General features: G+C 72.1%; 96 protein-coding genes, 3 tRNA genes and 1 pseudogene (1 of these 100 running past the window's edge). 39 read left to right on the forward strand and 61 right to left on the reverse strand.

The annotated features are described in order from the left end of the window. Nucleotides 1-215: 215 nt before the first annotated feature. Genes ACZ60B_RS19170 through ACZ60B_RS19190 form a run of 5 tightly spaced genes read right to left on the reverse strand, consistent with a single transcriptional unit; the run spans nt 216 to nt 5,702 of the window. A complete protein-coding gene (locus ACZ60B_RS19170; protein ID WP_152887713.1) occupies nt 216-1,013 on the reverse strand; it encodes a type III pantothenate kinase in 798 nt (265 codons plus the stop codon). A 15-nt stretch (nt 1,014-1,028) separates the two neighbouring features. Next, complete coding sequence (gene nadC, locus ACZ60B_RS19175) at nt 1,029-2,006, reverse strand: carboxylating nicotinate-nucleotide diphosphorylase (protein ID WP_469388401.1); 978 nt, start codon at nt 2,004-2,006, stop codon at nt 1,029-1,031. A gap of 5 nt (nt 2,007-2,011) precedes the next feature. Further along, the gene (locus tag ACZ60B_RS19180; protein WP_469388403.1) at nt 2,012-3,769 is read right to left on the reverse strand and encodes an L-aspartate oxidase; all 1,758 of its coding nucleotides are present in this window, start codon (nt 3,767-3,769) and stop codon (nt 2,012-2,014) included. Continuing rightward, nucleotides 3,766-4,758 (reverse strand): pantoate--beta-alanine ligase, encoded by a 993-nt coding sequence (gene panC, locus ACZ60B_RS19185; RefSeq protein ID WP_469388407.1) that lies wholly within the window; start codon nt 4,756-4,758, stop codon nt 3,766-3,768. Before panC ends, ACZ60B_RS19180 begins: the two co-directional genes overlap by 4 nt. Then, complete coding sequence (locus tag ACZ60B_RS19190; protein ID WP_469388410.1) at nt 4,755-5,702, reverse strand: Rossmann-like and DUF2520 domain-containing protein; 948 nt, start codon at nt 5,700-5,702, stop codon at nt 4,755-4,757. Before ACZ60B_RS19190 ends, panC begins: the two co-directional genes overlap by 4 nt. Nucleotides 5,703-5,874: 172 nt before the next feature. On the opposite strand from ACZ60B_RS19190, the gene ACZ60B_RS19195 reads away from it, so the two are divergent. Together ACZ60B_RS19195 and ACZ60B_RS19200 are read left to right on the forward strand one after the other, a co-directional pair. Then, entirely contained in the window at nt 5,875-7,113 is a 1,239-nt protein-coding gene (locus ACZ60B_RS19195; protein ID WP_469388412.1) for a threonine aldolase family protein, read from the forward strand. A 183-nt stretch (nt 7,114-7,296) separates the two neighbouring features. Further along, nucleotides 7,297-8,418, forward strand: a complete 1,122-nt coding sequence (locus ACZ60B_RS19200) for a DUF5937 family protein (protein WP_469388413.1) — start codon at nt 7,297-7,299, stop codon at nt 8,416-8,418. 31 nt (nt 8,419-8,449) lie between these two features. Here ACZ60B_RS19200 and ACZ60B_RS19205 read toward each other — a convergent pair whose 3' ends face one another. After that, nucleotides 8,450-9,121, reverse strand: a complete 672-nt coding sequence (locus tag ACZ60B_RS19205; RefSeq protein ID WP_469388415.1) for a response regulator — start codon at nt 9,119-9,121, stop codon at nt 8,450-8,452. A gap of 133 nt (nt 9,122-9,254) precedes the next feature. Continuing rightward, nucleotides 9,255-10,457, reverse strand: a complete 1,203-nt coding sequence (locus tag ACZ60B_RS19210) for a sensor histidine kinase (protein ID WP_469388416.1) — start codon at nt 10,455-10,457, stop codon at nt 9,255-9,257. Between the two features lie 118 nt (nt 10,458-10,575). Here ACZ60B_RS19210 and ACZ60B_RS19215 point away from each other — a divergent pair, with 118 nt between their 5' ends. Then, complete coding sequence (locus ACZ60B_RS19215) at nt 10,576-11,634, forward strand: SAM-dependent methyltransferase (protein WP_469388418.1); 1,059 nt, start codon at nt 10,576-10,578, stop codon at nt 11,632-11,634. Here ACZ60B_RS19215 and ACZ60B_RS19220 read toward each other — a convergent pair. Next, a complete protein-coding gene (locus ACZ60B_RS19220; RefSeq protein ID WP_469388420.1) occupies nt 11,599-12,750 on the reverse strand; it encodes an NADH-quinone oxidoreductase subunit D in 1,152 nt (383 codons plus the stop codon). The genes ACZ60B_RS19215 and ACZ60B_RS19220 overlap by 36 nt on opposite strands. Nucleotides 12,751-12,781: 31 nt before the next feature. Here ACZ60B_RS19220 and ACZ60B_RS19225 point away from each other — a divergent pair, with 31 nt between their 5' ends. Continuing rightward, on the forward strand, nt 12,782-13,288 hold the full coding sequence (locus ACZ60B_RS19225) for a PH domain-containing protein (RefSeq protein WP_469388422.1): 507 nt from the start codon (nt 12,782-12,784) through the stop codon (nt 13,286-13,288). Next, nucleotides 13,285-14,619 carry a PH domain-containing protein gene (locus ACZ60B_RS19230; protein ID WP_469388424.1) on the forward strand — a complete coding sequence of 445 codons (1,335 nt, stop codon included), beginning with the start codon at nt 13,285-13,287 and terminating at the stop codon, nt 14,617-14,619. Before ACZ60B_RS19225 ends, ACZ60B_RS19230 begins: the two co-directional genes overlap by 4 nt. Nucleotides 14,620-14,650: 31 nt before the next feature. Here the strand turns inward: ACZ60B_RS19230 and ACZ60B_RS19235 are convergent, their stop codons facing one another. Beyond that, a complete protein-coding gene (locus tag ACZ60B_RS19235) occupies nt 14,651-16,354 on the reverse strand; it encodes a coiled-coil domain-containing protein (RefSeq protein ID WP_469388425.1) in 1,704 nt (567 codons plus the stop codon). Nucleotides 16,355-16,427: 73 nt separating this feature from the next. Beyond that, complete coding sequence (locus ACZ60B_RS19240) at nt 16,428-17,555, reverse strand: alpha/beta hydrolase (RefSeq protein WP_469388426.1); 1,128 nt, start codon at nt 17,553-17,555, stop codon at nt 16,428-16,430. Between the two features lie 234 nt (nt 17,556-17,789). On the opposite strand from ACZ60B_RS19240, the gene ACZ60B_RS19245 reads away from it, so the two are divergent. The 6 genes from ACZ60B_RS19245 (at nt 17,790) to ACZ60B_RS19270 (ending at nt 22,931) form a co-directional block, all read left to right on the forward strand. Continuing rightward, the gene (locus ACZ60B_RS19245; RefSeq protein ID WP_469388428.1) at nt 17,790-19,601 is read left to right on the forward strand and encodes a phosphatidylglycerol lysyltransferase domain-containing protein; all 1,812 of its coding nucleotides are present in this window, start codon (nt 17,790-17,792) and stop codon (nt 19,599-19,601) included. 130 nt (nt 19,602-19,731) lie between these two features. Further along, complete coding sequence (folP, locus tag ACZ60B_RS19250; protein ID WP_469388429.1) at nt 19,732-20,637, forward strand: dihydropteroate synthase; 906 nt, start codon at nt 19,732-19,734, stop codon at nt 20,635-20,637. After that, nucleotides 20,634-21,146 carry a nuclear transport factor 2 family protein gene (locus tag ACZ60B_RS19255; protein ID WP_469388431.1) on the forward strand — a complete coding sequence of 171 codons (513 nt, stop codon included), beginning with the start codon at nt 20,634-20,636 and terminating at the stop codon, nt 21,144-21,146. Before folP ends, ACZ60B_RS19255 begins: the two co-directional genes overlap by 4 nt. A 247-nt stretch (nt 21,147-21,393) precedes the next feature. Beyond that, nucleotides 21,394-21,753, forward strand: coding sequence for a dihydroneopterin aldolase (folB, locus tag ACZ60B_RS19260; protein WP_469388433.1), 360 nt, complete (start codon nt 21,394-21,396; stop codon nt 21,751-21,753). Beyond that, on the forward strand, nt 21,750-22,361 hold the full coding sequence (gene folK / locus ACZ60B_RS19265; RefSeq protein WP_469388434.1) for a 2-amino-4-hydroxy-6-hydroxymethyldihydropteridine diphosphokinase: 612 nt from the start codon (nt 21,750-21,752) through the stop codon (nt 22,359-22,361). Before folB ends, folK begins: the two co-directional genes overlap by 4 nt. 84 nt (nt 22,362-22,445) lie before the next feature. Beyond that, nucleotides 22,446-22,931 (forward strand): DUF3180 domain-containing protein, encoded by a 486-nt coding sequence (locus ACZ60B_RS19270; RefSeq protein ID WP_469388436.1) that lies wholly within the window; start codon nt 22,446-22,448, stop codon nt 22,929-22,931. Between the two features lie 164 nt (nt 22,932-23,095). On the opposite strand, the gene folE is transcribed toward ACZ60B_RS19270, so the two are convergent. The 6 genes from folE to dacB all read right to left on the reverse strand — a co-directional run bounded on the left by folE (nt 23,096) and on the right by dacB (nt 30,976). Further along, on the reverse strand, nt 23,096-23,701 hold the full coding sequence (gene folE, locus ACZ60B_RS19275) for a GTP cyclohydrolase I FolE (protein ID WP_152887743.1): 606 nt from the start codon (nt 23,699-23,701) through the stop codon (nt 23,096-23,098). 158 nt (nt 23,702-23,859) lie between these two features. Continuing rightward, nucleotides 23,860-25,899 (reverse strand): ATP-dependent zinc metalloprotease FtsH, encoded by a 2,040-nt coding sequence (gene ftsH / locus ACZ60B_RS19280; RefSeq protein ID WP_351615492.1) that lies wholly within the window; start codon nt 25,897-25,899, stop codon nt 23,860-23,862. Between the two features lie 183 nt (nt 25,900-26,082). Further along, nucleotides 26,083-26,643 (reverse strand): hypoxanthine phosphoribosyltransferase, encoded by a 561-nt coding sequence (gene hpt / locus ACZ60B_RS19285; protein ID WP_450665323.1) that lies wholly within the window; start codon nt 26,641-26,643, stop codon nt 26,083-26,085. 78 nt (nt 26,644-26,721) lie between these two features. Next, a complete protein-coding gene (gene tilS / locus ACZ60B_RS19290) occupies nt 26,722-27,912 on the reverse strand; it encodes a tRNA lysidine(34) synthetase TilS (protein ID WP_469388439.1) in 1,191 nt (396 codons plus the stop codon). 244 nt (nt 27,913-28,156) lie between these two features. Then, nucleotides 28,157-29,290 (reverse strand): zinc-dependent metalloprotease, encoded by a 1,134-nt coding sequence (locus tag ACZ60B_RS19295; RefSeq protein ID WP_469388441.1) that lies wholly within the window; start codon nt 29,288-29,290, stop codon nt 28,157-28,159. Between the two features lie 99 nt (nt 29,291-29,389). After that, nucleotides 29,390-30,976, reverse strand: a complete 1,587-nt coding sequence (gene dacB, locus ACZ60B_RS19300; protein ID WP_469388587.1) for a D-alanyl-D-alanine carboxypeptidase/D-alanyl-D-alanine endopeptidase — start codon at nt 30,974-30,976, stop codon at nt 29,390-29,392. 124 nt (nt 30,977-31,100) lie between these two features. Between dacB and ACZ60B_RS19305 the strand changes: the two genes are divergently transcribed. Both ACZ60B_RS19305 and ACZ60B_RS19310 read left to right on the forward strand, forming a co-directional pair. Next, complete coding sequence (locus tag ACZ60B_RS19305) at nt 31,101-31,592, forward strand: inorganic diphosphatase (protein ID WP_351615513.1); 492 nt, start codon at nt 31,101-31,103, stop codon at nt 31,590-31,592. Nucleotides 31,593-31,695: 103 nt separating this feature from the next. Beyond that, nucleotides 31,696-33,372, forward strand: coding sequence for a threonine/serine exporter family protein (locus ACZ60B_RS19310; RefSeq protein WP_469388442.1), 1,677 nt, complete (start codon nt 31,696-31,698; stop codon nt 33,370-33,372). 60 nt (nt 33,373-33,432) lie between these two features. Here the strand turns inward: ACZ60B_RS19310 and ACZ60B_RS19315 are convergent, their stop codons facing one another. Continuing rightward, nucleotides 33,433-34,500 carry a DedA family protein gene (locus ACZ60B_RS19315; protein WP_469388444.1) on the reverse strand — a complete coding sequence of 356 codons (1,068 nt, stop codon included), beginning with the start codon at nt 34,498-34,500 and terminating at the stop codon, nt 33,433-33,435. Nucleotides 34,501-34,641: 141 nt separating this feature from the next. Here ACZ60B_RS19315 and ACZ60B_RS19320 point away from each other — a divergent pair, with 141 nt between their 5' ends. Then, a complete protein-coding gene (locus ACZ60B_RS19320) occupies nt 34,642-35,007 on the forward strand; it encodes a YbjQ family protein (RefSeq protein ID WP_469388446.1) in 366 nt (121 codons plus the stop codon). 24 nt (nt 35,008-35,031) lie between these two features. On the opposite strand, the gene ACZ60B_RS19325 is transcribed toward ACZ60B_RS19320, so the two are convergent. Then, the gene (locus ACZ60B_RS19325) at nt 35,032-35,793 is read right to left on the reverse strand and encodes a MerR family transcriptional regulator (protein WP_469388448.1); all 762 of its coding nucleotides are present in this window, start codon (nt 35,791-35,793) and stop codon (nt 35,032-35,034) included. Nucleotides 35,794-35,925: 132 nt separating this feature from the next. On the opposite strand from ACZ60B_RS19325, the gene ACZ60B_RS19330 reads away from it, so the two are divergent. Beyond that, entirely contained in the window at nt 35,926-37,212 is a 1,287-nt protein-coding gene (locus tag ACZ60B_RS19330) for an ion channel protein (protein ID WP_469388450.1), read from the forward strand. A 27-nt stretch (nt 37,213-37,239) separates the two neighbouring features. After that, nucleotides 37,240-38,646 carry a glutamate decarboxylase gene (locus ACZ60B_RS19335; RefSeq protein ID WP_469388452.1) on the forward strand — a complete coding sequence of 469 codons (1,407 nt, stop codon included), beginning with the start codon at nt 37,240-37,242 and terminating at the stop codon, nt 38,644-38,646. Between the two features lie 54 nt (nt 38,647-38,700). Here ACZ60B_RS19335 and ACZ60B_RS19340 read toward each other — a convergent pair whose 3' ends face one another. From ACZ60B_RS19340 to ACZ60B_RS19350, 3 genes are all read right to left on the reverse strand, one after another. Next, nucleotides 38,701-39,249 (reverse strand): DinB family protein, encoded by a 549-nt coding sequence (locus ACZ60B_RS19340; RefSeq protein ID WP_469388454.1) that lies wholly within the window; start codon nt 39,247-39,249, stop codon nt 38,701-38,703. A gap of 234 nt (nt 39,250-39,483) precedes the next feature. After that, complete coding sequence (locus ACZ60B_RS19345; RefSeq protein WP_469388455.1) at nt 39,484-40,947, reverse strand: aldehyde dehydrogenase family protein; 1,464 nt, start codon at nt 40,945-40,947, stop codon at nt 39,484-39,486. A 188-nt stretch (nt 40,948-41,135) separates the two neighbouring features. Continuing rightward, a complete protein-coding gene (locus tag ACZ60B_RS19350) occupies nt 41,136-41,960 on the reverse strand; it encodes a helix-turn-helix domain-containing protein (RefSeq protein WP_469388589.1) in 825 nt (274 codons plus the stop codon). Between the two features lie 343 nt (nt 41,961-42,303). Between ACZ60B_RS19350 and ACZ60B_RS19355 the strand changes: the two genes are divergently transcribed. Next, nucleotides 42,304-42,804 carry an ATP-binding protein gene (locus ACZ60B_RS19355; RefSeq protein ID WP_469388457.1) on the forward strand — a complete coding sequence of 167 codons (501 nt, stop codon included), beginning with the start codon at nt 42,304-42,306 and terminating at the stop codon, nt 42,802-42,804. A 127-nt stretch (nt 42,805-42,931) separates the two neighbouring features. On the opposite strand, the gene ACZ60B_RS19360 is transcribed toward ACZ60B_RS19355, so the two are convergent. Continuing rightward, nucleotides 42,932-43,192: a DUF397 domain-containing protein gene (locus ACZ60B_RS19360; protein ID WP_469388460.1), complete on the reverse strand. Its 261-nt coding sequence runs from the start codon at nt 43,190-43,192 to the stop codon at nt 42,932-42,934. A 912-nt stretch (nt 43,193-44,104) separates the two neighbouring features. Between ACZ60B_RS19360 and ACZ60B_RS19365 the strand changes: the two genes are divergently transcribed. Together ACZ60B_RS19365 and ACZ60B_RS19370 are read left to right on the forward strand one after the other, a co-directional pair. Beyond that, nucleotides 44,105-44,641 (forward strand): hypothetical protein, encoded by a 537-nt coding sequence (locus tag ACZ60B_RS19365; RefSeq protein ID WP_469388461.1) that lies wholly within the window; start codon nt 44,105-44,107, stop codon nt 44,639-44,641. Nucleotides 44,642-44,719: 78 nt separating this feature from the next. Continuing rightward, nucleotides 44,720-45,253 (forward strand): DUF4232 domain-containing protein, encoded by a 534-nt coding sequence (locus ACZ60B_RS19370; protein ID WP_469388463.1) that lies wholly within the window; start codon nt 44,720-44,722, stop codon nt 45,251-45,253. 67 nt (nt 45,254-45,320) lie between these two features. On the opposite strand, the gene ACZ60B_RS19375 is transcribed toward ACZ60B_RS19370, so the two are convergent. Next, nucleotides 45,321-46,436 (reverse strand): DUF2786 domain-containing protein, encoded by a 1,116-nt coding sequence (locus ACZ60B_RS19375; protein WP_469388464.1) that lies wholly within the window; start codon nt 46,434-46,436, stop codon nt 45,321-45,323. Between the two features lie 102 nt (nt 46,437-46,538). Here ACZ60B_RS19375 and ACZ60B_RS19380 point away from each other — a divergent pair, with 102 nt between their 5' ends. From ACZ60B_RS19380 to ACZ60B_RS19390, 3 genes are all read left to right on the forward strand, one after another. Then, nucleotides 46,539-47,165, forward strand: a complete 627-nt coding sequence (locus ACZ60B_RS19380) for a LysE family translocator (RefSeq protein ID WP_469388466.1) — start codon at nt 46,539-46,541, stop codon at nt 47,163-47,165. Nucleotides 47,166-47,268: 103 nt separating this feature from the next. Further along, a complete protein-coding gene (locus ACZ60B_RS19385) occupies nt 47,269-48,075 on the forward strand; it encodes a Clp protease N-terminal domain-containing protein (protein WP_469388468.1) in 807 nt (268 codons plus the stop codon). Between the two features lie 152 nt (nt 48,076-48,227). Next, entirely contained in the window at nt 48,228-49,919 is a 1,692-nt protein-coding gene (locus tag ACZ60B_RS19390; RefSeq protein WP_469388470.1) for a bifunctional 3'-5' exonuclease/DNA polymerase, read from the forward strand. A 69-nt stretch (nt 49,920-49,988) separates the two neighbouring features. On the opposite strand, the gene ACZ60B_RS19395 is transcribed toward ACZ60B_RS19390, so the two are convergent. The 17 genes from ACZ60B_RS19395 to bldG all read right to left on the reverse strand — a co-directional run bounded on the left by ACZ60B_RS19395 (nt 49,989) and on the right by bldG (nt 74,650). Further along, a complete protein-coding gene (locus tag ACZ60B_RS19395; protein WP_469388591.1) occupies nt 49,989-53,273 on the reverse strand; it encodes an AfsR/SARP family transcriptional regulator in 3,285 nt (1,094 codons plus the stop codon). Nucleotides 53,274-53,671: 398 nt separating this feature from the next. Further along, complete coding sequence (locus ACZ60B_RS19400; RefSeq protein WP_469388472.1) at nt 53,672-54,568, reverse strand: glycosyltransferase family 2 protein; 897 nt, start codon at nt 54,566-54,568, stop codon at nt 53,672-53,674. A 161-nt stretch (nt 54,569-54,729) separates the two neighbouring features. Continuing rightward, the gene (locus tag ACZ60B_RS19405) at nt 54,730-55,458 is read right to left on the reverse strand and encodes a hypothetical protein (protein WP_469388474.1); all 729 of its coding nucleotides are present in this window, start codon (nt 55,456-55,458) and stop codon (nt 54,730-54,732) included. After that, complete coding sequence (locus ACZ60B_RS19410; protein WP_469388476.1) at nt 55,455-56,954, reverse strand: C2 family cysteine protease; 1,500 nt, start codon at nt 56,952-56,954, stop codon at nt 55,455-55,457. The genes ACZ60B_RS19405 and ACZ60B_RS19410 overlap by 4 nt, the downstream gene beginning before the upstream one ends. Before the next feature lie 4 nt (nt 56,955-56,958). Beyond that, nucleotides 56,959-57,282 carry a hypothetical protein gene (locus tag ACZ60B_RS19415; RefSeq protein ID WP_351614868.1) on the reverse strand — a complete coding sequence of 108 codons (324 nt, stop codon included), beginning with the start codon at nt 57,280-57,282 and terminating at the stop codon, nt 56,959-56,961. Nucleotides 57,283-57,609: 327 nt separating this feature from the next. Then, a tRNA-Thr gene (locus tag ACZ60B_RS19420) sits at nt 57,610-57,684 on the reverse strand. A 117-nt stretch (nt 57,685-57,801) separates the two neighbouring features. After that, a tRNA-Thr gene (locus ACZ60B_RS19425) sits at nt 57,802-57,875 on the reverse strand. 107 nt (nt 57,876-57,982) lie between these two features. Then, complete coding sequence (locus tag ACZ60B_RS19430) at nt 57,983-59,638, reverse strand: alpha/beta hydrolase (protein ID WP_469388478.1); 1,656 nt, start codon at nt 59,636-59,638, stop codon at nt 57,983-57,985. A gap of 147 nt (nt 59,639-59,785) precedes the next feature. Further along, nucleotides 59,786-60,991, reverse strand: a complete 1,206-nt coding sequence (locus tag ACZ60B_RS19435; protein ID WP_469388480.1) for a DNA polymerase III subunit delta' — start codon at nt 60,989-60,991, stop codon at nt 59,786-59,788. Between the two features lie 310 nt (nt 60,992-61,301). Continuing rightward, entirely contained in the window at nt 61,302-64,508 is a 3,207-nt protein-coding gene (gene tmk, locus ACZ60B_RS19440) for a dTMP kinase (RefSeq protein ID WP_469388482.1), read from the reverse strand. A gap of 201 nt (nt 64,509-64,709) precedes the next feature. Beyond that, entirely contained in the window at nt 64,710-67,544 is a 2,835-nt protein-coding gene (gene topA, locus ACZ60B_RS19445) for a type I DNA topoisomerase (RefSeq protein ID WP_469388483.1), read from the reverse strand. Between the two features lie 253 nt (nt 67,545-67,797). Next, nucleotides 67,798-67,998 carry a hypothetical protein gene (locus ACZ60B_RS19450; protein ID WP_469388485.1) on the reverse strand — a complete coding sequence of 67 codons (201 nt, stop codon included), beginning with the start codon at nt 67,996-67,998 and terminating at the stop codon, nt 67,798-67,800. 547 nt (nt 67,999-68,545) lie between these two features. Continuing rightward, nucleotides 68,546-70,084: a DUF7059 domain-containing protein gene (locus tag ACZ60B_RS19455; protein WP_469388487.1), complete on the reverse strand. Its 1,539-nt coding sequence runs from the start codon at nt 70,082-70,084 to the stop codon at nt 68,546-68,548. 166 nt (nt 70,085-70,250) lie between these two features. Further along, complete coding sequence (locus ACZ60B_RS19460; protein ID WP_469388489.1) at nt 70,251-70,859, reverse strand: small secreted protein; 609 nt, start codon at nt 70,857-70,859, stop codon at nt 70,251-70,253. A 193-nt stretch (nt 70,860-71,052) separates the two neighbouring features. Beyond that, entirely contained in the window at nt 71,053-73,458 is a 2,406-nt protein-coding gene (locus tag ACZ60B_RS19465; RefSeq protein WP_469388490.1) for a sodium-translocating pyrophosphatase, read from the reverse strand. A 310-nt stretch (nt 73,459-73,768) separates the two neighbouring features. Beyond that, the gene (locus tag ACZ60B_RS19470; RefSeq protein WP_469388492.1) at nt 73,769-74,203 is read right to left on the reverse strand and encodes an ATP-binding protein; all 435 of its coding nucleotides are present in this window, start codon (nt 74,201-74,203) and stop codon (nt 73,769-73,771) included. Between the two features lie 105 nt (nt 74,204-74,308). Continuing rightward, entirely contained in the window at nt 74,309-74,650 is a 342-nt protein-coding gene (gene bldG, locus ACZ60B_RS19475) for an anti-sigma factor antagonist BldG (protein ID WP_009189842.1), read from the reverse strand. Nucleotides 74,651-74,730: 80 nt separating this feature from the next. Between bldG and ACZ60B_RS19480 the strand changes: the two genes are divergently transcribed. After that, nucleotides 74,731-77,265, forward strand: coding sequence for a DEAD/DEAH box helicase (locus ACZ60B_RS19480; protein ID WP_469388494.1), 2,535 nt, complete (start codon nt 74,731-74,733; stop codon nt 77,263-77,265). A gap of 58 nt (nt 77,266-77,323) precedes the next feature. Here the strand turns inward: ACZ60B_RS19480 and ACZ60B_RS19485 are convergent. The 7 genes and pseudogenes from ACZ60B_RS19485 to ssd all read right to left on the reverse strand — a co-directional run. Further along, nucleotides 77,324-77,791 (reverse strand): annotated as a pseudogene (locus tag ACZ60B_RS19485) (Rv3654c family TadE-like protein); the annotation flags it as partial. Further along, nucleotides 77,788-78,162, reverse strand: coding sequence for a TadE family type IV pilus minor pilin (locus tag ACZ60B_RS19490; protein ID WP_469388496.1), 375 nt, complete (start codon nt 78,160-78,162; stop codon nt 77,788-77,790). The pseudogene ACZ60B_RS19485 and the gene ACZ60B_RS19490, both read right to left, overlap by 4 nt. Next, the gene (locus ACZ60B_RS19495) at nt 78,149-78,358 is read right to left on the reverse strand and encodes a DUF4244 domain-containing protein (RefSeq protein ID WP_469388498.1); all 210 of its coding nucleotides are present in this window, start codon (nt 78,356-78,358) and stop codon (nt 78,149-78,151) included. The genes ACZ60B_RS19490 and ACZ60B_RS19495 overlap by 14 nt, the downstream gene beginning before the upstream one ends. Nucleotides 78,359-78,463: 105 nt before the next feature. Continuing rightward, nucleotides 78,464-79,255 (reverse strand): type II secretion system F family protein, encoded by a 792-nt coding sequence (locus ACZ60B_RS19500; RefSeq protein ID WP_469388500.1) that lies wholly within the window; start codon nt 79,253-79,255, stop codon nt 78,464-78,466. After that, nucleotides 79,252-80,127, reverse strand: a complete 876-nt coding sequence (locus ACZ60B_RS19505; RefSeq protein ID WP_469388592.1) for a type II secretion system F family protein — start codon at nt 80,125-80,127, stop codon at nt 79,252-79,254. The genes ACZ60B_RS19500 and ACZ60B_RS19505 overlap by 4 nt, the downstream gene beginning before the upstream one ends. A gap of 5 nt (nt 80,128-80,132) precedes the next feature. Further along, nucleotides 80,133-81,458: a TadA family conjugal transfer-associated ATPase gene (locus ACZ60B_RS19510; protein ID WP_469388502.1), complete on the reverse strand. Its 1,326-nt coding sequence runs from the start codon at nt 81,456-81,458 to the stop codon at nt 80,133-80,135. Next, the gene (ssd, locus tag ACZ60B_RS19515) at nt 81,455-82,567 is read right to left on the reverse strand and encodes a septum site-determining protein Ssd (RefSeq protein WP_469388503.1); all 1,113 of its coding nucleotides are present in this window, start codon (nt 82,565-82,567) and stop codon (nt 81,455-81,457) included. Before ssd ends, ACZ60B_RS19510 begins: the two co-directional genes overlap by 4 nt. 557 nt (nt 82,568-83,124) lie before the next feature. Between ssd and ACZ60B_RS19520 the strand changes: the two genes are divergently transcribed. Next, nucleotides 83,125-83,970, forward strand: a complete 846-nt coding sequence (locus tag ACZ60B_RS19520; RefSeq protein ID WP_469388505.1) for an HAD family hydrolase — start codon at nt 83,125-83,127, stop codon at nt 83,968-83,970. Between the two features lie 380 nt (nt 83,971-84,350). Here the strand turns inward: ACZ60B_RS19520 and ACZ60B_RS19525 are convergent, their stop codons facing one another. Then, the gene (locus ACZ60B_RS19525) at nt 84,351-85,175 is read right to left on the reverse strand and encodes a Fic family protein (RefSeq protein ID WP_469388507.1); all 825 of its coding nucleotides are present in this window, start codon (nt 85,173-85,175) and stop codon (nt 84,351-84,353) included. Nucleotides 85,176-85,275: 100 nt separating this feature from the next. Between ACZ60B_RS19525 and ACZ60B_RS19530 the strand changes: the two genes are divergently transcribed. Continuing rightward, on the forward strand, nt 85,276-86,256 hold the full coding sequence (locus ACZ60B_RS19530; RefSeq protein WP_469388508.1) for an ATP-binding protein: 981 nt from the start codon (nt 85,276-85,278) through the stop codon (nt 86,254-86,256). Here ACZ60B_RS19530 and ACZ60B_RS19535 read toward each other — a convergent pair. After that, complete coding sequence (locus ACZ60B_RS19535; protein WP_469388509.1) at nt 86,240-87,535, reverse strand: polysaccharide deacetylase family protein; 1,296 nt, start codon at nt 87,533-87,535, stop codon at nt 86,240-86,242. The genes ACZ60B_RS19530 and ACZ60B_RS19535 overlap by 17 nt on opposite strands. Nucleotides 87,536-87,869: 334 nt before the next feature. On the opposite strand from ACZ60B_RS19535, the gene ACZ60B_RS19540 reads away from it, so the two are divergent. From ACZ60B_RS19540 to ACZ60B_RS19565, 6 genes are all read left to right on the forward strand, one after another. After that, complete coding sequence (locus ACZ60B_RS19540) at nt 87,870-90,458, forward strand: SulP family inorganic anion transporter (RefSeq protein WP_469388511.1); 2,589 nt, start codon at nt 87,870-87,872, stop codon at nt 90,456-90,458. 322 nt (nt 90,459-90,780) lie between these two features. After that, a complete protein-coding gene (gene acs / locus ACZ60B_RS19545) occupies nt 90,781-92,739 on the forward strand; it encodes an acetate--CoA ligase (RefSeq protein WP_469388512.1) in 1,959 nt (652 codons plus the stop codon). Nucleotides 92,740-92,921: 182 nt separating this feature from the next. After that, complete coding sequence (nhaA, locus tag ACZ60B_RS19550) at nt 92,922-94,355, forward strand: Na+/H+ antiporter NhaA (RefSeq protein WP_469388514.1); 1,434 nt, start codon at nt 92,922-92,924, stop codon at nt 94,353-94,355. A 118-nt stretch (nt 94,356-94,473) separates the two neighbouring features. Next, nucleotides 94,474-94,968, forward strand: a complete 495-nt coding sequence (locus ACZ60B_RS19555; RefSeq protein ID WP_469388516.1) for a phage holin family protein — start codon at nt 94,474-94,476, stop codon at nt 94,966-94,968. Continuing rightward, complete coding sequence (locus tag ACZ60B_RS19560; RefSeq protein WP_469388518.1) at nt 94,965-95,915, forward strand: alpha/beta fold hydrolase; 951 nt, start codon at nt 94,965-94,967, stop codon at nt 95,913-95,915. Before ACZ60B_RS19555 ends, ACZ60B_RS19560 begins: the two co-directional genes overlap by 4 nt. Nucleotides 95,916-96,042: 127 nt before the next feature. Then, nucleotides 96,043-96,222, forward strand: coding sequence for a hypothetical protein (locus ACZ60B_RS19565; RefSeq protein ID WP_450665298.1), 180 nt, complete (start codon nt 96,043-96,045; stop codon nt 96,220-96,222). Nucleotides 96,223-96,267: 45 nt separating this feature from the next. On the opposite strand, the gene ACZ60B_RS19570 is transcribed toward ACZ60B_RS19565, so the two are convergent. The 3 genes from ACZ60B_RS19570 to nth all read right to left on the reverse strand — a co-directional run bounded on the left by ACZ60B_RS19570 (nt 96,268) and on the right by nth (nt 99,331). Continuing rightward, nucleotides 96,268-97,467, reverse strand: a complete 1,200-nt coding sequence (locus ACZ60B_RS19570) for a MarP family serine protease (protein WP_469388520.1) — start codon at nt 97,465-97,467, stop codon at nt 96,268-96,270. 94 nt (nt 97,468-97,561) lie between these two features. After that, nucleotides 97,562-98,257 (reverse strand): NUDIX hydrolase, encoded by a 696-nt coding sequence (locus ACZ60B_RS19575; RefSeq protein ID WP_469388594.1) that lies wholly within the window; start codon nt 98,255-98,257, stop codon nt 97,562-97,564. Nucleotides 98,258-98,365: 108 nt separating this feature from the next. Continuing rightward, nucleotides 98,366-99,331: an endonuclease III gene (gene nth / locus ACZ60B_RS19580; protein ID WP_469388522.1), complete on the reverse strand. Its 966-nt coding sequence runs from the start codon at nt 99,329-99,331 to the stop codon at nt 98,366-98,368. A gap of 326 nt (nt 99,332-99,657) precedes the next feature. Between nth and ACZ60B_RS19585 the strand changes: the two genes are divergently transcribed. Together ACZ60B_RS19585 and ACZ60B_RS19590 are read left to right on the forward strand one after the other, a co-directional pair. Beyond that, nucleotides 99,658-100,332: a Crp/Fnr family transcriptional regulator gene (locus ACZ60B_RS19585; protein WP_020129286.1), complete on the forward strand. Its 675-nt coding sequence runs from the start codon at nt 99,658-99,660 to the stop codon at nt 100,330-100,332. A gap of 205 nt (nt 100,333-100,537) precedes the next feature. Continuing rightward, nucleotides 100,538-101,359: a nucleotidyltransferase domain-containing protein gene (locus ACZ60B_RS19590; RefSeq protein WP_469388524.1), complete on the forward strand. Its 822-nt coding sequence runs from the start codon at nt 100,538-100,540 to the stop codon at nt 101,357-101,359. A 72-nt stretch (nt 101,360-101,431) separates the two neighbouring features. Here ACZ60B_RS19590 and ACZ60B_RS19595 read toward each other — a convergent pair whose 3' ends face one another. From ACZ60B_RS19595 to ACZ60B_RS19610, 4 genes are all read right to left on the reverse strand, one after another. Continuing rightward, complete coding sequence (locus ACZ60B_RS19595) at nt 101,432-102,277, reverse strand: MBL fold metallo-hydrolase (RefSeq protein ID WP_469388526.1); 846 nt, start codon at nt 102,275-102,277, stop codon at nt 101,432-101,434. Beyond that, nucleotides 102,274-103,143 carry an NUDIX hydrolase gene (locus tag ACZ60B_RS19600; RefSeq protein WP_469388527.1) on the reverse strand — a complete coding sequence of 290 codons (870 nt, stop codon included), beginning with the start codon at nt 103,141-103,143 and terminating at the stop codon, nt 102,274-102,276. The genes ACZ60B_RS19595 and ACZ60B_RS19600 overlap by 4 nt, the downstream gene beginning before the upstream one ends. Nucleotides 103,144-103,294: 151 nt before the next feature. Beyond that, complete coding sequence (locus ACZ60B_RS19605; RefSeq protein WP_469388529.1) at nt 103,295-103,762, reverse strand: RidA family protein; 468 nt, start codon at nt 103,760-103,762, stop codon at nt 103,295-103,297. Beyond that, nucleotides 103,759-103,920 (reverse strand): DUF4177 domain-containing protein, encoded by a 162-nt coding sequence (locus tag ACZ60B_RS19610; RefSeq protein ID WP_010986011.1) that lies wholly within the window; start codon nt 103,918-103,920, stop codon nt 103,759-103,761. Before ACZ60B_RS19610 ends, ACZ60B_RS19605 begins: the two co-directional genes overlap by 4 nt. A gap of 278 nt (nt 103,921-104,198) precedes the next feature. Between ACZ60B_RS19610 and bagA the strand changes: the two genes are divergently transcribed. After that, complete coding sequence (bagA, locus tag ACZ60B_RS19615) at nt 104,199-105,176, forward strand: ATPase BagA (protein ID WP_469388531.1); 978 nt, start codon at nt 104,199-104,201, stop codon at nt 105,174-105,176. Beyond that, nucleotides 105,173-106,594: an ATPase BagB gene (gene bagB, locus ACZ60B_RS19620; RefSeq protein ID WP_469388533.1), complete on the forward strand. Its 1,422-nt coding sequence runs from the start codon at nt 105,173-105,175 to the stop codon at nt 106,592-106,594. Before bagA ends, bagB begins: the two co-directional genes overlap by 4 nt. A gap of 28 nt (nt 106,595-106,622) precedes the next feature. Here bagB and wblA read toward each other — a convergent pair whose 3' ends face one another. Further along, on the reverse strand, nt 106,623-106,961 hold the full coding sequence (gene wblA / locus ACZ60B_RS19625; RefSeq protein ID WP_067240880.1) for a transcriptional regulator WblA: 339 nt from the start codon (nt 106,959-106,961) through the stop codon (nt 106,623-106,625). Between the two features lie 409 nt (nt 106,962-107,370). On the opposite strand from wblA, the gene ACZ60B_RS19630 reads away from it, so the two are divergent. Further along, on the forward strand, nt 107,371-109,623 hold the full coding sequence (locus tag ACZ60B_RS19630; RefSeq protein ID WP_469388535.1) for a transglycosylase domain-containing protein: 2,253 nt from the start codon (nt 107,371-107,373) through the stop codon (nt 109,621-109,623). A 106-nt stretch (nt 109,624-109,729) separates the two neighbouring features. Here the strand turns inward: ACZ60B_RS19630 and ACZ60B_RS19635 are convergent, their stop codons facing one another. Next, on the reverse strand, nt 109,730-110,194 hold the full coding sequence (locus ACZ60B_RS19635) for a GatB/YqeY domain-containing protein (RefSeq protein ID WP_351602751.1): 465 nt from the start codon (nt 110,192-110,194) through the stop codon (nt 109,730-109,732). A 212-nt stretch (nt 110,195-110,406) separates the two neighbouring features. On the opposite strand from ACZ60B_RS19635, the gene ACZ60B_RS19640 reads away from it, so the two are divergent. From ACZ60B_RS19640 to ACZ60B_RS19650, 3 genes are all read left to right on the forward strand, one after another. Continuing rightward, a complete protein-coding gene (locus ACZ60B_RS19640) occupies nt 110,407-111,333 on the forward strand; it encodes a metallophosphoesterase (protein WP_469388536.1) in 927 nt (308 codons plus the stop codon). Between the two features lie 200 nt (nt 111,334-111,533). Further along, nucleotides 111,534-112,328, forward strand: coding sequence for a Pr6Pr family membrane protein (locus ACZ60B_RS19645; RefSeq protein ID WP_469388537.1), 795 nt, complete (start codon nt 111,534-111,536; stop codon nt 112,326-112,328). 42 nt (nt 112,329-112,370) lie between these two features. Continuing rightward, a tRNA-Pro gene (locus ACZ60B_RS19650) sits at nt 112,371-112,444 on the forward strand. Between the two features lie 365 nt (nt 112,445-112,809). Here ACZ60B_RS19650 and ACZ60B_RS19655 read toward each other — a convergent pair. The 3 genes from ACZ60B_RS19655 to ACZ60B_RS19665 form a co-directional block, all read right to left on the reverse strand. Beyond that, entirely contained in the window at nt 112,810-113,136 is a 327-nt protein-coding gene (locus tag ACZ60B_RS19655) for a hypothetical protein (protein ID WP_469388539.1), read from the reverse strand. A 234-nt stretch (nt 113,137-113,370) separates the two neighbouring features. Further along, nucleotides 113,371-114,648, reverse strand: coding sequence for an ATP-grasp domain-containing protein (locus ACZ60B_RS19660; protein ID WP_469388540.1), 1,278 nt, complete (start codon nt 114,646-114,648; stop codon nt 113,371-113,373). Nucleotides 114,649-114,707: 59 nt separating this feature from the next. Then, nucleotides 114,708-115,343, reverse strand: the 3' portion of a protein-coding gene (locus ACZ60B_RS19665; RefSeq protein ID WP_469388543.1) for an MFS transporter. Its footprint extends 609 nt past the window's final position; the window shows 636 of its 1,245 coding nt (coding positions 610-1,245); its start codon lies beyond the right edge, outside the window — the gene reads right to left on this strand; the stop codon is at nt 114,708-114,710.

Below are 115,343 nucleotides of genomic sequence, written 5' to 3' on the forward strand. Positions count from 1 at the left end.
CCCCCCCCCCCCCCCCCCCCCCCCCCCCCCCCCCCCCCCCCCCCCCCCCCCCGCCGCCCCCCCCCCCCCCCCCCCCCCCCCCCCCCCCCCCGGGACCGACCCGGTGACCGGCCGCCGGCGAACGCCACCGCACGGGAGCGCGCTGGACCCCGGCATGGACGGACGGGGCGTTCCGGTCTGTGGAACGCCCCGTCCGTCACGTCGTGCGAGCCGCCTCAGAGGCGGGAGACGTTCCGTTCGTAGACCATGCGCAGGCCGATGAGGGTCAGCCACGGCTCGTGCTCGTCGATCACCGACGCCTCGCCCAGCACCATCGGCGCCAGCCCGCCGGTGGCGATCACCGTCACCTCGTCCGGGTCGTCCGCCAGCTCCCGTGCCATCCGGCTGACGACGCCGTCGACCTGGCCGGCGAACCCGTACACGATGCCGGCCTGCATCGCCTCGACCGTGTTCTTGCCGATCACGCTGCGCGGCCGGGCGACCTCGATCTTGCGCAGCTGGGCGCCCTTGACGCCCAGCGCCTCGACCGAGATCTCGATCCCGGGCGCGATGACCCCGCCCACGTACTCCCCCCGCGCGCTCACCGCGTCGAACGTGGTCGCCGTGCCGAAGTCGACGACGATCGCCGGACCGCCGTACAGCTCGACGGCCGCCACCGCGTTGATGATGCGGTCGGCGCCGACCTCCTTGGGGTTGTCGGTGAGGATCGGCACGCCGGTCTTCACCCCGGGCTCCACCAGCACCGCGGGCACGTCGCCGTAGTACCGGCGGGTGACCTCGCGCAGCTCGTGCAGCACGGACGGCACGGTCGCGCAGATGGCGATCCCGTCGATGCCGTCGCCCAGCTCCTCCCCCAGGAGCGGGTGCATGCCCATCAGGCCCTGGAGGAGCACCGCGAGTTCGTCCGCGGTGCGCCGGGCGTCCGTGGAGATCCGCCAGTGCTCGACGATGTCCTCGCCGTCGAACAGGCCGAGCACCGTGTGCGTGTTGCCTACGTCGATCGTCAGCAGCATGGCCGGTCCCGCTCCCTACTCCGCCGCCCGCAGATCCAGACCGATGTCCAGGATCGGCGAGGAGTGGGTCAGCGCCCCGACCGCCAGGAAGTCCACACCGGTGTCGGCGTAGGTCTTGGCGTTCTCCAGGGTCAGCCGGCCCGACGCCTCCAGGAGTGCGCGCTCGCGGACGATCCCGGCCGCCTCCGCGCACTGCTCCGGCGTGAAGTTGTCCAGCAGGATCAGGTCGGCGCCCGCCTCCACCACCTCGCGCAGCTGGTGCAGGGTGTCGACCTCGACCTCGACCGGTACGTCCGGGAAGGCCTCGCGCACGGCCGCGAAGGCCTGCGCGACGCCGCCCGCGGCGACCACGTGGTTGTCCTTGACCAGGGCCGCGTCGGACAGCGACATCCGGTGGTTCACACCGCCGCCGCAGCGCACCGCGAACTTCTCCAGCGAACGCAGGCCCGGCGTCGTCTTGCGGGTGTCGCGGACCTTCGCCTTCGTGCCCTCCAGCGCGTCCGCCCACGCGCGCGTGGCGGTCGCGATGCCGGACAGCCGGCACAGCAGGTTGAGCGCGCTGCGCTCGGCGGTCAGCAGGTCGCGCGTGCGGGTGGTGACCGACAGGAGCTTCTGCCCGGCCTCGACCCGCTCGCCGTCCTCCACGTGCCGCTCGACCTCGAACTCGTCCGTGCAGACGACCGAGATCACCGCCTCGGCGACCCTGAGGCCGGCCACGACACCCGCCTCGCGCGCGGTGAAGTCGGCGGTGGCCACGGCGTCCTCGGGGATGGTCGCGACCGTCGTCACGTCCACGCCGTTGTCCAGGTCCTCCTGGATGGCGACGTTGGCGATGTCCTCGACCTCCAGCGGGTCGAGCCCCGCCTCGGTCAGGAGCTGCGCGAGCGCGGGGTCGAGGCCGCACTCCAGGTATTCCTCGCCGGTGTCCGCGCCACAGGCACAGCCGTCGCCGCAGCCGTCGGACGAGGCGAGGGGAAGGTCGGAGGTACTCACTGCTGTCACTGCTCCTGGGGACGGTGCGTGGCGGTCCCCGCCGCCCCGGCGGGGCCGGGAGCGGAGGGGAGGGTCGGGGGGAAGTCTGCGGTGTCCGTGGTGTGCACGGCCAGCGAGCGGTCCGGATTCAGCCGTACGACGATGTGGCGCCGCCAGGCGCTGTCGTCGCGGTCGGCGTGGTCCTCGCGCCAGTGGCAGCCCCGGGTCTCCTCGCGCTGCCCGGCCGCGGCGACCAGGACGCGGGCCACGCACAGGAGGTTGGTGGCCTCCCAGGTGTCGACGCCGGGCTCGGCGGTCTTGCCGTTCTCGTCGAGGGCGTCGCGGGCCTCGCTGTGCAGCCGCTGGAGCTGGTCGGCGGCCCGGGCGAGGGAGCCGGCGGAGCGCAGCACACCGGCGCCCTCGGTCATGATCCGCTGGATCGCGAACCGGTCCTCGGGGGCGAGCAGCGGGTGGGCCGGCTTCTCGGGCTGCGCGACCGGCGCGGGCACGCGCGCGTGCAGCCCCTCGCGGGTCCGGCCGCTCGTGATGTCGGCGACGATGCGCTCGGCGTAGACCAGGCCCTCCAGGAGGGAGTTGGAGGCGAGCCGGTTGGCACCGTGCACGCCCGTGCAGGCGACCTCGCCGCAGGCGTACAGGCCCGGCACCGTCGTACGGCCGTGGGAGTCGGTGCGCACCCCGCCGGAGGCGTAGTGGGCGGCCGGGGCGATCGGGATGGGCTCGTGCACCGGATCGATGCCGTGCGCGCGGCAGGCGGCCAGGATCGTCGGGAAGCGGTGCTCCCACATCTCGGCGCCGAAGTGCCGGGCGTCGAGGAACATGTGCTCGGCGTCCTGCTCCTGCATCCGGCGCATGATGCCCTTGGCGACGATGTCGCGCGGCGCCAGTTCGGCCAGCTCGTGCTGACCCACCATGAAGCGCACGCCGTCGGCGTCGACCAGGTGGGCGCCCTCGCCGCGCACGGCCTCGGAGACCAGCGGCTGCTGGCCCTCGGCGTCGGCGCCCAGGAACAGCACGGTCGGGTGGAACTGCACGAACTCCAGGTCGGAGACCTCCGCGCCGGCCCGCAGGGCGAGCGCCACGCCGTCGCCGGTGGACACGGACGGGTTGGTGGTCGCGGCGAACACCTGGCCCATGCCGCCGGTCGCGAGGACCACGGCGGGCGCGTGCACGGCGCCCACGCCGTCGTGCTGGCCCTCGCCCATCACGTGCAGGGTGACGCCCGCAGTGCGGCCGTCGGCGTCCGTCAGCAGGTCCAGCACGAGCGCGTTCTCGATCGCGCGCAGTCCGCGCGCGTGGAGCGCCTCGACCAGCGCCCGCGAGATCTCGGCGCCGGTCGCGTCGCCGCCCGCGTGCGCGATGCGGCGGCGGTGGTGGCCGCCCTCGCGGGTGAGTTCCAGCCTGCCCTCGGCGGACTCGTCGAAGTGGGCGCCGGTCTCGATCAGCCGCCGTACGGCGTCGGGGCCCTCGGTGACGAGGATCCGTACGGCCTCCTCGTCGCACAGGCCCACGCCCGCGACCAGCGTGTCGTCCAGGTGCTGCTCGGGGGTGTCGCCCTCGCCGAGGGCCGCGGCGATACCGCCCTGCGCCCAGCGGGTGGAGCCGTCGTCGAGCCGCGCCTTGGTGACGACGACCGTGGTCAGGCCCGCGGCCTGACAGCGCAGCGCCGCGGTCAGGCCGGCCACTCCGGAGCCGACGACCACCACGTCCGCGGAGATGGACCACCCGGGCGCGGGCGCGTGCAGTCGTATGCCTGTGCTGGTCACGAGGCGGCTCCGAAGGTGAGAGGAAGGTTGTCGATCAGCCTGGTCGTGCCGACCCGGGCGGCCACGGCGAGGACGGCCTCGCCGGTGAAGTCGTCGTCGATCTCGGTGAAGTCGGCCGGGTCGACGAGCGCGAGGTAGTCCAGTTCGAGCGGCGGGTCCAGCCGCGCGGCGTCGTCGAGCACCAGCCGGGCGGCGGCGCGCACGGCCGCCGCGCAGCCGGGCACGGCCTTGGCGACGGCGTGGGTGTCGGCGGCCGCGCGGGACTCCCCGATGGCGCTGAGCGCCTCGGCACGGGCGTGCGTGACGGGTGTCGCGCGGGCCCGGGCGCGCAGCGCCTCCTGGGCCGCGTGCCGGTCGCGCCCCGCGAAGAGGGCCTGGGACAGGGCGAGGGCGGTGCGCCGCTGCCCGGGCGAGAGGTAGCGGTTGCGGCTGGACAGGGCCAGCCCGTCCTCCTCGCGCACGGTCGGCACGCCGACGATCTCGATGCCGAAGTTCAGGTCTTGCACCATGCGCCGGACCAGGGCGAGCTGCTGGGCGTCCTTCTGCCCGAACAGCGCCACGTCGGGCCGGGTGAGGTGGAGCAGCTTGCCGACCACGGTGAGCATGCCGTCGAAGTGGCCGGGGCGGGTGGCGCCCTCCAGCCGCTCGCCCATGGGGCCCGCGCCGATCCGGACCTGCGGTTCGCCGCCCGGGTAGACCTCCTCCACGGACGGGGCGAAGACGACGTCGGCGCCCGCCTGCTCGGCGAGCTCGAGGTCGGCCTTCAGGGTGCGCGGGTAGCGGTCGAGGTCCTCGCCCGCGCCGAACTGCAACGGGTTCACGAAGACCGTGACCACGACCTCGCCGTCCGGACCGGCGAGCTCGCGCGCGGTGCGGATCAGGGTGGCGTGTCCCTCGTGCAGGGCGCCCATGGTCATCGCGACGGCTCGGCGGCCCGCGGGCACGCGTGCGTGCAGCTCTCCCGCGGTACGCAGCAGGGTGGTGGTCATCCGGCGGCTCCTTCGGTGCCGTGGGTCCCGTCGGTGCGGTCCGCCCCGTCGGCGAGCACCCCGAGCAGGTCCTCCGCGAGTTCCGGCTTCAGCAGTCCGTGGGCGAGCGCCCGGTCGGCGGTCGCGCGGGCCATCGCCAGATAGCCGGCGACGGTTGCCGGGGCGTGCTCGCGCAGCTGGGCGATGTGCGCGGCGACCGTGCCCGCGTCCCCGCGCGCGACGGGGCCGGTCAGCGCCGCGTCGCCGGAGCGCAGGGCGTTGTCGAGGGCGGCGCCGAGCAGTGGGCCGAGCATCCGGTCGGGCGCCTCGACGCCGGCCGTGCGCAGCAGTTCCATGGCCTGGGCGACGAGGGTGACCAGGTGGTTGGCGCCGAGCGCGAGGGCCGCGTGGTAGAGCGGCCGGTTCTCCTCGGCGATCCACTCCGGTTCGCCGCCCATCTCGATGACGAGGGCCTCCGCGGCCAGCCGCAGCTCGCCGGGGGCGGTGACGCCGAACGAGCAGCCGGCCAGCCGCTGCACGTCCACGGGGGTGCCGGTGAAGGTCATCGCGGGGTGCAGTGCCAGCGGCAGGGCGCCCGCGCGCAGGGCCGGGTCCAGCACCTTCGCGCCGTACCGCCCGGAGGTGTGCACGAGCAGCTGTCCCGGGCGCACGGCGCCGGTCTCGGCGAGCCCCGTCACCAGGCCGGGCAGGGTGTCGTCCGGGACGGTCAGCAGCACCAGCTCGGCCCGGCGCAGGACCTCGGCCGGCGGCACGACCGGCACGTCGGGCAGCAGCAGCGCGGCCCGCCGGCGGGAGGCGTCGGAGACCCCGGAGACGGCCACCGGGCGGTGGCCGGCGAGCTCCAGGGACGCGGCCAGCACGGGACCCACCCGGCCGGCGCCGACGACGCCGACGGTGAGCCGCGCGGGGCGGTCCCTGGGGTCTGGCTGTTGGACTGTACTCACGCGACCGTGACCTTCCCGTTCCAGTCCGCTCTGGGTACCGGACGATTTCTCGTCATGTTAACGCGATCGGCCCCACCCGGTCCGGTTGTCCACAGGCTGTGGGTTTCCGGACCGGTCCGGATCCGCCCCGCGCGCGTGCCCGCACGGACCCGCGCACGGCATGATCCGGGGCATGGACGAGACGACGGAACAGGGCACGCGGGAGACGCGGGACGCGGGGGAAGCGGAGGACGTGGAGGGCGCGCGGGACGCGGGGACGTCGGCCGGGTCCCTGGGCGAGCGGCGCTCGGCCGTCCTGCGGGAGGCCCGGCGCACGCTGTCGCGCGCGGGTGCCCGGAGCACGCTGCGCGAGCGGCTGGCGTACCTGCACGAGACGGCACCCGAGGTGTACGACCTCGACGAACCGGCGGACATCTACGGCAACGGGGTCGTGGAGCGCCTGGAGGAGCGGGTCGCCGCCCTGCTGGGCACGGAGGCCGCCGCGTTCTTCCCGACCGGCACGATGGCCCAGCAGGTGGCCCTGCGCTGCTGGGCGGGCCGCACCGGCGACACCGCGGTCGCGCTGCACGCGCTGGCGCACCCCGAGGTGCACGAGCGGCACGCGCTCAGCCAGGTCAGCGGGCTGCGCCCAGTACGGCTGACGAACGAACCGCGGCTGCCGACCGCCGACGAGGTGCGCGACTTCCCGGAGCCCTTCGGGACGCTGATGCTGGAACTGCCGCTCCTGGACGCCGGTTTCGTCCTGCCCGCCTGGGAGGAGCTCGGCGAGGTCGTGGAGGCGGCGCGCGAACGGGACGCGGTGGTGCACTTCGACGGCGCGCGGCTGTGGGAGTCCACCGTCCATTTCGGCCGCCCGCTGGCGGAGATCGCGGGCCTCGCGGACAGCGTCTACGTCTCGTTCTACAAGTCCCTCGACGCCTTCGGCGGCGCGGCGCTCGCCGGGCCCGCCACGCTGGTGGAGGAGGCGAAGGTCTGGCGGCACCGGTACGGCGGCCTGGTGTTCCAGCAGTTCCCCACGGTGCTGTCGGCCCTCGTCGGCCTCGACCGCGAGCTGCCCCGGCTGCCCGACTACGTACGCCACGCGCGCGTGGTGGCCGACGCCCTGCGGACGGGGTTCGCCGAGGCGGGGGTGCCGTGGGCCCGGGTGCACCCGGAGCGGCCGCACACCCACGAGTTCCAGGTCTGGCTGCCGTACGAGGCGGACCTGCTCTCCGATGCGGCGGTGCGTCAGGGCGAGGAGACGGGGACCCTGCTCTTCGCCTCCGGCTGGCGGTCCGGCGGTCCGGGCCTGGCCTTCACGGAGGTCGGGGTGCGCGCCACCGGCCTGGAGTGGACGCCTCGGGACGTGACGGCGGCCGTCGGCGACTTCGTGTCCCGGCTGCGCCGGACGGACGAGCGCACCGACGGCTGAACGGCCCCGGGAGCCCGGCCCGGACGGCCGGCCGGCCGGCCCGGGCCGACGGCGTGACCGACAGCGAGGCCGACGGCCGCGGTCGGTACGGCCGACGGTCACGGTCGGTACGGCCGGTGGCCGTGCCCCGCGCCGCCGACGGCCCCGGACGGCGCTGTCGGTGGTGGAGTGCACCATGGGGGCATGAGCGTGAGCATCGACATCGCGGGGCTGCGGCCGGAGAGGGTCACCGTCGTGCCCTCCCCGCTGGCCGAGCTCGGCATGGCGCTGCACGCCCTGGCCGAGCCGGGGCACCATCCCGGTCTCCAGGGCTGGGTGACGAGCGTCACCAGTCGGCTCGACTCGCACCTGGCCGACCGGATGTGCGAGGCCGACTTCCTGTGGCGCACGACGTTCTCGGACCTGTTCCTGCCGTTCGCGGGCATCCCGGGCCGCGGCACGCTCCCGGGCGCCACGCTCCCCGGCGCCACGCTCGCCGACGACCTCGACCTCCTGGACCGGCTGACGGACGAGCAGTTCGTGGACGCGGCCATGGAGTTCACCTGCACGCTGAACTACGACGTCCAGGCCCCGGACCTGCTCGCCGACGCCGACGCCCGCCGCCGCGCGCTGGAGATCGCCGCCTCCCGCGGCCCGCAGCAGGTGCGTTTCGCGCAACGGCTGCTCGACGACCCGCCCAGCGTCCGGGCCTGGCTGCGGCGGTTCCTGGAGGACTGCGACGAGGCGTTCTTCGACGAGGCCTGGTCCCGGCTGCGCCACCAGCTGACGGCGGACGCCCGGCACAAGACCGAGCTGCTGCGGCGCAAGGGACTGGCCGAGGCGCTGGCCGCGGTCTCCCCCGTCGTGACGGTCGACGAGAGCGCCGGGCGGATCCTCGTGGACAAGCTGGCCCAGGGCCGTACGACCACGGCGGGCGGCGGCCTCCTGCTGGTGCCGACCAGCTTCGGCCTGCCGCATCTGACGGTGCTGCACCGCTACGGCTGGCAGCCGCTGCTGCAGTACCCGGTCGGATCGCCCGAACCGGTCTCCGCCCCGTCGGTCGAGCAGCTCGCCCTGCGGATGACCGCGCTGTCCCACCCCGTCCGGATGCGCATCTGCCGCCATCTGGCGCGCAGCGCCCACACCACCGGCGAGCTGGCCCGGATACACGGCATGACGGCACCCGAGATCTCCCGGCACCTCGGGGTGCTGAAGAAGGCGGGCCTGGTCATCACCCGGCGGCGCGGCCGGTACGTCCTGCACCAGCTGGACGTACCGGTGGTGGCCCGGCTGGGCAGCGACTTCCTGGAGGGGATCCTCCGCTAGCCCTGGGGGGACCGATCGCCGGGCCCCTGGGTCAGCCCCGGCCGCCGGCCCGCACCAAGCCCGTCTCGTAGGCCAGGACCACCACCTGCACCCGGTCCCGCAGCCCCAGCTTCGTCAGGATGCGGCCCACGTGCGTCTTGACGGTCGCCTCGGACAGCACCAGCCGGGCCGCGATCTCCCCGTTGGACAGCCCCTGGGCGACCAGCACCATCACCTCGCGCTCCCGGTCGGTGAGCCGCTCCAGCTCGGCGAGCCGGGGCTCCTTGCCGGTGGCGGGCAGCATCGGCGCGAAGCGGTCGAGGAGGCGGCGGGTGGTGGAGGGGGCGACCACGGCGTCACCGCTGTGCACCGAGCGAATCGCGGCCAGCAGTTCGGCGGGCGGCACGTCCTTGAGCATGAACCCGGACGCGCCCGCCTTCAGGCCCGAGAAGGCGTACTCGTCGAGGTCGAACGTGGTCAGGATGAGCACCTTCGGCGGCTCGGGCTCCGAGCAGATCCGGCGGGTGGTCTCGACCCCGTCGAGCTTCGGCATGCGGACGTCCATCAGGACGACGTCGACCTCGCAGGAGCGCAGCACCTGAAGCGCCTCGACCCCGTCGCCCGCCTCCGCGACGACCTCCATGTCCGGCTGGGCGGCGAGCACCATCCGGAATCCGGTGCGCAGCAGCACCTGGTCGTCGACGAGCATCACGCGGATCGTCATGAGCCTCTTCCGTTTCGTGGTTCGCGGTTGAGCGGTTCGCGGTCGGGCGGTCTGCTCGCGGTCGAGCGGCTTGCTCGCGGTCGGTGGGTCAGGCAGGGGCGTGACAGGTGTCAACGGGGGGCGCGCGTCGGCGTCAATGCGCGGGTTTGAGCGGGAGCAGGGCACTGATACGGAATCCTCCGCCCGGGCGAGGGCCCGCGTCGAGGGTGCCGCCGACCATGCCCACGCGCTCGCGCATGCCTATCAGGCCGTGCCCACGGCCGTCGGCGCCGCCCTCCTCGTACAACTCGTGCGGGGCGCCCTTCCCGTCGTCCTCGACGAGCAGACCGAGTCCGTCGTCGAAGTAGACCAGGCGCACGCTCGCGCCGGCGTTCGGGCCGCCGTGCTTGCGGGTGTTGGTGAGCGCCTCCTGCACGATGCGGTACGCCGTGAGCTCGACGCCGCTGGGCAGCGGGCGCGGTGTGCCCTCGATCTTGAAGTCGACGGGCAGCCCCGAGTCCCGGCACTGCTCGACGAGGTCCTCGATCTGCTGGACGTCGGGCTGCGGCACGTACTCCCCGACCTCCTGGTGCTCCCCGGTCCGCAGCACCCCCAGCAGGCGGCGCATCTCGGCGAGGGCCTGGCGGCCGGTGGAGGAGATCGTCTCCAGGGCCTTCCTCGCCTGGTCGGGCGCCGCGTCGAGGACGTAGGCGGCGCCGTCGGCCTGCACCACCATCACCGACACGTTGTGCGCGACCACGTCGTGCAGCTCGCGCGCGATCCGGGCGCGCTCGGCGGCGACCGCGACCTTCGACTGCGCCTCGCGCTCCTTCTCCAGGCGCGCGGCCCGCTCCTCCAACTGCGCGAAGTAGGCGCGGCGGGTGCGCATGGAGTCGCCGAGCACCCAGGCGAGGGCGAACGGCACGGTCTGGAAGATCACGATCGCCAGGTTGCCCACGGCGCTCGAGTTCTCGTTCGGCCACCGCAGCTGGGCCAGGGTGGCCGCGACCAGGCCCATGCCCAGGGCGAGCCAGGACGCCCAGCGGGCGCCGGTCGCGGCGACCGTGTAGACGATCACCAGCATGGCGAAGTCGGCGGCCGTCGTCTCGACGTCCAGCGCCAGCTGCGTCAGTCCGAGCACGGCCGTCAGCAGGAGCATCTGCACCGGCAGGCGTCGGCGCAGCGCGACCACCAGGCACAGCAGGAACGTCACGGGGATGATCCGGGCCGGGGAGTCGGTGCCCGCGGTCTCCGCGCGGGCGGCTCCACCCGCGACCGAGATCCCGAACAGGACGGCAGCCCAGAAGCTGTCGACCCAGGTCGGGTGCCTGCGGATGAGGTCATAGAGGCGCTGCACGCCACCCAGCGTAGGGAAGCCGGATGTGGGTGGGGGTCAACCGGAGGGCCGATCCGTGCCCGACGCGCGTACTCCGCAAGGTGGAGGCCGTGATCAGCACGACGCCTAGTCTGTCCGGGTGGAGCAGCACACGAAGGACCCGGCGGACGGGACGGGCGCGGCGGACCCGGTGGACGGGTGGCGTGGCTGGCGGGCGGCGACCGAGGACGCCCTGTACGGGCCGGACGGCTTCTACCGGCGGCCGGAGGGCCCCGCCGGTCACTTCCGTACGTCGGTGCACGCCTCGCCGCTCTTCGCCGAGGCGGTGGCCCGGCTGCTGTGCCGGGTCGACGAGGCCCTGGGCCGGCCCGCCGCGCTCGACTTCGTCGACCTGGCCGCCGGCCGCGGTGAGCTGGTCCGCGGGGTGCTCGCCGCGCTGCCCGCGGACGTCGCCGCCCGCACGCGCGCGTGCGCCGTCGAGATCGCGGACCGCCCGTCCGGCCTCGACCCCCGGATCGGCTGGCTGCCCGAGCCGCCGCGGGAGGTCACCGGGCTGCTGTTCGCCAACGAGTGGCTGGACAACGTGCCCGTGGACGTCGCCGAGGTGGACGCGGCGGGCGTGGCACGACTGGTGCTGGTCCGGGCGGACGGCGCCGAACGGCTCGGGGAACCGGTCCGGGGAGCGGCGGCGGACTGGCTCGCGCGCTGGTGGCCGTTGCCGGCCGAGGAGGGGCTGCGCGCGGAGATCGGGCTCCCCCGGGACCGCGCGTGGGCGGCCGCCGTCTCCCGCGTGGCGCGGGGGCTCGCGGTGGCCGTGGACTACGCGCACACCGCGGACGCGCGCCCCCCGTTCGGGACGCTGACCGGCTTCCGGGAGGGGCGCGGGACGGTGCCCGTGCCCGACGGTTCGTGCGACATCACGGCGCATGTCGCGCTGGACGCCTGTGCGCTGGCGGGCGCACGCCGGATCACCCAGCGCACGGCGCTGCACTCCCTGGGGCTCACCGGCGCACGTCCCCCGCTCGCGCTCGCCTCCGGCGACCCGACGGCGTACGTCCGCGCCCTCGCGCACGCCGGAGAGGCCGCCGAACTGACCGCGCCCGGTGGGCTGGGCGACTTCGGGTGGCTCCTTCAGCCGGTGGGTGTCACGGACCCGCGCGCCCTACTTGTCGATGTCCCCGACCACGAAGAACAGTGAGCCGAGGATGGCCACCATGTCCGCCACCAGCGTGCCCGGCAGCAGCTCGGTCAGCGCCTGGATGTTGTTGTACGAGGCGGACCGCAGCTTCAGCCGGTACGGGGTCTTCTCGCCCTTGCTGACCAGGTAGTACCCGTTGATGCCGAGCGGGTTCTCGGTCCACGCGTAGGTGTGGCCCTCGGGCGCCTTCAGCACCTTCGGCAGCCGCTGGTTGATCGGTCCGGGCGCCAGCCCGGGGAGCCGGTCGAGGCAGGCGTCGGCGAGGTCCAGCGCGTTGTGCGTCTGCTCCAGGAGGCACTCGAAGCGGGCCAGGCAGTCGCCCTCCTGCCGGGTGACGACCTTCAGGGTGTCCTGGAGCTCCCCGTAGGCGAGGTACGGCTCGTCGCGGCGCAGGTCGAAGTCGACCCCGGAGGCGCGCGCGATCGGCCCGCTCACGCCGTACGCGTGCACGGTGGCCGCCGTGAGGGCGCCCACGCCCCGCGTACGCCCGCGGAAGATCTCGTTGCCGAGCACCAGGTCGTCGTAGACGTCCATGCGCGACCGCACGGCGGCCACCGCGGCGCGGGCGCGGCCCGCCCAGCCGGCCGGCAGGTCCTCCTTCAGGCCGCCGACGCGGTTGAACATGTAGTGCATGCGCCCGCCGGAGACCTCCTCCATGACGTTCTGGAGGACCTCGCGCTCGCGGAACGCGTAGAACACCGGGGTGATGCCGCCCAGCTCCAGCGGGTACGACCCGAGGAACATGAGGTGGTTCAGCACCCGGTTCAGCTCGGCGAGGAGCGTGCGCGTCCACACCGCGCGCTCCGGCACCTCCATGCCGAGCATGCGCTCCACCGCGAGGACCACGCCCAGTTCGTTCGAGAACGCCGACAGCCAGTCGTGGCGGTTGGCGAGCATGATGATCTGGCGGTAGTCGCGCGCCTCGAAGAGCTTCTCGGCGCCGCGGTGCATATAGCCGATCACCGGCTCCGCGCTGACGATGCGCTCGCCGTCCAGCACCAGCCGCAGACGCAGCACGCCGTGCGTGGAGGGGTGCTGCGGCCCGATGTTGAGCACCATGTCGGTGCTCTCCGCGGCGCCGCCGATCCCGACCGTGGTCTCCGTCGTAGGAGTCATGGACACAGTCTCCCCTACGTAGGCTGGCCCCATGGAGACGGGGAGCCCGGGAGGGGCGGAGGCGACGGGGGCGGAGCCGGTGGCGTGGACGGGGCTGCCGCCCGGACTGCTGCGGATGCGACGGTTGCTGCTGGTGGTGTGGCTGGGGTCGGCCGCCCTCGCCGTGGGACTGCTGCTCGGGCTGCTGGCGGGGCCCGCCTGGGCGGCCTTCGCGCTGCTGCCGACGGCGGCGGCGTGGTGGGGCTGGGTGATGCTCGGCCGCAACTGGCGCTCCTGGCGGTACGCCGAGCGCGCCGACGACCTGCTCCTCAGCCGGGGCGTGCTGTGGCGCACGGAGACCGTCGTGCCGTACGGGCGGATGCAGTTGGTCGAGGTGACCTCCGGTCCCGTCATGCGGTGGTTCGGGCTGGCCGGGGTGCAGTTGCACACCGCGGCCGCCGCGACCGACGCGACCGTCCCCGGCCTGGAACCGGCCGAGGCGCAGCGGCTGCGCGACCGGCTCACCGAGCTCGGCGAAGCCCGGTCGGCGGGGCTGTGACGGCGCCGGACGCCGGTCACGACCTGCGCGCGCCGCGGCCCGTGACCGAGCGGCGGCTGCATCCCGTCACACCGTTCCGGCGGGCGTGGGCGCCGGTCGCGGTGATCGTGGGATGGGCGGCGCACGACCCCGACCAGGCGCAGGCGCAGCTGACCCGGCTGACCACGACGACCCTGCTGGTCGCGCTCGCCGTGTTCGTCCCGGCCGCCTCCCTCTACGGCTTTCTCACCTGGTGGTACACGCACTTCTCGGTGACCGACACCGAACTGCGCATACGGACCGGCCTGTTGTTCCGGCGCACCGCGCACATCCGGCTGGAGCGCATCCAGGCGGTCGACGTCACCCGGCCGCTCCTCGCGCGCGTGGCGGGCGTCGCCAAGCTCAGGCTCGACGTCGTCGGCACGGACAAGAAGGACGAACTCGCCTTCCTGGGCGAGGGCGAGGCACGCAGGCTGCGGGCCGAACTGCTCGCGCGGGCGGCCGGTTTCGCGCCCGATACGGCCCACGAGGTCGGCGAGGCGCCGTCCCGGGAGCTGCTGCGCGTGCCCGCGCGCGACCTCGCCGTCTCGCTGCTGCTGACCGGCGCGACCTGGGGCGCGGCGGCCGCCGCGCTCGTCGTACCGCCGGCGCTGTGGCTGGCCACCCACAGCGTGTGGACGGTCCTCGCGACCGGTGTACCGCTGCTCGGCGCGGCGGGCGCGCGCAGCGTGGGGCGGTTCGCCGGTGAGTACGACTGGACGCTGGGCGAGTCGCCGGACGGGCTGCGCATCGACCACGGCCTGCTGGACCGCGCGCACGAGACGGTGCCGCCGGGACGCGTGCAGACCGTGCGGATCGTGCAGCCGCTGCTGTGGCGGCGGCGCGACTGGGTGCGGGTGGAGCTGGACGTGGCCGGGTCGTCCGGCTCGGTGCTGGTACCGGTCGCGCCGCGCGCGCTCGCCGACGCGGTCGTCGCGCGCGTGCTGCCCGGGGTGAGCGTGCCGGCCGCCACGGCGACGACCCGGCCGCCACGGCGGGCCGGGCGGTGCGTGCCGGTGTGGTGGCGGGGCTACGGGCTGGCGGTCACCGGCGCGGTGTTCGCCGCCCGGCACGGGCTGCTGCGGCGCACCGTGGCGCTGGTGCCGCACGCCAAGGTGCAGAGCGTACGGCTGACGCAGGGGCCCTGGCAGCGGTTGTGGCGGGTAGCCGATGTGCACGTGGACACGGGGGCCGGCAAGTCGGTGACCGCCCGGCTGCGGGACGCCCGGGAGGCCGCGGAGCTGCTGCGCGGGCAGGCGGAGCGTTCGCGCACGGGACGCAGGGACGCCCGGCCCGACAGGTGGATGGCCTGAGCGGACGCCGGGCGTCGTATCTGTCGTTCCGTCAGGACGCCGCGCTGCTGCGCAGTCCCTTGAGGTCGATCTGCTCCGTCTCGTCGTGCTCCGTCAGGTCGATGACCTGGCCGGCGTCGCGCGACCGCGGGTCCACCGGCGTGAACTCCCCTTCCGCCGCCGCCTTGTGCACGGCGATGGCCTCCTCGCCGACGACGTCGGCGAGGTCCTCGTTCTGCACGGCGTCCAGGGCGGACGGCTCCGCGGACTTCTGCATGCCGAAGAAGTCGAACCCGCCCTCCGCCGTCGGCCTGCGCACGGGCGCGGCGGCCGGTACGACGGCCACGGCGGTCGGCACGGTGAAGTGCCCGGAGGGCCGGTGCACGGGGGCGGGGGACTTCGCCGGCGCCGGCAACTGCGGGCGGGACCGGTCGGCTTGGGCGGCCCGAGGTGCCTGGGTGGCCGGGGCGGCCTGGGGCGCCTGGGCTGCCTGAGGGGCCGTTTCCCTCCGGGCGATGGCCGTGCTCACGGCGGAAGCCGTCTCCGGTCGCGCGAGGGGGTCGGTCCGGTCGGTCGTGCGCGCCTCGACGACGCCCGTCCCCCGGGCGGCCGCCGCTCGCGGGGTGCCGGTTTCCTCGGCGGTGACGTCCGCTTCGGGTCGGGCCGTCGCTTCCGGGGTGACGGTCTCCTCGACGGTGACGGTCCCTTCCGAGGAGGTCGGCTCCTCCTGGGCGGCCGGCTTCACCGGGGCGGCCGCGTCGGTGACGACGGGCTCCTTGCGGGTGGCGCTCTCCCTGTCCGACATGGGTTCGGCGGCCGCACGCCGGTGCTCGTCGGCCGCCTCGGGCTTCCCCTGCGCCTCGTCCTCCTGCACGGCCTCCGCGCGGAGCGCGACCTCGGCACCGGAGGCACCGGAGAGAGCGGACCGGACGGATTTCGCGGACTCCGGCCGGGTCCCGGCGGGCGCGTCCGCGGCGGCCTCGGCGTCGAACCGGCTCAGCGCCGCCTTCGCCCGCAGGAACAGCTTGGACCCCTCGGGGGAGAAGGCCGCCGGAGCCACCGGCGCCCCCTCGTCGACCGTCGCCTCGTCCTCGGCATCGGCCTCGGCATCGATGTCGGCGTCGGCGTCGATGCCGTGCTCCGCCTCGGCATCGGCCACGGCGTCGGTCTCCGCACCGGTGGTGGCCTCGTCGTCGGTCTCGGCGTCGAGATCGGCGTCGGTCTCGGCCGGGGCAGCCACAGCCTCGGTCTCCTCCGCCACGGACGAAGCCGTCCCCGGCGGCAGTGCCCGCGCGGGGGACGCGCTCTCTATCTCCAGCAGCCGGCGGCCCTCCAGGGCGGTCGCCCGCTCGGTCTCCGCCGTCGCGTACCGCCGCAGCAGCGCGGCGTGCTCGTTGCGCAGCCGGGCCAGTTCGGCGCGCTTCGCGCGCAGCCGCTGCTCCAGCTTCACGCGCAGCTCGCGCGACTCCTCGAGGTCGGTCTCCAGTTCGGCGACACGTTCCTCGTGGCGCCAGTCGTCGCTCGCACGCGCGCGGGTGAGGTCGGCGACCTGTTTGCCCGCCTGGGCGTCCCAGCGGCGCATGACGACGGCGCCCAGAACAGCCGTCGTCGCGGCGGCCGCGGCCAGACCGCGGAGCACCATCGCCTGCGAGAACACCCAGGGGGCGAAAGCGCAGACGACGGAGACGCCGGCGATCACCGAAGGCGGCAACAGCCTGTGCAGGGGCGGGGAATGGCGGTGACGTCCACGTGGCATGGCCAGAAACTTACCGCGCGTAGGCAAGTGGTGGTGCCCCGCAGCACAAAAACGCAGCCATACCGAAGCCTTTTCAGCCTTCGTTCAGTCGCCCGCTGATCCACTGCAACGTCGCGGGGATCTCCCGGCGCCAGGTATTGAAGTTGTGTCCGCCGCTTTCGAGGATGATCGACGAGATCCGTGTCAGGTTCGTCGCCTGCACCCGTTCTATGAACTTCAGCGTGGATTTGTAGTTGGATTCGCCGACCTTGCTGCTGGTGACGAGCAGTGAGGTGTCGGGCGCCGGCTCGTGCTTGATGAACCACAGCAGGTCCGCCCGCCGGCGCAACAGCTCGTCGCCGTGGAAGAGATCGCCGGTGGTGGGGTCGTGGGGCGCCCTGTAGTACGGCGACAGGCCCGCGCCCGCCGCGTAGGCGCCGGGGTGGTGCATGGCGAGCTTCAGTGCGCAGTAACCACCCGTGGAGTCGCCGATGATGCCCCAGCTGCCCGGTTTCCCACCCGCCCGGTAATGCGCCCGTATCGCGTCCGGCAGATCGTCGGCGAAGAACGACTCGGTCTGCGGTCCGCCCGGCACGTCCACGCACTCCGTGTCGCGCGGCGGCGCCACGGTCGGCCGCAGCATCACCAGGATCATCGGCTGCATACGGCCGTCCTTGGCGAGTTCCCGCGCCGTGCGCGGATAGTTCAACTTGTCCACCAGCGCCGCGGCGGTGCCCGGATATCCGGTGAGGACCACCGCCACGGGAAACGTGCGCGTGCGGTAGGCGGGCTGGAAGTACTCCGGCGGCAGATACACGTACGCGGGGGTGGCGATGCGTGTCCTGCGGCCGAAGACGTCGATCTTCTGGATCTGCCCGCCGTCCTGCGGCCGGACACCGCCCTGATCCGTCACCGGCCTGGTGCCGACCACCTCCAGCGGACCGCCCGAGCCGCGGCCCCCCGTGTGGTCGACGACGACCCCCTGGTCCTTCTCGCGCCCGAACAGGTCCGCCCAGCCTGCATAGAACCCGAAGGCCTGGTTGACCGCCACCGCCACACAGACGAACACCGACAGCTGGGTGACGAGCAGCAGCCCCACCCGCCCGACGACCGCCCACCAGGTGCGCCGGGCCAGCCGCGGCCACCACCACACCGTGCCGACGAACAGCAGCACGGCGAGCACGATCGCCAGTACCAGCACCTTGTTGCTCGTGAGCCCCATAAGGCTTTCCCGCCTGCGCTTCCCGTCCGGGCACCCGCGCTCGACGCGATCTTTCGCGAGCGCTTGTCCCGGACTTTCCTCTGCCTTTGACGCGGCTTTGTCGAAAGGAGTGAACCTCTCCCCCCGAGACACCGTCCTAGAGGGCGCAATGTCGCCGGATGCCCTGAAAGGGCACCGGATTCAAGGTCTCTCGCAGAACCACGGGATGCGATGTCTGTCAGGGAAGATGGGGAAATGTCGGACGGGGTTCCGAACCGATCAAGCCGAGTGCGGCGCCTCCTGCGAGGGCCGCGCCCCGAGTCCGTACCCGCTCTCGTCGGCAGAGCGTGTGCCCTGGTCGGTGCCCTGGACATCGCCGCGGGCGTCTTCCCGCGCTTCCGGCACAGCCGTATGCACTCCATGGCCGAGGTGCTGCCCGGCTCGGTCGGCCCGTTCGCGGCCGCGCTCTCGCTCAGCAGCGGTGTGCTGCTGCTCCTGCTCGCCCACGGCCTCAAGCGCGGCAAGCGCCGGGCCTGGCGGGCCGCGGTGGCGCTGCTGCCGGCGGGTGCCGTCGGACAGTTCACGTACCGGCACTCCCCGGTCGGAGTGCTGATCTCGCTGGCCCTGCTCGCACCGCTGCTGCTGCACCGCGACCAGTTCGCCGCCCTGCCCGATCCACGCAGCCGATGGCGTGCCCTTGCCAACTTCGTCCTCATGGGCGCCGGTTCCCTCGTCCTCGGACTCGTCATCGTCAGCGTCCACCCGAAACGCATGATCGGCGACCCGAGCCTGGCCGATCGCCTGACCCACGTCCTGTACGGCCTCTTCGGCTTCGAGGGACCCGTCGACTACCAGGGCAACACCTCCTGGACGGTCGCCTTCTCCCTCGGCGCCCTCGGCCTGCTCACCGCGGTCACCACGATCTACTTCGCCTTCCGCCCCGAACACCCGGCCGCCCGCCTCACCGAGGAGGACGAGGCCCGGCTGCGCGACCTGCTGGCCAGGCACGGCCGCCGCGACTCCCTCGGCCACTTCGCGCTGCGCCGCGACAAGGCCGTCGTCTTCTCCCCCAGCGGCAAGGCCGCGGTGACCTACCGCGTCGTCTCCGGTGTGATGCTCGCCAGCGGCGACCCCATCGGCGACGTCGAGGCCTGGCCGGGCGCCATCGAGCGCTTCATGGACGAGGCCAGGGCCCACTCCTGGACCCCGGCCGTCATGGGCTGCTCGGAGACGGGCGGGGAGGTGTGGACCCGCGAGACCGGCCTCGACGCCCTCGAACTGGGCGACGAGGCGGTGGTGGACGTCGCGGATTTCTCGCTCGCCGGCCGCGCGATGCGCAACGTGCGCCAGATGGTCAAGCGCATCGAGCGCGCCGGTTACGAGACCCGAGTACGGCGCGTGGGTGACCTCGGCGAGGCCGAGCTGGAACGCGTGCGGCAGGCCGCGGCCGCCTGGCGCGGCACCGACACCGAGCGCGGCTTCTCCATGGCCCTCGGCCGGATCGGCGACGCCTCCGACGCCGACTGCCTCATCGCCACCGCCCACAAGGCCGACGCCGAACCGGGACCGTACGGCGACCTGAAGGCCGTGCTGCACTTCGTGCCCTGGGGCACCGACGGCGCGTCCCTCGACCTCATGCGGCGCGACCGCTCGGCCGACCCCGGCATGAACGAGCTCCTCATCGTCGCCGCGCTCCAGGCCGCCCCGAAATTCGGCATCGCGCGCGTCTCGCTCAACTTCGCGATGTTCCGCTCGGCACTGGCCCGCGGCGAGAAGATCGGCGCGGGCCCGGTGCTGCGAGCCTGGCGCGGACTGCTGGTCTTCCTCTCCCGCTGGTTCCAGATCGAGTCCCTGTACAAGTTCAACGCCAAGTTCCAGCCCCGGTGGGAGCCGCGCTTCGTCGTCTACCGCGCCTCGGCCGACCTGCCCCGCATCGGCTTCGCAGCCATGCAGGCCGAGGGCTTCGTGAACCTGGCGCTGCCCCTGCCGGGCTTCCTGCGCCGCCGCTCGGCCAGCCCTCGCCCGTGCGCGCACGGACTGGCGGAACGAGGCGTCCACGTCGCCTGAGCGTCCGGGCCGGTCACCGCGACGGGCCCGGGCGCGGCCGCGCCCACGGCCCCGTCCGTGGCCCGCGGCGGGCACCCGGCCCACGGCCCTTGCGGGTCTTGCGGCCCTGTCCTGGGCCTACGCTGAACATATGAGCAAGCAGAGCGGACGCGGGCACGTGGCGGGTCTTCCGGACTGGGACCGCTGCGCGGTCATGGGGGTCGTGAACGTGACCCCCGATTCCTTCTCCGACGGCGGCCGCTGGTTCGACACCACGGCCGCGGTCAAGCACGGCCTCGGGCTGGTCGCCGAGGGCGCGGACCTGGTCGACGTCGGCGGTGAGTCCACCCGCCCCGGCGCCACCCGCGTCGACGAGGCGGAAGAGCTCAAGCGCGTCGTCCCGGTGGTCCGCGGGCTCGCCTCCGAAGGCGTCGTCGTCTCCGTCGACACCATGCGCGCCTCCGTCGCCGCCCAGGCGCTCGCGGCCGGCGCCCGCCTGGTCAACGACGTCAGCGGCGGTCTCGCCGACCCCGCGATGATCCCCGTAGTGGCCGAGACGGGCGCCCCCTTCGTCGTCATGCACTGGCGCGGCTTCCTCCAGGGCGACGCCGTCCGGGGCACCTACGCCGACGCCGTCACCGAAGTCGTCGACGAGCTGCACGCACGCGTGGAGGCCGTCCTCGCGGGCGGCATCGCCCCCGACCGCGTCGTCGTCGACCCCGGGCTCGGCTTCTCCAAGGAGGCCGAGCACGACCTGGCCCTGCTCGCCCACCTCGACCGGCTGCGCGCCCTGGGCCACCCCCTGCTCGTCGCCGCCTCCCGCAAGCGGTTCCTCGGGCGGGTCCTGGCGGGCCCGGAGGGCGCCCCGCCCCCGGCCCGCGAGCGCGACGCGGCGACGGCCGCCGTCTCCGCGCTCGCCGCGCAGGCCGGCGCCTGGGCGGTCCGGGTGCACGAGGTACGCGCGACCGCGGACGCCGTACGCGTCGCCCGCGCCGTGGAAGGCGCCCGCGCCCCGGGCGGCTTCCCGGGTGCCGACTCCACCGAGGGAGCCCGGTGAGCGCCCCCCACACCGACGTGGAGCAGGTCGAGGCCGCCAACACCGCCTTCTACGAGACACTGGAGCGCGGCGACTTCGAGGAGCTGACCGCGCTCTGGCTGACCCCCGCCGACCTCGGCGTCGACGAGGAGTACCACGACCCGGCCGACGCCGGCGTGATCTCCTGCGTGCACCCGGGCTGGCCCGTGCTCACCGGCCGCGGCGAGGTCCTCAGGTCGTACGCGCTGATCATGGCGAACACGGAGTACATCCAGTTCTTCCTCACCGACGTGCATGTCTCCGTCACGGGCGACACCGCCCTGGTGAACTGCACCGAGAACATCCTCAGCGGCGGGCCCGCCCCGAAGGACGGCGAGGAGCTGGGACCCCTCGTCGGACAGCTCGTGGTCGCCACGAACGTGTTCCGCCGCACGGCCACCGGCTGGAAGCTCTGGTCGCACCACGCCTCGCCGGTGCTGACCGAGACCGGCGAGGAGGACGACGAGGACACCCCCGGCACCCCTTCGTGAAGGGGTGCGGGAACGTCTGGACCGAAGAAGTGGTTGGAATCACTGCCCGCCGGGTAGAAGCGGCTACCGGCCCGTGAGCCGCCGGGTTTCCCGGGGGAAACCTCCGAGGAAACTTTCGGGGCCGACCGGGGCCGGTGCGCCGTCGGCCCGGCACTGTCAGTGCTCGCAGGTAGATTCGTTTGAGGCCGGTGTGCCGCGCGCACACGGTACGGACCGGCCGTCACCGACGATTGCAGGAGTGATTCGCGTGGATCGTGTCGCGCTGCGCGGCCTGAAGGCCCGCGGGCATCACGGTGTGTTCCCCAAGGAGCGCGAGGAGGGCCAGACCTTCATCGTGGACCTCGTCCTCGGCCTGGACACCCGGCCGGCCGCGGCCGACGACGACCTGACGAAGACCGCGCACTACGGCATCGTGGCGGAGGAGGTCGTGGCCATCGTCCAGGGCGAGCCCGTCAACCTCATCGAGACGCTCGCCGAGCGCATCGCCGCGGTCTGCCTGAAGCACGAGGGGGTCGAGGAGGTCGAGGTCTGCGTCCACAAGCCGGACGCCCCGATCACCGTCCCGTTCGACGACGTGACCGTCACCATCATCCGGAGCCGAGTATGAGCGCATCCCTCACCGGGGGTCACAGCGACCCGACCGTACAGCCGGTACCCGCCTCCGTCGTCGAGAAGGTCGACGCCGCCGACACCACCCTGCACAACCCGCAACGGGCGGTGCTCTCCCTCGGCTCGAACCTCGGCAACCGTCTGGAGACCCTCCAGGCCGCCGTCGACGCGCTGGAGGACACCCCAGGCGTGCGCGTCAAGGCCGTCTCCCCGGTGTACGAGACGGAGCCGTGGGGCGTCGAGCCCGGCAGCCAGCCGTCGTACTTCAACGCGGTCGTGGTCCTGAAGACCACCCTCCCGCCGTCCTCGCTGCTGGAGCGGGCCCACGCGATCGAGGAGGCCTTCCACCGCGTGCGCGACGAGCGCTGGGGTCCGCGCACCCTCGACGTCGACATCGTCGCCTACGCCGGCACGGTCAGCGACGATCCGCGGCTCACCCTCCCGCATCCGCGCGCCCACGAGCGCGCCTTCGTCCTCGCCCCCTGGCACGACGTGGACCCCGAGGCCCAGCTGCCCGGCCGCGGCCCGGTCGCCGGCCTTCTGGACATCGTCACCAGGGACGGGGTCACGGCGCGCAAGGACCTGGAACTCCGGCTGCCCGAGTAGTCGTTAGGGTCTAGACGACCACAGGGTCGGCCCACCGGGTGCGGGCCGACCACGACCGCTGTCCGGGGGAGCTGAAGGAACACCGTGAGAGAGCTTCGCATCAGGGTGCTGGCAGGCGTGTTCGTCGTCGCCGGAGTGCTCTCCTGGGCGGGCGCCCGCCTGTGGAGCGCGCTGGGGACCCTCCCCAGCGTCCCGCTGGCCGCCCCCATCGTCCTCGCCGTGATCGCGGTGATCCTCCTCGCCACGGCCCTGTCGATCCGCGCCCGTCTCAAGGCCCAGCGCGAGCGCCGCCCCGACGCCAAGGGCGTGGACCCGCTGATGGCGGCCCGCGCGGTCGTCTTCGGCCAGGCCAGCGCCCTGGTGGCCGCCCTCGTCGCCGGCATGTACGGCGGCACGGGTGTCTTCCTGCTGGAGTCCCTCGACATCCCCGCCCGCCGCGACCAGGCCATCTACGCCGGCTTCTCGGTGCTGGCCGGGTTCGGCGTCATAGCGGCGGCCCTCTTCCTGGAGCGCGTGTGCCGCCTCCCGGAGGACGACGAACACGACAACGGCGCGGCCACGACGGCGTAACGGCCGCACCCGACCGCAACGGCCCAGGGCCGGTCCAGGGTCCGAGACCCGCGACGGCCGCGGCAGCCGTCGGGCCGGCCTCCGAGCCGCAGAGCCCGCCGGCCGAAGGGTGCGCCGGTCGACGTCCCGGGCCGCGAGGCCCGGTCCGGGTCGTCGCAGCGGTGTCAGCGCGCCATGATCAGGCTCATGGCCTCGGTGCGGGTGGCCAGGTCGCGCAGCTGTCCCCGCACGGCCGACGTGATCGTCTTCGCCCCGGGCTTGCGCACGCCCCGCATGGACATGCACATGTGCTCGCACTCGACGACCACGATCACCCCGCGCGGCTCCAGGATCTCCATCAGCGAGTCGGCGATCTGCGTGGTGAGCCGCTCCTGGACCTGCGGCCGGCGGGCGTAGACGTCCACGAGCCGGGCCAGCTTCGAAAGACCGGTGATCTTGCCGTCGACGGACGGGATGTAGCCGACGTGGGCGACCCCGACGAACGGCACCAGGTGGTGCTCGCAGGAGCTGAGGACCTCGATGTCCTTCACCAGGACCATCTCGTCGTGCCCCAGGTCGAACGTCGTCGTCAGTACATCCTCGGGCTTCTGCCACAGCCCCGCGAATATCTCCCGGTACGCCCGCGCCACCCGCGCCGGAGTCTCCTTGAGCCCTTCACGGTCCGGGTCCTCACCGACCGCGATGAGGAGCTCGCGCACCGCGTTCTCGGCGCGCTTCTCGTCGAACTCGCCGATGGAGCCCTCGCCGTCCAGCGTCACGGGGTCGGTCATCTGAAGCCTCGTTCCTGTACCTGTCATGCGTGCGTGCGGGCGGGCCACCGCGTCTCACTTGCGGACATACCGAAATGCCGCGCCCCCCAAGGCTAGAACCTCGGGGGGCGCGGCATCCATTCCGGGCCTGGTGGGGCCACCGGGGACGGCCGGGAGGGTCAGCTCTCCGGCCGGTCCTCCGTGACCGGTTCCGTCGCCGACGCGGACTCCGCGGCGGTCGACTTCACGGTGCTGATGGCCGGCGTCGCGCCGTTCGCGCCGTTCGTCAGTGCCAGCTCCTTGGGGGAGAGCACCGGCGGACGGGTGGACGGCGTACGGCGGGAGGAGCCGGTCCAGGCGGGCCGCGGCGGCCGCTTGACGATCGTGGCGAAGACCTCCGCGATCTCCTCCTTGCCGAGCGTCTCCTTCTCCAGCAGCTGGAGCACCAGGTTGTCGAGGACGTCGCGGTTCTCGACCAGGATCTCCCAGGCCTCGTTGTGCGCGTTCTCGATGAGCTTCTTGACTTCCTCGTCCACCAGGGCGGCGACCTCTTCCGAGTAGTCGCGCTGGTGAGCCATCTCACGGCCGAGGAAGGGCTCGGTGTTGTCGCCACCGAACTTGATCGCGCCGAGCCGCTCGGTCATGCCGTACTGCGTGACCATCGCGCGGGCGGTGGCCGTGGCCTTCTCGATGTCGTTCGCGGCACCCGTGGTCGGGTCGTGGAAGACCAGTTCCTCGGCCGCGCGGCCACCCAGCATGTAGGCCAGCTGGTCGAGCATCTCGTTGCGCGTGGTCGAGTACTTGTCCTCGTCCGGGAGCACCATCGTGTAGCCGAGGGCGCGGCCGCGGGACAGGATCGTGATCTTGTGGACCGGGTCGGAGTTCGGCGAGGCCGCCGCGACCAGGGCGTGACCGCCCTCGTGGTACGCGGTGATCTTCTTCTCCTTGTCCGACATGATCCGGGTCCGCTTCTGCGGGCCCGCGACCACACGGTCGATCGCCTCGTCCAGCATCAGGTTGTCGATCAGCTTCCGGTCGCTGCGGGCCGTGAGCAGCGCGGCCTCGTTCAGCACGTTGGACAGATCGGCACCCGTGAAGCCGGGGGTGCGGCGGGCGACGGCGGCCAGGTCGACGTCGGGCGCGACCGGCTTGCCCTTCTGGTGGACCTTGAGGATCTCCAGGCGGCCCTGCATGTCGGGGCGGTCGACCGCGATCTGGCGGTCGAAGCGGCCGGGGCGCAGGAGGGCCGGGTCGAGGATGTCCGGGCGGTTCGTGGCGGCGATGAGGATGACGCCGCCCTTGACGTCGAAGCCGTCCATCTCCACGAGGAGCTGGTTCAGCGTCTGCTCGCGCTCGTCGTGACCACCGCCGAGGCCGGCGCCGCGGTGACGGCCGACCGCGTCGATCTCGTCGACGAAGACGATCGCCGGGGCGTTCGCCTTGGCCTGCTCGAACAGGTCACGCACTCGGGAGGCACCGACACCGACGAACATCTCGACGAAGTCGGAACCGGAGATCGAGTAGAAGGGCACGCCCGCCTCGCCCGCGACAGCGCGCGCGAGCAGGGTCTTGCCGGTGCCGGGGGGGCCGTACAGCAGTACGCCCTTCGGGATCTTGGCGCCGACCGCCTGGAACTTCGCCGGCTCCTGGAGGAACTCCTTGATCTCCTGGAGCTCCTCGACGGCCTCGTCCGAGCCCGCGACGTCCGCGAACGTCGTCTTCGGGGTGTCCTTGGTGATGAGCTTCGCCTTGGACTTGCCGAAGTTCATGACCCTGGAGCCGCCGCCCTGCATCTGATTCATCAGGAACAGGAACACGACGACGATGAGGACGAAGGGGAGCAGGGAGAGCAGGATGCCGAGGAAAGCGTTCTGCTTCGTCGGGGTGACGGTGTAGCCGTCGGGGATCTGCTTGTCCTGGTACTTGGTCTGCAGCGTGTTGGCGATGGTCACGCCTTGGTCGCCGATGTAGCTCGCCTGGATCTTCGAGCTGCCGTCGACCTTCACGCCGTCCTTGAGCGAGACCTTGATGGTCTGCTCGTCACCGGTGGTGATCTTGGCCGATTCGACCTTGTTGTCGTTGATCGCCTGGACGACCTTGCCGGTGTCCACCGTCTTGTAGCCGCCGGACGAGCCGACGACCTGCATCAACACGACCACGGCAAGGACGGCCAGCACGATCCACATGACCGGCCCACGGAAGTATCGCTTCACGTCCATCCATACGGAGCGGTGTCGCCCCGTCCCTCCTGCCATAGTGAGTTTGATAAGACAGTTCTTCTGACGGTACCCCAGCATTGTGGACCGAAGCCGCACGGGACGGCTGGCGATCCGTCTGCCTGCTCCAACGGCGAGAGGCCCGCTGGGGTTCCCGATCGTCCCGGAGGGCTTGGCCCGACCGGCTCAGCCGCCGTAGACGTGCGGCGCGAGAGTACCCACGAACGGCAGGTTGCGGTACTTCTCGGCGTAGTCGAGGCCGTAGCCCACGACGAACTCGTTGGGGATGTCGAAGCCGACCCACTCCACGTCGATGGCGACCTTGGCGGCGTCCGGCTTGCGCAGCAGCGTGCACACCTTCAGGGAGGCGGGCTCGCGCGAGCCGAGGTTGCTGAGCAGCCAGGACAGGGTCAGCCCGGAGTCGATGATGTCCTCGACGATCAGGACGTGCCGGCCCTTGATGTCGGTGTCGAGGTCCTTGAGGATCCGCACCACACCGGAGGACTGGGTGCCCGCCCCGTACGAGGACACGGCCATCCAGTCCATGGTGACGGGGGTGGACAGCGACCGGGCGAGGTCGGCCATGACCATCACCGCGCCCTTGAGGACGCCGACGATCAGCAGGTCCTTGCCCGCGTACTCCTCGTCGATCCTCGCGGCCAGCTCGGCCAGCTTCGCGTCGATCTCTTCCTTGGTGATGAGTACCTCTTTGAGGTCGGCACCCATGTCTTTCGCGTCCACCCGCATCACTTTCGGTCGGTCGTCCCACCGGCTGCCCGGCCCCTGCCCGAAGGGGAGGCCGGCCGTCTCCCCGAGGGGGGAGATTCAGCCTTGCCGGATCACCAGTCTGCCACCCTGCCGCTGGGCGACGACCCGGCCGGGGAGGTTGATGGCTCCCTGACCCCGCCAACCGGTGATCAGCCGGTCGACCTCCTCGATGTGGCGGGCGAACAGCGAACCGGCCGGAGCGCCCGCCTCGATGGCCGCACGACGCAGGATCCGGCGGCGTACGGCGGGCGGCAGGGCGTAGAGCTTGGCGCACTCCAGCAGGCCCGTCGCGTCGCGTACGGAGGCCTCGGCCTGACTGGCCCAGGCGTCGAGGGCGTCGGCGTCGTCCCGGGAGAGCTGGGCCGTACGGGCGAGGGCCTCGACGACTCCCTTGCCGAGGGCCTTCTCCAGGGCGGGCAGACCTTCGTGGCGCAGCCGGGAGCGGGTGTAGGCCGGATCGGCGTTGTGCGGGTCGTCCCAGACGGGCAGCGACTGGACCATGCAGGCCTTGCGCGCGGTCTGCCGGTCGAGCTGGAGGAAGGGCCTGCGGTAGCGGCCGTCGGTCCCCGAGACCGCGGCCATCCCGGACAGGGACCGGATGCCGGAGCCCCGGGCGAGCCCCAGCAGGACGGTCTCGGCCTGGTCGTCCCGGGTGTGGCCGAGCAGGATCGCGGCGGCGCCGTGGCGGTCCGCGGCGGCGTCGAGCGCGGCGTAGCGGGCGTCGCGGGCGGCGGCCTCGGGCCCGCCCTCGCGGCCGACGTTCACGGCGACGGACTCGACCGGGTCCAGACCGAGTTCGCGCAGTCGCAGCACGACCTCGTCGGCGCGCAGGTCGGAGCCCGACTGGAGGCCGTGGTCGACGGTGACGCCGCCGGCGCGGATGCCGAGCTTGGGCGCTTCGAAGGCGAGGGCGGAGGCCAGCGCCATGGAGTCGGCGCCGCCGGAGCACGCGACCAGCACGACCGGCGGTGCCGTGCGCTCGTGCGGGGCGCGGGCGGCGCTCTGGGCCGGGACCTGGTCGGAGTACCGGCCGGGGGCCTGGCCGACGGAGCCGGGGACCTCGATGACGGCCGGCGCGCCCGCGGCCGAGGGCGTGCCGGTGGCGGCCGGCGCGCCCGTGGCGAAGAACGTGCCGGTGACGCCGGTGACTTCGTCGGCGCCGGTGGTTCTGTTGAGTTCGATGAGGATGTCGTGGAGGACGCGGCGGACCGCCAGGCGTATCGCCGCGACCGCAGGATGGGGACCCATGTCCGGTTCCCTTCATGAAGTTTTCGGGAGTGAGCCCGAGGTTCGGTCACTCAGAGTGTGTCGATGGTGACAGAACCCGGCCGTTCCCCGAGCATTGCACGCCTACGCATGGCTCACGGTCCCTCGGACGGGTGATTGGAGGGGCGTTCGCCTGCCGTCGGCCGGATTCGTCCCACGGCTCCCGCGTGTCGTCCGCCGCTCCCCCGTGTCGTCCGCGGCTCATGGACCGGCCCTCGCCCACGGTTCAGGAATCGCTCCTGCGGTGCACCCGCGCGACCCAGTCCCCCGGTGCGGCGATCTCCGCCTTGGTCGGCAGGGTGTTGGGGGACGTCCACACCCGGTTGAACCCGTCCATGCCGACCTGGTCCACCACGGCCCGCACGAAACGCTCGCCGTCCCGGTACTGCTTGAGCTTGGCGTCCAGGCCCAGCAGCTTGCGCAGCGTGGTGTCCAGGCGCGAGGCGCCCTTGGCGCGGCGCTGCTGGAACTTCTCGCGGATCTCCGCGACGCTCGGGACGACCGAGGGCCCGACCCCGTCCATCACGAAGTCGGCGTGCCCCTCCAGCAGCGACATCACGGCGGTCAGCCGGGTGAGGATCTCCCGCTGGGCCGGGGTCTGCACCAGTTCCACCAGGGAGCGGCCGCCGTCGTCCTCCTCGCCCTCGGGCCGGCCGCCGGCCAGCGACTGGGCGGCCTCCCGGATGCGCTCCAGGAAGGTCATGGGGTCGATGTCGGTCTCCCCCAGGAAAGACTGGATCTCACCCTCCACGTGGTCGCGCAGCCAGGGCACCGCGGAGAACTGGGTGCGGTGCGTCTCCTCGTGCAGGCACACCCAGAGGCGGAAGTCGTGGGGCTGTACGTCGAGTTCCCGCTCCACGTGCACGATGTTCGGCGCGACGAGCAGCAGTCGGCCGCCGCCGGCCGGCCCCGCGGGCAGTTCGCGGGTGGCGGGGGCGAAGGTCTCGTACTGGCCGAGGACCCGTGAGGCGAGGAACGACAGCAGCATGCCGAGTTCGACGCCGGTCACCTTGCCGCCGACCACGCCCAGGACCGCGCCGCCCGGGTTGTTGCCACGCCGGTCCTGCATCTTGTCCAGCAGCGGCTTGAGGATCTCCCGGAACCCGGCGACGTTCGCCCGGATCCAGCCGGGGCGGTCGACGACGAGCACGGGAGTGTCATGGACGTCCTCGGTGCCCATCCGGGTGAAGCCCCGGACGTGTTCCTCCGAGGCCTTGGCGTGGCGGCGCAGCTCCGCGACGACGGCCCGGGCCTCGTCGCGGCTCACCTCGGGGCCCGGCCGTACGAGCCGGGTCGCGGTCGCCACCGCGAGATTCCAGTCGACCATCCCAGTAGATGCAGCACCACCGATGCTCGTCATGGCTCAACGGTACGTGAGCGTTCCCGTCACGGGCAGGCCCCGAAGCGGTGTCCGCGGGCCGCGGCGCGCCGGGCGGCGCCCGGCGCCCGGCGGTCCGGCTCAGCCGCAGCCGCACCCGGCGAGCGCGGTCGCCGTCCGGTCCAGCGCCGCCTGGGCCGCCGTCGGATCGGTCGTGTCCGCGGTCAGGAAGGCGAAGGCCAGCAGCCGGCCGTCCTCGTCGACGACCGTGCCGGCCAGCGTGTTGACGCCGGTCAGGGTGCCGGTCTTGGCCCGTACGACGCCGGCCGCGCCGTCGCTGTAGCGGGCGCTCAGGGTGCCGGTGAAGCCGGCCACCGGAAGACCGGTGAGGACCGGGCGGAGTTCGGGGTGGGCGGGATCGCCGGCCTTGACCAGCAGGGCCGTCAGCAGGTTCGCGGTCAGCCGGTCGTCGCGGTTCAGACCGCTGCCGTCCTTGAACTCGGCGCCCGTCACGGGAAGTCCGAGCTTCTGGAGCTGGGCGCGGATCGCCTTCCCGCCGCCGGCGAAGTCGGTGCGGCCGCCGGTCGCGACGGCCGTCTGGCGGGCGAGCGCCTCGGCGATGTCGTTGTCGCTGTTGGTCAGCATCCGCTCGACGACGGTGGACAGCGGCGGCGAGGAGACGGTGGCCAGGGCCTCGGCACGGCCGGACGCCTTGGACGGGCCGGGCGAGGTCGTCCCGATCCCGGCGGAGTTCAGGAACCCGGCGAACCGGCGGGCCGCGTCCGCGGCCGGGTCGGCCACCCGGGCCACCGGGCCGTGCGTCGAGTCGTCCGTGCGGCCCTCGTCGGCCATCAGGGCGCTGACCTGGGCGATGTTGTCGTTGACGCCGATCGGGTGGGTCGCGGAACCGGCGTAGAGGGTCGTGTCGTACGACAGCGTCACCTGGCGCAGGCCGCGCTTCTTCAGGGCGGCGGCGGTGTCGGCGGCGAGGGCGCGCAGGCTCGCCCAGCCCTCCTCGTCGTCCGCGCGGGCCGTCAGGGTCGGGTCGCCGCCGCCGACCAGGACGACCTCCTTCGTGCCGGGTTCGAGGGCGGTGCGGGTGGTGAAGCGGTGGTCGGCGCCCATCGCGGAGAGCGCGGCGACGGCGGTGGCGATCTTCGTCGTGGAGGCGGGGGTCAGCGCGTCGTCGGCCCCGGTGTCGTACAGGCGCCTGCCGGTGCCGAGGTCGACGACGACGGCGGTGTGCCGGCTGCCGAGCGCCTGGTCGTCCAGGAGCGGGTCCAGGACGTCGGCCACGGACTTCGCGCCCGGCTTCGACTGCACGGCGGTCACGCCGACGGTGAGGCCGGTCAGCACGGACGGGGCGCTGGGCGCGGGCCGGGGCGCCCGGGCCTGCGTACCGGACGTATCGGACTTACGACCGTGATCTGCGCCACCCGTACCGTCCAGGGCGACTGCCCGGTCCCGCTCGGCCGTACGCTGACCGGTGGCGTCCCAGGGCCCGGCGGCGCTCACCACGACGGCGGCCAACGCCAGCCCGGCGGTGGCCGCACCCGCGGTGTACTGCCAGGTCTTCGGCCTGACGGGTCGCGTGACCTGCGGTTTCACGACCTGTGTCAGCCGCGCGACCCGCGGCCTCACGGCCGTCGCGACCCGTACGAGAGACGGCTTCACGGCCGTCGCCGCTCGCACGAGACGCGGTCGGACGGCGCCCGCGATCCGCACCACATGCGGTCTCGCGGCCTGCCAAGGCCTCAGCTCGGGCACGACCACCAGCCCCTTTCGCGATCACACACCTGCGTGAGGGACACTTAATCACCAGAACTATGTGCTGATCATGGAGGAGCCACCGGTGGAGTTCGACGTCACGATCGAGATCCCGAAGGGTTCGCGGAACAAGTACGAGGTGGACCACGAGACCGGTCGGATCCGACTGGACCGTCGGCTCTTCACCTCGACCAGTTACCCGGCCGACTACGGCTTCGTCGAGAACACTCTCGGCGAGGACGGCGACCCGCTGGACGCGCTGGTCATCCTGGAGGAGCCGACCTTCCCCGGCTGCCTCATCAAGTGCCGTGCCATCGGCATGTTCCGGATGACCGACGAGGCCGGCGGCGACGACAAGCTGCTGTGCGTCCCGGCGTCCGACCCGCGCGTGGAGCACCTGCGCGACATCCACCACGTGTCGGAGTTCGACCGCCTGGAGATCCAGCACTTCTTCGAGGTCTACAAGGACCTCGAGCCCGGCAAGTCCGTCGAGGGCGCCGACTGGGTCGGCCGTACCGAGGCCGAGGCCGAGATCGAGCGGTCCTACAAGCGCTTCAAGGACCAGGGCGGCCACTGAGTCCCCCGCCGTCCACGGGCCGCACGCGCACGCGTGCGGCCCGTTGGCATGTCTGTGCGCATACTGGGGCTGGGATGGACGTCGTTCAGGGAGCGTTGCGTCAGTGACGGAAGCGGAGGACCGCAAGCCGCAGTCGGACGAGGCGAGGGGCACGTACGAGTCGGAGATCACGTCCGAGTTCGCGATTCCGGAGGGTCTCGCGGCCCCCAAGGGCACCAAGGGCGGTACGGAGTCGGAGACCACCTCCGAGTTCGCCGTCCCCCAGGGGCTGGACGTGGCGCAGCCGGCGCCCGGGGAGTCCGAGGGATCGGCCTTCAGCACACCGCGGACCTACAGCGCCCGCAGCGCCCCGCCCGCCTTCACCCCGCCGGTCGGCGTCCCGCGGGTCAGCCTGACCAAGGAGGCCCCCTGGCAGGACCGGATGCGCACGATGCTGCGCATGCCGGTGGCCGAGCGGCCCGCGCTGGAGACGGCGCAGAAGGCCGAGGAGGTCGCGCCCGCCGTCCCGCGCGTGCTCGACCTGACCCTGCGCATCGGCGAACTGCTGCTGGCCGGCGGCGAGGGCGCCGAGGACGTGGAGGCCGCGATGTTCGCGGTCTGCCGGTCCTACGGCCTGGACCGCTGCGAGCCGACCGTCACCTTCACCCTGCTGTCGATCTCGTACCAGCCGTCGCTGGTGGACGCTCCGCTGACCGCCTCGCGGACCGTGCGCCGCCGTGGCAGCGACTACACCCGGCTGGCGGCCGTCTTCCAGCTCGTGCACGATCTGAGCGACGCCGCGAACCACCTCTCCCTGGAGGAGGCCTACCGGCGGCTCGCGGAGATCCGCCGCAACCGGCACCCGTACCCCCTGTGGGTGCTGACCGCGGCCAGCGGACTGCTCGCGGGCGCGGCCTCCGTGCTCGTCGGCGGTGATCTGCTGGTGTTCGTCGCGGCCGCGCTCGGCGCGATGCTCGGCGACCGGCTGGCCTGGCTGTGCGCGGGACGCGGGCTGCCGGAGTTCTACCAGTTCACGGTGGCCGCGATGCCCCCCGCCGCCATAGGGGTCGCGCTGACGCTGGCGCACGTCGACGTGAAGGCGTCCGCAGTGATCACCGGTGGGCTGTTCGCGCTGCTGCCGGGGCGGGCGCTGGTCGCCGGGGTCCAGGACGGTCTGACCGGCTTCTACATCACCGCGGCCGCGCGGCTGCTGGAGGTCATGTACCTGTTCGTCGGCATCGTCGTCGGCGTGCTGGTGGTGCTGTACTTCGGCGTGAAACTGGGCGCCCAGCTCAACCCCGACACGGCGCTGAGCGTCTCCGAACGTCCGCTGGTCCAGATCGGCGCGTCCATGCTGCTGTCGCTGACCTTCGCGGTGCTGCTCCAGCAGGAACGGTCCACCGTGCTGGCGGTGACCCTCAACGGGGGCGTCGCCTGGTGTGTGTACGGCGCGATGCACTACCCGGGCGGTATCTCCCCGGTCGCCTCCACGGCCGTGGCGGCGGGCCTGGTGGGGCTGTTCGGACAGTTGCTGTCCCGGTACCGGTTCGCGTCGGCGCTGCCGTACACGACCGCGGCCGTCGGGCCGCTGCTGCCGGGTTCCGCCACGTACTTCGGGCTGCTGGCGATCGCTCAGAACAATGTCGACAAGGGCGTGGTGTCGCTGACGAAGGCCGCCGCGCTCGCGATGGCCATCGCCATCGGCGTGAACCTGGGGTCGGAGATCTCCCGGCTGTTCCTGCGGGTGCCGGGCGGAACCACCGGAGGGCGGCTGGCGGCGAAGCGGACCCGCGGCTTCTGACCACCGCGCGCCCGCCGGCCTCGCGTGCCGCGGGCCCCGCCCCGCGGCCCTCGGCGGGACTCAGCCCTGGTCGTACGGGTACTGGCCGCCCTGCTGGTAGTCCTGGCGGTAGTCCGGCTGCGAGCCGTAGGGCTGCTGGTCGTAGCCCTGCCCCTGGTGGCCCTGGGGGTGCTGCTGGGCATAGGGCTGGGGCCGGCCGTAGGGCTGCTGACCCTGACCGTACGGCTGCTGGGGCTGCTGCTGGGGCTGGGCGTACGGCTGCCCGCCGTAGCCCTGGTTCTGCGGGTGCTGCTGGGCGTAGGGCTGGGGCCGGCCCTGGTACTGGTCGTAGCCCTGGTCCGCGCCCTCGTCGTAGTACCGGTCGTGGCCGTGCTGCTGGTCGTGGTTCTGGTGGGGCCGGTCGGCCGACGGGATGCGGCGCAGCTGGGTCGTCGCGTCGTCCATGGCCGGGGTCTGCTGCTGGAAGGCCTGCTGCGCGAACTCCGGCTCGGCCGGGGCGTCCGCGGCCTCACGCTTCTCCTTGCGGGCCTTGAGGACCTCGATGATCACCGGGATCACGGAGACGAGGACGATCAGGACCAGGATGGCCTCGACGTTGTTCTTGATGAGGTCGATCTGGCCGAGGAAGTAACCCGCGACCGTCACACCCGTACCCCACAGGGCACCGCCGACCACGTTGTACGTGAGGAACGTGCGGTACTGCATGCGGCCGGCGCCCGCGATGATCGGGGCGAAGGTCCGCACGATCGGCACGAAACGGGCCAGCACGATGGCCTTGGGACCGTAGTTCTCGACGAACTCGTGGGCCTTCTCCAGGTTCTCCTGCTTGAAGAGCTTGGAGTCGGGCCGGCTGAAGAGCTTCGGCCCGAAGAACTTGCCGATCAGGAAGCCGACCTGGTCGCCGAGGACCGCCGCGGCCACGATCAGCGTGCACACCAGCCACAGCGGCTGCTGGATCCACTTGCCGTCCGCGACCAGCAGACCCGCCGTGAACAGCAGCGAGTCGCCGGGCAGGAAGGCGAACAGCCCCGACTCGGCGAAGACGATGACCAGGATGCCGATCAGCCCGAAGGTCGAGATCAGGTAGTCCGGGGTTAGCCACTCAGGGCCGAGGGCGAGGGTAGTCACGGGTTCCGGGCTCCTGAGAGGGGGGAGGGCGGTCGGTGCGGCGGCGGGACCGCCCAAAACTATCAACGCTACGCCATGGGACCAGGTTCCCAGGGCTTCCCACAGGATGCACTGTGCGTCCGCCTGGTCAAAGCTGTGAGCATGGGCATCGACGAATACGGCGGCGGCCAGCAGCCCCAGGCGGCGGTTCTGGTCGTGACCACGAACGACGTACCCGGACACCGTGTCGAGCAGGTCATCGGCGAGGTCTTCGGCCTGACCGTGCGCTCCCGGCATCTGGGCAGCCAGATCGGCGCCGGCCTGAAGTCGATGATCGGCGGTGAGCTCAGGGGGCTCACCAAGACGCTCGTGGCGACCCGCAACCAGGCCATGGAACGGCTGGTGGAGCAGGCACACGCGCGTGGCGCCAACGCGGTGCTGGCATTCCGTTTCGACGTCACGGAGGCGGCGGACGCGGGCACCGAGGTGTGCGCCTACGGGACGGCGGTGGTCCTGGCCCGGGAGTGAGACCGGGCCAGGCCCCCGGGCCGCTCAGCCGGTGTGCCGGGCCGCGTTCGCGACGATCGCGTCCCTCAGGTGCTCGGCGAGACCCGGCCGCATCGCGTCGTAGAAGGCCTTGAAGCGCTCGTCGGCGACGTACATCTCGGCGAGGCCCTGGTGCATGTCGTACGGGCACTCGTAGAACCAGGCACAGATGTGCAGCCGGTGCTCCTCGGCCATGTCCATGGCGCGCTCGCCGGCCGGCGGCTCGTCGGCGGCCATCAGGGCGGCGTAGCGCTCGCTCCAGTCGGCCACCTCGGCCTTCATGCGCTGCCAGTCGTCCTTGGTGTAGCGGGCGGTACGGCGCTGCGACTCGGCGTACGCGCGCGTGCCGCCCCAGCGCTGCTCCGCCTCCTCGGCGTACCGCTCGGGATCCTTGTCGCCGAAGACCTCGAACCGTTCCTCGGGTGTCAGGCTGATGCCCATCTCGTTCGCCTCCATGGCGTGTTCCACGGCCGCGGCCATCTTCTGCAGCTTCTCGATCCGGGCGGTCAGCAGGTCGTGCTGCCGGCGCAGGTGGGCGCGCGGGTCCGCGGCCGGGTCGTCGAGCAGGGCGGCGACCTCGTCGAGCGGAAAGCCGAGCTCCCGGTAGAACAGGATCCGCTGGAGCCGGTCGAGGTCGCCCTCGCCGTAGCGCCGGTGGCCCGCGTGGCTGCGCTCGCTGGGCACGAGCAGGCCGATGTCGTCGTAGTGGTGCAGCGTGCGCACCGTGACCCCGGCGAACCCAGCGACCTGTCCCACGGAGTAGCTCACTGTCCGCTCCTTTCGTCGGTACGCGCTCCACGGTGCGTCCTCACGTGACGTGAGGTGCAAGCCCGCTTCCCCGCGCGCCCCACATGCTCCGTCCGGGATGTTCGAGGTGTTTCGTCCGCTTATGGTGAGCGCGTGGCCCAGGACTCCGCGCGGCAGGCGCCCGACACCTCTCCCGCGGCCCCGCCGCGCGCCCTGTTACCGCTGATCCTGCCCGCCCTCGTCGTGGGTGTGGTGAGCAGCCTGCTGTTCGTCGGCGTGAGCGTCGCGGCCGAGCAGCTCCAGGGTGTCCTGTGGGGGAACCTCCCCGACGCCCTGGGCATCGGCCGCTACTCGGTGCTGTGGATCTTCGTCATGCTCTTCGCGACCGGTGTCGCGGTCGGTCTGGTGGTGTGGAAGGTCCCCGGCCACGCGGGACCCGACCCGGCCACCATGGGGCTGAACGCGCCCGCGCTGCCGCCCGTGGTGCTGCCCGGCCTGCTGCTGGCGGCGGCCCTGATGCTCGCGGGCGGGCCGAGCCTCGGTCCCGAGAACCCCATCATCGCCGTCAACGTCGGGCTCGCGGTGTGGCTCGGCCGCCGGTTCCGGCCCGGGTCGGCCGAGCCGCTGTGGACGGCGCTGGCGGAGGCGGCGACGCTCGGCGCCCTGTTCGGCACGCCGGTGGCCGCCGCCCTGGTCATCTCGGAGGCGCTGGCCGGAACCCGGACCACGGGCCAGCTCTGGGACAACATCTTCGCCCCGCTGGCCGCCGCCGCGGCCGGCGCCCTGACGACCGACCTGGTCCACAAGGCCACCTTCGACCTGCATCTGCCGCCGATCGCCGAGCCGAACGCGGGCGACGTGCTGGCGGCGGCCGTCGTCGCGTCGGTGGCCGCGCTGCTCGGCATGGCCGCGGTCCACGCCTTCCCCCACCTCCACCGCGCGTTCCAGCGGCTGCGGCACCCGATGCTGATGCTTCCGGCGGGCGGACTGGTCCTGGGGGCGCTGGGGGCGCTGGGCGGGCCGCTGACGCTCTTCAAGGGGCTGGACCAGATCGCGGAACTGGCGCGCGACCCCGAGGGCTGGTCGGCCGGGCAGTTCGCCGTGATGACCGTCGTCAAGCTGGCCGCCCTGACCGTCGCCGCCAGCTGCGGCTTCCGCGGCGGCCGGATCTTCCCGGCCGTGTTCGTGGGGACCGCCCTCGGACTGTGCGCCCACGCCCTGGTGCCCGCCGTCCCGCCCGCCCTGGGCGTGGCGTCGGGCGTGCTGGGCATGCTCCTGGCCATCACCCGGCAGGGCTGGGTGAGCCTGTTCACCGCCGCCGTCCTGGTGGCCTCCCCCGTCATCCTCGCGCTGCTCTGCATCGCCTCGCTGCCGGCCTGGCTGCTGGTGACAGGGCGCCCGCAGATGCAGCTGCGCAAGGACGGCACCCCGATCCGCTGAACCGTTTCCCCGTCTGGAGGCACATCCATGGCTCTGCACAAAGGTCCCGAGAAACAAGAACAGCGGCCGATGTCGGTCAACCCCTTCTTCGGCGAGGCGAACCCCGTCGGCGGCATGACCGAGGCGCCGCCCACGCACCGGCTCCCGGACACCCCCCTGCCCCCGCAGACGGCGTATCAACTGGTGCACGACGAACTGATGCTGGACGGCAACTCCCGGCTGAACCTCGCCACCTTCGTCACCACCTGGATGGAGCCGCAGGCCGGGGTGCTGATGGGGGAGTGCCGGGACAAGAACATGATCGACAAGGACGAGTACCCGCGCACCGCCGAACTGGAACGGCGCTGTGTGGCGATGCTCGCCGACCTGTGGAACGCGCCCGACCCGTCGGCCGCCGTGGGCTGTTCGACCACGGGCTCCAGCGAGGCGTGCATGCTCGCCGGGATGGCGCTGAAGCGGCGCTGGGCCAAGCGCAACGCGGACCGCTATCCGGGGGCGCGCCCGAACCTCGTCATGGGCGTCAACGTCCAGGTCTGCTGGGACAAGTTCTGCAACTTCTGGGAGGTGGAGGCCCGGCTGGTCCCCATGGAGGGCGACCGCTACCACCTCGATCCGCAGGCGGCGGCCGAGCTGTGCGACGAGAACACCATCGGGGTCGTGGGCATCCTGGGCTCCACCTTCGACGGGTCCTACGAGCCGATCGCCGACCTGTGCGCGGCCCTGGACGCCCTCCAGGAGCGCACCGGCCTGGACATCCCGGTGCACGTCGACGGCGCGTCCGGCGGCATGGTGGCGCCCTTCCTCGACCCGGACCTGGTGTGGGACTTCCGCCTGCCGCGGGTGGCCTCGATCAACACCTCGGGGCACAAGTACGGGCTGGTCTACCCGGGTGTCGGCTGGGCCCTGTGGCGCGACCGGGAGTCCCTCCCCGACGAACTCGTCTTCCGGGTCAACTACCTCGGCGGCGACATGCCGACCTTCGCCCTGAACTTCTCCCGGCCCGGCGCCCAGGTCGTCGCGCAGTACTACACGTTCCTGCGGCTGGGCCGCGAGGGCTACCAGGCGGTGCAGCAGAGCACCCGGGACGTGGCCACCGGCCTCTCCGCGCGCGTGGCGGAGCTCGGCGACTTCCGGCTCCTGACGCACGGCGACCAACTGCCCGTCTTCGCCTTCACGACGGCCGACGACGTCAAGGCGTACGACGTCTTCGACGTCTCCCGGCGGCTGCGCGAACACGGCTGGCTGGTGCCCGCCTACACCTTCCCGCCCAACCGCGAGGACCTGTCGGTGATCCGGATCGTGTGCCGCAACGGCTTCTCCGCCGACCTAGCCGAACTGTTCCTGGAAGACCTGAACCGCCTCCTGCCCGACCTGCGCCGGCAGCCGCATCCGCTGATCCAGGACAAGGACCGGGCGACCGGGTTCCACCACTGATCCGGGGCCGGGCGGCCGGGGTGGCCCCGCCGCCCGGCCCGGCGGCCGGCGGGCTCAGCCCCAGGACGTGCCCCGCTCCAGCGCCACCAGTTCGAACGCCGTCTTCCCGTCCAGCGACTCCCGGACGATGTCGGCGTGACCGGCGTGCCGGGCGGTCTCGCGGATCAGGTGCAGGGCCAGCCAGCGCATGGAGACCCGCCCCTCGGGCGGGAACCAGGGGTCGGCGGGGAGGGCGAAGGTGTCGTCGAGGCTCGGCACCGACCGCAGGAACCGCTCCGTCTCCGCGGCGACCTCCTCCCAGTACGCGAGCTGCGCGGCCAGGGTCTCGCCGTCGACCAGCGTGAAGCACTCGTGCCAGTTGGACTCGTCGCGTTTCACCGCGGGCGCCTCGCCCCTGGCCCGGGCGAGCCAGCCCTGCTCGACCTCGGCGACGTGCTTGACCAGCCCGGACAGCGACAGCTCGCTCGCGCTGGGGCGGGAGCCCGCCTGCTCCTCGGTCAGCCCGAGCACCGACCGCCGGATGCCGTCGCGCTGCTCCGCCAGGAAGGAGAGCAGTGCTCCGCGCTCGTCGCCCTGCGCCTCGGCTCGCACGTGAGTGACCATGACCGGCTGCCTTTCCTCGGTGCGGCGGGGAACTCCTCCCCGCCCGACACCGACGAAGCTACGAGCCATTGAGGTCAGCTTCTGTCCTCGATGCGCCGACCCGGCCGGGAAGGACCCGGGAACCACCGGGAAGCACCAGAGCGGCGGGAGGACCGCAGGCTTAGAGCTCCGGACAAAAGTGGGGCCGATCAGCGGACACCGTCCGCTGATCGGCCCCACTTTTGTCCGGAGCTCTTAGAAGGGGAACATGCTGCGCCCGTGCTGCACGGAGATCCACTTCAGGGTGGTGAAGGCGTCCAGCGTGGTCTCGCCGTTCAGCCGGCCGATCCCGGAGTGCTTCTCGCCGCCGAAGGGGACGAGCGGCTCGTCGTGGACGGTGCCGTCGTTCACATGGAACATGCCGGTGTCGATCTGCTTGGCGAAGGCGACGCCCCGCTCCACGTCCGCCGTGTGGACGGCGCCGCTCAGCCCGTAGGGCGTGTCGTTGACGATGCGGACGGCCTCGTCCTCGCCGTCGAAGGGGATGAGGAAGACGACGGGGCCGAACACCTCCTGGCGCAGCAGGTCGGAGTCGGCGGGAACGCCGGTGAGCACCGACGGCTCCACGAGGTTGTCGTTGGTGGCGCCGTGCACCAGGGCGGTGCCACCTTCGGCGATGGCCTGCTCGACGGTGCCGGTGACGGAGTCCGCCTGCGAGGAGTTGATCAGCGGGCCGATGACGGTCTGCGGGTCGCGCGGGTCACCGGTCTTCAGGGTCTTGACCTTGGCGACGAACTTCTCGGTGAACTCGTCGGCGACGGAGCGGTCGACGAGGACGCGGTTCGCGGCCATACAGACCTGGCCCTGATGGACGTAGCGGCTGAAGACGGCGGCGTCGACGGCGTAGTCGATGTCGGCGTCGTCGAGCACCACGACCGCGCTGTTGCCGCCGAGTTCGAGGACCGAGCGCTTGAAGTGCGAGGCGCAGACGGTGGCGACGTGGCGGCCGACCTTGTCGGAGCCGGTGAAGGAGATGACCTTGGGAACGGGGTGCTCGATGAAGGCGTCACCGATCTCGGCGATGTCCGTGACGACGACGTTGAGCAGACCGCCGGGCAGTCCGGCGTCCTCGAAGATCTTCGCGATGAGGGAGCCGCCGGTGACGGGGGTGTTCTGGTGCGGCTTGAGGACCACGGCGTTGCCGAGCGCGAGCGCGGGGGCCACGGACTTGATCGACAGCAGGAAGGGGAAGTTGAAGGGGCTGATCACGCCGACGACGCCGACCGGCACGCGGTAGAGGCGGTTCTCCTTGCCGTCGGTCGGCGAGGGGAGGATCTTGCCCTCGGGGCGCAGCGCCAGATGGATCGACTCGCGCAGGAACTCCTTGGCGAGGTGCAGCTCGAATCCGGCCTTCAGACGCGTGCCGCCGAGTTCGGCGATGATCGCCTCGGCGATCTCGGCCTCGCGGTCCTCGACGATGCGCAGCGCCTTCTCGAAGACGGCACGGCGGGCGTAGGCGTTGGTGCGGGCCCACTCCTTCTGGGCGCGCGCCGCCGCCCGGTACGCCTCGTCGATCTCGCCGACGGTGGCTATCGTGATCGAGGCCAGCTTCTCGCCGTCGTACGGATTGAAGTCGATGATGTCCCAGGAGCCGGTACCCGGGCGCCATTCACCGTCGATGTACTGCTGGGCCAGGTCGGTGAAATAGGACGACGACATGTGATCCCTCAATCCCCTGCTGCCGAGGAGGTCGGCGCAGTCGCAGCAGACACCTGATCAACTTCCCGGTCTGATCACACGTCATCGTACTTGCGCCATACGGGAGTTGAGGGTGCTCATCGGCCAACGCCCTTGACATCCACAGGAAAACCGAGGGATTTCCCTCGGGGGTGGCGCCGCGGTCGCGGTCAGGAGAGCTGGAGCAGCCCGCGCAGCAGGTCGCGGCTCTCCCCCGGGCCGGGGCTGTCCTGCTGAAGTTCCTTGAGCGCGTGCTCGTACTGGGCGACGTCCTCGCGCTTGTCCAGGTACAGCGCGCTGGTCAGCTGCTCCAGATAGACGACGTCCGACAGATCGGACTCGGGGAAGCTGAGGATCGTGAAGGCGCCGGACTCGCCGGAGTGGCCGCCGAAGCCGAACGGCATGATCTGCAGCCGCACGTTGGACCGCTCGGAGATCTCGATGAGGTGCTGGAACTGGTCGCGCATGACCTCGCGGTCGCCGTAGGGGCGGCGCAGGGCGGCCTCGTCCAGGACGATGTGGAAGTCGGGGGCGTTCTCGGCGAAGAGGTACTTCTGCCGCTCCAGGCGCAGCGTCACGCGCCGTTCGACGTCGGCCTCGCTCGCGCCCTTCATGCCGCGCCGCACGACCGCGCGGGCGTACGCCTCGGTCTGGAGCAGGCCGTGCACGAACTGCACCTCGTAGGCGCGGATCGCGGACGCGGCGCCCTCCAGGCCCACATAGGTGGGGAACCAGCTGGGCAGCACGTCCGAGTAACTGTGCCACCAGCCGGCGACGTTGGCCTCCCGGGCGAGGGCGACGAGCGAGGCGCGCTCCATCTCGTCCGTGATGCCGTACAGCGTCAGCAGGTCCTCGACGTCCCGCGTCTTGAAGCTCACCCGGCCCAGCTCCATCCGGCTGATCTTGGACTCGGAAGCGCGGATGGAGTAGCCCGCCGCCTCACGGGTGATCCCGCGCGACTCGCGCAGCCGCCTGAGTTGCGAGCCGAGCAGCATGCGCCGCACCACCGATCCTGGCTCTCCCGCGCTCACGTTCGCCAGCCTCCCCAACGTCCTTAGGCGCCGAAGTCTGCCACTAAATCACTCCGAGCAGTACTCGCCCGATTACAGAGATGGAAATAAGGCAACTCATGTGCACAGGAAGGAGCAAGCAGAGGACAAGGGGGTGGCAGGGGAGGGCCGAGAAGATGGCGGAAAAAATGGCCAAGAAGCGGTACGGGCGGGTCCAATTCGGTCACGTGCACGTGCATCTGCCCTTGCATCTGCTGTGCGCATCCGAAACCATGGTCCCGCGCCACCGCTGCATCGCAACGACCGCGAATTCCCGGGAGTGCCTCGCATGGGGACGAATGGATCGACCATGCTCGAGCCGTTACGGCAGGGCCTTCCGCCGCTGGATCCCGCGGCCGTGTCCAGCGCCGCCTCCTGCGCTCTGCCCGCCCGTTACGAGGCCGTGCGCGAGGCCAGACGCTTCACGCGCAGAACCCTCGACCAGTGGGCGATAGACGAACGCTTCGACGACGTCTGTCTGGTCGTCTCCGAACTGGTCACCAACGCCCTGCGCCACGCCCTGCCGAACGGCACCGCCTGCGACGCGGAACAGCACCCGCCCGTGCGGCTGCATCTGATGCGCTGGACCGAGCGACTGGTGTGCGCGGTGCGCGATCCCAGCCACGAGAGCCCCGCGACCCGTCCGGCGGACGACTTCTCGGCGGAGTCGGGCCGCGGCCTGTTCCTGGTGGACTCCTTCAGCGACGGCTGGGGCTGGCACCCGCTGGCGGGCACGCTCGGCGGCAAGGTGGTCTGGGCGCTGTTCCATCTGCCGCCCCCGGCGGAATAACGAACCGCGGCGCTTCCTGGCGCCGCGGTTCTACGCGCGTTACGTGCGATATGCGCGTTACAGGCTTTACGTACGTCATGGGTGTCGTGAAAGGGCGCGCGGCCCCGGCCGCCCCCGGCCCGGACCGTCAGCCGGCGATCAGATGGTCGAACTCGCCGTCCTTGACGCCGAGCAGCATCGCCTCGATCTCGGCCCGCGTGTAGACGAGAGCGGGACCGTCCGGGAACCGCGAGTTCCGCACCGCCACATCGCCGCCCGGCAGCCGGGCGAACTCCACGCAGGACCCCTGCGAGTTGCTGTGTCGGCTCTTCTGCCAGGCCACCCCGTGCAACTGCGTGGCCGCCATGCCGTTGTACACGTCGTACCCCCCGTCAACATCGTGGTCCACAGGTCGCTCCCAGGTGGTGCACTGGCTGGTGTGGCCAATTGATGCAGTAGTCAACTGCCCTGGATCATAGCCCCGTTCATGTGCGGATGCATGGGCAGATGCACGTGCACGCCGGGTGTTCCCGCGATTACAGCTTTGACGACCCCTTTACCGAAGCCGTTACGGCATGTGCCCCGAAGCCGGCGGCGCATTCGCGCGTGCACTACGAACAGACGCACGGCGGGACCTCTGTGTTCCACCCTCCACATGATCGTCCGATGGGCAGGATGACGGATCGGCATCGGTCCCGCGGACGGACGGCGTCCGTTCCCTGGCGTAGTCGCGACGTTCCGCTTCTACGACACCGGGACCGCGCGGACTCGACGCCAGGCCCGGGCGCGCGACGGCCGGAACCACTGGTCCCCGCGGACGACCGGGGAGTCCTCCCCCGGTGCGGGACAGGGCATCGGATCCGGCGCGGCGCCGGAGTCCGCTCTTCGCCGGAGCCACGGCCGTCCGGCACGCGGACACCTCTGGACGCAGGCCCCGGATCCGCTCCGGCGGACGGGCCCGGAGGCGGTACGCCGACCGGCGGTGCCGTCCCGGACGGCGCGTCGGCGCCGCGCCGCCGGACACCGCCTTCCGGCCGTCGGGGTCCCACGGTTTCGGCCACGGAGGCGGGGGTTCCGTGCAACGGCGGAGGCCGAAAAGGCGCGTCCCGGAGGTCCCCGGAGGTCCCTGGGGTCCTGGTGATCCCGGTGATCCCGGTGATCCCGACGGTCCCTGCGGTCGCTGCGGTCCCTGCGGTCCCGATGGTCCCGGTAGGGATGCCTCCCGTACCGCCGCCCCCTCGGGTTGCGGCGGGCCGTGCTGGTAGCTTGCTGCGGTCCTCCCGGTCCGCGGGCCGGCCGGCTTACTGCTTGGGAGTTTCCAGTGACTTCGGCGACCTTCTCGCGACCTTCGCGCGGTGCGGCGCGCGGGGCCTCCCGCCGGTGGGTGCGGCTCACCGCCCTGGGTGCCGGGCTCACGGGCGTGCTCGCGCTGAGCGCGTGCGGCGGCGGTGGCGGTTCCACGGACGAGTCCTCGACGAGCCCGACGGCCACGGCCACGGGGACCGCGGACACCGGGGGTACCGGCAAGGCGACCGCGGCCGCCGACTCCCTGGAGGGCAGCTGGCTCGCCACGACCGACGGCCAGGCCGTGGCCCTGGTCGTCACCGGCAGGCAGGCGGGCCTCTTCGCCACCGGCGGCAATGTGTGCAGCGGCACCGCGGGCGAGGAGGCCGGGATGCAGATGATCCACCTCAAGTGCACCGACGGCAGCGGGAAGCGGACCACGGGGATGGTCGACTCCGTCAACAGGACGACGCTGAAGGTCACCTGGCAGGGAGGGCTCGGCAAGGAGACCTACACCAGGTCGGAGGGCGGGCAACTGCCCTCGGGACTGCCCACGGCGAACCTCGGCTCCTGAGAAAAACGGGGTCGCCCGACGGGACCCCCGGTCCATGCGTGATGATCCAGGGGCACCGACACGACCTCAGGGGAACTCATGCGCGCCTTGCCCATCACCGTCACCGCCCTCGCCGCGGCACTCCTGCTCACCGCGTGCGACAGCGGCGGCGACACCAGTGACGAGAAGACCGCCGGTGGCGGCGCCGCCGGCACCGCGTGCGCGATCGGCAAGGTCGGCCTGGAGGTCGGCCCGGTCAACGCCGCCCCGGCCGCCGGGGACACCGGCAACGTCTCCGTCACCGTGACCAACACCGGGTCCGAGTGCACGCTGGACGGCTTCCCGGCCGTCACCCTCCGGCACGGCGGGACCTCCGCCGAGGTCCCCCACGACGAGGCCGCGCAGGCGCAGAAGCTGACCCTCGCCAAGGACGCGACCGCCTCCTTCACCCTCACCTACGTGCGCGGCGCGGCGGGCGGCTCCAAGAGCTTCGCGGCCGACGCCATGAAGTTCGGCTTCCCCGGCGCCGACGCCACCCACAGCTTCGACTGGTCGTACGGCGATGTCGCGCTGAAGGACGGCACGGACAAGCCGGACGTCTCGGTGAGCGCCTTCCAGCAGTCCGGCGACTGACGCACGACGGCGGGCCGACGGCAGGTCGACAGCCGGACACGGCGGCGGACCGGGGGCCGCCGCCGGGTCAGGGCAGCCGGGGCCTGGAGCCCATCCGGGCCCGGTCGGCCGCCTCCATGCCCTCGGTCCAGCCCGCCTCGTCGCTCACCCCGCGCAGCCGGGTCGTCACCGTCTGCGGGAACATGCGGTCCGTGGCCGAGGAGACCGCGACCTCGCGGGAGGCGAGGACGGGCAGCAGGTCGTCCGTCACCTGCGTCCTCGCCGCAGCCGTCAGCCGGCTGCCGATGCGATGGGCGTACGCGGCGAGGAACGACTGCCGGAAGGTCTTGGTCCGCTTACGGCCGCCCGCACGCTGGGCGGCCTCCGCCCGGGTCATCGCCGCCGTGGCCTGCACGAGCAGCGAGGTGTACAGGAGTTCGACCGCCGTCAGGTCGGCCTCGAAGCCGACGACGGTGGAGAAGCCGAGCGGTTCGTTCCACACCGCCCGGCAGTGGTTCGCGCCGGCGACCGCGTCCAGCAGCACCGCCTTGGCCTGCTCGTACGGCGGCTCGACCCCGATCCGGCAGGCGCCCGGGGCGTCGGGGGCCGGCGCGCGGGCGGCGAGCAGCGCCTCGTCCACACTGTGCCGGGCCATGAGCTCCTGCGCCTTGGCGCTCAGCGCCTCCGCCTCCTCCGGGAACCCGGTCGCCTCCGCCTTGGCCAGCAGCGCGCGGATCCGGCCGAGCATCCGGGTGTCGGACCCGGTGCCGGCCTGCCGTCGCACGGGCTGCGCCAGCGGCTCCAGGGTGGGCAGCCGGAGCAGCAGCCGGTACAGCTCCAGGACCGTGCCGGCCCGCGAGAAGCGGTCGGTACCGGCCGGAGCGCCGATCGCGGCCAGCTCGTCGAGCTGCGCCGCCCAGCGGGGACCGCGCGGACCGTCCGCGGGCGCCTGCGCCCGGATCAGCGCCACGCACAGGCGCAGGTGCACGTCGTCCAGCTCGCGCCGCACGTGCCGGACGAGGTCGGCGGGCTGCCAGCCGCGCCGCCAGGCCGCGGCCACGAACTCCCTGCCGCGGGCGTCGAGTTCGGCGTCGGCCGCCGGGTCGGACGCGAGCAGGGAGGCGCCGGAGTCGAGGGCGGTGTCGGTGGCGTCGTAGAGGGCGGCCTCGAAGGCGCGCTCGACGGTGCTGGTCGTACGGCTCACCCGTCGATCGTGCCACGAGGTCCCGGGACGTCGAAGCCGCCGGTGTCTCAGCCCCCGAAACCCGGTCGCCCGGGGCGCCGCGCGGATTCCAGCATGGCCGTCATGGTGGACACATCCTTGTACGCGGCGTTCCTCGTCAGCGCTTTCGCGCTCTGCGTCTCCCCCGGCCCCGACATGATGTTCATCGTCGCGATGGGCGGGCGGGGCGGGCCCACGGCCGGGGTGATGGCGGCCTTCGGGGTCGCCTGCGCCATGCTCGTGCACTCGGCGGCCGCGGCGCTCGGCCTGTCGGCGCTGTTCGCGGCCCTGCCGGCGCTGTACCACGTGCTGCGCTGGGCGGGGGCGGCCTATCTGCTGCACCTGGCCGTGAAGGCGTTCCGGGACCGGTCGCCGGCGGGCCCGGCGGGCGCGCCCGCCGGGCCCGGGCTGCGGCGCGCTTTCTGGCAGGGCGCCGTCACCAATCTGCTCAACCCCAAGGTGATCCTGTTCAACATCGCTTTCCTCCCTCAGTTCGTCGATCCGGAGCTGGGACACGTGCGGGAGCAGCTCCTGGTGCTCGGACTGACCATCGTGACCATGGGCTTCGTGGTGGACGGCTCGGTCGGGCTGCTGTCCGGGAAGCTGTCCGCGCTGCTGCGCCGCAGCCGCCGGGTGGCGCGCGGGCTCGACGTGTTCAGCGGGACGGTCTTCACGGCGCTGGCGCTGCGGCTGGCCGCCTCTCCCCGATAGCCCCTTTTCGGAGATCCCCTCCCGGAGGTCCCTTCTCGGACAGCTCACCCTCGACTGTCAACCACGAGTTGACGACTCTAGCATGTCAACCTAAGGTTGACACATGTCGACGCAACCGACCATCACGTCATCCGTCCGTCTCGACGACCTCATCTCCGCGATCAAGAAGGTCCACGCGGAGCCCCTCGAACAGCTCCAGGACGCGGTGCTCGCCGGTGAGTACCTGGGCGAGGTGGCCGACCACCTGATCGGCCACTTCGTCGACCAGGCGCGCCGCTCGGGCGCCTCCTGGACGGACATCGGCAAGAGCATGGGCGTCACCCGGCAGGCGGCACAGAAGCGGTTCGTGCCGAAGGAGTCGATCGACCTCGACCCCAGCCAGGGCTTCAACCGGTACACCCCGCGCGCCCGCAACGTGGTCATGGCCTCCCACAACGAGGCCAAGGCCGCGGGCGGCACCGAGGGCCTGCCCGAACACCTCGTCCTCGGCCTGCTCGCCGAGCCCGAGGGACTCGGCGCACGGGCGATCGCCGCGCAGGACGTCTCCCTGGACGCGGTCCGCGAGGCCGCGACGGCCGCGCTCCCGCCGGCCGCCGAAGAGGTCCCGGAGCTGATCCCGTACGGCCCCGCCGCCAAGAAGGCACTGGAACTCACCTTCCGCGAGGCGCTCCGCCTCGGCCACAACTACGTCGGCACCGAGCACATCCTGCTCGCCCTGCTGGAGTTCGAGAACGGCGAGGGCGTGCTGAGCGGGCTCGGCATCGACAAGGCCCGGTCCGAGGCGTTCGTCGTGGACCTGCTGGAGACGATGCGGCTGGACCAGGAGCAGACACAGGAGCAGACACAGGAGCAGACACAGGAGCAGACACAGCCGCAGGACCCGGACGGGGAGCGGGAGGAGAAGGGGTAGCCCCCGCGGCGGTCTGCCCTCGGCCGGGGCACGGTGGCCGGGGCACGGCGGGCCCGGCCCGAGCCGGTCGGGGAACCCGGGGACCGGGTCACCTGGAAACCGGGAAGCCACAGGTCGGGGCCGTTGTCAGAGGGTGCTGCGAGACTCGGTGCGTGGCCGACCGGTGGGCGCTCGCTCCGACCGAGGACGGTGGCGTGGAGATCGCCCCCCTCGGTCCGGACGGGCTGCCCGCCGCGCCGGTGGTGCGGGAGCCGGACCTCGCCGAGGCCGTACGCCGCAGGCCGGAGGTCTTCCGCTGGGTGTGGCGCGCCACCGCTGAGGTCTACCCGCGACTGCTCGCCACGGGGGTGCGGGTCGAGCGGTGCTACGACATCGAGGACGCCGAGACCCTCCTCCTCGGCCACGAGGGCCGTTACGGCGAACCCCGGTCGGCGGTCGCCGCCCTCGCCCGGCTGCGCGGCGGTCCGGTACCGCCCGATCCGCGGCAGCGGTCCGCGGAGCCCGGCGCGCAGTCACCGCTGTTCGAACCGCAGGGCACCCGACTGCCGCTGACGGACCTCGTCGAGGTCCACGCCGAGCAGCAGCGGCGGCACGACCGGTCCGCCCACCCCGACCGGCTGCGGCTGCTGACGTCCGCGGAGTCGGCGGGGATGCTGGTGGCGGCCGAGATGAACCGCGCGGGACTGCCGTGGAGCGCGGACGTGCACCGCGAGGTCCTGCGCGAACTGCTCGGCGAGCGGTACACCGGCGGCGGTGAGCCCCGGCGTCTGGCCGAGCTCGCCGACGAGGTGTCGGCCGCCTTCGGCCGCCGGGTGCGGCCCGATCTGCCCGCCGACGTCGTCAAGGCCTTCGCCCGGGCCGGCATCAAGGTCAGATCGACCCGGCGGTGGGAGATCGAGTCCCTCGACCACCCGGCCGTGAAGCCGCTGATCGAGTACAAGAAGCTGTACCGCATCTGGGTCGCGCACGGCTGGTCCTGGCTCCAGGACTGGGTGCGGGACGGGCGGTTCCGGCCGGAGTTCCTCGCGGGCGGGACGGTCACCGGGCGCTGGGTGACCAACGGCGGCGGGGCCCTGCAGATCCCCAAGGTCATCCGGCGAGCCGTCGTCGCCGATCCCGGCTGGCGGTTCGTCGTCGCGGACGCCGACCAGATGGAACCGCGCGTGCTCGCCGCGATCTCCCGTGACCCCGGTCTGATGGAGGTGGCCGCCCGGCAGGACGACCTGTACCAGTCCGTCTCCGACCGCGCCTTCTCCGGTGACCGGGCCCAGGCCAAACTCGCCGTGCTCGGCGCGGTCTACGGCCAGACCTCCGGTGACGGCCTGAAGAACCTCGCCGCCCTCAGACGCCGGTTCCCCAGAGCGGTGGCGTACGTCGACGACGCGGCGCAGGCCGGCCAGGAGGGCCGGCTGGTGCGGACGTGGCTGGGGCGCACCTGTCCGCCCGCGGCCGGGGCGGGCGACGAGGGAGCGGAGGAAGCGGGGATGCCGCAGGAGGAGCCGGCCGGGCAGCTCGTCGAGCAGGGCTGGATGCCCGGATACGCCTCCACCGACGCCCGCGCCCGCGGCCGCTTCGCCCGCAACTTCGTCGTCCAGGGCAGCGCGGCCGACTGGGCCCTGCTGCTGCTCGCCGCGCTGCGGCGGAGCTGTGCCGACATGGCGGCCGAGCTGGTCTTCTTCCAGCACGACGAGGTGATCGTGCACTGCCCGGCGCACGAGGCCGACGCGGTCGTGGCCGCGATCCGGGAGGCGTCGGACCTCGCGGGACGGCTGACGTTCGGGGAGACCCCGGTGCGGTTCCCGTTCACGACGGCGGTGGTGCGGTGCTATGCCGACGCGAAGTGAACGGCCGCGGTCCGCGGCCCCGCGCACGGTCGGGCAGGACGTTCTTCGGACACGAGGAGGACGGCTGATTCAGCAGGGTGCGGCGAGCAGCGTCACGAGTTCCGCCACGACCGCCTTCTCGTCCGTCCCGTCCAGTGCCGCGAGGGCGGCGCGCCACTCCTCGTACGCCTCCTCGACACGTCCCCGCTCCCGCAGCAGCAGGCCGAGCTGGTGCCGGGCGAGCCCGCCGGTGTAGCGGTCGGCGCGGGCGTCCGCGCGGCGCAACAGCTCGGCGCACTCACGGGCGGCGGGTCCGCCGCGCCCGAGCAGCCGCAGGGTGCGCACCAGGCCGAGCCGGGTCTGGGACTCGCCGTGCCAGTCGCCGTGGCCGCCGCGGATGCGCCGGCTCTCCTCGAAGTGCGGCAGGGCGGCGGCCGGTTCGCCCAGGGTCAGATGGGCGTAGCCGATGTTGCAGTGCGCCGAGTGCTGCACGATGACGGCGCCGATCTCGTCGCCGAGGGCGAGGGAGCGCCGGTGCTGCTCGATCGCGGCCCGGGGGTCGGTGTGCTCGTACAGGTTGCCCAGGTGGCTGTGGGTGACGGCCTCGCCGTACGGGTCGTTCAGCTGCCGCGAGTACTCCAGGCTCTGCCGCAGCGCCGCACCGGACTCCTCGTACCGGCCGAGCCCTTCGAGCAGCAGACCCCGGTTGTTGAGGCAGCGCCGGATCCGGGAGAGCCGCTCCAGCCGGCTCCAGAGCGCGAGGGCGCGGTCGTTGAGGGCCAGCGCGTCCTTCTGGCGGCCGGTCAGAAAGTGCAGGGCGGCGAGATCGCCCAGCGCGTGGGCCTCGGCCGCCTCGTCCCCGAGCCGGCGCGCCGCGGCGAGCGCGGCCCGCCCCAGCACCTCCATCTCGGCGAATCGCCCGCTGCGCTGGACGTAGGGGAACAGGAGCCGCAGGAGGGTGGAGACATGGGCGGTGGTGACGGCCTCCACCGTGTCCGCCGGGTGGCGCCGGACGAGCGTGACGATGTTCTCCAGCTCCAGGTCGCCCCAGGCGAAGGCCTCCTCGGGGCCCCCGAACGGCGGTACGCCGTGGGCCGGGTGTCCGGGCGGCTGGGACGCGGTCGGACACCGGCGGTCGTCCTGCTCGTAGCCGGGCTCCACGATCGCGGTGAGGACCCGGTCGGCGACGGCGGCGTACCAGCGCAGGGCGAGGACGGCGGCGGGTTCGCCCTCGGCACGCGGGCCGGGCTCCGTGTCGGCCAGTTCGCGGGCGAAGTCGCGCACCAGGTCGTGGGGGACGTAGCGGCCGTACGCCGTCTCCTCCAGGAGTGCCACGTCGACGAGGCGGTCGAGGGCGGCCTCGGCACGGCGTTCGTCGGTGCCGGTGAGCCGGGCGAGCAGCGGCGCGCCGTACTCGGGCAGATCGAGCGCGCCGATGCGGCACAGCGCGTGGGCCGCGTCCCGGTCGGTCTCGCGCTCGGAGGCGGCGAGCGCGTCGTGCGCGACGGCCAGCGAGCGGCGGACGCTCAGATCGTCGTACTCCAGATGGTGCAGCCGTCCCGTGGCGGCCAGTTGACCGGCGAGCACGTCCGGGGTGAGAGCGCGACGGGCGGCCAGCCGGGCGGCGACGACGCGCAGGGCGAGCGGGAGCCGGCCGGTGAGCTCGACCAGCGGATGGCCGGCGTCGAGGCCGTCGCGACCGGAGACCGTGCGCAGCAGCGCCGCGCTGTCCTGGTCGGAGAGCGGGCCGAGCGGGAAGCGGCGGGCGCCGTCGAGGGCGGTCAGCGGGGAACGGCTGGTGACGATCACCGCGCAGCCGGGTCCGGCCGGCAGCAGCGGACGTATCTGCGCGGCGTGCGCGGCGTCGTCCAGCACCATCAGCGTGCGCGTCGGCGCGAGCAGGGAGCGCAGCAACGCGGTGGCCGCGTCCTGGTGTTCGGGGATGTGGCGGAGGTCGGCACCGAGGTCGCGCAGCAGGGCGGCGAGCGCCTGGGCGGGGGTGAGCGGGGTCATGCCCGGGGTGGCGCCGTGCAGGTTGATGTACAGCTGGCCGTCGGGGAAGCGGTCCCGCAGACCGTGCGCGACATGCAGGGCGAGGGCGCTCTTGCCGACCCCGGCCATACCGCTGACGACGGCCAGCGGGAGCGGGAGGGAGGAGAAGGCGGAAGCGCCGTGCGCGCCGTCTGCACCGTCCGTGCCGTCCGTGCCGTCCGTGCCGTCCGTGCCGTCCGTGCCGGGAGGGTCGACTGCGAGGGTCCGGCACAGGGCGTCCAGGACCTCGCGGCGCCCGGTGAAGTGCGCGGGCGCGGGCGGCAGCTGGGCGGGTCGGGGCGCGGGCGGGACGAGGCCGACCCGGGCGTGCGGGACGACGTCTTCGGCCAGGGCGGACGGGACGCCTTCGGCCGGCGCTTGCGGGGTCGGGGTGTCCGCCTCCCCCGGCACGGCCGGACCGCTCCGCACGGCCGGTGCGTCCGACACGCCACCCGCGCCAGGCACGCCGGATCCGCCGGGCACCCGGGGTGCGGCAGGCACACGGAGCGCGGCGGACGCGGCGGGCACCGCAGTCCCGGCAGGCGCGGTGAGTGCGCCGGGCGTGCCCCTCAGCACCTCCACATGCGCCTCGCGCACGCCGGGGCCCGGCTCGACGCCGAGCTCCCCGACCAGACGGCTGCGCAGATCGCGGTGGACCGCGAGGGCCTCGGCCCGGCGGCCGGTGCGGTGCAGGGCGAGCATCAGCTGACGGTGGTACGACTCGCGCAGCGGGTGCTCGGCGGCCAGCGCGGCCAGCTCCGGCACCAGGGCGTCGAGCCGGTTGCCGCCCACGGCGAGCTCGGCGTCGTAGCGCCAGTCCTCCAGGAGCAGTCGCGCCTCCTTCAGCCGCTGGACGAAGGCGTACCCGCCCACCTCGGACGGCAGCCCGCTCAGCGGGGTGCCCCGCCACAGCGCGAGCGCGGACCGGCACTCGCGTACGACCAGTTCCCAGTCGCGGGCGGCATGCGCGCCGCGCGCCACGGCGAGGTGTCGTTCGAACACGTGGAGGTCCAGTTCGCCCTCGTCGACTCGCAGCACGTATCCGGGCGGCGTCGCGCGCAGCCGTTCCGGTTCGTCGAGCAGTCGGCGCAGCCGGGTCACGTGGTTGTGCAGCGAGGCCTGCGCGGAGGCGGGCGGCGCGCCGCCCCACAGGGTGTCCTTGAGCGACTCGACCGGGACGACCCGGCCGGCCTCCAGCAGCAGCGCGGCCAGCAGGGTCCGCACCTTGCGACTGCCGACGGCACGGACATCAGGGGCGCCACAGGTGTCATGGGTGTCACGGGTGCCGCAGACGTCGTACAGCACAGGCGGTCCCAGCAGTCCGAACCGCAGCGCGCACCCCATCACGCCGCTCACTGCACCTTCCCGCACGCCTGTCCGTCAGCGCCCTCCGGAGGGACCGGCGCATGGGCCGATTCTCGCTCCTGTACAACAGGATCCCGCCACCGCGTCGCGCCACTGCGCCACGGCGATCCGTCCGCCGACGCCCACGGCGGCACGGCCGGTCCGCCCGTACCGCCCATCGCTTTCCGGCCGGACGAGCGACGGCGACGGAGCAGACCGTTGGCCACATGTTAGCGATCTGTTGGCCGGGCCTGATGTGATCATTCCATCGGATCCGGCCCCGACGGCGCGCGCGTCGACGACGCGGAACTCGGGGGAGTGTCGCCGCCCCGGCCGGGTCCGGGAACGCGAGGGGTCCCGGTCGTCAGAGGTGAACGACCGGGACCCTGTCCGCGTTCTCAGATGACGGGCGGCCGCCCCAGCCTCGTCAGCCGCCAGACGGTCCGCCAGCGCATGGGCCGGCGTTCCCCGGCCGGCTCGCGCAGCCCTTCCACGAAGCCGCCGAACCAGGCCCGCAGTCCGCCGGCCGACCGGGTGCGCAGCAGGGTGACCAGGATCCACACCCCCAGGTGCACGGGGATGAGCGGCAGGGGCAGCCTGCGCCGGACCAGCCACACCCGGTTGCGGGCGGTCACCCGGTGGTAGATGGCGTGCCGGGCGGGCGAGGTCTTCGGGTGCTGGAGCAGCAGTTCGGGTGCGTAGAGGATGTGCCAGCCCGCGTCGGCGGCCCGCCAGGCCAGGTCGGTCTCCTCGTGCGCGAAGAAGAACGCGGCCGGCCAGTCGCCGGTCTGCGCCAGCATCGCCATGCTCAGGGCGTGGCCGCCGCCGAGGAATCCGGTCACGTATCCGCCCCGCATCGGGTCGGCCGCCCCGGCCCGCGGCACATGCCGTCGCTGCGTCTCGCCGTGCTCGTCGGCGATGCGGAAGCCGACGACGCCCAGCCGCGGGTCGGCGGCGTACAGGTCCCGCACCCGGCTCAGCACGTCGGCGTCGACGAGCAGGCCGTCGTCGTCGAGCTCCACCACGACGTCGACGTCGCCGAACTCGCGCAACCGGGCGAGGGCGACGTTGCGGCCGCCCGGACAGCCGAGGTTCTCGCCCTCCTCGACGACCGTGACCTCACCGGGCAGTGCCAGCCGCCGCGCGAACTCGGGCAGCCGGCAGCCGTTGCCGACGATCACGATCCGGGCGGGCGCGAGGTCCTGCTTGGCCACCGACTCCAGCAGGGCGTCGACCTCGGCGGGCCGGTTCCCCATGGTCACCACCGCGACGGCGATTCTCGGCTCCACCAACATCCCTCACCCCATCCGGCCGACGGCGATGCCCGTCGTTCACCAAGATGTTGCCCCAGGTGAGGGAGGTCCCTCGACTCCGGTTAACTTTGCGTCCCGTTTGCGGCAATTTTCCTTACGGCGGGGGGAGTTGAGCCTCCCCCCTGACCAACCCTCCGCCCGGCTCAGGCGTCGCCGAGCTCCCGGAGGTCGACATGGCCCGCCTTGAAGTCCGGCGCGTTCATGTCGACGCCCATGTTGCCGGGGTCGACGGCCTCGACCCTCCACAGCCGGTTCGCGATCTCTACCGTGCCGCCCTTGCGTACGTCGTCGTAGAAGGCGAGCTGCCCCTGGCCGGGCGCCGTCACGCTGATCGAGGCCCGCGCCGGACCCTCCTGGACGTCGGTCACGACGGCTCCCATGGCGGGCCCGTTGTCGGGCACGTGCCAGCGCAGCCGCCAGTGACCGTCCTGTGTCGTCGGCCACGTGGCCATCTGTGCTCCCTGGTCGGTGCCGCTGTGGTCCGCCGTGGTGAGGACCACGCGGTAGGTGCAGATCTGGGCGACCGTGTAGGAATGCCCGCCGAGAGTGACCTTGCCTCCCGGCGCCACGGTCCGCCTGCCGTCGTCGGCGGACAGCACGGCGGTGCGGTGCCTGCCGTCGGCCGCCGCCTCCGCGTAGGTCGCCTTGCCGCCGGCCGGCAGTGCCGTGGCACCGCCCCGCAGCAGATGCACCCCTGAGGTGCTCTTGGCACCCTCGCACTCCGGGCCCTTGTCGGCGGCCGGCGCGGGCTGGGAGGACGAGGCGGACGCCGGGGGCGTCGTACCGTCCGACGCCTCGGGCGTCCCCGTACCGCCGCAGCCGGCCAGCAGCAGCGTGAGGCAGACGGCCCCACCGATTCTCGTGTTCCTCACCCTGCCACCTGCAACTCCTGGGGACTGTTGAAGTACTTCTCGTACTGTTCGGGCGTCGCCTCGACGTCCAGGGCGCCGCCGCCCCACGGATTGCCGAGGATGACCTTGCCGTCGGCGGTGAACCCCTTGACGTAGAACACGTGCCGGCTGACGAAACTGCTCTTCCACTCGTTCGGCACGTCCTTGGGGTCGACCGACCCGGTCGCCACGATCACCGGGTGGTGCGACTCGAACGACTTCCTGAGGGCGTCGACGTTGTTGTCGATCGACTTGGAGTCGTGCCCGGTCACGTACGGCGGCGCCTTGTCGGTGTTGTCCCACTCGGTGGCGCCGTAGTCGCCGCTCTCGGCCCGGTCGTAGAGCTTGTCCCCCTGGTGGTTGTCCGGGGTGCCGCCGTCGTCGCCGCCGTACATCAGGGCGAACGCCTTCTCGTAGTACGCGGGCCAGGTCTCCTTGTTGCCGTGCGCCGACACCAGGTTCCCGTTCCCGTCCATCGGCAGGTCCGGGGTGACGGTCACCCAGTGCTGCTTGCCGTCCTTGTCCCAGATACGGACGTCCACCGTGCCGTTGGGGTTCTGCTTGATGCCCTCGGCGATGAACTTCGGGTTCGCCTGGGCCGTCGCGGTGAGGGACGCGATGTACCAGCAGTCCGCGAACTGCCCCTGCGAGACGCTCGACGCGTCGACCTTGCCCGGGGTGGCGAACAAGGGGTCGCCGGGCGTGCCGTAGTGCATGCCCTGCACACCCTGTTGCAGCTGCGAGTTGTAGCCCTGCAACCAGGCGTCCGTGGTGTCGAAGCCCGGCTGGATCCCCGGGAACGCCGCCTCCAGCTTGGCCCAGTGCGAGGGCCCGGACTTCTTCAGCAGCAGGCTGAGGTGGTCGCGGAACTGGCCGTCGGGGATGCCGTCGTGCGACTCCCACCACCACATGCCGCTGTCGTCGGTCTTCTTCGCCAGGTCGCCGTAGCGGCGCAGGTCCTCGGCCGGGACCTTGGCGAAGAAGGCGTCGAGCTCGGCGGCGGTCATGCCGTCGAGCATGCTCTTGACCTTCTCCAGGTCGTCACGGTTGCCGTCGTCGCCGAAGTCCTTGCCGTCCAGGGCCGCCACGGCCGCCAGCGCGTCGGTGATCTTCTTCTCGTCCGGCGCGTTCTCGTCGGCGAAGGCGAGCGCCGGGTCGATGGCGTACCCCTTGTCGAGCAGGCCGTTGCACAGGTCGAGCTGGTTGCAGCGGCGCGTGATCGAGTCGGACATGTCGTGCAGCTCGTGGCCGAGCGACCCCGGCAGGGTGCCGCCGCCGAACGGCCAGACCGACAGGGGGTTGCCGACCAGCGGCTGGAGGGCCGCGCTCGTGGTGGCGGGCTTTCCGCGCAGCAGGCTCTGGGCCTGGGTGAGCACCGCGGAGACGTCACCGTGCAGTTTGCCCGCGTTGTCGCCGAGCGTCTTCAGGTCGCGGCCGAGGCCGCGTATCTTCGCGCTGTCGAATCCGACGAAAGGCATCGGCTCATCCCCCGGGCTTGTCCGACTTGGCGGCCTTGGCGGCCTCCTCGTCGAGGTTGTGCGCCTCGGTCTCCCAGCGCCGCGCGTCCGCCATGAGATCACCGGCCATGGAACCCAGCGACTTCTTGCGGGCGCCCAGCGTCGCGGTGGACGTGTCGGCGAACGGCCCCTTCCAGATCGCGGGCGTCGCCTGCTTCACCGCGTTGTCGAGATAGCCGCCCAGCGACCCCGCCAGGGCCCTCGCTTTGCGGGCGCACTCCCGCAGGTCCTCCGCCCGCTTCCGCAACTGCGCGGGCGTCTCGCCCTGTTCGTCCCCCGGTCTGCTCATGTCATCCCCGTAGTCGATAGGCCGCAAGGCACTGGCAGCCCACGCTAACAAAGGGCGGAAACGCTCAAGTACCTTTGCGTATCGGACAGTTACCGTACTGACACGAAGCGGCCAGGGAAGAACGGCGGAAGGACCGGCGCCCGGCCCCCGCCCCGGCACCCACCCACCTCGTCGCGGACTCCACGTCGGCACCGTCACCCGCCCGAACGGGCCGGGCCTCGGTACACCCTCGATCACGCAGATCCATCGACCCGCCCGGCACCGGCGAGCTCGTCATCGACGCAGGCGCCGTCGGACACGAAGAACGAGAAGCGCGACGACCACCTGCGAGCCCCTGCCGGATTCGAACCGACGGCCTACGCATTACAGATGCGCAAGCTCCCCCGGACCCATTTCGGACCCATTTCGGACCCATCGGGCCTGATTTCCCGCTTCATCAGGTGAGGGGCCAGGCCATGCATCGATGACGAAAAAGCAAAAGCCCCAGGTCACGGCGAGTGAGTCCTGAGGCTTCCACAGAGCCGCCTTCGGGATTCGAACCCGAGACCTACGCATTACGAGTGCGTTGCTCTGGCCATCTGAGCTAAGGCGGCGCGCTGTCCGCACCATGGTGCGATCAGCAACGTCGGTAAGTCTACACAGTTTCGAGGGGTGCTTCGTACCGGCCCCGGAGCGGGGGCTTCGGGGCCGGTGATCAGGGCTACGAACAGCGCTTTCCGTCGGCCGGCGGGGTGCCGTCGAGGAGGAACGCGTCGATCGAGGAGTCGATGCACTTGCTGCCACGGCCGTAGGCGGTGTGGCCGTCGCCCACGTAGGTGAGGAGGCGGCCCGAGGAGAGCTGGGCGGCCAGGGACTGGGCCCAGCGGTACGGGGTCGCCGGGTCCCGCGTCGTACCGACCACGACGATCGGGGGCGCGCCCTGCGCCTGGATGCGGTGCGGCTCACCCGTGTGCCTCACCGGCCAGTACGCGCAGTTCAGGGAGGCCCAGGCCAGGGTCGCGCCGAAGACCGGGGAGGCCTTCTCGAAGGCGGGCAGGGCTTGCTGCACCTGCTCGGGGCCGTTGAACGAGGGCGGGAGGTCCAGGCAGTTCACCGCCGCGTTGGCGAACATCAGATTGCTGTAGTGGCCCTGGGAGTCGCGTTCGTAGTAGGTGTCGGAGAGGGTGAGCAGGCCGGCGCCGTCGTTGTCCTTCATCGCCGAGTCCAGCGCCTCGCGCAGCTGCGGCCAGGACGTCTGGTCGTACATCGCGGTGACCACGCCGGTGGTGGCCAGGGCCTCCCCGAGCTTGCGGCCGTCCGGGTCGCCCGTGGGGATGGGGTGGGCGTCGAGCTTCCGCAGGAAGGCCTCGAGGCTGTCGCCGACCTGCTCGGGCGTCTTGTCCTTGCTCTCCAGCGGGCAGTCGGCCTGCCGCACGCAGTCCTTCGCGAACGACTGGAAGGCCGTCTCGAAGCCCGCCGTCTGGTCGAGGTTCGTCCGGTACGCGGACAGCGACGGGTCCAGCGCGCCGTCCAGGACCATCCGGCCCACCCGCTCGGGGTACAGGCCCGCGTACGTCGCCCCGAGGAGCGTGCCGTACGAGGCACCCAGGTAGTGCAGCTTCTCGTCGCCCAGCACCGCCCGCAGGATGTCCATGTCCCGGGCCGCCTCCACGGTCGAGACATGGCGCAGCAGCCGGGGGGAGTTCCGGCCGCAGCCCTCGGCGAACTTCTTGTACGCGGCGACGAGTGCGTCGACCTCCCGCTGGTCGTCGGGCGTGACGTCCGTCTGCGTGTACGCGTCCATCTGCGGGCCGTCGAGACATACGACGGGCTCGCTGCGGCCCACGCCCCGCGGGTCGACGGCGACCATGTCGTAGCGGGCGCGGACCTCGGCGGGATAGCCGATGGCCGCGTACTGCTCGAGGTAGTCGATCGCCGAGCCGCCCGGCCCGCCCGGGTTCACCAGCAGCGAGCCCAGCCGCGCGCCCGGTCCGGTGGCCTTCTTGCGGGCCACGGCCAGCCGCACGTCACCGGCGGCGGGATCGGCGTAGTCCAGCGGCGCCTTCATCGTGGCGCACTCGAAGCCGGGGGCACCGCAGCTGCGCCAGGTCAGCCGTTGCCGGTAGTACGAGGCGAGCGCGGACGGCGTGGCCCGGGGCAGGGCGGTCAGCGCCGGCGCCGCCGCGGTGGTCGCCTTGGCCGCGGTGGCCGCGGCGGTCGTGGTGGTCCCGGAACTCGTCACTCCCCGGGGGGAGCACGCGGAGACGAGCAGGGCCGCGACGCCGAGCAGGATGCCGACGCCGCGCGTCGTGACGGTGGCTCGGAAGCGGTGCTGTGGGTTTCGGCCGGTCGGACGAGGAGCGCGCCTGGTGTGCATCAGGCGAGCCTAACTCTGTGCGACGCCGTGGATGCGCTGCGCACACGAGGTGCCACCGTACGGGTTATGCCGTCGCCCAGCGGGACGGACGAATCGCGCGGGCCGTGACGGGGGCCGCTCCTCGACCTGGTCCGAGGCCCCTCGCCCTCAGCCCGATCTGAGGGCCATCGTCATCGCCTCCACCGCCAGCAACGGCGCCACGTTCCGGTCGAGGGCCTCACGGCAGGCGCCGATCGCCTCGATGCGGCGGAGGGTGGACTCCGGGCTGCCGCCGCGGGCGAGGCGCTCCAGGGCGTCCTCCGCGTCCGTGTTGGCCAGGGCGATCCGGGAGCCGAGCTGGAGGGCGAGGACGTCGCGGTAGAAGCCGGTGAGGTCGGTGAGGGCGAGGTCGAGGCTGTCGCGCTGGGTCCGGGTCCGGCGGCGCTTCTGCATGTCCTCCAGGTCCTTCATGACACCGGCCGTGCCGCGCGGCATCCGGCCGCCCTGGGCCGCGCCCAGCGCCGCCTTGAGCTCCTCGGTCTCCTTGCCGTCCATCTCCTCGGCGAGCTGCTTGGCGTCCTCGGCGGCCGCGTCGACCAGCTCCTGGGCGGCCCGGAGGCAGCCGCCGACGTCCTCGACCCGCAGCGGAAGCTTCAGCACGGCGGCCCGGCGCTCACGCGCGGCCGGATCGGAGGCGAGGCGGCGGGCCCGGTCGACGTGCCCCTGTGTGGCGCGGGCGGCGGCGGCGGCGACCCCGGGCTCGATGCCCTCACGGCGTACGAGCATGTCGGCGACGGCGTCGACCGACGGGGTCCGCAGGTTGAGGTTGCGGCAGCGGGAGCGGATGGTCGGCAGGACGTCCTCCAGCGAGGGCGCGCACAGCAGCCAGACCGTGCGGGGCGCCGGCTCCTCGACGGCCTTGAGGACGGCGTTGGCCGACTTCTCGTTCAACCGCTCGGCGTCCTCGACGAGGATCACCTGCCAGCGGCCGTTCGCCGGCGACGTGAACGACTTGCGGACCGTGTCCCGCATGTCCTTCACCAGGATCTCGGCGCCCACGGCGGCGACCGTGCTCACATCGGCGTGGGTGCCGACGAGCGCCGTGTGGCAGCCGTCGCAGAACCCGCAGCCCGGCGCTCCGCCCAGGGCGCGGTCGGGGCTCACGCACTGCAACGCGGCGGCGAAGGCCCGCGCCGTCTGCGTCCGCCCCGATCCGGGCGGCCCGGTGAACAGCCAGGCGTGCGTCATCTTCGACGCCTCGGGCAGCGGCGCGGCGGCGGCCACCGCCGTGACGAAGGCGTCGGCGTCCCGGGCGGCGGCGGCCAACTGCTCGCTGACCTTCTCCTGCCCGACGAGGTCGTCCCACACGGTCATGGGTCAGACCGCCCTTTCGTCACGTTTCGCGGTGCGGATTCCATTGTGCGGGCAGCCACTGACAACCACGGGGGCGGCCACCGGCACCCGCACGGGCAACCGCCGCCGACGCCCCTGCGGGCCGCCGACGGACAGCCGTGCGACAGCCGTGCGGGCCCCTGTGGGCCGTCATGGGCCTGCTTGCGCGGGCGGCCGCCGAGACGGCCCGCAGGGCAGACCGCCGCGAGGGGAGCCGCCCCGCGCCGCTCCCGAAGTCCCGAAGGCGGGAAGGCGGGAAGGCACGGGGACGGGGGTCCCGGCGGCCTGCGGCTCAGCGTCCCCGGCCGCGACGGCGTCCCGGCTGGTCGCCGTATCCCTCGTCGTCGTCGCCCCGCGGGCCGAGCAGTTCGTCCGCCAGCGTCGGCAGGTCGTCCAGCGGCGTCTCCTCGGCCCAGTCGGGCCGGGCCCGCCGCCGCGGCGCGCCGTCCTGGTCGATCTGCGGCAGCTCACGCGTCCGGTCGTCGGGACGGTCCGTCTGCCGAGTGCTCGACCCGTCCGACGGCTCGTCGCGGAAGTACCCGGACGGCACCCGGCCCGCGAGGTCCTCCTCGCGCACCGCCGGGAGCACGGCCGTCTCGTCCGCCGCGCCGGGGGCGACCGGCGGCAGCACCGTGGTCTCGTCCGCGGCGCCCGACGGCACCGGCGGCTGCGGCAGCTCGGCCGTCACCTCCGCCTCGGACCCGGTGGCGGACGCGGCCCCCGAGGACCGCTGGTCCTCGGTGTCCCGCTCGCGCACCCGCGGCAGCGCCGTCGTCCCGTCCGCAGGATCGCCCGCCGCGGGGGCCGGCTTCACCACCGGCGTCGGCACGGTCGCCGCCTCCGGCGTCACGGCCGCGGCCGACGGCGCCTTCGGCTGCGGTCCCGCCTGCGCGGCGGCCGTGGCCTGCTCGGCGGCCCGGCGTGCCGCCTCCGCCCGCACCAGAGCCTCCTCGGCCTTGCGCTGCTTCTCCAGCCGCCGGGCCTCGGCCTCGGCCCGCAGCCGGGCCTCCTCCTCGGCCTGCTTGCGCCGCCGCTCCTCCTCGGCCCTGCGCCGCGCCTCCTCCTCGGCCCGGAGCTTCTCCTCGGCGAGCAGCCGCGCGCGCTCCTCCTCGGCACGCCGATGCGCTTCCTCGGCGCGCTGCCGCGCCTCCTCCGCCTGCCGTTCGGCCTCGCGCCGCTGCGCCTCCTCGAGCTCGCGCTGCTTGCGCTCGGCCTCCTCGGCGCGCAGCCGCTCCAGCTGTGCCTGGCGCTCGCGCTCCAGACGCTCCTCCTCGGCCTTGCGCGCAGCTTCCTCCTCGGCCTTGCGCCGGGCCTCCTCCTCGGCCTTGCGGCGGGCCTCCTCGGCGGCCTTCACCTCGGCCTCGGACAGCGGCAGCATCTGGTCGAGCCGGTGCCGGACGACCGTGGTCACCGCCTCGGGCTCCTGCGCGGCATCGACGACGAGGTACCGGCCGGGGTCGGCGGCGGCCAGCGTCAGGAAACCGGAGCGCACCCGCGCGTGGAACTCGGCGGGCTCCGACTCCAGCCGGTCCGGAGCCTCGGTGAACCGCTCGCGGGCCGCCTCCGGCGACACGTCCAGCAGCACCGTCAGATGCGGGACCAGTCCGTTCGTCGCCCAGCGGGAGATCCGCGCGATCTCCGTCGGGGACAGGTCGCGGCCCGCCCCCTGGTACGCCACCGACGAGTCGATGTACCGGTCCGAGATCACCACCGCGCCACGCTCCAGCGCGGGCCGTACGACGGTGTCGACGTGCTCGGCGCGGTCCGCGGCGTACAGCAGCGCCTCCGCGCGGTGGGACAGCCCGGCCGACGACACGTCCAGCAGGATCGACCGCAGCCGCTTGCCCACGGGGGTCGCCCCCGGCTCACGGGTGAGCACGACCTCGTGCCCCTTGGCCCTGATCCAGTCGGCGAGCGCGTCGGCCTGGGTGGACTTGCCGGCGCCGTCGCCGCCCTCCAGGGCGATGAAGAAACCACCGGTCGCGGGCGCCTGCACGGGGTCGTCGCCGCCGAGCAACGCGTCCCGCAGGTCGTGCCGCAGCGGTACGCCGGAGCGGTCGTCGACCTTGGCGAGCACCAGCGCGGCCACCGGCAGCAGCAGCGCGCCGACCAGCATCAGCGTGAACGCGGCCCCGCCGTGCGCGAACACGAACTTGCCGTTTTCCAGCCGGTGCGGCCCGATGAGCGCCGCGACCAGCGGGGCGATCACCGCGCCCAGCGCCACACAGACCCGTACGACCGCGTGCAGGTGTTCGGTCGTGCGCGCCCGCCGGCCGTCCTCGGTCTCCTGGTCGAGCAGGGTGTGTCCGGTGTTGGCGGACACCCCCGCGCCGACGCCGGCCAGCGCGACGATCAGCAGCACGCTGGTGACGTCCGGGACGAGCCCGGCGGCCAGCAGCGCCACCCCGGTGAAGGCGATCGTCAGGGACAGCAGACGGCGCCGGGAGAGCGTCGGCAGGAAGGCCGGCGCGGTACGGATGCCGACCACGACACCGCCGGTCAGCGCGAGCACCAGCAGCCCGTACAGCACGGGCCCGCCGCCCAGGTCCTTGGCGTGCAGCACCGACACGGCGACGGCGGCGGCGACCGCCGCGGCGACGGCAGCGCAGGCGAACACCAGCACCGGGATCGCGCCCGTACGGCCGGCGTCGACGCCCGCGGCCGTCCTGGGCCGGCGCAGGCCCTCCAGCGGCGAGCGCGCACGCGGGGTACGCACGTCGGGCAGCTCCAGGGCGCTCACCACGGACAGGGAGGCGGCGAACAGCCCGGCCGCGACGTACGAGGCGAGGGCCGCCTGGTGCTGGCCGAACCAGGCGATGCCGGCGCCCAGAAGGTTGTTGACGAGGGACGCGGCGGCGAGCGTGGCGGCCGCGAGGGGGACGGCGACGAAGCTCGTACGCAGCGAAAGGCGGCGCAGGGCGTCCATGTGGTCCGGCAGCGGACGTACCGTCGCGCCCTCCGGGGGCGGGGCGGGCAGCAGGGCGGGTGCCGCGCCCTCGCGGCACACCGTCCAGAAGCGCTCGGCGACCCCGGTCACGAACACGGTGACCAGGAGGACCGCGAGCGCGTTGTCGGGCGTCCAGTCGATCCACAGCGGCGCGACGATCAGCAGCGCGGCCCGCAGACCGTCGGCGCCGACCATCGTCCAGCGGCGGTCGAGCGGCCCCTGCGGGGACGTCAGCGAGGTCAGCGGGCCGAGGAGCACGGCGCCGAAGAGCAGGGTCGCCAGGATGCGCACCGCGAAGACGGTGGCGACGGCGAAGGCCACGCCCCGGTAGCCGCCTCCGAACGAGCCGGCGGCGATCGCCGCCTGAAGGGCGAGGACGACCAGTACGAGGAGCGTGAGGATGTCCCCCACGCCTCCCACGAGCTGGGCGCTCCAGAGCCTCTTGAGCTGCGGCCGGCGCAGCAGGGCGCGGACGGCGCGCTCGCGGGAGTCCGCCACCAGGGCGTCGTCCGGGGCGGGGTGGTTGGCCGTTGGCTGCTCGGCTCGCGTCATGCTTTCAGCCTATCGGGACCCGCCGACAGCCCGAGGCACTCGCCCACACGTGCGCACACCCCGACACCAAAGTGATGCCGAGGCGTGCGTTTCGCGAACCCGTGGTGAAGGAGATCAGGAGACCGACGCACCGCAGGGAGCACCGATCGGCCGCGCGGCGGCCCGAGCCGGGCTCGGGGCCACCGCCGACCGGGACGGGCGTCAGTCCTCCGCGCTCGGCTCCACAGCCGTCGCCGTCTTCGCGGCGGCCGTCTTCTTCGCGGCGGTCGTCTTCTTCGCCGCCGTGGTCTTCTTCGCGGCCGTCTTCGTCGCGGTGGCCTTCTTGGCCGGCGCCTTCTTCGCGGGCGCCTTCTTGGCCGGTGCCTTCTTCGCCGTCTTCTTGGCGGGACCCTTGGCGCGCTTCTCGGCGAGCAGTTCGAAGCCGCGCTCCGGGGTGATCTCCTCCACGCTGTCGCCGGAGCGCAGGGTGGCGTTGGTCTCGCCGTCGGTGACGTACGGCCCGAAGCGGCCGTCCTTGACCACGACCGGCTTCTCGCTGACCGGGTCCACGCCCAGCTCCTTCAGCGGCGGCTTGGCGGCCGCGCGGCCGCGCTGCTTGGGCTGGGCGTAGATCGCCTGCGCCTCCTCCAGCGTGATCGTGAAGAGCTGGTCCTCGGTCTGGAGCGACCGCGAGTCCGTGCCCTTCTTCAGGTACGGGCCGTAGCGGCCGTTCTGCGCGGTGATCTCCACGCCGTCCGCGTCCGTGCCGACGACGCGCGGGAGCGACATCAGCTGGAGCGCGTCCTGGAGGGTCACCGTGTCCAGCGACATCGACTTGAAGAGGGAGGCCGTGCGCGGCTTGACCGCGTTCTTGCCGGTCTTCGGAGTGCCCTCGGGGAGCACCTCGGTGACGTACGGCCCGTAACGGCCGGCCCTGGCGATGATCTGGTGACCCGTCTCCGGGTCGGCGCCCAGCTCGAAGTCGCCGCTGGGCTTGGCGAGCAGTTCCTCCGCGAAGTCGACGGAGAGCTCGTCCGGCGCCAGGTCGTCCGGCACGTCGGCGCGCTGGTGGCCCTCGGCGTCCTTCTCGCCGCGCTCGATGTACGGGCCGTAGCGGCCGACCCTGAGCACGATGTCGTTGCCGACGGGGAACGAGGACACCTCGCGGGCGTCGATCGCGCCCAGGTCGGTGACCAGTTCCTTGAGGCCGCCGAGGTGGTCGCCGTCGCCGTTGCCCGCGTCGGCGGCGCCGGCCGCCTCGCCCTCGCCGAAGTAGAAACGCTTCAGCCACGGCACGGCCTGCGCCTCGCCGCGGGCGATGCGGTCGAGGTCGTCCTCCATCCGCGCGGTGAAGTCGTAGTCGACGAGCCGGCCGAAGTGCTTCTCCAGGAGGTTGACCACGGCGAAGGACAGGAAGGACGGCACGAGGGCCGTGCCCTTCTTGAAGACGTAGCCGCGGTCGAGGATGGTGCCGAGGATCGACGCGTACGTCGACGGGCGGCCGATCTCGCGCTCCTCGAGTTCCTTGACCAGGCTGGCCTCGGTGTAGCGGGCCGGGGGCTTGGTGGCGTGCCCGTCGACCGTGATCTCCTCGGCCGTGAGCGCGTCGCCCTCGGCGACCTGCGGCAGGCGGCGCTCGCGGTCGTCGAGTTCGGCGTTCGGGTCGTCGGCGCCCTCGACGTACGCCTTCAGGAAGCCGTGGAAGGTGATCGTCTTGCCGGAGGCGCTGAACTCGACGTCCCGGCCGTCGGCGGCCGCGCCGGCGATCTTCACCGTGACGGAGTTGCCGACCGCGTCCTTCATCTGCGAGGCGACGGTCCGCTTCCAGATCAGCTCGTAGAGCTTGAACTGGTCGCCGGTCAGACCGGTCTCGGCGGGCGTACGGAAACGATCGCCCGAGGGGCGGATCGCCTCGTGCGCCTCCTGGGCGTTCTTGACCTTCCCGGCGTACGTCCGCGGCTGCGCCGGCAGATAGTCGGCGCCGTACAGCTGCGTGACCTGGGCGCGGGCGGCGGTGACCGCGGTGTCGCTCAGCGTCGTGGAGTCCGTACGCATGTACGTGATGTAGCCGTTCTCGTACAGCTTCTGCGCGACCTGCATGGTGGCCTTGGCGCCGAAGCCGAGCTTGCGGCTGGCCTCCTGCTGGAGCGTCGTCGTACGGAACGGGGCGTACGGCGAGCGGCGGTACGGCTTGGACTCGACCGACCGGACGGCGAACCGGGTGTTCTCCAGGGCGGCGGCCAGGGCGCGGGCGTTCGCCTCGTCGAGGTGGAGGGTGTTCGCGCCCTTGAGCTGCCCCAGCGAATCGAAGTCACGGCCCTGCGCGACCCGCCTGCCGTCGACCGACTGGAGGCGGGCGACCAGGGAGGACGGGTCCGACGGGTCTCCCGCGCGGCCGGTCGCGAAGGTGCCCGTCAGGTCCCAGTACTCGGCGGAGCGGAACGCGATGCGCTCGCGTTCCCGCTCGACGACGAGCCGGGTGGCGACGGACTGGACACGGCCCGCCGACAGCCGCGGCATGACCTTCTTCCACAGGACCGGCGACACCTCGTAGCCGTAGAGGCGGTCGAGGATGCGGCGGGTCTCCTGGGCGTCGACCATGCGCTTGTTCAGGTCGCGCGGGTTGGCCACGGCCTCGCGGATCGCGTCCTTGGTGATCTCGTGGAACACCATGCGCTTGACCGGGACCTTGGGCTTCAGCACTTCGAGGAGGTGCCACGCGATGGCTTCGCCCTCGCGGTCCTCATCGGTGGCCAGGAAGAGTTCGTCGGAATCCTTCAGCAGGTCCTTGAGCTTCTTGACCTGGGCCTTCTTGTCAGCGTTGACCACGTAGATCGGCTGGAAGTCGTGTTCGACGTCCACCCCGAGGCGGCGGACCTCACCGGTGTACTTCTCGGGCACCTCCGCGGCGCCGTTGGGGAGGTCGCGGATGTGCCCGACGCTCGCTTCGACGACGTAGCCGGGGCCGAGATAGCCCTTGATCGTCTTCGCCTTGGCAGGCGACTCGACGATGACGAGTCGGCGGCCGCCCTGTGCGGTCTCGCTGGTCGGGGACAACTTCGCTCTTCTCTCCGGTCGACGCTGGGGCCTCCCCAGGCCTTCTTCCCGGGGTCGGGTCATGGTGACGCTGCGGAGTGTGACGGTACATCCCGCCCCCGTGTCAAACGGGAAAAGCCCGCAACGGCCACTCGAACGGTAACCCGACTACCGCCATTCCTGCCGCCCGGCGTGTCCACCGGTCCTTCGGCGGTCCTTCCGGGCCGATCCGGAGTGCGACCTCCCAATTACTGGCGGGAGGAGGCCCGGGCGGCTATCGGACGCGGGCGAGGCACCATGCGGCGAGGACCAGCGCGGCCACTCCCACGAGTCCGGAGAGGGTCGCCGATGCGACCGGGTTCACACCGAGGGCCACGGGTTCGCGACGCCGGACGCGGGTCACGGTCCACACCAGCAACCCGGTTCCGAACAGGGCGAACACCGCTCCGGTGAAGATCGCCGGCCCGCTCTCCATGGTCTGCCGCGCCCCTTTTCCGCGGCCTTCGACGGGCCGCCGCCAGGAGACTGCCACGCGTGGGCGGCGCGCAGAAGAACCCGAGGTGAACGCCGGGCCGACACGGCCGTGATCCCGCCACCGCCCCAGGCCGCGCCGGGCGGGGTCTCTTTCCGGCCGTCCTCGCGTCACCTGCGCGGCGACTCGAACTTGTCTCCGTAGAACTTGGTCGCGTCGTCGGCCCCCTCGGCGTGCCGAGGGGGCCGACGCGCGCCGAGAAGTCCGGCTCGTGCCGAGAACGACCGCGCGTGCCGAGAGGGCCGGCGGTGGCGCGCGACCGGGGCTCGCGGGGCCCGGGCCGGAGCGCGATGCCGTGACCGGCGACGCACGCGTGCGCGGGGGCGTCGCCGAAGCGTCCGGCACCGGAAGCAGGTTGGCCGGTTTCACGTCCCGCAGCGGCGTGCCGACACGGCGGCCCGAAGGTGCCGCGCGGCCGGAGCCGCACGGCGGGTCGCGGAGTCACGAGGTCACGGGGTCACCCCGGCCGCAGGGGCGCCCGGTCGCGGGCTCACCGCTGCGGTTCGAGGAACCCCTGCTCCACCAGCAGACGGATCTGGGCCGGGGTGCGGTCGCGCAGCAGGACCGGGTCCTCGCCGACCAGTTGGGCGATGGCGTCGAGGATGCGGCCCGCGCTCAGCGAGCCGTCGCACACGCCCGCGAAGCCCGCGCCGACCGTGTCCACCTTGGTGGCCCTGCGCATACCCCGGTGCTGGCGCAGCACGACATGCTCCGGGTCCTCGGCGCCGGGCAGCCCGACCTGCTCCTGGACGATCTCGGCGGCGAGCCTGAAGTGACCGGCGAGCAGGGCGGCGTCGTCGTGCTCCCGCAGGTAGTCGAGGCGGTCGAAGTGCGCCCGGATCGTGTCACCGAGCGGTTGTTCGACGGAGTGCGGCCACTCCTCCACGGTGACGGAGGGCTCGGCGGCCGTCCGGCGCAGGGTGATCCAGCCGAAGCCGACGGCCTTCACCTTGCGCGCCTCGAACTCGTCCAGCCAGGCGTCGTAGCGCGCCTGGTACTCGACCGGATCGCTGCGGTGGTCGCCCGCGTCCCTGAGCCACAGCTCGGCGTACTGCGTGACGTCCTGCACCTCGCGCTGCACGATCCAGGCGTCACAGCCGCGCGGGACCCACGACCTGAGTCTGTCCTGCCAGTCCTCCCCCTCCACGTGCTGCCAGTTGGCGAGGAACTGCGCGAACCCGCCCTCGTTCAGCCGCTGTCCCGACTGCTGAACGAGCGTGCGGCACAGATCGTCCCCGCCCATCCCGCCGTCGCGGTACGTCAGCCGGGCGCCCGGCGAGATCACGAACGGCGGATTGGAGACGATCAGGTCGTACGTCTCGTCGTCCCGGACCGGGTCGAACAGCGAGCCCTCGCGCAGGTCGGCGGCCGGCGCGCCGGACAGCGCGAGGGTGAGGGCGGTGATGTGCAGGGCGCGCGGGTTGAGGTCGGTCGCGGTCACCCGCGTGGCGTGCCGGGCGGCGTGCAGCGCCTGGACACCGGAGCCCGTGCCGAGGTCGAGCGCGGAGCCGACGGGGGTGCGGACGGTGATGCCCGCGAGGGTCGTGGACGCGCCGCCGACACCGAGGACCACGGCGGTGTCGGCCTGCCCGCCCCGGCCGCCGATGCCGCCCGCGCCGCCGACCGCGCAGCCCAGGTCCGACACGATGAACCAGTCCTCGCCGTCGGGTCCGCCGAACGGCCGTACGTCCACGGTCGCGGCGACCTCGTCCCCGCCGGCGCGCACCAGCCAGCCGCTCTCCAGACACGCGTCGACGGGCAGCACACCCGCCACGCGCGCGTGCGGCACGGGCTGCTGGAGCAGGAACAGCCGGACGAGCGTCTCCAGCGGCGTGTCCCCACGGGTCGCCCGGAGCGCGGGGACGGTCTCGCTGCGCGCCAGCGCCGTGTACGCGGGGGCGCCGAGCAGTTCGAGCAGTCCGTCGGCGGTGAAGGAGGCGCCGAGCAGGGCGTCGCGCAGACCGGCGGTGACGTCGGGGCGGTCGGCGGAGGGCAGGCGGATGAGGGTGGAGTCGGTGGAGTTGCTCACGTCCCCATTGTGTCCGCTCCGGATCGTGTCCGCTCCGGCCGACCTCGCGAGCGCGCCCGCCGCACCCGCACCGCGCGCGCTCGGGCGGAACCGTGCACGTACCCGCCAGGAGGCCCCGGTACGCGCGTACCGGGGCCTCCTGGCAGGTGGTGGGGGCGGGGCCGGATCAGCCCGCTGTCGCCGCCGCCGACGACGACGCGGCGGACTTGCAGCTCGCCTGCTCGGCCATGGCCTTGCCGACGTCGCCCGCCTCCAGTTCCTTGAGGGCGCCGTTGCCGTTCTTGCTCAGCTTGTCGAGCTCGGCGGCGACGTCCTTGAGTCCGTCGGCGAACTTGGCCTGGTCCTTGGTGTCGAGCGCGTCGACCTGCTTCTTCAGGGAGGCGTACGACGCCGCGATGTCGTTGAGCTCCTTGACCGCGCCCTGCTGCTTCTTCGCGGCGTTCTTGGCGTCCCCGCTGTCCGGCGCCCCCGCCTGTTCGACGGCGGTGCCGATCGCCTTGTAGGCGTCCGACATGTCCTGGAACGCCTGGGAGTCGGTCTTCTGGACGTCCTCCGGCGCACTGTTGTCCGAGGTCTGCTTCTGGATGGCGGCGTTGGCGGCCGCGATCTTCTTGGCCTGCGGCTGGACGGAGTCGCAGACCTGCTTGGCCCAGGCGCTCAGCTTCGCGCTGCCGCCGTCGTCGCTGCTGCCGCATCCCGACAGCGCCATTGCCAGTACCGCACCGCCGGACAGCGCGGCCGCGAGCTTCTTGTTCACCGGATTGGTCCCTTCCATGGCTCTCGGCCCCGGAACATACACGCCACGTTGACGGCAGACCTTCGACGAATGCCCCTTATGTGCATCTATGCAGCCATTTGCACCAAGTGAGAGAAGGCTCACGAGTGGGGCGCGAACACGCACGAGGGCGGGCGGTGACGCGTCGACACGCGCCACCGCCCGCCCGTGAGCCCGGCCTCGCCCGGACCGCCTACGAAACCACCGCAGGATCGGCCGGCTTGGAGGCCCGCTCGGCGTTCTCCTCGTCGCCCACGGCGATGCCGCGCCGCTTGGAGATGTACACCGAGACCACGATGACCAGGAGCGAGAGGACCGCGATCATGATCCGCACCCCGATGCTCTTGTCGTGGCCGTAGGAGAACTTGATGACGGCCGGCGCGATCAGCAGCGCCACCAGGTTCATCACCTTCAGCAGCGGGTTGATCGCGGGGCCGGCGGTGTCCTTGAAGGGGTCGCCGACCGTGTCGCCGATCACCGTGGCCGCGTGTGCCTCGCTCCCCTTGCCGCCGTGGTGGCCGTCCTCCACGAGCTTCTTGGCGTTGTCCCAGGCACCGCCGGAGTTGGCGAGGAACACCGCCATCAGCGTCCCCGCCCCGATCGCGCCCGCGAGGTACGCGCCGAGCGGGCCGATGCCGAGCGTGAAGCCGATGAAGATCGGTGCCATCACGGCCAGCAGACCGGGCGTGGCGAGTTCGCGCAGGGCGTCCTTGGTGCAGATGTCGACGACCTTGCCGTACTCCGGCGTCTCGGTGTAGTCCATGATCCCCGGCTTCTCGCGGAACTGCCGCCGCACCTCGAAGACCACGGATCCCGCCGAACGCGACACCGCGTTGATCGCCAGCCCCGAGAAGAGGAAGACGACCGCCGCGCCGGCGATGAGGCCGACGAGGTTGTTCGGCTGCGAGATGTCCATCATCAGGCTCATCGGCGCGCCCGCTCCGGTGAGTTCCTCGCCGACGTCCTGCGCCCCGGTGGTGATCGCGTCGCGGTACGACCCGAAGAGCGCCGACGCCGCCAGCACCGCGGTGGCGATGGCGATGCCCTTGGTGATGGCCTTGGTGGTGTTGCCGACCGCGTCCAGGTTGGTGAGCACCTGCGCGCCCGCCCCCTGGACGTCGCCGGACATCTCGGCGATGCCCTGGGCGTTGTCGGAGACCGGACCGAAGGTGTCCATCGCGACGATCACGCCGACCGTGGTGAGCAGGCCGGTGCCGGCCAGCGCCACGGCGAACAGCGCGAGCATGATCGACGTACCGCCGAGCAGGAAGGCCCCGTACACACCGAGGCCGATCAGCAGCGCGGTGTAGACGGCCGACTCCAGGCCCACGGAGATACCGGCGAGGACGACGGTGGCCGGGCCGGTCAGCGAGGTCTTGCCGATGTCCCTGACCGGGCGGCGGGTGGTTTCGGTGAAGTAGCCGGTCAGCTGCTGGATGACGGCGGCGAGCAGGATGCCGATCGCCACCGCGACGAGGGCGAGGATCCGCGGATCGCCGCTCTTGCCCTTGATCGCCGCGTCGGTGACGCCGTCGAGGCCGGCGTACGACGACGGCAGGTAGACGAAGACCGCCAGCGCGACCAGCACGACCGAGATCACCGCGGAGATGAAGAAGCCCCGGTTGATCGCGGACATGCCACTGCGGTCGGTGCGGCGCGGGGACACGGCGAAGATGCCGATCATCGCGGTGACGACGCCGATCGCCGGCACCAGCAGCGGGAAGGCGAGACCGAAGTCGCCGAAGGCCGCCTTGCCGAGGATCAGCGCGGCGACCAGGGTCACGGCGTACGACTCGAACAGGTCGGCCGCCATGCCCGCGCAGTCGCCGACGTTGTCGCCCACGTTGTCGGCGATGGTCGCGGCGTTGCGCGGGTCGTCCTCCGGAATGCCCTTCTCGACCTTGCCGACCAGGTCGGCGCCGACGTCGGCGGCCTTGGTGAAGATGCCGCCGCCGACTCGCATGAACATGGCGATCAGGGCGGCGCCGAGGCCGAATCCCTCGAGCACCTTCGGCGCGTCGGCCGCGTACACCAGCACCACGCAGGAGGCGCCCAGCAGACCGAGCCCCACCGTGAACATGCCGACGACGCCACCCGTGCGGAAAGCGATCTTCATTGCCTTGTGCGAGACGGCGGTGAGGTCCTTTTCCGGCTCGCCCTCCGTCGGGGTCGCTTCCCTGGCCGCCGCGGCGACACGCACATTGCTGCGCACGGCGAGCCACATGCCGATATAGCCGGTGGCCGCCGAGAAGCCGGCGCCGATCAAGAAGAAGATCGACCGGCCGGCCCGCTGATTCCAGTCGTCCGCGGGGAGCAGCATGAGCAGGAAGAAGACGACCACGGCGAATACGCCGAGCGTGCGCAACTGCCGGGCCAGATAGGCGTTGGCGCCTTCCTGGACCGCCGCCGCGATCTTCTTCATGCTGTCGGTGCCCTCGCCCGCGGCGAGCACCTGGCGCACCAGGACACCCGCGACCACGAGGGCGGCCAGCGCCACGACACCGATGACCGTCACCAGGACGCGGTTGTCGTCGGTCAGAACTGCGGCTGCGAAGGTTGTGGGGTGATCGAACTGCTGAGGGGTAGAAAGCCCCGCCATTCGTCCTCCTTGACGCTTGGGCTGAGCTCAAGATGTGGACGGATTCTAGGTACCGGAACCTGATCAAAACAGGGCGCGGTAAACGGAATTAGCCTTCACTTGCTCTCCAGCAAATGATCGAGGTCATGCCATGGACCCCGAAAGAGGTAATGCCTTAAAAGCATTGACGCTCACGCAGGCGCTTGATCAAATGATCGCCCGATTGATCGTGAATTTCTTCACGCATTCCTGCAAACGGGTGAGGAAAACACGAAGGGCCCTGCTCAGCAGGGCCCTTACGGGGGTGATGCGGTGGTGCGCGGCGCGAGCGTCAGACCGACGCGACGGCGGGCGGGACGATCGGCCAGGTCATGCGGATGCGTCCGCCGCTCTGTCCGGCGATCACCTCCACGTCGTCGACGAGTCCGCTGATGACCGCGAGGCCCATCTCGTCCTCCTCGGCCTCGATGTCCGGATCCTCGACCACCTCGCCGACCGAGCCCTCCCGGGGGGCGTGCGGCGCCTGGTCCCCGACCTCGATGGAGAACTGTTTCTCCTCTTCGATCAGCAGGACCTGGATCGGCGCGGTGATGGCACCGTTCTGGTGCAGTCCGACGGCACGGGAACACGCCTCGCCGACGGCGAGCCGCACCTCGTCGAGGACGGCCTCGTCCACCCCGGCCCTGCGCGCCACCGCCGCCGCCACGAGTCGGGCGGTCCTGACGTGCTCGGGCAGCGCGCTGAAACGGAGTTCGACGGTGGCCATGCATCCCCCTCGGAACTACGGGCGTGCGGTCGGGGGGCCGGGCTGCCGAAAGCCCGGTCCCCCTGGTGTTCAACTCGACCCCCGGGCACACGGCCCGGACGGTGATCAGTCGGTGGCCGCCACCGCTTCGTCGACCGAGGTGTGGATGGGGAACACCTTGGTGAGACCGGTGATACGGAAGATCTTCAGAATGCGCTCCTGGTTGCACACCAGGCGCAGCGAGCCCTCGTGGGCACGCACCCGCTTCAGGCCGCCGACCAGCACGCCGAGCCCGGTGGAGTCGAGGAAGTCCACGCCCTCCATGTCGACGACGAGGTGGAAATTGCCGTCGTTCACCAGCTCGACCAACTGCTCGCGCAACTTGGGCGCGGTATATACGTCGATTTCGCCACCGACCTCGACGACCGTACGATCGCCGACGGTACGGGTCGACAGGGACAGGTCCACGGATCCTCCAGCACCTTGCTATCGAGCGGTCGCCCCATGGGACACCTCGGCAGAGCCCCCAGGACGGTTCGCCAGCCGCGATGGCATTCAATCACTTACCGGCAGGCGTGCACGACGCCTTGGCTCCATTGTCCGTCACGCCAGTGACACACTCGGTGCCGATGGCCGAGAATCACCGATCCGATCGATCCCCGGCGGAACCCGAGTCCCGCCCCTCGCCGAGCACCGTCCTGAACCGGCTCGCCTCGGGGCCGAGCCGGGCTTCGCGCATCACTCATACGGAGCACTTGCCCCCACGTGCGGGTCGCCATGCCGTCTGGCCTCACCGGATTCGCTCCGAGGTCGTCGCGGCCGTCCGGTCCGCGGGCATCGAACACCCTTGGGCCCACCAGGCGGAGGTCGCCGAGCACGCCCTGGACGGCGAGTCGGTGGTGGTCGCCACCGGCACCGCGTCCGGCAAGTCCCTCGCCTACCTCGTCCCGGTCCTGTCCGCGCTCCTGGACGGCTCCGAGGCCCCGAACGGCCGCGGCGCCACCGCCCTGTACCTGGCCCCCACGAAGGCCCTGGCGGCCGACCAGTGCCGCGCGGTGAAGGGCCTCGCGCAGCCCCTGGGCAAGGCCGTGCGCCCGGCCGTGTACGACGGCGACACGCCGTTCGAGGAACGCGAGTGGGTCCGCCAGTACGCCAACTACGTCCTCACCAACCCGGACATGCTCCACCGCGGCATATTGCCGTCCCACCCGCGCTGGTCCTCCTTCCTGAAGTCGCTCAGGTACGTCGTCATCGACGAGTGCCACACCTACCGGGGCGTCTTCGGCTCCCATGTCGCCCAGGTGCTGCGCCGCCTGCGCCGCCTGTGCGCCCGCTACGGGGCCTCCCCGGTCTTCCTGCTGGCCTCGGCCACCGCCGCCGAGCCGGCCGTGGCCGCCCGCCGACTGACCGGCCTGCCGGTGGTCGAGGTCGCCGACGACGCCTCACCCCGCGGTGAACTGGTGTTCGCCCTCTGGGAGCCCCCGCTCACCGAGATGCAGGGCGAGAAGGGCGCTCCGGTGCGCCGGACGGCCACCGCCGAGACGGCCGACCTGCTCACCGACCTCGCCGTGCAGGGCGTACGCACGGTCGCCTTCGTACGCTCCCGGCGCGGCGCCGAGCTCATCGCCGTCATCGCCCAGGAGCGTCTCGCCGAGGTGGACCGTTCACTGGCCCGGCGTGTCGCGGCGTATCGCGGCGGCTACCTCCCCGAGGAGCGCCGCGCCCTGGAACGCGCCCTGCACTCCGGCGAGCTCCTCGGCCTCGCCGCCACGACCGCCCTGGAACTCGGCGTGGACGTGTCGGGCCTGGACGCCGTGCTCATCACGGGCTATCCGGGCACCCGCGCGTCGCTGTGGCAGCAGGCGGGCCGGGCCGGACGCTCCGGGCAGGGTGCCCTCGCCGTCCTGGTGGCCCGCGACGATCCGCTGGACACCTTCCTCGTCCATCATCCCGAGGCCCTGTTCGACCGACCGGTGGAATCCACGGTCCTCGACCCCGACAATCCCTACGTCCTCGCCCCGCACCTGTGCGCGGCCGCGGCGGAGCTGCCGCTGGTCGAGGAGGACCTGACCCTCTTCGGTCCGGCGGCCGCGGAACTGCTGCCGCAGCTGGAGGCCGCGAAACTGCTGCGCCGCCGGACGAAGGCCTGGCACTGGACCCGCCGGGAGCGGGCCGCCGACCTGACCGATATCCGCGGCGGGGGCGGAAGGCCGGTGCAGATCGTCGAGGAGGGAACGGGCCGGCTGCTGGGCACGGTCGACGAGAGCGCCTCCCACACCGCCGTCCACGAGGGCGCGGTCCACCTCCACCAGGGGCGTACCTACCTCGTCCGCTCCCTCGACCTGGAGGACTCGGTCGCCCTGGTCGAGGAGGCCGCCCCGCCGTACTCGACGGTCGCCCGCGACACGACGTCGATCTCCGTCCTGGAGACCGACACCGAGATCCCCTGGGGCGACGGCCGCCTGTGCTACGGCTCCGTGGAGGTCACCAACCAGGTCGTCTCCTTCCTGCGCAGACGCGTCATCACCGGCGAGGTGCTGGGCGAGACGAAGCTCGACCTCCCCCCTCGTACGCTGCGGACCCGGGCCGTGTGGTGGACGGTCACCGAGGACCAGCTGGACGAGGCCCGGATCGACCCGGAGATCCTGGGCGGCGCCCTGCACGCCGCGGAGCACGCCTCGATCGGGATGCTGCCCCTCTTCGCGACCTGCGACCGCTGGGACATCGGCGGCGTGTCCGTACCCCTGCACCCCGACACCCTCCTGCCGACGGTCTTCGTCTACGACGGCCACCCCGGCGGCGCGGGCTTCGCGGAGCGTGCCTTCCGCACCGCCCGCGCCTGGCTCACCGCCACCCGTCAGGCCATCGCCTCCTGCGAGTGCGAGGCCGGCTGCCCGTCCTGCATCCAGTCGCCCAAGTGCGGCAACGGGAACGATCCCCTGCACAAGCGGGGTGCCGTACGCCTGCTCACGGTTCTGCTGCGGGGAGCGCCACAGGGGGACCAGCAGGACGAGCCGCGGGACGAGCCGCAGGATCGGGGAGCGCCGGAGTCGGGGCGGCTCCCGGGAGCCGCTGGGGAGTAGGGACGGGGCTCAGGATCGGAGCGGGAGTCACGGCGGGGCCCGGGAGCGGCGCGGGGCCGGGAAGCGGCGCGGGGAGAGTCCGGGGGATCTGTCCCGCCGGGCCCGCCCGGGCCCTGACCTCGGCCTCGAACGGCCCCCGCCCCGAAGCCGCGGACACGTCCGAGACCGCGCCCACCACGGCGCACCGCACCAGCCGGGTGCCCTGGGCCCGAGCCACCCGCTCCGCCCGCGCACAGGCCGCCGCACCTCCCTCCGCCGCGTGGTCGGCCGCCGCGAGCGCCGCGAGGTCCGCGCCGCCGGCCGCCCGGTGCCGGGTCAGGACGGCCTGTCCCAGCGCCAGCACCACCCCGAACACGACGCACAGCACGGCGATCGCTCCGACGCTCCAGACGGTGGCGGAACCGCGGTCCGAGCGCGGCCCGCCGTCCAGCCCGGCACGCTCCGCCCGAAGCCTCCGGGACGCCTTGAGCCCCCGGATCGCCCGGGCCGCCCGGAGCTCCCCGCTCCCCGTCCGACGTCCCGTCATGGATCCGCCTCCACCGACTCCACTGTTTCCTCGGCCCATGCCACGGCCTCCTCCCGTACCTCGAACGGCAGCCCGTGCAGCGCCGGTGGCCTGGCCACGACCACCACACGGACCTGGTCACCCGAACGGCCCACCGTGACCTCCGCACCGCTCGGTGCCGCCGCCCGGGTGACCTCCAGGACCGCGTCGGGCGGGTCCTGGCGGGCCGCCGCCCGCGCCCCCGTCCGCGCCGCGTCCACGCACTGGATCCGTACGGCCGCCACGAGCAGCCCCCACACCAGCGCCATCGCGAACAGCACCAGCACGGGCAGCACCACCGCCGACTCGGCCGTCACGAACCCCCGGTCCGCGCCTCGCTCACATCGACGCACTGAGCGCTCGCTTCACGATGGCCTCGAGCTCCGCGCCGACCTCACCGCTCGTCACCACCTTGTAGAGGAGCACGGCGAACGCCACTGCCGCGACGATCCCCATCGCGTACTCGGACGTGACCATCCCCGCGTCCTCGCGCACCGCACGTGCCCCGTGCTTCAGGGCGCGCAGCCGCACCCGTACCGCCTTGTACATCTCAGCCCCCGTAAGGTCCGGTTCCGTCGATCTCTCTGGTCCGTGCCGGCCGGCCCGGTGTCCGGCCCTCGCTCCCGGTCGTGCGCCCTCAGGCGCGTCACCCCGTCATCCGCCACCCCCTCCCATCACTTCGCCCGCCAGCCCGATCACCACGGGCAGTACGCCGACGGCGATGAACGCGGGCAGGAAGCACAGCCCCACCGGCACGGTGACCAGCACCGCCGCCCGTCTGGCCCGTACCGCCGCGTCGCGGGCCCGCTCCGCGCGGGCGTCCGCGGCGAACCGTGCGACGGGGCCTGCCGCGGGGAGACCGGAGACACCGGCCCGTTCCAGCAGCCGCGCCAGGGCCTCGGCGCCCGGGATCGAGGCCAGCCGCCGCCAGGCCTCGCCCGGTTCGCCCCCGAGCCGCACCTCCGCGGCGCCGCGTGCCAACGCCGACCCGACCGGGCCGCCGAGCGCCTCACCGGTCGCCTGGGCGGCGACCACCGGACCGGCTCCGGCCTCGACACAGGCACCCAGCAGTTCCGCGGCGAGCGGGAGCTGCCGGGCGGCCTCCCCCACGTCGACGTCCGCCGCGCGACCCGTGGACACCTGCCGCAGACGCCACCGCCGCAGCGCGGCCGCCGTGAGCACACCGACCACCACTCCGGCGAAGCCGCCGACCACCACCCATCCGGCGGTCACCGCCCCCGCCCAGGGCAGCCAGCGCCGTGCGGCTTCGCCGATCGCCGGGCGGGCACCCGCCGATCCCGTTTCCAGGGCGAGCAGCTCGGCGATCCGTCGCCGTACCCCGCGCCGTCGCCGCACGGCCGCCGCCCAGCACCCCAGCCCGCCGAGGACGAGCGCGACCCCCAAGGTCACCCCCAGCCTGTGGAAAACCTCCACGCCCCCGCTCATGTGGCCTCCGCCCCTCGTACGATCCGCAGCGCCCACCACATCCCGACGCCCTCCAGGAGACCGCCGGCCAGCAGACAGCCCAGGCCGGCTCCGGTGTGCAGGAGCACGTGCAGCGGGTCGGCACCCAGCGCGCCGCCGAGGAGGAACCCCAGGGCGGGCAGACCGGCGAGCATCACCGCCGTGGAGCGGGCCCCGGCCAGCTGGGCACGGAGATCGGCGCGCTGGTCCCGTTCGGCGCGCAGCGCCCGCTCGATCCGGTCGAGTCCGGCGGCGAGGCCCGCACCCCGGTCCACGGCCACCCGCCAGCACGCCGCGAGGCCCAGCAGCCCCTCGGCCCCCGGTTGCCGCGCCGCGGCCGCGAGCACCGTGGGGACGTCCCCGCCGAACCTCGCCGCCGCCAGCACCGCCGCCTGCGCGTCCCCGAGCCCCTCGCACTCGCGGGCGGCGCGCATCAGCGCCTCACCCGGCTGCCGCCCGGCCCGCACCTCACCGGCGAGCGTCCCGCACAGAGCGATGACCGCGTCCTCCCGGCGCTCCCGCGCCTTCCGGGCCCGACCGGCCAGCCGCGCCCGGCGCGCCAACGGAACCCCCGCCGCCCCCACGGCGACCGGCAGCACCGAGGCCCCCAGCACCGCCAGCACCAGTCCGGCGGCCGGCGCCCACCACTCGGCCCGCCAGCGTTCGCGGATCTGCCGCAGTCCACAGGACAGCTGCCGCCACCCCGGCGGTCCGGTGGCGACCGCCCCGCCGCCCGCGAACAGCAATTGCGCCCGCCGGGCCGCGGAGTGCCGACCGCCCGCCCACCAGACGGCCGCTCCCGCGCACGCCACGGTCGCGCCCGTCACCGACTCGCCCCACGAGATCCCACCCATCGCGCTCACGTCTTGCGCCGTCCTTTCTCGTCATCCGGCGCCTCCACCCGTGGAGACCGACCGTCCGCCCCGCCGTGCTCGCCCTCTCTCCCTCGCTCGCCGACCCGCCCGCACTCGCCCTCCCGTCCGCTCCCGTCCTCCCGTCCGCTCCCGCCGTCCGGGCCGCGAAGCAGCTCCCGCAGCCGCTCCCACCCCCGCTCGCGGGCGAAGGCCCGCACACCCCAGCGCAGCGCCGGCACCGTCCGCACCAGCCCCGTCGCGTCCCGCTCCAGCACGTGGACCTCGGCGATCCGCCGCCGACCCGCCCGGTCGCGCGAGAGGTGCAGGACCACCGACAGCGCCGCCGCGACCTGGCTGTGCAGCGCGGCCCGGTCGAGCCCGGCCGCCGTGCCGAGCGCCTCCAGCCGGGCCGGTACGTCGGCGGCCGCGTTGGCATGGACCGTTCCGCACCCGCCCTGGTGGCCGGTGTTCAACGCGGCCAGCAGATGGACCACCTCGGGGCCGCGCACCTCGCCGACGACCAGTCGGTCCGGGCGCATGCGCAGCGCCTGCCGCACCAGGTCCTCGAGGGTCACGAGGCCCGCGCCCTCCTGGTTGGCGGGTCTCGCCTCCAGGCGTACGACGTGGGGATGATCCGGCCGCAGCTCCGCGGAGTCCTCCGCGAGCACGATCCGCTCCCCCGGGCCGACGAGCCCGAGCAGCGCGCTCAGCAGGGTCGTCTTGCCGCTGCCGGTGCCGCCGCTGATCACGAAGGACAGCCGGGCCCTCAGCAGCGCCCGCAGCACCCGGTCCCCGCCCGGCGGCACCGTGCCCGCCGCGACCAACTCGTCGAGGGTGAAGGCGCGGGGTCGTACCACCCGCAGCGAGAGGCAGGTGCAGCCGACGGCGACCGGCGGCAGCACCGCGTGCAGCCGGGTGCCGTCCGGCAGCCGGGCGTCGGCCCAGGGCCGCGCGTCGTCGAGCCGGCGTCCGGCCACCGCGGCCAGCCGTTGCGCGAGGCGCCGTACGGCCGCCGCGTCCGGGAAGGAGACCGCGGTCAGTTCCAGCCCGCCGCCCCGGTCCACCCAGACCCGGTCCGGAGCCGAGACCAGCACGTCGGTCACCGTGGGATCGCCGAGCAGCGCTTCCAGCGGCCCGCTGCCGACCAGTTCGCAGCGCAGCTGCTCGGCGGCGCCGAGCACTTCGGCGTCCCCGAGGACCCGTCCCTGTTCGCGCAGGGCCTGCGCCACGCGCGCGGGGGTCGGTTCGGCGCCGCTCTCGGCCAGCCACCGCCGTACGCCGTCCAGGAGCGCCGAGCCGGTGGCCCGCTCGGTCGCGGGGGAGGTGCTCATGGGCCGGCCGTCTCGACCAGGGCCCGTGCCCAGAACTCCTTGCAGAACCGCGCGAGCGGTCCTCGCGCGGCCGCGCCCGGCGGCGCCTTGCCCCCGTCCGGCCGCAGCAGCGCGGACTCCGCGGGCACCTCGCCGGCCAGCGGCAGGCCGAGCAGCCGCGCCACTTCGCGGTCGTCGAGCCCGGGCGGGCAGGGCCCGCGTACCGCCACCCGCAGGTCGCGCAGGACCATGCCGACGGCCGACGCCACCCGTCCCGCAGCCGCCACGGCGCGCAGTTCGGCCGGGACCACGAGCAGGCCCAGATCGAGCTGGGCGAGCGCCTCGGCCACACCGTCGTCGATGCGGCGCGGCAGGTCCACGACCACGGTGCCGCCCCGGCGCCGGGCCGCCGCGAGCACCGCCCGCACGGCCTGGGGCGGGACGGCGACGCAGTCGCCGCGGTCCCAGCTCAGCACCCGCAGGGCGTGCAGGCGCGGCAGGGACTCCTCCAGGGCGCCGCCGCCGACGCGTCCGCGTGAGGCGGCGAAGGCGGGCCAGCGCAGCCCCTCGGCCGTCTCGCCGCCGAGGAGTACGTCGAGTCCGCCGCCCAGCGGATCCGCGTCCACCAGCAGGGTGCGCAGCCCCTCGCGTGCGGAGGTGACGGCGAGGGCGCACGCGAGCGTGGAGGCTCCGGCGCCGCCGCGGCCGCCGATCACGCCGACGGTGAGCGCGGGCCGGCCGACGCCCTCGGCGACGTCGGCGATGCGGTCGACCAGCCACTGCTCCCCGTCCGGCAGCATCAGGACGTGGTCGGCGCCGATCTCGACCGCCCGCTGCCACACCCCCGAGTCGTCCTGGTCCCGCCCGACGAGCACCACGCCGCGCCTGCGGGCGGCCCCGCGCACCCGCCGGGCGGCGTCGTCGCCGACCAGGACGAGCGGGGCGGTCTCCCAGCCGCCTCTCGGTTTCGGCACCCCGTGGTGGACCTCGGGTGTGGCACCGGCCGCCGCGCACAGGCGGAGCAGGTCGTCCAGGAGCTCCGCGTCCTCCGTGACGATCAGCGGCCTGCCCGGCCGGCCCCCGGTGGTCGGCGGCGGGTCGTGTGTGACGGTTCCGGCCACGGTTTCCATCCCCCTTCGCTGCTTCTCGCGCAGCCTCCGCGGCCCCGCGATTCCCGAACGTGTGAAGGCACGACGTCCGGCCGCCCTTTGAGCGGCCGCCGGAAACCGGCCGAACGCGACCGACAATCGGAACCGGCCATGGAACTCGCCGTGGGCCGGACGCGTTGCAATCACGGTGCAGCGATCCCGGAAATCTTGTGGATCTTGGTCGAAAACTGTGGACAACTCGCCTGTTGTGAATATCGCCGTCACCCATACCGGCGGCCCGAACCGGCCTGTGCGCGACTTCCACAGAGGAGCGTTTCGACTACGCACAGTGACTGATCAAGAGCGCGCGAAGAGGGCGGCCCAGGCCGCCTCGAAGCGGCTCCGCGACCGCGCACAAGAGGGGAAAACCCGTCCGGACATGCGACGACCCCCGCCGGGGGGGAGAGCGGGGGTCGTCTCCACGGCCGACTCGGGGGGGGAGGAGTCGGACCGGGTTAGCACGGTCGCGAACGATCCGTGACTTCCATGGTGTACCCGAGAGCCCTCTCAGGCAAACCCACGCGCCCACCTTACGCCGAATGGGCTGCGCCTATGCTCGGGGCGTGGAAAACCACTCCTTGCCCCGCGCAGCCGCCTTCTTTGACCTGGACAAGACGGTCATTGCGAAGTCGAGCACACTCACCTTCAGCAAGTCCTTCTACCAAGGCGGGCTGATCAACCGCAGGGTCGCCTTGCGGACCGCATACGCCCAGTTCGTCTTCATGCTGGGCGGCATGGACCACGACCAGATGGAACGCATGCGTGCGTACCTGTCCGCGATGTGCCGCGGCTGGAACGTCCAACAGGTGAAGGAACTCGTCGCCGAGACCCTTCACGACCTGATCGACCCGATCATCTACGACGAGGCCGCCTCCCTCATCGAGATGCATCACACCGCGGGACGCGACGTCGTGATCGTGTCCACGTCGGGCGCCGAAGTGGTCGAGCCGATCGGCGAGCTGCTCGGCGCGGACCGCGTGGTGGCCACCCGGATGGTCGTGGGCGACGACGGCTGCTTCACCGGGGAGGTGGAGTACTACGCCTACGGCCCGACGAAGGCCGAGGCGATCAAGGAGCTGGCCGAGTCCGAGGGCTACGACCTCGCCCGCTGCTATGCCTACAGCGACTCGGCGACCGACCTGCCGATGCTCCGCTCCGTGGGCCATCCGCACGCCGTGAACCCGGACCGCGCGCTGCGCCGCGAGGCGGTGGCACAGGGCTGGCCGGTCCTCGACTTCCACCGGCCGGTGCGACTGAAGCAGCGCATTCCGGGGCTCGCCGTACCGGCCCGGCCCGTCCTCGTCGCGGCCGCGGCGATAGGAGCCGCGGCGGCCACGGCGGGGCTGGTCTGGTACGCGAGCAGGCGTCGGTCGACCATAGCCTGACCTGCGACTTCACCCCGATCCGGCACCCTTTGCCGGAGAGGTTACCGATTAGCACGTCTTTGATACTGAAAGTAAAGAAGTGCGGTCAGGGGTTCCGCTTCCTCCGGGCGTGCAGTACAAAGGATTTAGTGGCCCGCGAGACCGAAGGACATCCGAGAGGATCACCTTTTAAACGCATTTGGCCCCACGGACCCTGCATGAACACCGGGCACCCACGCGACGTCGACCCGTCGATTACGGGCCAGCCGCACCAGGTACGGGCAAAGCCCCCGGCCTGATGGGCATATATCGAGGACGCTTGGTAACCGGGTGAACATGCCAGCGGCGGTACGGAAAACCGTACCGCCGCAACCCTGCGAGGCCCCTTCGGGGGCCTCTTCTCATGCCGCCCCGCGCTGCAGCGCCTCGCACACCGCCGTCGACTCGCGGGCCCCCAGCCCGACCGCCCTGCCGCAGTGGGTGATCCAGGCGGCCACACCCTCCGGGGTGCCCGACACGTAGCCGTCCAGGGCCGCGAGGTAGGCCGCCCGGCCCAGCTCGGCGTGGCCGACCTCGGCCGGGCAGACCGACTTGGGGTCGAGGCCGCTGCCGACCAGCACGATGCGCTCGGCGCTGCGTGCCACCAGACCGTTGTGCGAGGTGAACGGACGCAGCGCGAGGATCTCGCCGTGGACCACGGCCGCCGTCACCAGAGCCGGCGCCGAACCGCCCGCGATGATCAGCTCGGACAGGCCCTCCAGCCGGCCGGACACCTCCGCCGCGCTCGGCAGCGGCAGCTCGACCAGCGGCTCGTCGACCTGCTCGCCCGCCTGCCGCGGCCGCCCGACCTCGTCCCCCTGGCTCGCGGCGGCGACCAGATGCAGCCGGGCCAGCACCCTGAGCGGCGACTGCCGCCAGATGGACAGCAGCTGGCCCGCCTCGGCGGTCAGCCGGAGCGCCGCGCCCATGACACGCGACTCGTCGTCGCCGCTGAAGTCGGTGCGCCGACGCACCTCTTCGAGCCCCCAGTCCGCGCCGGACAGGGCCGCGGAGCCGCGGGCGCCCCGCAGTGCCGCCTCGGAGGTGATCTCGTTGCTGCGGCGCCGCATGACCCGGTGCCCGTAGACCCGGTCCACGGCCTTGCGCACGGACTCCACGGACTCGGCCACCCCGGGCAGCGAGCCCAGGGTCGCGAGCGGATCGGCGGACGCACCTGTCGTACTCATGAGTACGACATTACGCACCCTGGGGGCGCGCCCCACGAAGGAGTGGTCTTCTTCACCCCCATCGCCACCCACCGCAATCGCGCCACTACGCTTGGTGAACATGAAAATTGCTTTCGTCGGAAAGGGCGGCAGCGGCAAGACGACCCTGTCCTCCCTGTTCATCCGTCATCTCGTGGCCGCCGGAGCGCCGGTCGTCGCCGTCGACGCCGACATCAACCAGCACCTGGGCGCCGCCCTCGGCCTCGACGAGCAGGAGGCGGCGAGGCTGCCCGCGATGGGCGGACAGCTTCGGCTGATCAAGGACTACCTGCGCGGATCCAACCCGCGCATCGCCTCCGCCGAGACGATGATCAAGACGACACCGCCCGGTGAGGGCTCGCGCCTGCTGCGGGTCCGGGACCCCAATCCGGTCTACGACGCCTGCGCCCGGCCGGTGGAACTCGACGGCGGCGCCGTCCGTCTGATGGTCACCGGCCCCTTCACGGACTCCGACCTGGGGGTCGCCTGCTACCACTCCAAGACGGGGGCGGTGGAGCTCTGCCTGAACCACCTGGCGGACGGCGCCGGTGAGTACGTCGTGGTCGACATGACGGCAGGTTCGGACTCCTTCGCCTCCGGCATGTTCACCCGCTTCGACATCACGTTCCTCGTCGCCGAGCCGACCCGGAAGGGGGTCTCCGTCTATCGCCAGTACAAGGAGTACGCCCGCGACTTCGGTGTCGTCCTGAAGGTCGTCGGCAACAAGGTGCAGAACCAGGACGACATCGACTTCCTGCGCGGCGAGGCAGGCGACGACCTGCTGGTGACGGTCGGGCACTCGGACTGGGTGCGCGCGATGGAGAAGGGCCGGCCGCCCCGGTTCGAGCTCCTGGAGGACGCCAACCGCCGCGCCCTGCGCCTGCTGCACACGGCCACCGACGCGACCTACGAACTGCGCGACTGGGAGCGCTACACACGGCAGATGGTGCACTTCCACCTGAAGAACGCCCGGTCCTGGGGAAACGAGCGCACCGGGGCCGACCTGGCGGCACAGATCGACCCCGGCTTCGTGCTCGGCGAGGGGGTCACCGCCCCCGCGTAGCCGGATCGGCCGGCGGCGCCCCGGGCACACCCTTGGGCGCGGGGGCCGGGCGGGCCGACAGGAAGGACGCCCAGCCCTGCTCGGGGGCTTGGCCCACCTCCAGGGCGCGCAGTCTGGCCAGGATCTGCGGGTCCTGGGCGTCCAGCCAGTCGGCGAGCTGCCGGAAGGAGACGCAGCGCACCTCGGGCTTGTTGCAGACCTTCCCGATGACCTCGTCGAGGGCGCGCATGTAGGTGCCGCCGTTCCAGGACTCGAAGTGGTTGCCGATGACCAGGGGTGCGCGGTTGCCGTCGTAGGCGCGCTCGAAGCCCTTGAGCAGGCCGTCCCGCATCTGGTCGCCCCAGAGGGCGTACTTGTCCGGGTCGCCCTGGGTCTTCGTGCCCGACTGGTTGACCATGAAGTTGTAGTCCATGGTGAGTTGCTCGTAGGTGTGGCCGGGGAAGGGCACGAGCTGCATGGACAGATCCCACAGGCCTTCCCGCTTCTTCGGCCAGACCTGGTTGTTCACGCCGCTGGTGTCGTAGCGGAAGCCCAGTTGGGCGGCGGCCTTCACGAAGTTGTCCCGGCCCTCCAGACAGGGGGTGCGGGCGCCGATGAGCTCCTTGTCGTAGTCGAAGGGCAGCGGGGACGACTTCGTCATGCCGGTGTTGGTCTTCCAGGACTCGACGAACCGCTTGGCCTGGGCGATCTCGTCCTTCCACTCGCTGACGGACCACTCCCCGACGCCACCGTTCGGGCCGCAGAAATGGCCGTTGAAGTGGGTGCCGATCTCGTTGCCCTCCAGCCACGCCATACGCAGCTGCTGCACGGTGTCGGCGATGCCCTGCTCGTCGTTGAAACCGATGTCCGAGCGGCCCGGCGAGTGCTGCGGCGGCTTGTAGAGGTCACGCTTCTCCTTGGGCAGCATGTACACGCCGCTCAGGAAGTACGTCATCGTCGCCCGGTTCTCCTTGGCGACCTTGCGGAAGTGGGAGAACAGCTTCTGGCTGTCCTCGCCCGCCCCGTCCCAGGAGAACACCACGAACTGCGGGGGCTTCTGGCCGGGCTTGAGCCGCTCCGGCCTCGGCAGGTGCGGCTGCGCTCCGGTGTACGCGGTGGAACCGTCGCCGATCAGGCGGACCACACTCCCCGGCGCCGGGGCGCCCTTCACCTTCTGCGGGCCGGACACCCCTTCGCCCGCACCGGGAGGCCCCCCGGCTCCCGTCGTGCAGCCGGCGAGCGACACGGCTACGGCCGCGGCGACCACAGCGCCCGCGGCGATCCTCTGGGTGGCGGCCATGTTCCGCCCACCTTCTTCCTTCTCTCAGGCCAACGCCGGTGACGGCGCCTTCCGTGACGTGCCGGGACGAGCCGACAGCGCCGTCAAGGTCGCACGAGGCCGAGAAGGAATTAATACGACGAGCCGATCAAATGCGCACATCACTCCGTTGAGTGATTTATTGACCTGTTTGCCCGAAATGACCATCCCGAGCCTTTACTTTGCATTACGGTCTATTTACCGAACGTTGATTTATCCCGCCGCAGTACGCCGTGACCCACGGCCGCGACCAGAGCCCCGCCATCGACGGGGACCATCCGTTCCGCGACCGCGCTGCCCCGGAGGAGACGGGAACATGTCAGCCAGCGTCCCCACCCGATCCCACGCCCTCGACCTCGGCCTCGCCCGGCGGACCGCGGCGCCGGCCGCCGTCCCGACCCGGGCGAGGGACCGCCACCCGCCCGGCCACCATCCGCCGACCCCACCCCGGCACTCCCCCTTCGCGGGGGCCGATCTGTCCGCGTCGATCGCGGTCTTCCTGATCGCGCTGCCCCTGTCCCTGGGAATCGCCCTGGCCACCGGCGCCCCGCTCCAGTCCGGCCTGGTCGCCGCGGCCGTGGGCGGCCTGGTCGTCGGCCGGCTCGGCGGCTCCCCGCTCCAGGTCAGCGGTCCGGCGGCCGGACTCACGGTCGTCACCGCCGACCTCATCCACCGCTACGGATGGCGTACGACCTGCGCCATCACCGTCCTCGCCGGACTCGCCCAACTCGGTCTGGGCTGCCTGCGCGTGGCGCGCGGCGCGCTCGCGGTCAGCCCCGCCGTCGTGCACGGCATGCTCGCCGGCATCGGCATCACCATCGCCGTCGCACAGCTGCACATCGTCCTCGGCGGCAGTCCGCAGAGCTCGGTCCTCGTCAACCTCGGCGCGCTGCCCGCACAGTTGGCCGGTCTGGACCCGGCCTCCGTGTCCGTGAGCGCGCTGACCCTCACCCTGCTGCTGCTCTGGCCCCGGATCCCGGGCCCGGCCGGCCGTCTGCTGCGCCGGATCCCGGCGGCGCTCGTCGCCGTCGCCGGAGCGACCACGGCCGCGTCCCTGACCGGACTGACCCTGCCCAGGGTCGACCTGCCGTCCTGGCACAGCCATGCCCTGGCCGGACTGCCCGAGGGCCCGGCGCTCGGCCTGGTCGCCGCCGTGCTCACCACCACGCTGGTGTGCAGCGTGCAGTCGCTGCTCGGCGCGGTCGCGGTGGACAAACTGGTGGCCCGGACCCCCGGTCTGAGCACCCGCGTCGGCCGCTCCCGTCTGGACCGCGAGCTGCTCGGCCAGGGCGCCGCCAACATGGTCTCCGGAGCACTCGGCGGGCTGCCCGTGGCCGGAGTTGCCGTGCGCAGCTCGGCGAATGTCCAAGCCGGTGCGGTGAGCCGGAACTCCACGATGCTGCACGGCGTTCTCGTAGTGGTCGCCGCGCTGCTGATGGTCCCGATCCTGGAGCTCATCCCGCTCGCCTCGCTCGCCGCCCTGGTGATGGCCGTCGGCATCCAGATGGTGTCCCTGCACCACATCCGCACGGTGACCCGCCACCGAGAAGTGCTGGTGTACGCCGTCACCACACTCGGTGTGGTGGTTCTCGGGGTCCTGCAGGGTGTGACGCTGGGCATCGCCGTCGCCGTCGCCGTCGCCCTGCACCGCCTCACCCGCACCCGTATCACGCACGACGAGAGGGAGGGGGTCCATCACGTACACGTACGAGGACAGCTCACGTTCCTGGCGGTGCCACGGCTGAACCAGGCCCTGCATCTCGTACCCGAGGGCGCCCACGCCGTGGTGGAGCTGGACGGTTCGTTCATGGACCACGCGGCGTACGAGTCGTTGCACGACTGGCAGAAGACGCACACCGCGCAGGGCGGTTCCGCCGAGCTGACCAGCCGCAGCGCCCGGGTCCGGATCGCCGAGCCCTCCCCTGCGACCGGGCGCCGCACCGGCATCGCGGCCGCCGAGGACGAGGAGTCCGCCGACTGCCGCTGCCGGCCCTGGACGGCCTGGCGCAACCATCAGTGCGAGGGCCCGCAGTCCGTGGTGCCCTCCGACGGCCGCCCGGCCGGGGCATCGGGCCCGCACGGCGCCGGGGCGGCCGGTCACGGTCCGGGCCGGCCGGCGCGGGACCGTCCGGCCGGCGCACCGAGCGGGGCGAACGGTGGAGCGCCCGTCGGGGTGGACGGCGGAGCACCGGACGGCGCTCCGGCGGACCCGCCGTCGCCGGAGCCCAGCGAGCACCAACTGGTGCGTGGCATCAGCGCGTTCCAGCGCAACACCGCGCCCCTGGTGCGGGGTGAGCTGGCGCGGCTGGCCCGCGAGGGTCAGCGCCCGACCCAGCTCTTCCTGACCTGTGCCGACTCACGCCTCGTCACCTCGATGATCACCTCCAGTGGTCCGGGCGACCTCTTCGTGGTGCGCAACGTGGGCAACCTCGTACCGCTGCCCGGCGAGGAGAGCGGGGACGACTCGGTGGGGGCGGCGATCGAGTACGCGGTGGACGTGCTGAAGGTGCGCTCCGTCACGGTGTGCGGACACTCCGGGTGCGGGGCCATGCAGGCGCTGCTCGACGCCGGTCCGGGCGACGCCCGGACCCCGCTGGAGCGCTGGCTGCGACACGGCCGGCCGAGCCTGCGGCGCATGGCCGACGAGACCGGCGCCGACCGGCCCGGCGCCCGGATGACCGGACGCGAGCCCGAGGACGTGGTCGAGCGGCTCTGTCTGACCAACGTCGTCCAGCAGCTGGACCATCTGCGCGCGCACGAGTCGGTGGCCCGAGCCCTCGGGGAAGGAGCACTGGAACTGCACGGGATGTACTTCCATGTGGGCGAGGCCCAGGCCTATCTGCTCACGGAGACCGACGGAGGCCGGGTCTTCGGCCATGTGGGGGCCGCGGATCTGACCGCGTGATCCCCGCACCACGCCCAGCACGACACCCCGGGGGGGCGGCGCGGGAGGCTGAACCGAACCGTGCGGGCGTCCGTGGGTAGGGATGACCCCGGCTTCCCGGGTCCTCGATCGTCCGCGGGCGGGGATGCCCCTGACTCCGTAAACCCCTGGTCGTCCGTGAGGTGGGGGTGGCCGGGGGGACACCGGCCCGCGGTCCGCGGGATCCCCGCGCCATCATCGGCATAGGTCTAAACCAATTTCTCGACGGCCCTTGTCATCGGCCCCCCGTGTCTGATGAGGTGTGGTCTGGGACACAACGGACACCCTTCGAAAGGGAGATGTCGTGAGCAACGAGAGCCTGGCCAACCTGCTCAAGGAAGAACGCAGGTTCGCGCCACCCGCCGACCTGGCCGCGAACGCCAATGTCACCGCGGAGGCGTACGAACAGGCCAAGGCTGACAGGCTCGGCTTCTGGGCCGAGCAGGCCCGGCGGCTGACCTGGGCCGAGGAGCCGACGGAGACGCTGGACTGGTCGAACCCGCCGTTCGCCAAGTGGTTCAAGGACGGCACGCTGAACGTCGCGTACAACTGCGTCGACCGGCATGTCGAGGCCGGACACGGCGACCGGGTCGCCATCCACTTCGAGGGCGAGCCGGGCGACAGCCGCGCCCTCACCTACGCCGACCTCAAGGACGAGGTCTCCAGGGCCGCCAACGCGCTGCTGGAGCTGGGCGTCCAGAAGGGCGACCGGGTCGCCGTCTACATGCCGATGATCCCCGAGACCGCGATCGCGATGCTGGCCTGCGCCCGCATCGGCGCCGCGCACTCGGTCGTCTTCGGTGGTTTCTCCGCCGACGCCCTCGCCACCCGCATCCAGGACGCCGACGCCAAGGTCGTCATCACCTCCGACGGCGGCTGGCGGCGCGGCAAGCCGTCCGCGCTGAAGCCGGCCGTCGACGAGGCGATCACCAAGGTCGACAACGTCGAGCACGTGCTCGTGGTCCGCCGCACCGGCCAGGAGGTCGCGTGGCACGACGAGCGCGACGTGTGGTGGCACGAGATCGTGGAGCGGCAGTCGGCCGAGCACACGCCGGAGGCGTTCGAGGCCGAGCAGCCGCTGTTCATCCTCTACACGTCCGGCACGACGGGCAAGCCGAAGGGCATCCTGCACACCTCCGGCGGCTACCTCACCCAGGCCGCGTACACCCACCACGCCGTCTTCGACCTCAAGCCGGAGACCGACGTGTACTGGTGCACGGCCGACGTCGGCTGGGTCACCGGGCACTCCTACATCGTCTACGGGCCGCTGGCCAACGGCGCGACCCAGGTGATGTACGAGGGCACGCCCGACACCCCGCACCAGGGCCGTTTCTGGGAGATCGTGCAGAAGTACGGGGTGACCATCCTGTACACGGCGCCGACCGCCATCCGCACGTTCATGAAGTGGGGCGACGACATCCCCGCGAAGTTCGACCTGTCCTCCCTGCGGGTCCTGGGATCGGTGGGCGAGCCCATCAACCCCGAGGCGTGGATCTGGTACCGCAAGCACATCGGCGCGGACCTGACCCCCGTCGTCGACACCTGGTGGCAGACCGAGACCGGCGCGATGATGATCTCCCCGCTGCCGGGCGTCACCGAGGCCAAGCCGGGTTCGGCGCAGACCCCGCTGCCGGGCATCTCCGCGACGGTCGTCGACGACGAGGCGAACGAGGTGCCGAACGGCGGCGGTGGCTACCTCGTCCTCACCGAGCCCTGGCCGTCGATGCTGCGCACCATCTGGGGCGACGACCAGCGGTTCCTCGACACGTACTGGTCCCGGTTCGAGGGCAAGTACTTCGCCGGCGACGGCGCGAAGAAGGACGAGGACGGCGACATCTGGCTGCTGGGCCGGGTCGACGACGTGATGCTGGTGTCCGGCCACAACATCTCGACCACCGAGGTCGAGTCGGCGCTCGTCTCGCACCCGGCGGTCGCCGAGGCGGCCGTGGTCGGCGCGGCGGACGAGACGACCGGACAGGCCATCGTCGCCTTCGTCATCCTGCGCGGCACGGCGGACGCCGAGGACGAGAACCTCGTCGCCGAACTGCGCAACCACGTCGGCGCCACCCTCGGCCCGATCGCCAAGCCCAAGCGCGTCCTGCCGGTGGCGGAACTGCCGAAGACCCGCTCCGGCAAGATCATGCGCCGGCTGCTGCGGGACGTCGCCGAGAACCGCCAGCTGGGTGACGTCACGACGCTGACGGACTCCACGGTCATGGATCTCATCCAGTCCAAGCTCCCGGCGGCGCCGAGCGAGGACTAGGAACGACCCGAGGGGCGCCCGACCACACATCGGACGCCCCTTTTGTCCATAAAGAGGCATTTGCCGGTGTAATGGTCGGGTAACCTGGCGGCTCAGGGTGTGCCGGGAAGTCTGGTCGGCGATGCCGTCGGCGACCCCGCGCGACGGCCGTCAGCAGCCGTACCGACCCGGAGGTGCCCGCCGTGGCCGCGCCCAGCACCAGCCGACGCAAGTTCCTCGGACGTCTCTCGCTGCCCGAGCGCACCTACGTCATGGACGCCCTGCGCGCCGAGACCGTCGGCGGCGTCCTGTTGCTCGCCGCCGCGGTCGCGGCGCTGATCTGGTCGAACGTACCGGCGCTGCACGACAGTTACGAGAGCGTCAGCCACTTCGAGTTCGGCCCCGAGGCTCTCGGCCTGCATCTGTCCGTCGCCCACTGGGCGGCCGACGGGCTGCTCGCCGTCTTCTTCTTCGTCGCCGGTATCGAACTCAAGCGTGAGCTCGTCGCCGGGGATCTGCGCGACGCCCGGGCGGCCGTACTGCCCGTGGTCGCCGCCCTGAGCGGCATGGCGGTGCCCGCCGTCGTCTACGCCCTCACGAACGTCGTCGGCGGGGGCTCCCTGGACGGCTGGGCGGTCCCCACGGCCACGGACATCGCGTTCGCGCTGGCGGTGCTCGCCGTCATCGGCACCTCGCTGCCGAGCGCCCTGCGCGCCTTCCTGCTCACCCTCGCCGTCGTCGACGACCTGTTCGCGATCCTGATCATCGCCGTCTTCTTCACCGCGCACATCGACTTCGCCGCGCTCGGCGGCGCGGTCGCCGGCCTCGCCGTCTTCTGGCTGCTGCTGCGCAAGGGCGTCCGCGGCTGGTACGTGTACGTTCCGCTCGCCCTGGTGATCTGGGGGCTGATGTACAACAGCGGCGTGCACGCCACCATCGCGGGCGTCGCCATGGGCCTGATGCTGCGCTGCACCACCCGCGAGGGCGAGGAGCACTCCCCGGGCGAGCAGGTCGAGCACCTGGCGCGGCCCCTGTCCGCGGGCCTCGCCGTGCCGCTGTTCGCCCTGTTCAGCGCCGGGGTGGCGGTCTCCGGCGGCGCGCTCGGGGACGTCTTCACCAAGCCGGAGACCCTGGGTGTCGTGCTGGGGCTCGTCGTCGGCAAGGCGGTCGGGGTCTTCGGTGGCACCTGGCTCACCGCCCGCTTCACCCGGGCCTCCCTCAGCGAGGACCTGGCCTGGCCCGACGTGTTCGCCGTGGCCACGCTCGCCGGCATCGGCTTCACCGTCTCGCTGCTCATCGGCGAGCTCGCCTTCGAGGGCGACGACGTGCTGACGGACGAGATCAAGGCCGCCGTGCTCACGGGCTCGCTGATCGCGGCGACGCTGGCGACCGTGCTGCTGAAACTGCGCAACGCCAAGTACCGCGCGATGTGCGAGAACGAGGAGCGGGACGAAGACCTCGACGGCATCCCGGACATCTACGAGGAGGACGATCCGGAGTACCACCTGCGGATGGCCGAGATCCACGACCGCAAGGCCGCCGAGCACCGCAGGATGGCCCGGGAGACGGCCGCGGCCCGCAGCAGGCTTGCCGAAGTGGCGGGCGGGGCAGGCGACGAGGACGACGGTCCGGCATGATCTGACGAGACGGTACAAAAGAGCGGGACCGGACGCAGCCGGACAGACGTCGGACAGACTCCGCACCGACGTCGGTCGTACGGCCGCACCTTCCGCACGCATACACAGGGAGACCTCGATGAGCGCACCCGACGGCAGCCCGGTCGGCGCCGAACGCAGCATCGGCCAGCTGTTCGCCTCGGCGACGACCGAATTGTCGGCGCTGGTGCACGACGAGATCGCGCTGGCGAAGGCCCAGCTGAAGCAGGACGTCAAGAAGGGCGCGACGAGCGGCGGCGCGTTCTCCGTCGCCGCGATGGTCCTGCTCTTCTCCCTGCCGATGCTGAACTTCGCCCTCGCCTACGGCATCCGGACCTGGAGCGGCTGGAACCTCGCCATCTGCTTCCTGCTGTCCTTCGCGGCGAACGTCCTCGTGGCGGCCGTACTGGCCCTGGTCGGCGTCGTCTTCGCGAAGAAGGCCAAGCGCAGCAAGGGCCCGCAGAAGGTCGCCGCCTCGATGAAGGAGACGGCCGTCGTGCTCCAGAACGCCAAGCCGCACCCGCGCCAGCAGCCCCCGGCGCTGGAGGACGGGACGCCCGTCGCCATCGAAGCTGTGGCACGCTCGTCCTCATGACGGACCCCGGCACCCCTTCGGCGCAGCCCACCTCGGTCGTACGCTCGGACGTACCCGGCGGACACGAGGTGACGCACCGGGACGTCGCCGCCAACGGCGCCCGCTTCCACATCGCCGAGCTGGGCGAGGGCCCCCTGGTGATGCTGGTGCACGGCTTCCCGCAGTTCTGGTGGGCCTGGCGGCACCAGCTCGTCGCGCTGGCCGAGGCGGGCTACCGGGCCGTCGCCATGGATCTGCGCGGGGTGGGCGGCAGCGACCGCACCCCGCGCGGCTACGACCCGGCCAACCTCGCCCTGGACATCACCGGTGTGATCCGCTCGCTCGGCGAGCCGGACGCCGCGCTGGTCGGCCACGGGCTGGGCGGCTATCTGTCGTGGACGGCGGCCGTGATGCGCCCGAAGCTGGTACGGCGCCTCGCGGTCGCCTCGATGCCGCACCCCCGGCGCTGGCGCTCCGCGATGCTCTCCGACGTCAAGCAGTCGGCGGCGAGTTCCTACGTCTGGGGGTTCCAGCGGCCCTGGATCCCGGAACGGCAGCTCACCGCCGACGACGGCGCGCTGGTCGGCCGGCTGATCCGGGACTGGTCCGGGCCGCGGCTGCCGGACGACGAGGCGGTCCAGACGTACCGCCGCGCCATCTGCATCCCCTCGACGGCGCACTGCTCCATCGAGCCGTACCGGTGGATGGTCCGCTCCCTCGCCCGGCCCGACGGCATCCAGTTCAACCGCCGGATGAAGCGGCCCGTGCGGGTGCCGACCCTCCATCTGCACGGCTCGCTGGACCCGGTGATGCGCACGCGCAGCGCGGCCGGTTCCGGGGAGTACGTCGAAGCGCCTTACCGCTGGCGTCTGTTCGACGGGCTGGGCCACTTCCCGCACGAGGAGGACCCGGTCGCCTTCTCCACCGAACTGGTCAACTGGCTGAAGGACCCCGAGCCCGACCGGTGACCCCCGCGGCGCGCCCGGTATCCGAACGTGAACAACTGTCCTACGAACAGCCAATTGCCCGGCGCATAGGCCAATTGAGGGGCCGGGAGGCGGTTATCGACCTTGGGGCGGGGGCAGACGTCGGGGTATGGGCTGGACGCACGACTACAGTGACGCAGCACGCGACCGCCGCTCCGCCGGTGGTCTGAGCTCCCACCAGAGGGGCGCCCCGGAGCTCGCGGGCGCTACCCCCGGGGTGGGAATCCCGCGCATCCTGCGCCGCCGGGCCCGCTGGGTCTCGGTGCGTCTGCGCCATCCGCGCGGCTGATCCGCGCGGGCCGCACCGGCCCGGGGACCGTCCGGCACGAACGCCTCAGAGCGCGCAGCTGTCGCTGTCCACCTGCTGGTTCGCGGTCCGTCCCGCGGCGATGTCCTGCCGGATCTCGTCCACGGTGAGCGCGTACCCCGTGTCGGCGTCGTCGAGCGACTTGGCGAACACCACGCCGTACACCTTGCCGTCGGGTGTGAGCAGCGGGCCGCCGGAGTTGCCCTGCCGGACGATCGTGTAGAGCGAGTAGACGTCGCGGCGCACGGTGCCCCGGTGGTAGATGTCCGGACCGTTCGCCGAGATGCGTCCGCGCACGCGCGCGGCGCGGACGTCGTACGACCCGTTCTCCGGGAAGCCCGCGACGATCGCGCCGTCGCCGCTCGCCGCGTCCTCGGACGCGAACCGCAGCGCGGGTGCCTCGAGGTCCGGTACGTCGAGTACGGCGATGTCGCGCCGCCAGTCGTAGAGGACGACCGTGGCGTCGTAACGCTTGCCCTCGCCGCCGATCTGGACGGTGGGTTCGTCGACGCCGCCCACGACATGGGCGTTGGTCAGCACCCGGCGGTCGCCGAAGACGAAGCCGGTGCCCTCCAGGACCTTGCCGCAGCTCTCGGCGGTGCCGGTGACCTTGACGATGGAGCGCTGCGCGCGCAGGGCGACCGCGCTGTTGGCGAGGGCCGGGTCGGGGGGCCGGACATCGGTGATCGGCTCGTTCGAGAACGGGCTGAAGACCTGCGGGAAGCCGTTCTGCGCGAGGACCGAGGAGAAGTCGGCGAACCAGGTGTCGGCCTGGTCGGGCAACGCCCGGGACACCCCGAGGAGCACCTTGGAGCTGCGGACCTCCTTGCCGAGCGTCGGCAGGGTGGTGCCCGCGAGCGCCGAGCCGATCAGCCAGGCGACCAGCAGCATGGCGACGACGTTGACGAGGGCGCCGCCCGTCGCGTCCAGGGCGCGGGCCGGGGACCAGGTGATGTACCGGCGCAGCTTGTTGCCGAGGTGGGTGGTCAGGGCCTGCCCGACGGAGGCGCAGACGATGACGACGACCACGGCGACGACGGCGGCCGTGGTGCTGACCTCCGAGTTGTCGGTGAGCCAGTCCCAGATGACGGGCAGGAGATAGACGGCTACGAGACCGCCGCCCAGGAAGCCGATCACCGACAGGATGCCGACGACGAACCCCTGGCGATAGCCGACGATCGCGAACCACACGGCCGCGACCAACAGCAGGATGTCCAGCACGTTCACCGCTTCAGGCCTCGCCTCAACACTTTCCGGTCACTCCAGACGGCCGGGGTCCGGAGGCTGTCCTCCGGGGGGACACGACTTGGTGGACACCCTGTCATGACCGCCAGTCGAGTGGCACCGTCTTCTCACGGTCCCAGGGCCGCTCCCAGCCCGCGAAGTGGAGGAGTCGGTCGATCACACCGGCCGTGAATCCCCACACCAGGGCCGATTCGACCAGAAATGCCGGACCTCGATGGCCGCTGGGGTGCACGGTGGTGGCGCGGTTCACCGGGTCCGTGAGATCCGCCACGGGGACCGTGAAGACCCGGGCCGTCTCGTTCGGGTCGACGACCCCGACCGGGCTCGGCTCGCGCCACCAGCCCAGCACCGGGGTCACGACGAAGCTGCTGACCGGGATGTAGAGCTTGGGCAGCACACCGAAGAGCTGGACACCGGCCGGGTCGAGGCCGGTCTCCTCCTCGGCCTCGCGCAGGGCCGCACGCAGCGGGCCGTCGGCCTGCGGGTCGCCGTCCTCGGGATCCAGGGCGCCGCCCGGGAAGGACGGCTGGCCCGCGTGCGAGCGCAGCGAGCCGGCCCGCTCCATCAGCAGCAGTTCCGGGCCGCGTTCACCCTCGCCGAACAGGATCAGGACGGCCGACTGCCGTCCCGCGCCGTTCTCCGGGGGCAGGAAGCGGCTGAGCTGGAGCGGCTCCACCGTCTCGACGGCGTGCACCACCGGGTCGAGCCACTCGGGCAGCCCGCTCCTGCTCAGCGCCACCGGCCCGCCCTGGGTATCACTCGCCCGCGTCATCGCCACCCCCGTCGTCCTGCCTGTTCCAACGCGCCACACCCCCGAGATCGTTCCGGCCGGTCCGTTCGACCGCGGGGCCCGTCGGGCCAACTCCCCCCGGGCCGCCCCTCATCCGGCCCCCAGCGGCGGCGCCGGCCTGCCGCCCGCGTCCAGGTAGGACTGCGGGGGCTTCAGGCGCTGGCCCGGGAAGCCGCCCTTCTCGTACTTGAGCAGCTTCCGCGCCTTCTCCGGGTCGGTCTCGCCCTCGCCGTACGCCGGGCAGAGCGGGGCGATGGGACAGGCGCCGCAGGCCGGCTTGCGGGCGTGGCAGATGCGGCGGCCGTGGAAGATCACATGGTGCGAGAGCATCGTCCAGGCGCTCTTGGGGAAGAGCGCCCCGACAGCCGCCTCGATCTTGTCCGGGTCGCTCTCCTCGGTCCATCGCCAACGCTTCACCAGCCGCTGGAAATGCGTGTCCACGGTGATGCCGGGCCGGCCGAAGACGTTGCCGAGCACGACGAACGCGGTCTTGCGGCCGACGCCGGGCAGCTTGACGAGATCCTCCAGCCGTCCCGGGACCTCACCGCCGAACTGCTCCGCCAAAGCCTTGGAAAGGCCTATCACCGACTTGGTCTTGGCCCGGAAGAAGCCCGTGGGGCGGAGGATCTCCTCGACCTCCTCGGGGTTGGCCGCGGCCAGGTCCTCGGGGGTGGGGTACCGGGCGAAGAGGGCGGGCGTGGTCTGGTTGACCCGCAGGTCCGTGGTCTGGGCGGACAGCACCGTGGCGACCAGGAGCTGGAAGGGGTTCTCGAAGTCCAGTTCGGGGTGGGCGTAGGGGTAGATCTCGGCGAGCTCGCGGTCGATGCGCCGGGCGCGGCGGACGAGGGCGGTGTGCGACTCGGCCTTCGCGGGCTTGGCGGCCCTGACCGGCGCGGCGGTCTTCGCGGGCGCGGCGGTCTTCGCGGTCTTCGCGGGCGCGGCGGCTTTGACCGGCTCGGCCGCCTTCGGGGCCGTCCTCTTCGCCCGAGCCACCGTCACCGGCTTCTTCGCCGGAGCCTCGACGGCCGCCTCCGCGGGCTCGGCGACCTCGCTCACGTGTACCGCTTTCGCCGCCTTCTTTCCACCATCGGACTCCTGTTCGCCCACAGCGGAATCACGCCGTACACCCACCCGTACAGCCCCCTTGGCCTGTGCTCTCACCGGCTTTTTGGACACCCGGCCAGCCTAGAGCCCGGCACCGACATCCGCTTTGGACCCCGAAGATCGGCCCCCAATTGGCCCCCTGCCGCTTACCTCGGGACATGTGTGCGGCATCCTTGTGACAGATCACACTGTTTGGACCGTCCGGCAAAATGGGGAACACGGTCCCCTGGTACACCGGGGAGCAAGATCCCCTGAGCAGGTCGACAAGGAGAGAACTCGTGGACGATGTTCTGCGGCGCAACCCGCTCTTCGCGGCACTCGACGACGAGCAGGCCGCGGAGCTTCGCGCCTCCATGAGTGAGGTGACCCTGGCTCGCGGCGACTCCCTCTTCCACGAGGGCGACCCGGGAGACCGGCTCTACGTGGTCACCGAGGGCAAGGTCAAGCTGCATCGCACCTCCCCCGACGGCCGCGAGAACATGCTCGCGGTGGTCGGCCCCAGCGAACTCATCGGTGAGCTGTCGCTCTTCGACCCGGGCCCGCGCACCGCGACGGCCACGGCGCTGACCGAGGTGAAGCTGCTCGGCCTCGGCCACGGCGACCTCCAGCCCTGGCTGAACGCCCGCCCCGAGGTGGCCACCGCGCTGCTGCGGGCCGTCGCCCGCCGCCTGCGCAAGACCAACGACGCCATGTCCGACCTGGTCTTCTCGGACGTCCCGGGCCGCGTGGCGCGCGCCCTGCTGGACCTCTCCCGGCGCTTCGGCGTGCAGTCCGAGGAGGGCATCCACGTCGTCCACGACCTGACGCAGGAGGAGCTGGCCCAGCTCGTCGGCGCCTCGCGCGAGACGGTCAACAAGGCGCTCGCCGACTTCGCCCAGCGCGGCTGGCTGCGCCTGGAGGCCCGTGCGGTGATCCTGCTGGACGTGGAGCGACTGGCGAAGCGCTCGCGCTGACCCCGCATCGACGGCACGACCGGCCGGCTGACGACGTCGCACACTGACCCGTCGTCAACCGGCCGCCCGTCACATCGAGCGGACACCGTCGGCCCGACACCATCGGCCCGAGACCGCCGGCTCGTCATCGCCGAGCCGGCACCCCGTCCCCGTGCCGCGCCGAAAACGCGGGGCGCCGCCGGGGCCGCCGGGGCACAGTGAGCACGTGACCGAAACCGTTCGCCGCCCCGGCCTCGACGCCGAGGGACACATCGTCCGCGAAGGCTCCCTCGCGCGCGTGCCGCCCGGCTACGACCCCGTCGTGGCCGCGGCACGGCAGCGGCTGCCGGAGGTGTTCGGTACGCGCCTGCACGGCGCGTACCTGTACGGATCGATCCCGCGGGGCACCGCGCGCCCGGGGCGCAGCGACCTGGATCTGCTCCTCGTCCTGCACACGGAGCCGACCGAGGCGGACCGGGCGGACGCGCGGGTCCTCGACGCGGAGCTCGACACGAGGTTCCCGCAGCTCGACGGGTGCGGCACGCTGCTGTTCGGCCGCGAGCGGGTACTGAGCGACCTGGAGCGCCACGACCTCGGCTGGTTCGTCGCGTGTCTGTGCACACCGCTGCTGGGCGAGGACCTCGCCGCCGCTCTGCCGCGATACCGCCCCGGCACCCTGCTGGCCCGTGAGACCAACGGGGACCTGGCCCTGCTCCTGCCGCGCTGGCGCCGGCGGATCGCCGAGGCGGCGGACACCGAGCAGGCGCGGCGGCCCCTCGTCCGCTTCATGTCGCGACACCTGGTGCGCACCGGCTTCACCCTCGTCATGCCCCGCTGGAACGGCTGGACCAGCGACCTGCGCGAGATGGCCGGGGCGTTCGGCGGCTTCTACCCGGAGCGGGCCGGACAGCTGCGGGCCGCGGCCGTGCTCGGGCACGAGCCGACCGGCGATCCGGAGGTCCTGCGGTCGTACGTCGACGACCTCGGCCCGTGGCTCGCCGAGGAGTACGCGCGCGTGCACGGCGTCAAGGCGGCCAGGCCCGACTGAGCCACCGGGGACGACGAGGGCACGGCGGGCGGACCCGGCGAGCGCGCTCGGGACCGGGCCCGGGAACTCCGGTCAGAGGCGTCGGCCCGGGATGAGCCCGTGCTCCTCCAGGTACTCCAGCTGCGCCCGTACCGAGAGCTCCGCCGCCGGCCACAGGGAACGGTCGACGTCCGCGTACACGTGGGCGACGACGTCGGCCGGGCTCCGGTGGCCGTTCTCGACGGCCGTCTCGATCTGGGCGAGCCGGTGGGCGCGGTGGGCGAGATAGAACTCGACGGCGCCCTGGGCGTCCTCCAGGACCGGCCCGTGGCCCGGCAGCACCGTGTGGACGCCGTCGTCGACCGTGAGCGACCTCAGCCGCCGCAGGGAGTCCAGGTAGTCGCCCAGGCGGCCGTCGGGGTGCGCCACCATCGTCGTACCGCGGCCCAGGACCGTGTCACCGGTCAGGACGGCGCCGTCGGCCGGGAGGTGGAAGCACAGGGAGTCCGAGGTGTGGCCGGGGGCCGGTACCACCCGCAGCTCCAGGCCGCCGACCTCGATCACCTGCCCGGCGGCCAGCCCCTCGTCGCCCAGCCGCAGGGCCGGGTCCAGGGCCCGTACCTTCGTGCCCGTCAGCTCGGCGAAACGGGCGGCGCCCTCCGCGTGGTCGGGGTGGCCGTGCGTCAGCAGGGTCAGCGCGACCCGCTTGCCGGCCTGCCCGGCCATGTCGACGACGGCGCCGAGGTGGCCCTCGTCCAGCGGGCCCGGGTCGACCACGACGGCCAGCCCGGAGTCCGGCTCGGCGAGGATCCAGGTGTTCGTGCCGTCCAGGGTCATCGCGGAGGCGTTGGGCGCGAGGACGTTGACGGCCCGTCGGGTGGCGGGGCCGGAGAGGACACCGCCGCGCGGCTGGCCGGGAAGGGCTGCTGCGTCCGTCATTCGGGGGCTCCACCGGTCGGGATGTGCTTGGTGAACTCGTCGTGGCCGGGCCAGGAGAGCACGACGTCCTCGCCCTCCAGGCGCGCACGGGCCAGCACGGGGGTGAGGTCTCGGCCGGGCGCGGCGGCCAGCGCCTCGGCCGCGGTGTCGTACGGGACCAGCTGGCGCAGGGTCGCCACGGTGGGCGGCATCATCAGCAGCTCGCCCTTGTCGTACGAGGCCGCCGCCTCCGCCGGCCGGATCCACACCGTGCGGTCGGCCTCCGTGGAGGCGTTGCGGGTGCGCTGGCCCTCGGGGAGGGCGGCCACGAAGAACCAGGTGTCGTAGCGGCGCGCCTCGAACTCGGGGGTGATCCAGCGCGTCCAGGCGCCGAGCAGGTCGGACCGCAGGACCAGGCCGCGACGGTCGAGGAAGTCCGCGAAGGACAGGTCGCGGGCGACCAGGGCGGCGCGGTCGGTCTCCCAGTCCGCGCCCGTGGTGTCGCCGACGACCGTGTCGGCGGTCGGTCCGGCGAGCAGGACGCCGGCCTCCTCGTACGTCTCCCGCACGGCCGCGCAGACGATCGCCTGGGCGGCCTTCTCGTCGACGCCGAGCCGGTCGGCCCACCACGCGCGCGTGGGGCCCGCCCAGCGGACGAGGTGGTCGTCGTCGCGGGCGTCGACACCGCCGCCCGGGTACGCGTACGCGCCTCCGGCGAAGGCCATGGAGGCACGTCTGCGCAGCATGTGCACCGCGGGGCCGCCGTCGCCGTCCTTCAGGAGCATGACGGTGGCCGCGCGCCTGGGGGCCACGGGGGTGAGTGTGCCCTCCGTGAGCGCACGGATGCGCTCGGGCCAGTCCGCGGGAAACCACTGCCCATTCGCCATGGGCGGAGGCTATCCCGTAGCGCGCGGATGTTCGAGGGCCACGATCACCGAGCCGGGCGGAAGAACCCCTGGAAGAGCCCGTGGAAGAACCCCAGGGAGCCCTTGGCGGGGCCCCTGGGGAACCCCGGGCGGCGCAGCCCGGGGGACGGGTTCACGCGTGCGTGAGCTCCACCTGGATCTCGACCTCGACCGGGGCGTCCAGCGGCAGCACCGCCACGCCGACCGCGCTGCGCGCGTGCACGCCCTTGTCGCCGAGCACCTCGCCCAGCAGCTCGCTGGCGCCGTTGACGACACCGGGCTGGCCGGTGAAGTCGGACGCCGAGGCCACGAAGCCGACGACCTTCACCACGCGCGCGACGCGGTCCAGGTCGCCCGCGACGGACTTCACGGCGGCCAGCGCGTTCAGCGCGCAGGTGCGGGCCAGTTCCCTGGCCTCCTCGGCGGTGACCTCCGCGCCCACCTTGCCGGTGACCGGAAGCTTGCCGTCCACCATCGGGAGCTGGCCGGAGGTGTACACGTACACGCCGGACTGCACGGCCGGCTGGTACGCGGCGAGCGGAGGCACGACGGCCGGCAGGGTCAGGCCCAGTTCGGCGAGCCTCTCCTCGACGGCGCTCATGCCTGCCGCTCCCGCTTCAGGTAGGCCACGAGCTGCTCGGGGTTGTTCGGCCCGGGTACGACCTGGACGAGCTCCCAGCCGTCCTCGCCCCAGGTGTCCAGGATCTGCTTCGTGGCATGGACGAGCAGTGGCACGGTTGCGTATTCCCACTTGGTCATGTGGCCGACTTTATCCGCTGTGACCGGTGGGACAGGCGGCCGACCACGACGGTCGGCACGAGCGGCGGTACGAACAGCAGTGCAGCACCCCTCCCGGCGGTCACGGCGGCGGTTTCCGGACCGTCGAGCACCGCCCCGGCACCCTCCCTCCGCCCGGGAAACCGCAGCCTGACGTCGGTGTTCCGGCTCCGTCGCCCACAGGCCATGTGGCCGAGTCGCACCCCTGTTGTCCACAACCTGCCGGTTGGCTCGGGCGCGGACTGGTTACGCTCGAAGACGTGAGCAGGCTCCAGGTCGTCAGCGGCAAGGGCGGGACCGGAAAGACGACGGTCGCCGCCGCACTCGCGCTGGCCCTCGCGACCGAGGGGAAGCGGACGCTTCTCGTCGAGGTCGAGGGTCGGCAGGGCATCGCGCAGCGCTTCGAGACGGAGGCGCTGCCCTACGAGGAGCGGAAGATCGCCGTCGCTCCCGGGGGCGGGGAGGTGTTCGCCCTCGCCATCGACCCCGAACTGGCCCTGTTGGACTACCTCCAGATGTTCTACAAGCTGGGCAGCGCCGGCCGGGCCCTGAAGAAGCTCGGCGCGATCGACTTCGCCACCACCATCGCGCCCGGGCTGCGGGACGTGCTCCTGACCGGCAAGGCCTGCGAGGCGGTGCGCAGAAAGGACAAGTCCGGCCGGTTCCGGTACGACTACGTCGTCATGGACGCGCCCCCCACGGGCCGCATCACGCGCTTCCTCAACGTCAACGACGAGGTGGCGGGCCTGGCGAAGATCGGGCCGATACACAATCAGGCCCAGGCCGTGATGCGGGTGCTGAAGTCGGCGGAGACGGCCGTGCACCTGGTGACGCTGCTGGAGGAGATGCCCGTCCAGGAGACCGCCGACGGCATCGCGGAACTGCGCGCCGCCCGGCTGCCGGTGGGGCGGGTCATCGTGAACATGGTGCGGCCCGAGGTGCTGGACGCGGCCGACCTCGAACTCGTACGGACCGTGCCGCGCGCCGCCGTGGCGCGCTCGCTGTCGTCCGCCGGACTCGGCGGGGCGCGGCGCGGCGGGCACGCCGAGCGGCTGGTGGACCCGCTGCTGGCGCAGGCCGAGGAGTACGCCGAGCGGCACACGCTGGAACACGAGCAGCGCGCCGTCCTGGGCGAGCTGGGCCTGCCGCTGCACGAACTGCCGCTGCTCGCCGAGGGCATGGACCTGGCGGGACTGTACGAGCTGGCCACCGAGCTGCGGAAGCAGGGGATGTCATGAGTCCGGACCCGACGCCCGCGCAGGACGGCGCGCGCCGTCTCGCCCCCGCGCGCGTGCTCGACCTCGATCCGCTGCTCGACGACCCCGGGACCCGCATCGTCGTCTGCTGCGGCTCGGGCGGGGTCGGGAAGACCACCACCGCCGCGGCGCTCGGCCTGCGCGCGGCCGAGCGGGGCCGCAAGGTCGTCGTCCTCACCATCGACCCGGCCCGCCGGCTCGCCCAGTCGATGGGCATCGACTCGCTCGACAACACCCCGCGGCGGGTCAAGGGGGTCGAGGGCGGTGGTGAGCTGCACGCCATGATGCTCGACATGAAGCGCACCTTCGACGAGATCGTCGAGGCGCACGCCGACCGGGAGCGGGCGGCCACGATCCTCGCCAACCCCTTCTACCAGTCGCTCTCGGCGGGCTTCGCGGGCACGCAGGAGTACATGGCGATGGAGAAGCTCGGGCAGCTACGGGCCCGGGACGAGTGGGACCTGATCGTCGTCGACACACCGCCGTCCCGCTCGGCGCTGGACTTCCTCGACGCGCCGAAGCGGCTCGGGTCGTTCCTGGACGGACGGCTGATCCGGCTGCTGACGGCGCCGGCGAAGCTGGGCGGGCGCGCGGGCATGAAGTTCCTGAACGTCGGGATGTCGATGATGACCGGCACGCTCGGCAAGCTGCTGGGCGGTCAGCTGCTGAGGGACGTACAGACGTTCGTGGCCGCGATGGACACGACCTTCGGCGGGTTCCGTACCCGCGCCGACGCGACGTACAAGCTGCTCCAGGCGCCCGGAACGGCCTTCCTGGTGGTCGCGGCCCCGGAGCGGGACGCGCTGCGCGAGGCCGCCTACTTCGTGGAACGGCTGGCCGCGGAGAAGATGCCGCTGGCCGGTCTGGTGCTCAACCGGGTCCACGGCAGCGGAGCCGCCCGGTTGTCGGCCGAACGGGCACTCGCCGCCGCCGAGAATCTCGACCTCGCCGCCGAAGCCGCCGAGGAGAGTTCCGACCCCGCCACCGACCCGGCCGTCGTGCCCACTGCGGAAAATCTTGAAGAGTCCCGCATTGTGGATCAGGACGGCGGGAAGGTTGGTCTTCGTAACTCTCCCGACACGTACGGCAGTTCAGAGCCCCCCGCATCGCGGCCCGGCCCCCCGGCCCCGGAGCGGCCCAGCGAAGCCGATCAGCCCACCGGAGCCCAGCACAGCGTCGAGCAGCTCACCGCAGGCCTGCTGCGCCTGCACGCCGAACGTATGCAACTACTCTCCCGCGAACAACGCACACGTGACCGCTTCACCGCGCTCCACCCCGAGGTGGCCGTGGCCGAAGTGGGCGCGCTGCCGGGTGACGTGCACGACCTCACAGGACTACGGGACATCGGGAACCGGCTCGCGGCCAACCGGCCGGAGCTGCCCGAGGCCGCCGACGACTGAGTCGTCGCCGGCCGAGCCGATGGTCCGCTCAGCTCACCGCCGCATAGTTCTCGTACACCTGGTCGTCGTCGAGCGGCACGATGCCCACGCCGCGCTCGTACTCCGTACGAGCCGTCTCCAGCAGCCTGCGCCAGGAGGTCACGGTGGGCCGCCTGCGCAGCAGTGCGCGGCGTTCCCGCTCCGTCATGCCTCCCCACACGCCGAATTCGACGCGGTTGTCGAGCGCATCAGCCAGACATTCGGTACGCACCGGACATCCGGTGCACACCGCCTTGGCCCTGTTCTGCGCTGCTCCCTGCACGAACAGTTCATCCGGATCGGTAGTGCGGCAGGCGGCCTGCGCACTCCAGTCGGTAACCCAGCCCATACCGGCGCCGTCCTCTCCCGAATCGAGGCTCCCCCACGGCGGCAGCGGCATATTCACCGCCGCCAGTTGAGGACGTTACGGAAGGCGGGGACAGCGCAACACCCCCTTCGGGCCCAATCTTGAATGGCCCGAACGGACTATGGGTAAGCGGCAGATCACCCGGGGGAGTGAGCTGACGACATACGCGACTATCCCGGCAAAATCGGGACAGTTCTGTCTAGTCACAACGGGCGCCATGCGACACAGGAGGCGGATTCGGACACGTCCCCACCAAAAAAGTCGGGGAACCTCCGGAACGATTCGGGGTCGCCGGACGTATTGATACGTAGCCCTACTGCTGTGACAGTTGAGAGCAGCTTAGGCCAAGGCATATACGCGTGTCCGGCGAATGAGAACGTAGGCTGCCCTCATGCCAAAGAAGCGCTCGGGCGGTGGCCTGTCGGCAACACAGCAGGCCGCCAAGTTCCTCGGTGTCAGTGTGCTCGCGGGAGCCGTCCTGGCCGGCATCGCCCTGCCCGCCTTCGGTGTGCTGGGCCTGGCCGCCAAGGGATCGGTGGAGAGCTTCGACGAGCTCCCGGCGAACCTGAAGACCCCGCCGCTGAGTCAGCGCACCACCATCCTCGACGCCGACGGCGGCCAGATCGCCACCGTGTACTCGCGCGACCGCACGGTGGTCGAGCTCAAGAACATCTCGCCGTACATGCAGAAGGCGATCGTCGCGATCGAGGACTCGCGCTTCTACCAGCACGGCGCCGTCGACCTGAAGGGCGTCCTGCGCGCCCTGAACAAGAACGTGCAGAGCAGCGGTGTCGCCCAGGGCGCCTCCACGCTCACCCAGCAGTACGTGAAGAACGTCTTCGTCGAGGAGGCGGGCGACGACCCGACGAAGGTCGCCCAGGCCACCCAGCAGACCCTCGGCCGCAAGATCCAGGAGCTGAAGTTCGCGATCCAGGTCGAAGAGGAACTCGGCAAGAAGAAGATCCTCGAGAACTACCTGAACATCACGTTCTTCGGTGAGCAGGCCTACGGCGTCGAGGCTGCGGCCCAGCGCTACTTCTCCAAGCACGCCAAGGACCTCACCCTGGCGGAGTCGGCGATGCTCGCCGGCATCGTGCAGTCCCCGAGCCGCTACGACCCGGTGAACGACGAGGCGGAGGCCACCAAGCGCCGCAACGTCGTGCTCCAGCGCATGGCCGACGTCGGCGACATCTCCCAGGCCGAGGCCGACGAGGCCAAGGAGACGCCGCTGGAGCTGAAGGTCAGCCAGCCCAAGAACGGCTGCATCACCGCAGCCCGGGGCGCCAATTTCTTCTGCAAGTACGTCGAGAAGGTCTTCCTGAACGACCCGGTCTTCGGCAAGACCAAGGAGGCGCGGGCGAAGCTCTGGAACCAGGGCGGCCTGACCATCCGCACCACGCTCCAGCCGCAGGCCCAGGCGTCCGTGCAGGCCTCGCTCAAGTCCCACATCAACAAGTCGGACAAGGTCGCCGCCGCGGCCACCCTGGTGGAGCCCGGCACCGGCAAGATCGTCGGGATGGGCCAGTCGAAGCCGTACGGCTACGGCAAGAACGAGACCGAGTACAACTTCTCGGTCAACGCCCAGATGGGCGGATCGAACTTCGGCTTCCCGACCGGCTCGACGTTCAAGCCGTTCGTGGCCGCGGCCGCGCTGGAGGGCGGCAAGCCCGCCACCCAGGAGTACTCGTCGCCGTACGACATGGACTACCCGAGCCCGGTCCAGACGTGCAGCAGCAAGCCGTGGGTCAACGAGCACGGCGACAAGGTCGAGAACGAGAGCGAGTCGGAGTCCGGCCCGTACCAGCTCAAGGAGGCCATGGCGAAGTCGGTCAACACCTACTTCGTGCAGATGATCTCCGAGATCGGTCTGTGCCCCGTGGTGAAGATGACCGACGCGCTGCACGTCACGCAGGGCAACGGCACCAAGCTTCCCGAGACCCCTTCCATCGCCCTCGGCGCGGTCGGCCTCTCGCCGCTGACGATGGCCAGCGCGTACGCCGCCTTCGCCTCCCGGGGCATGTACTGCACGCCGATCGCCATCGAGTCGATCTCGCAGAAGATCGGCAACCAGCGGAAGTCGCTGGAGGTCCCGAAGTCGACCTGCTCGCGCGCGATGACCGAGAAGACGGCCGACACGGTGAACACGCTGCTGCGCGGCGTGGTCGACTCCGGTACGGGCCAGCAGGCCGGCCTCACCGACCGTGAGAGCGCGGGCAAGACGGGTACCACGGACGAGCGCAAGAACGCCTGGTTCGTCGGCTACACGCCGAACCTGTCGGGTGCCGTCTGGGTCGGCAGCGCCTCCCAGAAGGTCCAGATGACGAAGATCACTATCGGCGGCGTCTACCGCGCGCTCGTCTACGGCGGTCAGGTCCCGGGCCCGATCTGGAAGGACGCCATGACCGGCGCCCTGTCGGGCAAGCCCGTCCAGTCCTTCAACCTCGTCGACATCCCGGACGCCCCGAAGGACAAGGACGAGGACGACGGCGACGACCACGGCAACAACGGCAGCAAGCCCACCAACGGCGGGTTCATCGCGGGCCTGACGAACGGCGGGAACAACGGCGGCAACTTCCCGAACCCCACGTACTCGCTCCCTGACGGCTTCATCCAGGGCAACAACGGGAACGGGGGACGGCGCTGAGCCGCCCCGCCGGGACCTGATCCACGTCCTGGAACGAGGACCGGCCCCTTTCCCCACGCCGTCGAGGCGCGGGGAAAGGGGCCGGTGCCGTTCAGGGGGCGGTGGCTCAGCCCGCCAGGAGCTGCTTGACCACGGCGGCCACCCGGCCGCCCTCGGCCAGCCCGGCCACCTTCGGGTTCACGATCTTCATGACGGCGCCCATGGCCCGCGGCCCCTCGGCACCGGCCGCCCTGGCCTCCTGCACGGCCTGGGAGACGATCTCGTTCAGCTCGTCGTCGGAGAGCTGCTTGGGCAGGTAGGCGCCGAGCAGCTCGCCCTCGGCCTTCTCCCGCTCGGCCGACTCCAGGCGACCACCCTGCTCGAAGGCCTCGGCGGCCTCGCGGCGCTTCTTCGCCTCCTTGGTGATCACCTTCAGCACCTCGTCGTCGGAGAGCTCGCGCTTCTCCTTGCCCGCGACCTCCTCCTTGGTGATCGCGGTGAGCGTCAGCCGGAGCGTCGAGGAGCGGAGCTCGTCGCGCTCCCGGATCGCGGCGTTGAGGTCTTCCTGCAACTTCGACTTGAGCGTGGTCATGCGTCCGATTGTCGCAGGTGTGGAGCCCTGAACGCCCGCTGATTTAAAGGGCCGGTCGCGGGCGGCCACGAGGGCCCGCGAGAGCGGGCCGCCCGGCCCCGCGCACGGCCGGACCTGGCGACCGTGGGACAGCGGTCGCACCGCCGAGGGGCGGAACGGCCGTGGGGGACGGCCGAGTACGGCGTGCCGACGGGGTCTGACACGATGGTCGTATGCGCGCACGATACGGAGTACCCCTGGGCATCACGGCGGTCGTGGCCGGCGGACTCCTCTACTCTGCGGGCTTCGAGGCCCGCTCCTTCCGTCTCCGCCGGGTGACGGTGCCCGTCCTCCCCACCGGAATGCGTCCCCTGCGCATACTCCAGGTCTCCGACATCCACATGGTCGGCGGACAGCGCAAGAAGCAGCGCTGGCTGCGTTCGCTGGCGGGGCTGCGCCCGGACTTCGTGATCAACACGGGTGACAACCTCTCCGACCCGGAGGCCGTCCCGGAGGTCCTGGACGCGCTGGGTCCGCTGATGGACTTCCCGGGCGCGTACGTCTTCGGCTCCAACGACTACTACGGGCCCACGCTGCGCAACCCCGCCCGCTACCTGCTGGAGAAGACCAGCGGCCGGCACGGTCTGAACGGCAACGCGCCCGCCGTGGGCGTGGTCCACAACCCGTGGGAGGACCTGCGCGACGGCTTCGACGGCGCGGGCTGGCTCAACCTGACCAACACGCGCGGCACGCTGAAGGTCGAGGGCGTCTCGATCGAGCTGACCGGCGTGGACGACCCGCACATCAAGCGGGACCGCTACGCCCGGGTGGCCGGCGGCCCGTCGGCCTCCGCCGACTTCTCGATGGGCGTGGTGCACGCCCCGTACCTGCGGGTGCTCGACGCTTACACGGCGGACGGCTACCCGCTGATCCTGGCCGGCCACACCCACGGCGGCCAGCTGTGCATCCCCTTCTACGGCGCGCTGGTCACCAACTGCGACCTGGACACCGACCGGGTGAAGGGCCTGTCCTCGCACACGGCGGACGGCCGCAGGTCCTTCCTGCACGTCTCGGCGGGCTGCGGCACCAGCCGCTACACGCCGGTACGGTTCGCGTGCCCGCCGGAGGCGACGCTGCTGACGCTGGTGGGCAAGGAGTAACCACGGGGGTGGGGGGCGGGGGCACGGGGACCACGGACCCCGTGGAACGGCTGCCGGACCTCCGTAGCACGGCTGCCGGACCGCCGTCGGACGGCCGGTGCCGGTCGCCGTCCGGCCCCCTGCGCACGGCCGGACACCCGCCGTCACCCACACGCACCACCCGTATCGCCCGACCTGCCGGTTCTGCCTAGTTTGAGGGCATGACCGCGCCGATACCCAGGGACATTCCCGACCTCCCCGCCATCCCGGGCATGGCCACGCCCACGCTGCTGCCGTCCGGCTACGTCCCCGCCACGGCGGTGATGAACCCCGTACCCCGCCCACTGACCGCCGTCTTCCGCCTGCTGGTCGCCGGCACGGCGGCCGCGGGCGTGACGATCTGCCTGCTCGCCGGCAGTCCGGTCCGGGTCCTGAGCCACTTCGCGATCCAGAGCAACATCCTGCTGGCCGTGGCCATGACCCTGTCCGCCCGCCGGGCCTGGTCGGCCCGGCGCCCCCTGCCCGCCCTTGTGACAGGCGCCACACTCCTCTACGTCGTCGTCACGGCCCTGGTCCACCATCTGCTCCTGGCCGGCACGACGCCCACGTTCTCCCTGACGAACGCGCCGGGCGTCCACCCGCTCGGGCAGACGGTGGCCAACCACATCCTGGTCACGATCACCCCGGCCGCGGCCCTGCTGGACTGGCTGCTCCTGACCGCACCCGGCCGCCTGCACCTGCGCCAGGCCGCCGCCTGGCTCCTGTACCCCCTGGCCTACCTGCTGTTCTGTCTCGGCCGCGGCGAACTGATCCTGCCCGGCGCGCCGGGCCGCTACCTCTACCCGTTCCTCGACGTGGACCGCCACGGCTACAAGCACGCCCTCGCCAACGCCCTCCTGCTGGGCCTGTCCTTCTACGCCCTGGGCATCGTCCTCGTGGTCCTCGACCACGTCCGTCCCGACCCGATGCGCCACCTCGGCAAAACCGGATTTCGTCTGAGGCCACCCGTGGGCTAAAGTAAACGACGTCGCCGCAACAAGCAGGACAAGCAGCGACATCGGGGTGTAGCGCAGCTTGGCAGCGCGCTTCGTTCGGGACGAAGAGGTCGTGGGTTCAAATCCCGCCACCCCGACGCCGGAGTACCAGGTCAGGGGCCTGATCCGCTTAGCGGGTCGGGCCCCTGAGTGGTTTTCTGGGTCCTCTTGGGAGCCGGCCCTGAGGGTTGACTCCCAAACGGCTCCCCGACTCCACCAGACCGTGTCCGACAAATGATCATCTGGCTCGCGGAGCCTCGCTGTCCGCAGCCTGAAGGCCCAGCAGCTCGCTCGCGGCAGCCGGACCGGCTGCTCCCCGGCTTCGGGGATCGGGTTTCGGCTGCCGGCAGGATGGCCGGGTGGACGACGACACCGCCCCCACCCGGGTCGACGAGGTCAGCGTTCGTGCCGCCAGTTCGCCGGCCGTGAGCGAGGCGCTCATACGGCTCGCCGCAGCCACCCGTCACGACACCGCAGAGATCGAGGGCCTCGGCATCTTCGGCCCCGACGCCGTGGCGCACGCGCCGATCATCGCCGCCGCCGCGCTCCACGCCTGCCAGACCATGATCGCCCAGCGTCGGATCGCCGCCAAGAGCAACGAAGTACCCGCCTTCGCCCCACTGCTGGACCGATCGACCTGCACGGCGTCGTCGTCACCGCTGACGCGATGCACGCCCAGCGCGCCCAGCTCGCCCAGCTCGCCCACGCCGAACACGTCGTCACCGCCCGCGGCCACTACCTCCTGGTGGTCAAGGGCGACCAGAAGAAGCCGCACAAACAGCTGCGACACCCGCCCTGGAAGCGGATCCCGCTGCAGGCCCGAGAACGCATCGCCCCTGACCCCGCAGCGACACGCGGCGGCCCGCCCTCACACACCGAGGGAAAATTCGGGCGAACCGCCAGACCGCTCAGCGTCGGGACCCCACTGAAGAACCGCCGAGGTCAAAAAAACAAGACGAGGAAAGTTTCACTTCTGCCGGAATCCCTCCACCGCGATGAGCCGACGCTGCGGCAGCGTGCTTCATCAAGCTGATTCCCTGTCGATGATTTCCTCGTACATCGAAGCCTCGATCTCTCGAACCCGACGCACCCGATCGTTGAGCTCTTCCTGGGTTTCGGCGGTCAGGAGGACCACACCTGCGGCAGTAATCGCATCCTTCGTTATCATTTGGCGGTCACCCGGCGCATACCGATAACTGACGTGCATTACGCCGCCGACGCCGAGGAATTTGGAGAGATCAGCTTCTCGAACTCGCCCCTCCGTCTTGGCGATCAGGTACGCGTAAGCAGCCCTCTGGGACCGCGGGACAGGCGGCAGGACTTCCCGGGCCTCGGTGAACGCGGCGGGGTTCAGTGAAGCCTGCACCAGCCATCCGACCTGCGAGCGCCCCAGGCAGCTCTCGACAACGTACGGATCGGCACCACCCGCGATACGCGCTCCAACCTCGATCAACACGGGTCCCCTGTCCGTAAGCATCGCTTCGGCATGGAAAGGACCGTTCACAAGCCCGAGTGCGCGGCACGCGTCACCGACGTACTCGGTTATCTCTGCAAAGCCCGGATCTTCTTCGCAGAAGAGGTACTGCTTGTCGTAGACATGAAATCCGTGGTTGTCGACCTTGTCAGATTGCCATGAATCCGTGAAGGAGTAACGCCCTTGGCAGGCAATGCCGTTGATCACATACTCGACACCGACCAGAAACTCCTGACATACCGCCGCATCGTTCCGGTTCCCAAACAGGTCGGTACTCCCGATGATTACATCGAGGGCTTTATGGGCTTCAGCGCGCGAGTGGCACACAAACACACATTCTGTCGCCGCACTGAGCAGCGGCTTGACCACAACGGGATATGCGTCATGTGAGGTCAGCCAGGCATCAAGCCCCTCGGCATCGGTGACGCGAGCTTGCTTGATGCTCGCCACGCCCCCCTGTCGGAGACGCTCTTGCATATCGAACTTATCGCGTCGCGCCATGGACAGTTCTACATGATTGCGAAATGGCAGGTCCAAGCTGTCTGCCAGTTGATCGGCAAGGAGCACTCCACCCTCGCTCCCCGCCAGCACGATCCGCGCTGACGCCGCACGCAGAGTCTCAACCAATGCGCTGACGTCACCATCGTTGACCAGGTGAATTTCGGCGCGGGTCGCCGCCACTTCGTTGTCATGAGAAAAGGGGCCAATCGATCCGGACTCAATGTGGATGACCGGATATCCAAGAGCCTGGAAGGCCGGGATCAGGTATCGGCCGCCCGAGTAGGCATCCACAATTACTACGTGTTCTTTTTGGGACAGTGTCGGCATGACAACTCTTTCGTTCGGAGCGTCGGATGAACAGCTAGAGCGGGGAAGGACAAGATGTGCTACTCGGGGCGCGAGACGCGGTACCGGGTCATCAGCAGGGCGGCGGCCACACTGAATCCGGCGCCGAGGAACATCACCGCGGACGGACCGGAAGCGTCCACAACCCACCCTCCAGCCAGTGCGCCCAGCGCGATGGAGACGTTGAAGGCACAGATGTACAGCGACGTCGCCGCCTCGGGAGCCTGGGGAACGCTGGCGAAGACGAGGGTCTGCAGGCAGACCGGCAGCGCGGCGTAGGCGATGCCCCAGACCAGCAGCAGGGCGATCGTCCCAGGATGCCACCGGCCGTTGACCACGAGGAGTACGACGGCGGTGGCGAGCAACAGGATGCAGGCAAGGGTGGCGGTACGCAGCGCGCGGGCCGCCGCCGCGCCGCCCGCGAAGTTGCCCACCACGCCGGCCACCCCGTACAGCAGGAGCAGAGCGCTGACCCAGCCGGACGGGATACCCGCGCCCTGCTCCAGGAAAGGCGCGACGTACGTGTACGCGGCGAAGTGGCCGATCACCATCGCCGCTGTGACGAGGGTGGCGATACGGAGATTGCCGTCCCGCAGCAGCTTGGGCAGTTCAGCCAGGCGCACCACGGCACGAGGTTCGAGGGACGGCACGAGGAAGATCACAGCAGCGAGGATCAG

The sequence above is a fragment of the Streptomyces sp. NPDC104096 genome (assembly GCF_055584385.1).

Bases quoted from the DNA above. Each gene is read 5' to 3' on its own strand.
- ACZ60B_RS19170 (WP_152887713.1), bottom strand. From the start codon at position 1,013: ATGCTGCTGACGATCGACGTAGGCAACACGCACACGGTGCTCGGCCTG.
- panC (WP_469388407.1), bottom strand. From the start codon at position 4,758: ATGACCACCACCCTGCTGCGTACCGCGGGAGAGCTGCACGCACGCGTG.
- ACZ60B_RS19195 (WP_469388412.1), top strand. From the start codon at position 5,875: ATGGACGAGACGACGGAACAGGGCACGCGGGAGACGCGGGACGCGGGG.
- ACZ60B_RS19200 (WP_469388413.1), top strand. From the start codon at position 7,297: ATGAGCGTGAGCATCGACATCGCGGGGCTGCGGCCGGAGAGGGTCACC.
- ACZ60B_RS19205 (WP_469388415.1), bottom strand. From the start codon at position 9,121: ATGACGATCCGCGTGATGCTCGTCGACGACCAGGTGCTGCTGCGCACC.
- ACZ60B_RS19220 (WP_469388420.1), bottom strand. From the start codon at position 12,750: ATGACTCCTACGACGGAGACCACGGTCGGGATCGGCGGCGCCGCGGAG.
- ACZ60B_RS19225 (WP_469388422.1), top strand. From the start codon at position 12,782: ATGGAGACGGGGAGCCCGGGAGGGGCGGAGGCGACGGGGGCGGAGCCG.
- ACZ60B_RS19235 (WP_469388425.1), bottom strand. From the start codon at position 16,354: ATGCCACGTGGACGTCACCGCCATTCCCCGCCCCTGCACAGGCTGTTG.
- ACZ60B_RS19240 (WP_469388426.1), bottom strand. From the start codon at position 17,555: ATGGGGCTCACGAGCAACAAGGTGCTGGTACTGGCGATCGTGCTCGCC.
- ACZ60B_RS19245 (WP_469388428.1), top strand. From the start codon at position 17,790: ATGTCGGACGGGGTTCCGAACCGATCAAGCCGAGTGCGGCGCCTCCTG.
- folP (WP_469388429.1), top strand. From the start codon at position 19,732: ATGAGCAAGCAGAGCGGACGCGGGCACGTGGCGGGTCTTCCGGACTGG.
- folK (WP_469388434.1), top strand. From the start codon at position 21,750: ATGAGCGCATCCCTCACCGGGGGTCACAGCGACCCGACCGTACAGCCG.
- folE (WP_152887743.1), bottom strand. From the start codon at position 23,701: ATGACCGACCCCGTGACGCTGGACGGCGAGGGCTCCATCGGCGAGTTC.
- ftsH (WP_351615492.1), bottom strand. From the start codon at position 25,899: ATGGACGTGAAGCGATACTTCCGTGGGCCGGTCATGTGGATCGTGCTG.
- hpt (WP_450665323.1), bottom strand. From the start codon at position 26,643: ATGCGGGTGGACGCGAAAGACATGGGTGCCGACCTCAAAGAGGTACTC.
- tilS (WP_469388439.1), bottom strand. From the start codon at position 27,912: ATGGGTCCCCATCCTGCGGTCGCGGCGATACGCCTGGCGGTCCGCCGC.
- ACZ60B_RS19295 (WP_469388441.1), bottom strand. From the start codon at position 29,290: ATGACGAGCATCGGTGGTGCTGCATCTACTGGGATGGTCGACTGGAAT.
- ACZ60B_RS19320 (WP_469388446.1), top strand. From the start codon at position 34,642: ATGGGCATCGACGAATACGGCGGCGGCCAGCAGCCCCAGGCGGCGGTT.
- ACZ60B_RS19335 (WP_469388452.1), top strand. From the start codon at position 37,240: ATGGCTCTGCACAAAGGTCCCGAGAAACAAGAACAGCGGCCGATGTCG.
- ACZ60B_RS19340 (WP_469388454.1), bottom strand. From the start codon at position 39,249: ATGGTCACTCACGTGCGAGCCGAGGCGCAGGGCGACGAGCGCGGAGCA.
- ACZ60B_RS19345 (WP_469388455.1), bottom strand. From the start codon at position 40,947: ATGTCGTCGTCCTATTTCACCGACCTGGCCCAGCAGTACATCGACGGT.
- ACZ60B_RS19350 (WP_469388589.1), bottom strand. From the start codon at position 41,960: ATGCTGCTCGGCTCGCAACTCAGGCGGCTGCGCGAGTCGCGCGGGATC.
- ACZ60B_RS19355 (WP_469388457.1), top strand. From the start codon at position 42,304: ATGGGGACGAATGGATCGACCATGCTCGAGCCGTTACGGCAGGGCCTT.
- ACZ60B_RS19370 (WP_469388463.1), top strand. From the start codon at position 44,720: ATGCGCGCCTTGCCCATCACCGTCACCGCCCTCGCCGCGGCACTCCTG.
- ACZ60B_RS19380 (WP_469388466.1), top strand. From the start codon at position 46,539: ATGGTGGACACATCCTTGTACGCGGCGTTCCTCGTCAGCGCTTTCGCG.
- ACZ60B_RS19385 (WP_469388468.1), top strand. From the start codon at position 47,269: ATGTCGACGCAACCGACCATCACGTCATCCGTCCGTCTCGACGACCTC.
- ACZ60B_RS19395 (WP_469388591.1), bottom strand. From the start codon at position 53,273: ATGGGGTGCGCGCTGCGGTTCGGACTGCTGGGACCGCCTGTGCTGTAC.
- ACZ60B_RS19400 (WP_469388472.1), bottom strand. From the start codon at position 54,568: ATGTTGGTGGAGCCGAGAATCGCCGTCGCGGTGGTGACCATGGGGAAC.
- ACZ60B_RS19410 (WP_469388476.1), bottom strand. From the start codon at position 56,954: ATGCCTTTCGTCGGATTCGACAGCGCGAAGATACGCGGCCTCGGCCGC.
- ACZ60B_RS19415 (WP_351614868.1), bottom strand. From the start codon at position 57,282: ATGAGCAGACCGGGGGACGAACAGGGCGAGACGCCCGCGCAGTTGCGG.
- ACZ60B_RS19430 (WP_469388478.1), bottom strand. From the start codon at position 59,638: ATGCACACCAGGCGCGCTCCTCGTCCGACCGGCCGAAACCCACAGCAC.
- ACZ60B_RS19435 (WP_469388480.1), bottom strand. From the start codon at position 60,991: ATGACCGTGTGGGACGACCTCGTCGGGCAGGAGAAGGTCAGCGAGCAG.
- tmk (WP_469388482.1), bottom strand. From the start codon at position 64,508: ATGACGCGAGCCGAGCAGCCAACGGCCAACCACCCCGCCCCGGACGAC.
- ACZ60B_RS19450 (WP_469388485.1), bottom strand. From the start codon at position 67,998: ATGGAGAGCGGGCCGGCGATCTTCACCGGAGCGGTGTTCGCCCTGTTC.
- ACZ60B_RS19460 (WP_469388489.1), bottom strand. From the start codon at position 70,859: ATGGAAGGGACCAATCCGGTGAACAAGAAGCTCGCGGCCGCGCTGTCC.
- ACZ60B_RS19465 (WP_469388490.1), bottom strand. From the start codon at position 73,458: ATGGCGGGGCTTTCTACCCCTCAGCAGTTCGATCACCCCACAACCTTC.
- ACZ60B_RS19470 (WP_469388492.1), bottom strand. From the start codon at position 74,203: ATGGCCACCGTCGAACTCCGTTTCAGCGCGCTGCCCGAGCACGTCAGG.
- ACZ60B_RS19480 (WP_469388494.1), top strand. From the start codon at position 74,731: ATGGCATTCAATCACTTACCGGCAGGCGTGCACGACGCCTTGGCTCCA.
- ACZ60B_RS19495 (WP_469388498.1), bottom strand. From the start codon at position 78,358: ATGTACAAGGCGGTACGGGTGCGGCTGCGCGCCCTGAAGCACGGGGCA.
- ACZ60B_RS19500 (WP_469388500.1), bottom strand. From the start codon at position 79,255: ATGAGCGGGGGCGTGGAGGTTTTCCACAGGCTGGGGGTGACCTTGGGG.
- ACZ60B_RS19505 (WP_469388592.1), bottom strand. From the start codon at position 80,127: ATGGGTGGGATCTCGTGGGGCGAGTCGGTGACGGGCGCGACCGTGGCG.
- ACZ60B_RS19510 (WP_469388502.1), bottom strand. From the start codon at position 81,458: ATGAGCACCTCCCCCGCGACCGAGCGGGCCACCGGCTCGGCGCTCCTG.
- ssd (WP_469388503.1), bottom strand. From the start codon at position 82,567: ATGGAAACCGTGGCCGGAACCGTCACACACGACCCGCCGCCGACCACC.
- ACZ60B_RS19520 (WP_469388505.1), top strand. From the start codon at position 83,125: ATGGGCTGCGCCTATGCTCGGGGCGTGGAAAACCACTCCTTGCCCCGC.
- ACZ60B_RS19525 (WP_469388507.1), bottom strand. From the start codon at position 85,175: ATGAGTACGACAGGTGCGTCCGCCGATCCGCTCGCGACCCTGGGCTCG.
- ACZ60B_RS19530 (WP_469388508.1), top strand. From the start codon at position 85,276: ATGAAAATTGCTTTCGTCGGAAAGGGCGGCAGCGGCAAGACGACCCTG.
- ACZ60B_RS19535 (WP_469388509.1), bottom strand. From the start codon at position 87,535: ATGGCCGCCACCCAGAGGATCGCCGCGGGCGCTGTGGTCGCCGCGGCC.
- ACZ60B_RS19540 (WP_469388511.1), top strand. From the start codon at position 87,870: ATGTCAGCCAGCGTCCCCACCCGATCCCACGCCCTCGACCTCGGCCTC.
- ACZ60B_RS19555 (WP_469388516.1), top strand. From the start codon at position 94,474: ATGAGCGCACCCGACGGCAGCCCGGTCGGCGCCGAACGCAGCATCGGC.
- ACZ60B_RS19560 (WP_469388518.1), top strand. From the start codon at position 94,965: ATGACGGACCCCGGCACCCCTTCGGCGCAGCCCACCTCGGTCGTACGC.
- ACZ60B_RS19565 (WP_450665298.1), top strand. From the start codon at position 96,043: ATGGGCTGGACGCACGACTACAGTGACGCAGCACGCGACCGCCGCTCC.
- ACZ60B_RS19575 (WP_469388594.1), bottom strand. From the start codon at position 98,257: ATGACGCGGGCGAGTGATACCCAGGGCGGGCCGGTGGCGCTGAGCAGG.
- ACZ60B_RS19595 (WP_469388526.1), bottom strand. From the start codon at position 102,277: ATGACGGACGCAGCAGCCCTTCCCGGCCAGCCGCGCGGCGGTGTCCTC.
- ACZ60B_RS19600 (WP_469388527.1), bottom strand. From the start codon at position 103,143: ATGGCGAATGGGCAGTGGTTTCCCGCGGACTGGCCCGAGCGCATCCGT.
- ACZ60B_RS19605 (WP_469388529.1), bottom strand. From the start codon at position 103,762: ATGAGCGCCGTCGAGGAGAGGCTCGCCGAACTGGGCCTGACCCTGCCG.
- ACZ60B_RS19610 (WP_010986011.1), bottom strand. From the start codon at position 103,920: ATGACCAAGTGGGAATACGCAACCGTGCCACTGCTCGTCCATGCCACG.
- bagB (WP_469388533.1), top strand. From the start codon at position 105,173: ATGAGTCCGGACCCGACGCCCGCGCAGGACGGCGCGCGCCGTCTCGCC.
- wblA (WP_067240880.1), bottom strand. From the start codon at position 106,961: ATGGGCTGGGTTACCGACTGGAGTGCGCAGGCCGCCTGCCGCACTACC.
- ACZ60B_RS19630 (WP_469388535.1), top strand. From the start codon at position 107,371: ATGCCAAAGAAGCGCTCGGGCGGTGGCCTGTCGGCAACACAGCAGGCC.
- ACZ60B_RS19635 (WP_351602751.1), bottom strand. From the start codon at position 110,194: ATGACCACGCTCAAGTCGAAGTTGCAGGAAGACCTCAACGCCGCGATC.
- ACZ60B_RS19640 (WP_469388536.1), top strand. From the start codon at position 110,407: ATGCGCGCACGATACGGAGTACCCCTGGGCATCACGGCGGTCGTGGCC.
- ACZ60B_RS19645 (WP_469388537.1), top strand. From the start codon at position 111,534: ATGACCGCGCCGATACCCAGGGACATTCCCGACCTCCCCGCCATCCCG.
- ACZ60B_RS19660 (WP_469388540.1), bottom strand. From the start codon at position 114,648: ATGCCGACACTGTCCCAAAAAGAACACGTAGTAATTGTGGATGCCTAC.